At 68.5% G+C, this 94,106-nt stretch carries 147 protein-coding genes and 1 pseudogene; 32 read left to right on the top strand and 116 right to left on the bottom strand.

All coding sequences use genetic code 11. From position 1 onward, the window contains the following. Window positions 1-175: 175 nt before the first annotated feature. Entirely contained in the window at window positions 176-1,222 is a 1,047-nt protein-coding gene (locus AC07DI_RS35350; RefSeq protein WP_478908857.1) for a PhlD, read from the top strand. Window positions 1,223-1,312: 90 nt separating this feature from the next. Then, a complete protein-coding gene (locus AC07DI_RS35345) occupies window positions 1,313-2,101 on the top strand; it encodes a GNAT family N-acetyltransferase (protein WP_478908855.1) in 789 nt (262 codons plus the stop codon). 39 nt (window positions 2,102-2,140) lie between these two features. Here the strand turns inward: AC07DI_RS35345 and AC07DI_RS35340 are convergent, their stop codons facing one another. The 4 genes from AC07DI_RS35340 to AC07DI_RS35325 form a co-directional block, all read right to left on the bottom strand. After that, window positions 2,141-2,689, bottom strand: a complete 549-nt coding sequence (locus AC07DI_RS35340; protein WP_478908853.1) for an isochorismatase family protein — start codon at window positions 2,687-2,689, stop codon at window positions 2,141-2,143. Then, complete coding sequence (locus tag AC07DI_RS35335; protein WP_478908861.1) at window positions 2,670-4,061, bottom strand: MFS transporter; 1,392 nt, start codon at window positions 4,059-4,061, stop codon at window positions 2,670-2,672. Before AC07DI_RS35335 ends, AC07DI_RS35340 begins: the two co-directional genes overlap by 20 nt. Before the next feature lie 140 nt (window positions 4,062-4,201). Continuing rightward, entirely contained in the window at window positions 4,202-4,645 is a 444-nt protein-coding gene (locus AC07DI_RS35330) for a MarR family winged helix-turn-helix transcriptional regulator (protein ID WP_478908852.1), read from the bottom strand. A 97-nt stretch (window positions 4,646-4,742) separates the two neighbouring features. After that, window positions 4,743-5,969, bottom strand: coding sequence for an acyl-CoA dehydrogenase family protein (locus AC07DI_RS35325; RefSeq protein ID WP_478908850.1), 1,227 nt, complete (start codon window positions 5,967-5,969; stop codon window positions 4,743-4,745). A 164-nt stretch (window positions 5,970-6,133) separates the two neighbouring features. Between AC07DI_RS35325 and AC07DI_RS35320 the strand changes: the two genes are divergently transcribed. After that, the gene (locus tag AC07DI_RS35320; protein WP_384252696.1) at window positions 6,134-6,778 is read left to right on the top strand and encodes a TetR/AcrR family transcriptional regulator; all 645 of its coding nucleotides are present in this window, start codon (window positions 6,134-6,136) and stop codon (window positions 6,776-6,778) included. 5 nt (window positions 6,779-6,783) lie between these two features. On the opposite strand, the gene def is transcribed toward AC07DI_RS35320, so the two are convergent. Beyond that, complete coding sequence (gene def, locus AC07DI_RS35315; RefSeq protein WP_384252699.1) at window positions 6,784-7,341, bottom strand: peptide deformylase; 558 nt, start codon at window positions 7,339-7,341, stop codon at window positions 6,784-6,786. 151 nt (window positions 7,342-7,492) lie between these two features. Between def and AC07DI_RS35310 the strand changes: the two genes are divergently transcribed. From AC07DI_RS35310 to AC07DI_RS35290, 5 genes are all read left to right on the top strand, one after another. Continuing rightward, on the top strand, window positions 7,493-8,731 hold the full coding sequence (locus AC07DI_RS35310) for a MurT ligase domain-containing protein (protein ID WP_384252701.1): 1,239 nt from the start codon (window positions 7,493-7,495) through the stop codon (window positions 8,729-8,731). Window positions 8,732-8,754: 23 nt separating this feature from the next. Beyond that, on the top strand, window positions 8,755-9,483 hold the full coding sequence (locus tag AC07DI_RS35305; protein ID WP_384252703.1) for a type 1 glutamine amidotransferase: 729 nt from the start codon (window positions 8,755-8,757) through the stop codon (window positions 9,481-9,483). 168 nt (window positions 9,484-9,651) lie between these two features. Then, entirely contained in the window at window positions 9,652-10,677 is a 1,026-nt protein-coding gene (locus tag AC07DI_RS35300; RefSeq protein ID WP_384252706.1) for a 6-phosphofructokinase, read from the top strand. A 108-nt stretch (window positions 10,678-10,785) separates the two neighbouring features. Next, window positions 10,786-11,736, top strand: a complete 951-nt coding sequence (locus AC07DI_RS35295; RefSeq protein WP_478908847.1) for a cytochrome c oxidase assembly protein — start codon at window positions 10,786-10,788, stop codon at window positions 11,734-11,736. Between the two features lie 87 nt (window positions 11,737-11,823). Beyond that, window positions 11,824-11,985, top strand: a complete 162-nt coding sequence (locus tag AC07DI_RS35290) for a hypothetical protein (protein WP_384252711.1) — start codon at window positions 11,824-11,826, stop codon at window positions 11,983-11,985. 24 nt (window positions 11,986-12,009) lie between these two features. Here AC07DI_RS35290 and AC07DI_RS35285 read toward each other — a convergent pair whose 3' ends face one another. Next, complete coding sequence (locus tag AC07DI_RS35285; RefSeq protein ID WP_478908846.1) at window positions 12,010-12,399, bottom strand: SSI family serine proteinase inhibitor; 390 nt, start codon at window positions 12,397-12,399, stop codon at window positions 12,010-12,012. Between the two features lie 273 nt (window positions 12,400-12,672). On the opposite strand from AC07DI_RS35285, the gene AC07DI_RS35280 reads away from it, so the two are divergent. Together AC07DI_RS35280 and AC07DI_RS35275 are read left to right on the top strand one after the other, a co-directional pair. After that, window positions 12,673-13,407 carry a lysophospholipid acyltransferase family protein gene (locus AC07DI_RS35280; RefSeq protein WP_478908844.1) on the top strand — a complete coding sequence of 245 codons (735 nt, stop codon included), beginning with the start codon at window positions 12,673-12,675 and terminating at the stop codon, window positions 13,405-13,407. A 72-nt stretch (window positions 13,408-13,479) separates the two neighbouring features. Beyond that, window positions 13,480-14,517, top strand: a complete 1,038-nt coding sequence (locus AC07DI_RS35275) for an NAD-dependent epimerase/dehydratase family protein (RefSeq protein ID WP_478908859.1) — start codon at window positions 13,480-13,482, stop codon at window positions 14,515-14,517. 57 nt (window positions 14,518-14,574) lie between these two features. Here the strand turns inward: AC07DI_RS35275 and AC07DI_RS35270 are convergent, their stop codons facing one another. Further along, window positions 14,575-16,218 (bottom strand): alpha/beta hydrolase, encoded by a 1,644-nt coding sequence (locus tag AC07DI_RS35270; protein ID WP_384252718.1) that lies wholly within the window; start codon window positions 16,216-16,218, stop codon window positions 14,575-14,577. Between the two features lie 652 nt (window positions 16,219-16,870). On the opposite strand from AC07DI_RS35270, the gene AC07DI_RS35265 reads away from it, so the two are divergent. The 6 genes from AC07DI_RS35265 to AC07DI_RS35240 all read left to right on the top strand — a co-directional run bounded on the left by AC07DI_RS35265 (window position 16,871) and on the right by AC07DI_RS35240 (window position 20,234). After that, window positions 16,871-17,485 carry a GntR family transcriptional regulator gene (locus tag AC07DI_RS35265; RefSeq protein WP_478908842.1) on the top strand — a complete coding sequence of 205 codons (615 nt, stop codon included), beginning with the start codon at window positions 16,871-16,873 and terminating at the stop codon, window positions 17,483-17,485. 235 nt (window positions 17,486-17,720) lie between these two features. Beyond that, window positions 17,721-17,999 carry a hypothetical protein gene (locus AC07DI_RS35260; RefSeq protein WP_478908840.1) on the top strand — a complete coding sequence of 93 codons (279 nt, stop codon included), beginning with the start codon at window positions 17,721-17,723 and terminating at the stop codon, window positions 17,997-17,999. Continuing rightward, the gene (locus AC07DI_RS35255; RefSeq protein ID WP_478908839.1) at window positions 17,996-18,166 is read left to right on the top strand and encodes a hypothetical protein; all 171 of its coding nucleotides are present in this window, start codon (window positions 17,996-17,998) and stop codon (window positions 18,164-18,166) included. The genes AC07DI_RS35260 and AC07DI_RS35255 overlap by 4 nt, the downstream gene beginning before the upstream one ends. 68 nt (window positions 18,167-18,234) lie before the next feature. Further along, complete coding sequence (locus AC07DI_RS35250) at window positions 18,235-19,452, top strand: helix-turn-helix domain-containing protein (RefSeq protein WP_478908838.1); 1,218 nt, start codon at window positions 18,235-18,237, stop codon at window positions 19,450-19,452. Continuing rightward, entirely contained in the window at window positions 19,449-19,976 is a 528-nt protein-coding gene (locus AC07DI_RS35245; protein WP_478908836.1) for a flavoprotein, read from the top strand. The genes AC07DI_RS35250 and AC07DI_RS35245 overlap by 4 nt, the downstream gene beginning before the upstream one ends. A gap of 63 nt (window positions 19,977-20,039) precedes the next feature. Next, entirely contained in the window at window positions 20,040-20,234 is a 195-nt protein-coding gene (locus AC07DI_RS35240; RefSeq protein ID WP_478908835.1) for a hypothetical protein, read from the top strand. 94 nt (window positions 20,235-20,328) lie between these two features. Here AC07DI_RS35240 and AC07DI_RS35235 read toward each other — a convergent pair whose 3' ends face one another. Together AC07DI_RS35235 and AC07DI_RS35230 are read right to left on the bottom strand one after the other, a co-directional pair. Beyond that, window positions 20,329-20,529, bottom strand: coding sequence for a hypothetical protein (locus AC07DI_RS35235; protein WP_478908833.1), 201 nt, complete (start codon window positions 20,527-20,529; stop codon window positions 20,329-20,331). Window positions 20,530-20,537: 8 nt separating this feature from the next. After that, complete coding sequence (locus AC07DI_RS35230; RefSeq protein WP_478908831.1) at window positions 20,538-20,789, bottom strand: hypothetical protein; 252 nt, start codon at window positions 20,787-20,789, stop codon at window positions 20,538-20,540. 121 nt (window positions 20,790-20,910) lie between these two features. Here AC07DI_RS35230 and AC07DI_RS35225 point away from each other — a divergent pair, with 121 nt between their 5' ends. Together AC07DI_RS35225 and AC07DI_RS35220 are read left to right on the top strand one after the other, a co-directional pair. Further along, window positions 20,911-21,111 (top strand): hypothetical protein, encoded by a 201-nt coding sequence (locus AC07DI_RS35225; RefSeq protein ID WP_478908830.1) that lies wholly within the window; start codon window positions 20,911-20,913, stop codon window positions 21,109-21,111. An 18-nt stretch (window positions 21,112-21,129) separates the two neighbouring features. Next, window positions 21,130-21,339: a hypothetical protein gene (locus AC07DI_RS35220; protein WP_478908828.1), complete on the top strand. Its 210-nt coding sequence runs from the start codon at window positions 21,130-21,132 to the stop codon at window positions 21,337-21,339. A gap of 166 nt (window positions 21,340-21,505) precedes the next feature. Here AC07DI_RS35220 and AC07DI_RS35215 read toward each other — a convergent pair whose 3' ends face one another. Further along, the gene (locus tag AC07DI_RS35215) at window positions 21,506-21,727 is read right to left on the bottom strand and encodes a hypothetical protein (protein ID WP_478908826.1); all 222 of its coding nucleotides are present in this window, start codon (window positions 21,725-21,727) and stop codon (window positions 21,506-21,508) included. Window positions 21,728-21,789: 62 nt separating this feature from the next. Here AC07DI_RS35215 and AC07DI_RS35210 point away from each other — a divergent pair, with 62 nt between their 5' ends. Then, window positions 21,790-22,131 carry a DUF6233 domain-containing protein gene (locus tag AC07DI_RS35210; RefSeq protein WP_478908824.1) on the top strand — a complete coding sequence of 114 codons (342 nt, stop codon included), beginning with the start codon at window positions 21,790-21,792 and terminating at the stop codon, window positions 22,129-22,131. Window positions 22,132-22,154: 23 nt separating this feature from the next. Then, window positions 22,155-22,370 (top strand): hypothetical protein, encoded by a 216-nt coding sequence (locus tag AC07DI_RS35205; RefSeq protein ID WP_478908823.1) that lies wholly within the window; start codon window positions 22,155-22,157, stop codon window positions 22,368-22,370. A 27-nt stretch (window positions 22,371-22,397) separates the two neighbouring features. Here the strand turns inward: AC07DI_RS35205 and AC07DI_RS35200 are convergent, their stop codons facing one another. The 4 genes from AC07DI_RS35200 to AC07DI_RS35185 all read right to left on the bottom strand — a co-directional run bounded on the left by AC07DI_RS35200 (window position 22,398) and on the right by AC07DI_RS35185 (window position 24,601). Beyond that, entirely contained in the window at window positions 22,398-23,411 is a 1,014-nt protein-coding gene (locus tag AC07DI_RS35200) for a tyrosine-type recombinase/integrase (RefSeq protein WP_478908821.1), read from the bottom strand. Beyond that, a complete protein-coding gene (locus AC07DI_RS35195; protein ID WP_478908819.1) occupies window positions 23,408-23,983 on the bottom strand; it encodes a 3'-5' exonuclease family protein in 576 nt (191 codons plus the stop codon). Before AC07DI_RS35195 ends, AC07DI_RS35200 begins: the two co-directional genes overlap by 4 nt. Window positions 23,984-24,096: 113 nt before the next feature. Next, window positions 24,097-24,267: a hypothetical protein gene (locus AC07DI_RS35190; protein WP_478908817.1), complete on the bottom strand. Its 171-nt coding sequence runs from the start codon at window positions 24,265-24,267 to the stop codon at window positions 24,097-24,099. A gap of 34 nt (window positions 24,268-24,301) precedes the next feature. Next, window positions 24,302-24,601, bottom strand: a complete 300-nt coding sequence (locus AC07DI_RS35185; protein ID WP_478908815.1) for a hypothetical protein — start codon at window positions 24,599-24,601, stop codon at window positions 24,302-24,304. A 133-nt stretch (window positions 24,602-24,734) separates the two neighbouring features. Between AC07DI_RS35185 and AC07DI_RS35180 the strand changes: the two genes are divergently transcribed. Both AC07DI_RS35180 and AC07DI_RS35175 read left to right on the top strand, forming a co-directional pair. After that, entirely contained in the window at window positions 24,735-24,956 is a 222-nt protein-coding gene (locus AC07DI_RS35180; RefSeq protein ID WP_478908813.1) for a prevent-host-death family protein, read from the top strand. Between the two features lie 339 nt (window positions 24,957-25,295). Further along, window positions 25,296-26,444 carry a hypothetical protein gene (locus tag AC07DI_RS35175; protein ID WP_478908812.1) on the top strand — a complete coding sequence of 383 codons (1,149 nt, stop codon included), beginning with the start codon at window positions 25,296-25,298 and terminating at the stop codon, window positions 26,442-26,444. Window positions 26,445-26,498: 54 nt separating this feature from the next. Here AC07DI_RS35175 and AC07DI_RS35170 read toward each other — a convergent pair whose 3' ends face one another. From AC07DI_RS35170 to AC07DI_RS35020, 31 genes are all read right to left on the bottom strand, one after another. Continuing rightward, window positions 26,499-26,654, bottom strand: a complete 156-nt coding sequence (locus AC07DI_RS35170; RefSeq protein WP_478908810.1) for a hypothetical protein — start codon at window positions 26,652-26,654, stop codon at window positions 26,499-26,501. A gap of 9 nt (window positions 26,655-26,663) precedes the next feature. Beyond that, complete coding sequence (locus AC07DI_RS35165; RefSeq protein WP_478908808.1) at window positions 26,664-27,227, bottom strand: collagen-like protein; 564 nt, start codon at window positions 27,225-27,227, stop codon at window positions 26,664-26,666. 71 nt (window positions 27,228-27,298) lie between these two features. Continuing rightward, the gene (locus AC07DI_RS35160; RefSeq protein ID WP_478908806.1) at window positions 27,299-27,646 is read right to left on the bottom strand and encodes a hypothetical protein; all 348 of its coding nucleotides are present in this window, start codon (window positions 27,644-27,646) and stop codon (window positions 27,299-27,301) included. A gap of 12 nt (window positions 27,647-27,658) precedes the next feature. Further along, on the bottom strand, window positions 27,659-27,964 hold the full coding sequence (locus AC07DI_RS35155; RefSeq protein WP_478908805.1) for a hypothetical protein: 306 nt from the start codon (window positions 27,962-27,964) through the stop codon (window positions 27,659-27,661). A 67-nt stretch (window positions 27,965-28,031) separates the two neighbouring features. Further along, window positions 28,032-28,442, bottom strand: coding sequence for a hypothetical protein (locus tag AC07DI_RS35150; protein ID WP_478908803.1), 411 nt, complete (start codon window positions 28,440-28,442; stop codon window positions 28,032-28,034). Between the two features lie 6 nt (window positions 28,443-28,448). Next, window positions 28,449-29,483 carry a hypothetical protein gene (locus tag AC07DI_RS35145; protein WP_478908801.1) on the bottom strand — a complete coding sequence of 345 codons (1,035 nt, stop codon included), beginning with the start codon at window positions 29,481-29,483 and terminating at the stop codon, window positions 28,449-28,451. 12 nt (window positions 29,484-29,495) lie between these two features. Continuing rightward, on the bottom strand, window positions 29,496-29,927 hold the full coding sequence (locus tag AC07DI_RS35140) for a hypothetical protein (protein WP_478908799.1): 432 nt from the start codon (window positions 29,925-29,927) through the stop codon (window positions 29,496-29,498). 10 nt (window positions 29,928-29,937) lie between these two features. Next, window positions 29,938-30,570, bottom strand: coding sequence for a hypothetical protein (locus AC07DI_RS35135; protein WP_478908797.1), 633 nt, complete (start codon window positions 30,568-30,570; stop codon window positions 29,938-29,940). 219 nt (window positions 30,571-30,789) lie between these two features. Next, entirely contained in the window at window positions 30,790-31,458 is a 669-nt protein-coding gene (locus AC07DI_RS35130) for a hypothetical protein (RefSeq protein WP_478908796.1), read from the bottom strand. Further along, window positions 31,455-32,546: a DUF5047 domain-containing protein gene (locus AC07DI_RS35125; protein ID WP_478908795.1), complete on the bottom strand. Its 1,092-nt coding sequence runs from the start codon at window positions 32,544-32,546 to the stop codon at window positions 31,455-31,457. The genes AC07DI_RS35130 and AC07DI_RS35125 overlap by 4 nt, the downstream gene beginning before the upstream one ends. A gap of 3 nt (window positions 32,547-32,549) precedes the next feature. Continuing rightward, entirely contained in the window at window positions 32,550-34,784 is a 2,235-nt protein-coding gene (locus tag AC07DI_RS35120; RefSeq protein ID WP_478908794.1) for a hypothetical protein, read from the bottom strand. A 3-nt stretch (window positions 34,785-34,787) separates the two neighbouring features. Then, a complete protein-coding gene (locus AC07DI_RS35115) occupies window positions 34,788-40,199 on the bottom strand; it encodes an aggregation-promoting factor C-terminal-like domain-containing protein (RefSeq protein ID WP_478908792.1) in 5,412 nt (1,803 codons plus the stop codon). Window positions 40,200-40,220: 21 nt separating this feature from the next. Beyond that, window positions 40,221-40,505 carry a hypothetical protein gene (locus AC07DI_RS35110; RefSeq protein ID WP_478908790.1) on the bottom strand — a complete coding sequence of 95 codons (285 nt, stop codon included), beginning with the start codon at window positions 40,503-40,505 and terminating at the stop codon, window positions 40,221-40,223. Between the two features lie 122 nt (window positions 40,506-40,627). Further along, on the bottom strand, window positions 40,628-41,074 hold the full coding sequence (locus tag AC07DI_RS35105) for a hypothetical protein (RefSeq protein WP_478908788.1): 447 nt from the start codon (window positions 41,072-41,074) through the stop codon (window positions 40,628-40,630). Between the two features lie 99 nt (window positions 41,075-41,173). Then, a complete protein-coding gene (locus tag AC07DI_RS35100; RefSeq protein WP_478908786.1) occupies window positions 41,174-41,758 on the bottom strand; it encodes a phage tail tube protein in 585 nt (194 codons plus the stop codon). A 75-nt stretch (window positions 41,759-41,833) separates the two neighbouring features. Continuing rightward, window positions 41,834-42,238 carry a hypothetical protein gene (locus AC07DI_RS35095; RefSeq protein WP_478908784.1) on the bottom strand — a complete coding sequence of 135 codons (405 nt, stop codon included), beginning with the start codon at window positions 42,236-42,238 and terminating at the stop codon, window positions 41,834-41,836. Beyond that, entirely contained in the window at window positions 42,238-42,564 is a 327-nt protein-coding gene (locus AC07DI_RS35090) for an HK97 gp10 family phage protein (RefSeq protein WP_478908782.1), read from the bottom strand. The genes AC07DI_RS35095 and AC07DI_RS35090 overlap by 1 nt, the downstream gene beginning before the upstream one ends. A gap of 15 nt (window positions 42,565-42,579) precedes the next feature. Further along, window positions 42,580-42,834 carry a hypothetical protein gene (locus tag AC07DI_RS35085; protein ID WP_478908780.1) on the bottom strand — a complete coding sequence of 85 codons (255 nt, stop codon included), beginning with the start codon at window positions 42,832-42,834 and terminating at the stop codon, window positions 42,580-42,582. Window positions 42,835-42,953: 119 nt separating this feature from the next. After that, entirely contained in the window at window positions 42,954-43,367 is a 414-nt protein-coding gene (locus AC07DI_RS35080) for a hypothetical protein (RefSeq protein ID WP_478908779.1), read from the bottom strand. A gap of 9 nt (window positions 43,368-43,376) precedes the next feature. Beyond that, window positions 43,377-44,288: a glycosyltransferase family 4 protein gene (locus AC07DI_RS35075; protein ID WP_478908777.1), complete on the bottom strand. Its 912-nt coding sequence runs from the start codon at window positions 44,286-44,288 to the stop codon at window positions 43,377-43,379. 116 nt (window positions 44,289-44,404) lie between these two features. Beyond that, the gene (locus AC07DI_RS35070) at window positions 44,405-45,361 is read right to left on the bottom strand and encodes a phage major capsid protein (protein WP_478908776.1); all 957 of its coding nucleotides are present in this window, start codon (window positions 45,359-45,361) and stop codon (window positions 44,405-44,407) included. A 19-nt stretch (window positions 45,362-45,380) separates the two neighbouring features. Continuing rightward, window positions 45,381-46,034 (bottom strand): hypothetical protein, encoded by a 654-nt coding sequence (locus AC07DI_RS35065; RefSeq protein WP_478908774.1) that lies wholly within the window; start codon window positions 46,032-46,034, stop codon window positions 45,381-45,383. An 80-nt stretch (window positions 46,035-46,114) separates the two neighbouring features. Continuing rightward, window positions 46,115-46,870, bottom strand: a complete 756-nt coding sequence (locus AC07DI_RS35060) for a VG15 protein (RefSeq protein ID WP_478908772.1) — start codon at window positions 46,868-46,870, stop codon at window positions 46,115-46,117. Next, a complete protein-coding gene (locus tag AC07DI_RS35055) occupies window positions 46,848-48,299 on the bottom strand; it encodes a phage portal protein (RefSeq protein WP_478908770.1) in 1,452 nt (483 codons plus the stop codon). Before AC07DI_RS35055 ends, AC07DI_RS35060 begins: the two co-directional genes overlap by 23 nt. Further along, window positions 48,296-50,074 (bottom strand): terminase, encoded by a 1,779-nt coding sequence (locus tag AC07DI_RS35050; protein ID WP_478908769.1) that lies wholly within the window; start codon window positions 50,072-50,074, stop codon window positions 48,296-48,298. Before AC07DI_RS35050 ends, AC07DI_RS35055 begins: the two co-directional genes overlap by 4 nt. Beyond that, on the bottom strand, window positions 50,064-50,423 hold the full coding sequence (locus tag AC07DI_RS35045; RefSeq protein ID WP_478908767.1) for a hypothetical protein: 360 nt from the start codon (window positions 50,421-50,423) through the stop codon (window positions 50,064-50,066). The genes AC07DI_RS35050 and AC07DI_RS35045 overlap by 11 nt, the downstream gene beginning before the upstream one ends. An 839-nt stretch (window positions 50,424-51,262) precedes the next feature. Further along, window positions 51,263-51,457, bottom strand: coding sequence for a hypothetical protein (locus AC07DI_RS35040; RefSeq protein WP_478908766.1), 195 nt, complete (start codon window positions 51,455-51,457; stop codon window positions 51,263-51,265). Further along, a complete protein-coding gene (locus tag AC07DI_RS35035) occupies window positions 51,442-51,678 on the bottom strand; it encodes a hypothetical protein (protein WP_478908765.1) in 237 nt (78 codons plus the stop codon). The genes AC07DI_RS35040 and AC07DI_RS35035 overlap by 16 nt, the downstream gene beginning before the upstream one ends. Window positions 51,679-52,051: 373 nt before the next feature. Continuing rightward, window positions 52,052-52,267, bottom strand: a complete 216-nt coding sequence (locus AC07DI_RS35030; protein ID WP_478908763.1) for a hypothetical protein — start codon at window positions 52,265-52,267, stop codon at window positions 52,052-52,054. Window positions 52,268-52,285: 18 nt separating this feature from the next. Continuing rightward, window positions 52,286-52,588: a hypothetical protein gene (locus AC07DI_RS35025; protein WP_478908762.1), complete on the bottom strand. Its 303-nt coding sequence runs from the start codon at window positions 52,586-52,588 to the stop codon at window positions 52,286-52,288. A 24-nt stretch (window positions 52,589-52,612) separates the two neighbouring features. Continuing rightward, window positions 52,613-52,759: a hypothetical protein gene (locus AC07DI_RS35020; RefSeq protein ID WP_478908760.1), complete on the bottom strand. Its 147-nt coding sequence runs from the start codon at window positions 52,757-52,759 to the stop codon at window positions 52,613-52,615. Window positions 52,760-52,887: 128 nt separating this feature from the next. Between AC07DI_RS35020 and AC07DI_RS35015 the strand changes: the two genes are divergently transcribed. After that, window positions 52,888-53,457, top strand: coding sequence for an HNH endonuclease signature motif containing protein (locus AC07DI_RS35015; protein ID WP_478908758.1), 570 nt, complete (start codon window positions 52,888-52,890; stop codon window positions 53,455-53,457). On the opposite strand, the gene AC07DI_RS35010 is transcribed toward AC07DI_RS35015, so the two are convergent. From AC07DI_RS35010 to AC07DI_RS34995, 4 genes are read right to left on the bottom strand one after another with little or no spacing between them, the layout of a single operon-like run. Continuing rightward, window positions 53,403-54,284, bottom strand: coding sequence for an NAD-dependent epimerase/dehydratase family protein (locus tag AC07DI_RS35010; protein ID WP_478908756.1), 882 nt, complete (start codon window positions 54,282-54,284; stop codon window positions 53,403-53,405). The two genes, AC07DI_RS35015 and AC07DI_RS35010, sit on opposite strands and share 55 nt — an antisense overlap. A 9-nt stretch (window positions 54,285-54,293) precedes the next feature. After that, on the bottom strand, window positions 54,294-54,890 hold the full coding sequence (locus AC07DI_RS35005) for a class I SAM-dependent methyltransferase (protein ID WP_478908755.1): 597 nt from the start codon (window positions 54,888-54,890) through the stop codon (window positions 54,294-54,296). Then, window positions 54,887-55,465, bottom strand: coding sequence for a 3'-5' exoribonuclease domain-containing protein (locus tag AC07DI_RS35000; RefSeq protein ID WP_478908754.1), 579 nt, complete (start codon window positions 55,463-55,465; stop codon window positions 54,887-54,889). The genes AC07DI_RS35005 and AC07DI_RS35000 overlap by 4 nt, the downstream gene beginning before the upstream one ends. Next, window positions 55,462-56,172 (bottom strand): hypothetical protein, encoded by a 711-nt coding sequence (locus AC07DI_RS34995; RefSeq protein WP_478908752.1) that lies wholly within the window; start codon window positions 56,170-56,172, stop codon window positions 55,462-55,464. The genes AC07DI_RS35000 and AC07DI_RS34995 overlap by 4 nt, the downstream gene beginning before the upstream one ends. A gap of 44 nt (window positions 56,173-56,216) precedes the next feature. Between AC07DI_RS34995 and AC07DI_RS34990 the strand changes: the two genes are divergently transcribed. Next, entirely contained in the window at window positions 56,217-56,561 is a 345-nt protein-coding gene (locus AC07DI_RS34990) for a hypothetical protein (RefSeq protein WP_478908751.1), read from the top strand. Between the two features lie 32 nt (window positions 56,562-56,593). On the opposite strand, the gene AC07DI_RS34985 is transcribed toward AC07DI_RS34990, so the two are convergent. The 38 genes from AC07DI_RS34985 to AC07DI_RS34800 form a co-directional block, all read right to left on the bottom strand. Further along, window positions 56,594-56,857, bottom strand: a complete 264-nt coding sequence (locus AC07DI_RS34985) for a hypothetical protein (protein WP_478908749.1) — start codon at window positions 56,855-56,857, stop codon at window positions 56,594-56,596. A 20-nt stretch (window positions 56,858-56,877) separates the two neighbouring features. Then, the gene (locus AC07DI_RS34980) at window positions 56,878-57,720 is read right to left on the bottom strand and encodes a hypothetical protein (protein WP_478908747.1); all 843 of its coding nucleotides are present in this window, start codon (window positions 57,718-57,720) and stop codon (window positions 56,878-56,880) included. A gap of 14 nt (window positions 57,721-57,734) precedes the next feature. After that, on the bottom strand, window positions 57,735-58,106 hold the full coding sequence (locus AC07DI_RS34975; RefSeq protein WP_478908746.1) for a phage tail fiber protein: 372 nt from the start codon (window positions 58,104-58,106) through the stop codon (window positions 57,735-57,737). 33 nt (window positions 58,107-58,139) lie between these two features. Then, the gene (locus AC07DI_RS34970; protein WP_478908744.1) at window positions 58,140-58,427 is read right to left on the bottom strand and encodes a hypothetical protein; all 288 of its coding nucleotides are present in this window, start codon (window positions 58,425-58,427) and stop codon (window positions 58,140-58,142) included. Beyond that, window positions 58,421-60,343, bottom strand: coding sequence for a beta strand repeat-containing protein (locus AC07DI_RS34965; RefSeq protein ID WP_478908742.1), 1,923 nt, complete (start codon window positions 60,341-60,343; stop codon window positions 58,421-58,423). The genes AC07DI_RS34970 and AC07DI_RS34965 overlap by 7 nt, the downstream gene beginning before the upstream one ends. A 22-nt stretch (window positions 60,344-60,365) precedes the next feature. Next, window positions 60,366-60,764, bottom strand: a complete 399-nt coding sequence (locus AC07DI_RS34960) for a phage tail fiber protein (protein WP_478908741.1) — start codon at window positions 60,762-60,764, stop codon at window positions 60,366-60,368. Between the two features lie 427 nt (window positions 60,765-61,191). Beyond that, window positions 61,192-61,437 (bottom strand): helix-turn-helix domain-containing protein, encoded by a 246-nt coding sequence (locus AC07DI_RS34955; RefSeq protein WP_478908739.1) that lies wholly within the window; start codon window positions 61,435-61,437, stop codon window positions 61,192-61,194. 110 nt (window positions 61,438-61,547) lie between these two features. Further along, window positions 61,548-61,856, bottom strand: a complete 309-nt coding sequence (locus tag AC07DI_RS34950; protein ID WP_478908737.1) for a hypothetical protein — start codon at window positions 61,854-61,856, stop codon at window positions 61,548-61,550. A 31-nt stretch (window positions 61,857-61,887) separates the two neighbouring features. After that, on the bottom strand, window positions 61,888-62,334 hold the full coding sequence (locus tag AC07DI_RS34945; RefSeq protein WP_478908735.1) for a DUF6221 family protein: 447 nt from the start codon (window positions 62,332-62,334) through the stop codon (window positions 61,888-61,890). Beyond that, a complete protein-coding gene (locus tag AC07DI_RS34940; RefSeq protein WP_478908733.1) occupies window positions 62,331-62,636 on the bottom strand; it encodes a hypothetical protein in 306 nt (101 codons plus the stop codon). The genes AC07DI_RS34945 and AC07DI_RS34940 overlap by 4 nt, the downstream gene beginning before the upstream one ends. A gap of 63 nt (window positions 62,637-62,699) precedes the next feature. Beyond that, window positions 62,700-62,903: a hypothetical protein gene (locus tag AC07DI_RS34935; protein ID WP_478908731.1), complete on the bottom strand. Its 204-nt coding sequence runs from the start codon at window positions 62,901-62,903 to the stop codon at window positions 62,700-62,702. 46 nt (window positions 62,904-62,949) lie between these two features. Continuing rightward, entirely contained in the window at window positions 62,950-63,648 is a 699-nt protein-coding gene (locus AC07DI_RS34930; protein WP_478908729.1) for a hypothetical protein, read from the bottom strand. Continuing rightward, window positions 63,648-64,082 (bottom strand): HNH endonuclease signature motif containing protein, encoded by a 435-nt coding sequence (locus AC07DI_RS34925; RefSeq protein WP_478908858.1) that lies wholly within the window; start codon window positions 64,080-64,082, stop codon window positions 63,648-63,650. Before AC07DI_RS34925 ends, AC07DI_RS34930 begins: the two co-directional genes overlap by 1 nt. Window positions 64,083-64,630: 548 nt before the next feature. Then, window positions 64,631-64,846, bottom strand: a complete 216-nt coding sequence (locus AC07DI_RS34920) for a hypothetical protein (RefSeq protein ID WP_478908727.1) — start codon at window positions 64,844-64,846, stop codon at window positions 64,631-64,633. Window positions 64,847-64,862: 16 nt separating this feature from the next. Continuing rightward, window positions 64,863-65,078: a hypothetical protein gene (locus AC07DI_RS34915; RefSeq protein WP_478908726.1), complete on the bottom strand. Its 216-nt coding sequence runs from the start codon at window positions 65,076-65,078 to the stop codon at window positions 64,863-64,865. Continuing rightward, on the bottom strand, window positions 65,078-65,281 hold the full coding sequence (locus tag AC07DI_RS34910; RefSeq protein WP_478908724.1) for a hypothetical protein: 204 nt from the start codon (window positions 65,279-65,281) through the stop codon (window positions 65,078-65,080). The genes AC07DI_RS34915 and AC07DI_RS34910 overlap by 1 nt, the downstream gene beginning before the upstream one ends. 8 nt (window positions 65,282-65,289) lie before the next feature. Further along, window positions 65,290-65,421, bottom strand: a complete 132-nt coding sequence (locus AC07DI_RS34905) for a hypothetical protein (RefSeq protein ID WP_478908722.1) — start codon at window positions 65,419-65,421, stop codon at window positions 65,290-65,292. Further along, window positions 65,412-65,711 carry a DUF7739 domain-containing protein gene (locus AC07DI_RS34900; protein WP_478908720.1) on the bottom strand — a complete coding sequence of 100 codons (300 nt, stop codon included), beginning with the start codon at window positions 65,709-65,711 and terminating at the stop codon, window positions 65,412-65,414. Before AC07DI_RS34900 ends, AC07DI_RS34905 begins: the two co-directional genes overlap by 10 nt. Before the next feature lie 2 nt (window positions 65,712-65,713). After that, window positions 65,714-65,926, bottom strand: a complete 213-nt coding sequence (locus AC07DI_RS34895; protein WP_478908718.1) for a hypothetical protein — start codon at window positions 65,924-65,926, stop codon at window positions 65,714-65,716. Between the two features lie 16 nt (window positions 65,927-65,942). Further along, a complete protein-coding gene (locus AC07DI_RS34890; RefSeq protein WP_478908716.1) occupies window positions 65,943-66,464 on the bottom strand; it encodes a DUF6197 family protein in 522 nt (173 codons plus the stop codon). An 87-nt stretch (window positions 66,465-66,551) separates the two neighbouring features. Further along, the gene (locus AC07DI_RS34885) at window positions 66,552-66,797 is read right to left on the bottom strand and encodes a hypothetical protein (protein ID WP_478908714.1); all 246 of its coding nucleotides are present in this window, start codon (window positions 66,795-66,797) and stop codon (window positions 66,552-66,554) included. Between the two features lie 32 nt (window positions 66,798-66,829). After that, a complete protein-coding gene (locus AC07DI_RS34880; protein WP_478908712.1) occupies window positions 66,830-67,015 on the bottom strand; it encodes a hypothetical protein in 186 nt (61 codons plus the stop codon). Window positions 67,016-67,020: 5 nt separating this feature from the next. Beyond that, window positions 67,021-67,212 carry a hypothetical protein gene (locus AC07DI_RS34875; RefSeq protein WP_478908711.1) on the bottom strand — a complete coding sequence of 64 codons (192 nt, stop codon included), beginning with the start codon at window positions 67,210-67,212 and terminating at the stop codon, window positions 67,021-67,023. A 17-nt stretch (window positions 67,213-67,229) separates the two neighbouring features. Further along, window positions 67,230-67,640, bottom strand: a complete 411-nt coding sequence (locus AC07DI_RS34870; RefSeq protein ID WP_478908709.1) for a hypothetical protein — start codon at window positions 67,638-67,640, stop codon at window positions 67,230-67,232. A gap of 189 nt (window positions 67,641-67,829) precedes the next feature. Continuing rightward, on the bottom strand, window positions 67,830-70,043 hold the full coding sequence (locus AC07DI_RS34865) for a hypothetical protein (protein ID WP_478908707.1): 2,214 nt from the start codon (window positions 70,041-70,043) through the stop codon (window positions 67,830-67,832). Between the two features lie 58 nt (window positions 70,044-70,101). After that, on the bottom strand, window positions 70,102-70,704 hold the full coding sequence (locus tag AC07DI_RS34860; protein WP_478908705.1) for a hypothetical protein: 603 nt from the start codon (window positions 70,702-70,704) through the stop codon (window positions 70,102-70,104). A gap of 43 nt (window positions 70,705-70,747) precedes the next feature. Continuing rightward, entirely contained in the window at window positions 70,748-72,178 is a 1,431-nt protein-coding gene (locus tag AC07DI_RS34855) for a hypothetical protein (protein ID WP_478908703.1), read from the bottom strand. A gap of 96 nt (window positions 72,179-72,274) precedes the next feature. Continuing rightward, a complete protein-coding gene (locus AC07DI_RS34850; RefSeq protein WP_478908701.1) occupies window positions 72,275-72,478 on the bottom strand; it encodes a DUF4236 domain-containing protein in 204 nt (67 codons plus the stop codon). Window positions 72,479-72,522: 44 nt separating this feature from the next. Beyond that, complete coding sequence (locus tag AC07DI_RS34845; protein ID WP_478908699.1) at window positions 72,523-72,696, bottom strand: hypothetical protein; 174 nt, start codon at window positions 72,694-72,696, stop codon at window positions 72,523-72,525. A gap of 40 nt (window positions 72,697-72,736) precedes the next feature. Next, window positions 72,737-73,102, bottom strand: coding sequence for a ParB N-terminal domain-containing protein (locus tag AC07DI_RS34840; RefSeq protein WP_478908698.1), 366 nt, complete (start codon window positions 73,100-73,102; stop codon window positions 72,737-72,739). Window positions 73,103-73,110: 8 nt separating this feature from the next. Then, entirely contained in the window at window positions 73,111-73,317 is a 207-nt protein-coding gene (locus AC07DI_RS34835; RefSeq protein WP_478908697.1) for a hypothetical protein, read from the bottom strand. Window positions 73,318-73,455: 138 nt separating this feature from the next. Then, the gene (locus tag AC07DI_RS34830) at window positions 73,456-73,674 is read right to left on the bottom strand and encodes a DNA translocase FtsK (RefSeq protein ID WP_478908695.1); all 219 of its coding nucleotides are present in this window, start codon (window positions 73,672-73,674) and stop codon (window positions 73,456-73,458) included. Continuing rightward, a complete protein-coding gene (locus AC07DI_RS34825; protein WP_478908694.1) occupies window positions 73,674-73,910 on the bottom strand; it encodes a hypothetical protein in 237 nt (78 codons plus the stop codon). The genes AC07DI_RS34830 and AC07DI_RS34825 overlap by 1 nt, the downstream gene beginning before the upstream one ends. A 165-nt stretch (window positions 73,911-74,075) precedes the next feature. Further along, complete coding sequence (locus AC07DI_RS34820; protein WP_478908692.1) at window positions 74,076-74,327, bottom strand: hypothetical protein; 252 nt, start codon at window positions 74,325-74,327, stop codon at window positions 74,076-74,078. A gap of 66 nt (window positions 74,328-74,393) precedes the next feature. Continuing rightward, complete coding sequence (locus tag AC07DI_RS34815) at window positions 74,394-74,612, bottom strand: hypothetical protein (RefSeq protein WP_478908690.1); 219 nt, start codon at window positions 74,610-74,612, stop codon at window positions 74,394-74,396. Beyond that, window positions 74,609-74,788 (bottom strand): hypothetical protein, encoded by a 180-nt coding sequence (locus AC07DI_RS34810; protein WP_478908688.1) that lies wholly within the window; start codon window positions 74,786-74,788, stop codon window positions 74,609-74,611. The genes AC07DI_RS34815 and AC07DI_RS34810 overlap by 4 nt, the downstream gene beginning before the upstream one ends. Continuing rightward, window positions 74,785-75,069, bottom strand: coding sequence for a hypothetical protein (locus AC07DI_RS34805; RefSeq protein WP_478908686.1), 285 nt, complete (start codon window positions 75,067-75,069; stop codon window positions 74,785-74,787). Before AC07DI_RS34805 ends, AC07DI_RS34810 begins: the two co-directional genes overlap by 4 nt. Further along, complete coding sequence (locus tag AC07DI_RS34800; RefSeq protein ID WP_478908684.1) at window positions 75,069-75,287, bottom strand: helix-turn-helix domain-containing protein; 219 nt, start codon at window positions 75,285-75,287, stop codon at window positions 75,069-75,071. The genes AC07DI_RS34805 and AC07DI_RS34800 overlap by 1 nt, the downstream gene beginning before the upstream one ends. A 184-nt stretch (window positions 75,288-75,471) precedes the next feature. Between AC07DI_RS34800 and AC07DI_RS34795 the strand changes: the two genes are divergently transcribed. The 3 genes from AC07DI_RS34795 (at window position 75,472) to AC07DI_RS34785 (ending at window position 77,545) form a co-directional block, all read left to right on the top strand. After that, window positions 75,472-76,008, top strand: a complete 537-nt coding sequence (locus tag AC07DI_RS34795) for a UTRA domain-containing protein (RefSeq protein WP_478908682.1) — start codon at window positions 75,472-75,474, stop codon at window positions 76,006-76,008. Window position 76,009: 1 nt separating this feature from the next. Further along, window positions 76,010-76,774: a GntR family transcriptional regulator gene (locus AC07DI_RS34790; RefSeq protein ID WP_478908681.1), complete on the top strand. Its 765-nt coding sequence runs from the start codon at window positions 76,010-76,012 to the stop codon at window positions 76,772-76,774. A 144-nt stretch (window positions 76,775-76,918) separates the two neighbouring features. Then, window positions 76,919-77,545, top strand: a complete 627-nt coding sequence (locus tag AC07DI_RS34785) for a GntR family transcriptional regulator (protein WP_478908679.1) — start codon at window positions 76,919-76,921, stop codon at window positions 77,543-77,545. On the opposite strand, the gene AC07DI_RS34780 is transcribed toward AC07DI_RS34785, so the two are convergent. Continuing rightward, window positions 77,542-78,057 carry a GntR family transcriptional regulator gene (locus AC07DI_RS34780; RefSeq protein WP_478908677.1) on the bottom strand — a complete coding sequence of 172 codons (516 nt, stop codon included), beginning with the start codon at window positions 78,055-78,057 and terminating at the stop codon, window positions 77,542-77,544. The two genes, AC07DI_RS34785 and AC07DI_RS34780, sit on opposite strands and share 4 nt — an antisense overlap. A 719-nt stretch (window positions 78,058-78,776) precedes the next feature. On the opposite strand from AC07DI_RS34780, the gene AC07DI_RS34775 reads away from it, so the two are divergent. The 4 genes from AC07DI_RS34775 to AC07DI_RS34760 all read left to right on the top strand — a co-directional run bounded on the left by AC07DI_RS34775 (window position 78,777) and on the right by AC07DI_RS34760 (window position 81,141). Continuing rightward, window positions 78,777-79,226, top strand: a complete 450-nt coding sequence (locus AC07DI_RS34775) for a DUF6907 domain-containing protein (protein ID WP_478908676.1) — start codon at window positions 78,777-78,779, stop codon at window positions 79,224-79,226. 143 nt (window positions 79,227-79,369) lie between these two features. Beyond that, window positions 79,370-79,756: a hypothetical protein gene (locus AC07DI_RS34770; RefSeq protein WP_478908674.1), complete on the top strand. Its 387-nt coding sequence runs from the start codon at window positions 79,370-79,372 to the stop codon at window positions 79,754-79,756. A gap of 427 nt (window positions 79,757-80,183) precedes the next feature. Beyond that, window positions 80,184-80,528, top strand: a complete 345-nt coding sequence (locus tag AC07DI_RS34765; protein ID WP_478908673.1) for a DUF6083 domain-containing protein — start codon at window positions 80,184-80,186, stop codon at window positions 80,526-80,528. A gap of 85 nt (window positions 80,529-80,613) precedes the next feature. Next, window positions 80,614-81,141 (top strand): hypothetical protein, encoded by a 528-nt coding sequence (locus AC07DI_RS34760; RefSeq protein ID WP_478908671.1) that lies wholly within the window; start codon window positions 80,614-80,616, stop codon window positions 81,139-81,141. Between the two features lie 161 nt (window positions 81,142-81,302). On the opposite strand, the gene AC07DI_RS34755 is transcribed toward AC07DI_RS34760, so the two are convergent. Next, entirely contained in the window at window positions 81,303-81,560 is a 258-nt protein-coding gene (locus tag AC07DI_RS34755) for a hypothetical protein (protein WP_478908670.1), read from the bottom strand. Beyond that, window positions 81,557-81,865, bottom strand: coding sequence for a hypothetical protein (locus AC07DI_RS34750; RefSeq protein ID WP_478908668.1), 309 nt, complete (start codon window positions 81,863-81,865; stop codon window positions 81,557-81,559). The genes AC07DI_RS34755 and AC07DI_RS34750 overlap by 4 nt, the downstream gene beginning before the upstream one ends. Window positions 81,866-81,971: 106 nt before the next feature. Between AC07DI_RS34750 and AC07DI_RS34745 the strand changes: the two genes are divergently transcribed. Continuing rightward, entirely contained in the window at window positions 81,972-82,157 is a 186-nt protein-coding gene (locus tag AC07DI_RS34745; protein WP_478908666.1) for a hypothetical protein, read from the top strand. Window positions 82,158-82,217: 60 nt separating this feature from the next. Here the strand turns inward: AC07DI_RS34745 and AC07DI_RS34740 are convergent, their stop codons facing one another. The 26 genes and pseudogenes from AC07DI_RS34740 to AC07DI_RS34615 all read right to left on the bottom strand — a co-directional run. Then, window positions 82,218-82,526 (bottom strand): hypothetical protein, encoded by a 309-nt coding sequence (locus AC07DI_RS34740; RefSeq protein ID WP_478908665.1) that lies wholly within the window; start codon window positions 82,524-82,526, stop codon window positions 82,218-82,220. Continuing rightward, window positions 82,523-83,011, bottom strand: a complete 489-nt coding sequence (locus AC07DI_RS34735) for a LuxR C-terminal-related transcriptional regulator (protein ID WP_478908663.1) — start codon at window positions 83,009-83,011, stop codon at window positions 82,523-82,525. Before AC07DI_RS34735 ends, AC07DI_RS34740 begins: the two co-directional genes overlap by 4 nt. Beyond that, window positions 83,008-83,148 carry a hypothetical protein gene (locus tag AC07DI_RS34730; RefSeq protein ID WP_478908661.1) on the bottom strand — a complete coding sequence of 47 codons (141 nt, stop codon included), beginning with the start codon at window positions 83,146-83,148 and terminating at the stop codon, window positions 83,008-83,010. Before AC07DI_RS34730 ends, AC07DI_RS34735 begins: the two co-directional genes overlap by 4 nt. Window positions 83,149-83,346: 198 nt before the next feature. Next, a complete protein-coding gene (locus AC07DI_RS34725; protein WP_478908659.1) occupies window positions 83,347-83,610 on the bottom strand; it encodes a LuxR C-terminal-related transcriptional regulator in 264 nt (87 codons plus the stop codon). Between the two features lie 43 nt (window positions 83,611-83,653). After that, a complete protein-coding gene (locus AC07DI_RS34720) occupies window positions 83,654-83,851 on the bottom strand; it encodes a hypothetical protein (protein ID WP_478908657.1) in 198 nt (65 codons plus the stop codon). Then, window positions 83,848-84,087, bottom strand: a complete 240-nt coding sequence (locus tag AC07DI_RS34715) for a hypothetical protein (RefSeq protein WP_478908655.1) — start codon at window positions 84,085-84,087, stop codon at window positions 83,848-83,850. Before AC07DI_RS34715 ends, AC07DI_RS34720 begins: the two co-directional genes overlap by 4 nt. 58 nt (window positions 84,088-84,145) lie before the next feature. Beyond that, a complete protein-coding gene (locus AC07DI_RS34710; protein ID WP_478908653.1) occupies window positions 84,146-84,307 on the bottom strand; it encodes a hypothetical protein in 162 nt (53 codons plus the stop codon). Further along, window positions 84,307-85,152, bottom strand: coding sequence for a DUF1653 domain-containing protein (locus AC07DI_RS34705; protein WP_478908651.1), 846 nt, complete (start codon window positions 85,150-85,152; stop codon window positions 84,307-84,309). The genes AC07DI_RS34710 and AC07DI_RS34705 overlap by 1 nt, the downstream gene beginning before the upstream one ends. Then, window positions 85,149-85,295, bottom strand: a complete 147-nt coding sequence (locus AC07DI_RS34700) for a hypothetical protein (RefSeq protein ID WP_478908649.1) — start codon at window positions 85,293-85,295, stop codon at window positions 85,149-85,151. Before AC07DI_RS34700 ends, AC07DI_RS34705 begins: the two co-directional genes overlap by 4 nt. Window positions 85,296-85,375: 80 nt before the next feature. Next, window positions 85,376-85,657: a hypothetical protein gene (locus AC07DI_RS34695; protein ID WP_478908647.1), complete on the bottom strand. Its 282-nt coding sequence runs from the start codon at window positions 85,655-85,657 to the stop codon at window positions 85,376-85,378. A 28-nt stretch (window positions 85,658-85,685) separates the two neighbouring features. Beyond that, the gene (locus tag AC07DI_RS34690; protein ID WP_478908645.1) at window positions 85,686-85,892 is read right to left on the bottom strand and encodes a hypothetical protein; all 207 of its coding nucleotides are present in this window, start codon (window positions 85,890-85,892) and stop codon (window positions 85,686-85,688) included. Continuing rightward, the gene (locus AC07DI_RS34685) at window positions 85,889-86,326 is read right to left on the bottom strand and encodes a hypothetical protein (RefSeq protein WP_478908643.1); all 438 of its coding nucleotides are present in this window, start codon (window positions 86,324-86,326) and stop codon (window positions 85,889-85,891) included. Before AC07DI_RS34685 ends, AC07DI_RS34690 begins: the two co-directional genes overlap by 4 nt. Continuing rightward, window positions 86,323-86,547 carry a hypothetical protein gene (locus tag AC07DI_RS34680; RefSeq protein WP_478908641.1) on the bottom strand — a complete coding sequence of 75 codons (225 nt, stop codon included), beginning with the start codon at window positions 86,545-86,547 and terminating at the stop codon, window positions 86,323-86,325. The genes AC07DI_RS34685 and AC07DI_RS34680 overlap by 4 nt, the downstream gene beginning before the upstream one ends. Before the next feature lie 345 nt (window positions 86,548-86,892). Then, window positions 86,893-87,171, bottom strand: coding sequence for a helix-turn-helix domain-containing protein (locus AC07DI_RS34675; protein WP_478908640.1), 279 nt, complete (start codon window positions 87,169-87,171; stop codon window positions 86,893-86,895). Then, window positions 87,168-87,473, bottom strand: coding sequence for a zinc finger domain-containing protein (locus AC07DI_RS34670; RefSeq protein ID WP_478908639.1), 306 nt, complete (start codon window positions 87,471-87,473; stop codon window positions 87,168-87,170). Before AC07DI_RS34670 ends, AC07DI_RS34675 begins: the two co-directional genes overlap by 4 nt. Further along, a complete protein-coding gene (locus tag AC07DI_RS34665; RefSeq protein ID WP_478908637.1) occupies window positions 87,470-87,676 on the bottom strand; it encodes a hypothetical protein in 207 nt (68 codons plus the stop codon). Before AC07DI_RS34665 ends, AC07DI_RS34670 begins: the two co-directional genes overlap by 4 nt. Then, window positions 87,673-88,005, bottom strand: coding sequence for a hypothetical protein (locus AC07DI_RS34660; protein WP_478908636.1), 333 nt, complete (start codon window positions 88,003-88,005; stop codon window positions 87,673-87,675). Before AC07DI_RS34660 ends, AC07DI_RS34665 begins: the two co-directional genes overlap by 4 nt. Then, window positions 88,002-88,742 carry a zinc finger domain-containing protein gene (locus AC07DI_RS34655; protein ID WP_478908634.1) on the bottom strand — a complete coding sequence of 247 codons (741 nt, stop codon included), beginning with the start codon at window positions 88,740-88,742 and terminating at the stop codon, window positions 88,002-88,004. Before AC07DI_RS34655 ends, AC07DI_RS34660 begins: the two co-directional genes overlap by 4 nt. Then, window positions 88,739-89,896, bottom strand: a complete 1,158-nt coding sequence (locus tag AC07DI_RS34650; protein ID WP_478908632.1) for an HNH endonuclease — start codon at window positions 89,894-89,896, stop codon at window positions 88,739-88,741. Before AC07DI_RS34650 ends, AC07DI_RS34655 begins: the two co-directional genes overlap by 4 nt. Then, entirely contained in the window at window positions 89,896-90,726 is an 831-nt protein-coding gene (locus AC07DI_RS34645; protein WP_478908630.1) for an HNH endonuclease, read from the bottom strand. The genes AC07DI_RS34650 and AC07DI_RS34645 overlap by 1 nt, the downstream gene beginning before the upstream one ends. 224 nt (window positions 90,727-90,950) lie before the next feature. Continuing rightward, on the bottom strand, window positions 90,951-92,033 hold the full coding sequence (locus AC07DI_RS34640; protein WP_478908629.1) for a DNA cytosine methyltransferase: 1,083 nt from the start codon (window positions 92,031-92,033) through the stop codon (window positions 90,951-90,953). Beyond that, window positions 92,030-92,824: a hypothetical protein gene (locus AC07DI_RS34635; RefSeq protein WP_478908628.1), complete on the bottom strand. Its 795-nt coding sequence runs from the start codon at window positions 92,822-92,824 to the stop codon at window positions 92,030-92,032. Before AC07DI_RS34635 ends, AC07DI_RS34640 begins: the two co-directional genes overlap by 4 nt. Beyond that, window positions 92,821-93,030 carry a hypothetical protein gene (locus AC07DI_RS34630; RefSeq protein ID WP_478908627.1) on the bottom strand — a complete coding sequence of 70 codons (210 nt, stop codon included), beginning with the start codon at window positions 93,028-93,030 and terminating at the stop codon, window positions 92,821-92,823. The genes AC07DI_RS34635 and AC07DI_RS34630 overlap by 4 nt, the downstream gene beginning before the upstream one ends. Next, entirely contained in the window at window positions 93,027-93,392 is a 366-nt protein-coding gene (locus AC07DI_RS34625) for a hypothetical protein (RefSeq protein WP_478908625.1), read from the bottom strand. The genes AC07DI_RS34630 and AC07DI_RS34625 overlap by 4 nt, the downstream gene beginning before the upstream one ends. Then, window positions 93,389-93,667 carry a hypothetical protein gene (locus tag AC07DI_RS34620; protein WP_478908623.1) on the bottom strand — a complete coding sequence of 93 codons (279 nt, stop codon included), beginning with the start codon at window positions 93,665-93,667 and terminating at the stop codon, window positions 93,389-93,391. Before AC07DI_RS34620 ends, AC07DI_RS34625 begins: the two co-directional genes overlap by 4 nt. A gap of 63 nt (window positions 93,668-93,730) precedes the next feature. Next, window positions 93,731-94,003 (bottom strand): annotated as a pseudogene (locus AC07DI_RS34615) (recombinase RecT); the annotation flags it as partial. Between the last annotated feature and the right edge of the window lie 103 nt (window positions 94,004-94,106).

Below are 94,106 nucleotides of genomic sequence, written 5' to 3'. Positions count from 1 at the left end.
CGCTACGACAAGACCCGTGAGTCCTACCAGGCCACCGTCACCATCGCCTCACTCCTGCTCTGGATCTGACCCTTTGAAGACGATCTCTAGGGGCGTCTTCTCGACAGGGCACTCCCGGCACAGTGCAGTAGTTTGGCCACACCCCACCTTTTGCGTACATATGGGGAGCTGCCCCGTGACTGCTCACGTACTCAGACCGCACACCGTCGTCGGTGAACACAAGGTCACCACGGCAGAGATCGCCGACGACGTGAGCGCCCGCCACCCCGACCATCCGCGCCTGCGCGCGATCCTCCGCGTCATCGGCAACAGCGGGGTGCGGACCCGCTACTTCACACGGCCCCTCGACTCCCCCACCGTCGCCGGAACGGCCGATGTCGGCGAGCGTGTCCGCACCGCCTTCGCCGACTCCCTCACCATGGCCGAGCACGCCGCGACCCTGGCCCTGGACGAGGCGGGGCTCACCGCACAGGACATCGACGCCCTCGTCACCACGCACACCACGAGCTGGGCCGTCCCGAACCTCGACATCGCCCTCGTCTCGCGCCTCGGCCTCCGTCCCGACCTGCGCCGCATCGCGCTGGCGACGGTGGCCTGCCCGGGCGGCGCACTGGCCCTCGCCCGGGCCGCCGACCTCATCGCTGCGCGGCCGGGCAGCAAGGTCCTCGTGGTCGCCGCCGAAGTGCTCTCCGGCATCTACCACCACAGCGACACCACCATCGAGTCAATGATCTACAAGGCGCTGTTCGGTGACGCTGCCGCCGCGACGGTCGTCACCGACACCCCGACGGGGGCCGGGCTCGCCATCGACGACGCCTTCGAGTACGTGCTGCCGGACAGCCTCGACCGGCAGCGCGGCCGGATGGCCGCGGACGGCATCCACTTCGACTCCACGAAGCAGGTCCTGGCCGCGGTCACCGACGTGCTGCCCCGCCTCGTGGAATGGCTCGGCCCGCAGAGGCTCGACTTCGCCGTGCTCCACCCCGGAAGCCCCCGCATCATCGCCGAGACCGCCGGCGCCCTGCACCTCGACGACCACGCCGCACGACACGCCACGGACACGCTCAGCCACGAGGGGAACCTCGGCGGCGTCAGCGTCCTGCGCGTCCTGGAACGCACCCACGCCGACCCGCCCGACGACGGCGCGCACGGCGCCGTCGTCGCCTTCGGCCCCGGCTTCGCCGCGACGGCGCTGCGGTGCCGATGGCGGGGCGCCGCTTAGATCCTGTGTTCCGCCCGCGCAAGGGCGGGACCCGGCACGGCCCCGCGAAATCCGGTTGCCGCCTCCTCCGCGCCCTGCTGAGGTGACCCCATGGATCACGAGGCGGTACTGACCGCGTACGACCGGCAGCTTCGGCACGGCGCACCGGGTGAGGGCGACGGCGCGCGGGTCGAGAGGACCGGCGGTGTCGTGCGGGTGACCGGTGACGCCCATGCCTGGAACGGCGTGCTGTGGGCCGACATCGACGCGACGACCGCGGACACCGTGATCGCGGAGCAGGTGCGCCACTACACCGACGCCGGGCGGGAGTTCGAGTGGAAGCTGCACTCCTACGACCGCCCCGCCGACCTCGCCGAGCGGCTCCTCACGGCCGGGTTCGAGGCCGAGCCCACGGAAACGGTCATGGTCGCGGAGGCCGACGCCCTGCCTCCGGGCCCCGACCTGCCCGAAGGTGTACGGCTGTTGCCGGTGACGGACGCCGCGAGCGCGCGCCTCATGGCCCAGGCGCACCTGGCGGCCTTCGGCGAGGACGACGCCGCGCTCAGCGAGCAGCTCGCCCGGCGTGTACTCGACCGGCTCACCGCGACGCCCGACGAGATCGTCGCGGTCGTCGTGATGGCCGGGGAGCAGCCGGTGTGCGGCGCGCGGATGGAGTTCCGCCCGGGCACCGACTTCGCCGGGCTCTGGGGCGGCGGCACCGATCCGCGGTGGCGCGGCAAGGGCATCTACCGCGCGCTGGTGGACCACCGCGCCCGGATCGCCGTCGCACGCGGCTACCGCTATCTGCAGGTCGACGCCTCGGCCGACAGCCGCCCCATCCTGGACCGCCTGGGCTTCGCCACGCTCTGCACGACCACGCCCTACGTGTACCTGCCGTAGGACGAGCCCTCACCGGCCGCCTCCCGCGGCGGCGGCTGCTCAGAGCAGCTTGGCGATGGCCTCCGCCGTGTCCGTCTCGCCGAGCCTCGGGAAGATCTTCTCCACGCTGTTGCGGTGGGCGTCGGCGTCCATGTCGGTCACGGCGTCGACGGCGACGGTGACGTGGTAGCCGTGCTCGTGCGCCGCGCGGGCCGTCGACTCCACTCCGATGCTCGTCGCGATGCCGGCGAGCACGATCTGGGTGACGCCCCCGCGGCGCAGCCGCAGGTCGAGATCGGTGCCGTAGAAGGCGCCCCACTGCTGCTTGGTGACGACGATGTCGCCCTCCGCGCGCCCGAGTTCGGGGACGAGCTCCGCCCAGTCCGCGGGTACGTCGCCGCCGCGCGCGGGGCTTTCGGTACGGCCCGGGGCGCCGCCGGTCACCCGCACAAGGACCACGGGGAGTCCGCGCCCGCGGAAGGCGTCCGCCAGCGCGGCGGCCCGTTCGACGATCTGCTGTGAGGGGTGAACGGTGGGCAGCGCGGTGATGCCCTTCTGGAGGTCGACGAGGACGAGGGCGGTGGTGGAGTCAAGGACGGTGGCAGTCATGGGAGTTGTGCCTTTCTGTGCCTGGGGCGGCTGTGCTGTCTGTTGTTGTGTCGGCTGTGGCTGCGGCTGGGTTGCGTGGCCGCAGCGCGCGGTCCGTGAAGGTCAGGACGATCAGGGCCAGCGCCAGGACGCCGCCGACCGCGGCCATCAGGTGGAGCCCCCCGTCGTCGGCCCGCTGCCCGTAGGCGAGGCCGATCAGCCCGGAGGCCGTGATGGCGCCGAGGTACTGGGCGGTGCGCTGGAGTCCGGCCGCCGCGCCGATGGCATCGGCGGGCGCGTACTGCTGCACGGCGGCCTGGTTTCCGGTGCCCATGAGCCCCTGCGGGATGCCGAAACAGGCACCGGCCAGGAGCAGTACGGCGAGCGGCGTGGAACCCGTCGTGAAGAGCAGCAGCGAGCTGCCCGCGGACAGGAGCACCGCGGCGACGGTGAGCGGGGCCCGAATGCCCTTCGTGCGCGCCCCGATCAGTGAACAGGCCAGCGCGGCGAGGGACATCGGCAGCATGACGAGTCCGGTGTGCAGCGAGGAGTAGCCGCGCTCCTCCTCCAGCCACTGGGTGAAGCCGTACATCACGCAGTACACGACGAGGTAGCTGAGCCCGTGCCGCAGGTACGTGCGGGCGAGCGCGGGGTTGGCGCCCAGCATGCGCAGGTCGATGAACGGGCGCGGGTGGCGCAGCTGCCACCAGGTGAGGACGGCGGAGAGCAGGACGGTGGGGGCGAGCAGCCACCACATCGGGTGGCGCAGGTCGAGAAGGAAGACGACGAGGCAGCTGAGCGCGCCGGTGAAGAGCAGTATCCCGAGCGGGTCGAGCGCGGCGGCGAGGCCGCTGCCCGGGCTGCTCCCCGAACCACTGCCCGAGCCCTTGCCCCTCGGGCCGTCCTTCGGGACCCAGCGCAGAGCGCTGCCGTACGCGAGGAGCGCCACCGGCACGTTGACGGCGAAGATGCCACGCCAGCCCGCGCTCGCGACGAGGAGTCCGCCGAGCGTCGGCCCGATCGCCGCGCTGCCCAGCGCGGCGAAGGAGAGGCGGCCGAGGACGGTGCGCGGGGTGGGTCGGCCGAGGCGCGCGGACTCGCCGCGCAGGACCGCCATCGCCGCCGGGTACGCGGCCGACGTGCCGATGCCGAGCAACAGCCGGGAGACGAGCAGCCAGCCGAAGCCGGGGGCGAGCGCCCCCACGAGGCCGGAGGCGACGACGGCCAGGAGGCCACCGAGGAAGACCCGGCGCGGCCCGACGCTGTCGGCGAGCCTGCCGAGGACGGGCTGGGCGACGGCGCTGGCGAGGTAGAGCGCGGAGACGAGCCATGCGGTGTCCGCGGCGCCGACGCCGAAGTCGTGACCGATCGCCACCAGGCCTGTGGAGATCATCGTGGTGTTGAGCGGGTTGAGCAGGGAGCCGAGAAGCAGGGGTGCGGTGAGCCGCGCGCCGAAGCCGGGGCGCCCGTCCGCCGCGTCGGCCCCGTGCTCGGTGGCCGCCGTGTGCTCCGCCCGCGCACGAGACGTGGCCCTCACTTGCGCATCAGTCGTTCCAACAGCTCGACCGTTGCGGCGAGTTGGCGCCGCTCGGCCGGGTCGAGCTCCTCGGCGACGGCCAGCGAGAGCCAGCCCTGTTTGGCGGCCCGCGCTTCGGCGAGGGTGCGGCGGCCGTTGTCGGTGAGGAAGAGCACGGACTGCCGTCCGTCGTTCGGGTCGGGGGCCCGCTCGATCAGCTCCATGGACTCCAGCGCGCCCACGGTCATCCGCATCGACTGGGGGCGTACGAGCTCCGCGCGCGCCAGGCCCGCCGTGGTCACGGGCCCCTCGCGGTCGATGCGGGAGAGCACGGAACGCTGCGAGGGGCTGAGGCCGCTCCCGGGGGACGCTCCGCGCAGCCGTCGCACGAACCGTCCGACGACGTTCGTGAGGTCGGCGGCGACTTGCTCCGGCGTGGGGTCATCGAGGTGTCCGCTCATGCCTCGACGATACGAGGTCGACAGGCAAACTTGCAAGCTTGCCTGTCAATCCCTCGTCATCTCAGCCCCTCCCCTCCCCCAGAGGCGGCGCGGCCGGTTACCGGATAGGCATCCCCGACAGGGTGCGCGCGATGACCAGGCGCTGGATCTCGCTCGTGCCCTCGAAGATCGTGTAGATCGCGGCGTCGCGGTGCATGCGCTCCACCGGGTACTCGCGGGTGAAGCCGTTGCCGCCGAGGATCTGCACCGCCTGCGCGGTGACCTTCTTGGCGACCTCGCTCGCGTACAGCTTCGACATGGAGCCCTCGGCCGACTCGAACTTCTTGCCGGTGCTCGCCATCCACGAGGCGCGCCACACCAGGAGGCGGGCCGCGTCGATCTGGGTGCGCATGTCGGCGAGCTGGAAGGCGACGCCCTGGTTGTCGATGATCGGGCGGCCGAACTGCGTACGCGTCTTGGCGTACTCCAGCGCCTCCTCGTACGCGGCGCGGGCCGTGCCCACGGCCATGGCGCCGACCGCAGGGCGCGATGCCTCGAAGGTGGCCATCGCGGCGTTCTTGACGCGCTCGCCGCCGGTCCTCACGCGCTCCCGGGCGCGGGCGAGGCGCTCGTCCAGCTTCTCCTTGCCGCCGAGCAGACAGTGGCCCGGCACCCGCACGTCCTCAAGGACGACCTCGGCGGTGTGCGAGGCGCGGATGCCGTGCTTCTTGAACTTCTGCCCCTGGGACAGGCCCGGGGTGGCCGGCGGGACGATGAAGGACGCGTGGCCCTTGGAGCCGAGCTCGGGGTCGACGACCGCCACGACGACGTGGACGTTGGCTATGCCGCCGTTGGTCGCCCAGGTCTTCGTGCCGTTGAGGACCCACTCATCCTTGGCCTCGTCGTAGACGGCGCGGGTCCGCATGGCCGCCACATCCGATCCGGCGTCGGGCTCCGAGGAGCAGAAGGCGGCGACCTTGACGTCGTTCACGTCGCCGTACATCTGCGGGATCCACGTACCGATCTGCTCCTCGGTGCCGTTGGCGAGCACGCCGACGGCGGCCAGACCCGTGCCCATGATGGACAGGCCGATGCCCGCGTCACCCCAGAAGATCTCCTCGGTGGCCATCGGGATGCCGAGTCCCGTGGGGTCGAAGAACTGCTGTGCGTAGAAATCGAGTGAATAGATTCCCAACTTCGCCGCTTCCTGGATGATGGGCCACGGGGTCTCCTCGCGCTCGTCCCACTCGGCGGCCGCGGGGCGGATCACATCGGCGGCGAACCCGTGGAGCCAGTCCCGGACCTCCTTCTGTTCGTCGTTGAGCTCCATGGTGAACTCGGCCATGACCCCTCCAGGACCTGCGATCAACTGCGACGTTACTTGCGGTAACAGCAGTCTGTTACCGGCCAGTAGCCCCTGTCAACTCCCGGCAGCCCGTTCGATGCGGGCCGGTCGGCGGGTGTTACGTTGCGCGTGCGTCACCGATTCAGCACGGGCGGGGAGAAACGATGGAGACCACGCAGCGGACCGATCAGCAGCGGTCCGCGGAGCGCCGACGGCGCGAACTGCTCGAGGCCGCGGACCGGGTCGTGCTCCGCGACGGCCCCGGCGCCTCCATGAACGCCATCGCCGCCGAGGCGGGCATCACCAAGCCGATCCTCTACCGCCACTTCGGCGACAAGGGCGGCCTGTACGCCGCGCTCGCCAAGCGGCACACCGACGCGCTCCTCGAAGCCCTGCGCGCCGCGCTCGATGCCCCCGCCGAGCGCAGGGAGCGCGTCGAGGCCACGCTCGACACCTACCTCGCGGCGATCGAGGCACGCCCCCAGGTCTACCGCTTCCTCATGCACCCGTCGGAGGCCCCCTCGCCCGGGGAGCAGGGCTTCGACGTCGGCCTGCACTCCGCTCCCCTGCTGCGCCGCCTCGGCGAGGAACTCGCCGAGGTCATCGAGGAGCGCGTCGACCTCGGCCCGGAGAGCGCCGAGCTCGCCCGCGTCTGGGGACACGGCATCGTCGGCATGATGCACGCCGCCGGCGACTGGTGGCTCGGCGAACGCCCCTGCCCGCGCGCGCAGTTGGTGCGCAGCCTCGCCGATCTGCTCTGGGGACGGCTCGCGGCGGCGGGCAACCGGGTGGGCGGCCCCGGGTTCTGAGAGCCTCAGGAGTTCCCGCGGGCCTCGGAGTTCCAGGAGGCCCTGGCGGCGGCCCGCAGCACCCTGCGGCGCCGCCAGCCGGTGAGGCGGTCGGTGTAGACGCCACCGTCCAAGTGGTCGTACTCGTGCTGGAGGCAGCGCGCGAACCAGCCCGTGCCGTGCACCCGCACGGGCTCCCCGCGCATGTCGACACCTTCGACCACGGCGTGGTCGAAGCGCGGCGTCCCCGCCTCAAGGCCGGGCAGCGACAGACAGCCCTCCGGTCCGCGCACCGTCACGCCGTCCACCTCGACGAGCGTCGGATTCACCACATGCCCGAGGTGGCGGACATCGTCGTCGTCCTCGCAGTCGTAGACGAACAGCCGTCGGCCCACCCCGATCTGGTTCGCGGCGAGTCCCACCCCCCGCGCGGCGTACATCGTCGCGAACATGTCCTCGATGAGGGCCGCCAGTTCGGGGCCGAAGTCGGTGACGTCCTCGCACACCGCGTGCAGCACGGGGTCGCCGAGCAGGGTCAGAGGTCGTACGCGCCCCGAGGCGCCCGGGATCGTGCCGTGTCGCATGGCGGCAAGAGTACGGTCCAAGGGACGGAGCGGCATCGGGAGGTGCCGAGGTGGTGCCGTGATTCGGGCTTGCCAGTGGATCTCGATAGGCTGAGCAGCGAATCGATGCCGGGGGCAGGCGCGGCGCCGTACGCAAGGAGGATCTCGACAGATGTCAGGCAACACGGACCCGCTGTCGCCGCGGGCCAAGCTGGCCGTGACGGCGGGCAAGGCGGCCGCGGCGGTGTCACGCGCAGCGGGCCGCGGCAGCGGATCGGTGATCGGCGGCAAGGTCGCGCTCAAGCTCGACCCCGAACTGCTCGGACGGCTCGCCACACACCTGGACGTCGTCCTCGTGTCGGCCACCAACGGCAAGACGACCACCACGCGCCTGATCGCCGAGGCGCTACGGGCCAGCGGCCCGGTCGTCTCGAACGCGCTCGGTGCGAACATGCCCGCCGGAATCACCTCGGCCCTCGCCGGCGGCTCCGACGCGCGGTTCGGTGTGATCGAGGTCGACGAGAAGTACCTTGCGGGCGTCGCCCGTGACGTCGACCCGAAGGCGATCGCGCTGCTGAACCTCTCGCGCGACCAGCTCGACCGCGCCGCCGAGACCCGCATGCTCGCCGAGCACTGGCGCGAGGGCCTGGCCGGCTCCAAGGCCGTGGTCATCGCCAACGCCGACGACCCGCTGGTCGTCTGGGCGGCCTCCTCCTCTCCGAACGTGGTGTGGGTGGCCGCGGGCCAGGAGTGGAAGGACGACGCCTGGTCGTGCCCGTCCTGCGGTGGCGTCATGCAGCGCCCCGGCGACGACTGGTTCTGCGGCGAGTGCGGTTTCCGCCGCCCGGCGCCCAGCTGGGTGCTCTCCGGCGACCACGTCCTCGACCCGCACGGCTCGGCCTGGCCGATCCACCTCCAGCTGCCCGGCCGGGCGAACAAGGCCAACGCTGCCTCCTCGGCCGCCGTGGCCGCCGTCTTCGGCGTGCCGCCCCAGGTCGCCCTTGAACGCATGTACCAGGTGCAGGCCGTCGCCGGACGCTACGACGTCGTGCAGTTCCAGGGCCGCGATCTGCGTCTGCTGCTCGCGAAGAACCCCGCGGGCTGGCTCGAGACGTTCTCGCTGATCGACCCGCCGCCGACCCCGGTGATCCTCTCCGTGAACGCGCGCGGCGCGGACGGCACGGACACCTCCTGGCTCTGGGACGTCGACTACACCCGCCTCGCCGGTCACCCGATCTTCGTGCTGGGCGACCGCAAGCTGGACCTGGCCGTGCGTCTGGAGGTCGCGAACCTCGACTTCCGGGTCTGCGAGAGCCTCGACGAAGCGGTGCAGCTCGCCCCGCCGGGACGTATCGAGACCATCGCGAACTACACCGCCTTCCAGGACCTGCGCCGCCGCGTCGGCAACTGACCCGCCCGGATAAGGACATGAGCATGAGCGACAACAGCCTGCGGCTGGTGTGGATCTACCCCGACCTGCTGAGCACGTACGGAGACCAGGGCAACGCCCTGGTCGTGGAGCGCCGGGCGCGCCAGCGCGGCCTCCAGGTCGAGCGCTACGACGTGCGCAGCGACCAGCCGGTACCCACCTCCGGCGACATCTACCTGATCGGTGGCGGTGAGGACCGCCCCCAGCGCCTGGCGGCCGAGCGGCTGCGCCGCGACGGCGGACTGCAGCGGGCGGTGGGCAACGGCGCGATCGTCTTCTCGGTCTGCGCCGGCTACCAGATCCTCGGCAACGAGTTCATCAACGACCTCGGCCAGCGCGAGCCGGGCCTCGGCCTGCTCGACGTGGTCTCCACCCGCGGTGAGGGCGACCGGTGCGTCGGTGACGTGCTCGGCGACATCGACCCGCAGCTGGGCCTCCCCCCGCTGACCGGCTTCGAGAACCACCAGGGCATCACACACATCGGCCCTTCCGCACGGCCGCTGGCGCGCGTCACGCTCGGCCGGGGCAACGGCACGGGCGACGGCACCGAGGGCGCGTACAACGGCACCGTCTTCGGTACGTACATGCACGGCCCCGTGCTCGCCCGCAACCCGCTCATCGCGGACCTGCTCCTGAAGCTGGCCCTCGATGTGAACGCGCTGCCGCCCACGGACGACCGGTGGTACGAGGCGCTGCGCAACGAGCGCATCGCCGCCGCCCAGCAGCCCGCGTAAGCACCCCGGCCCGGAGCCCGGCTGACGCCCCGCCCGCACATGTGAGCGGGGCCGTCCAGCCTTCGGACGCCTGATGCGGCCCCGCCCCCCGGCGCCTATAGGGTGGCGGGGATCCAGCCGGACGACGTGGTCCGGTCATCGACCCACGTTGCAAAGGTATTCCGTGCAATGCGCATTGGTGTCCTGACCTCCGGCGGCGACTGCCCCGGCCTGAACGCCGTCATCCGTTCCGTCGTGCACCGCGCGGTGGCGGACCACGGCGACGAGGTCATCGGCTTCCACGACGGCTGGAAAGGCCTCCTGGAATGCGACTACCGCAAGCTGGACCTCGACGCGGTGGGCGGCATCCTCGCCCGCGGCGGAACGATCCTCGGCTCCTCCCGCGTACAACCCGCCCACCTGCGTGACGGCGTGGAGCGCGCCAAGGGCCACGTCGCCGAACTCGGCCTCGACGCGATCATCCCGATCGGCGGCGAGGGCACGCTGAAGGCGGCCCGGCTCCTCTCCGACGCGGGCCTGCCCATCGTGGGCGTGCCCAAGACCATCGACAACGACATCGCCGTCACCGACGTCACCTTCGGCTTCGACACGGCCGTCGGCGTCGCCACCGAGGCCCTGGACCGCCTCAAGACGACCGCGGAATCGCACCAGCGCGTCCTGATCGTGGAGGTCATGGGCCGGCACACCGGCTGGATCGCCCTGCACTCGGGCATGGCAGCCGGCGCGCACGCCATCGTCGTCCCTGAGCGCCCCTTCGACATCGAGGAGCTGGCGAAGAAGGTCGGCGAACGCTTCTCCGCGGGCAAGAAGTTCGCCATCGTCGTGGCCGCCGAGGGCGCCAAGCCCCGGGAGGGCTCCATGGAGTTCGACGAGGGCGCCAAGGACATCTACGGCCACGAGCGGTTCGCGGGCATCGCCCGGCAGCTCTCCCTCGAACTGGAGCACCGCCTCGGCAAGGAGGCCCGGCCGGTCATCCTCGGCCACGTCCAGCGCGGCGGCACCCCCACCGCGTACGACCGCGTGCTCGCGACCCGCTTCGGCTGGCACGCGGTGGAGGCGGTGCACCGCGGCGAGTTCGGCATGATGACGGCGCTGCGCGGCACGGACATCACCATGGTGCCGCTCGCGGAGGCGGTCGAGACGCTCAAGACTGTCCCCGAGGAGCGCTACGCCGAGGCGGAGTGCGTGCTCTAGCCAGGCCGTCCCGCGCACTACTCGCCCCCGGTCGTGTCAACGGCCGGGGGCAGTTCTACTCTGGTGCCGACACACGTCGCACAATCCGCACGAATCAGGAGCCACTGGATGGATCACAGCGGGCACGGCATGAACATGGATCTGCCGCCGTTCACGCTGGGGCGAGGCCTGGAACTCTCCGCCGACCCCTTCTTCCTCATCAGCTGCCTGGTGGCCCTCGCCCTGTACGGCTGGGGCGTGGCGCGGCTCGTGCGACGCGGCGACAAGTGGCCTGCGGGCCGCACGGTCTCGTTCGTGATCGGCATCCTGACCGTGCTGCTCGTCATGTGCACCAAGCTCAACGACTACGGCATGGTCATGTTCAGCGTGCACATGTCCCAGCACATGGTGATCAGCATGCTGTCGCCGATCCTGCTGCTGCTCGGCGCGCCGATCACGCTGGCGCTGCGGGCGCTGCCGGTGGCGGCGCGCGGCAGCAAGGGCCCGCGCGAGTGGCTCCTCTGGCTGCTGCAGAGCCGGTACGTCAAGATCATCACGCACCCCGCGTTCACCATCCCGCTCTTCATCGCGAGCCTGTACGCGCTCTACTTCACGCCGCTCTTCGACACCTTGATGAGCTCCAAGGCGGGCCACATCGGGATGATGGTGCACTTCCTCGCCGTCGGCCTGGTCTTCTTCTGGCCGATCATGGGCGTCGACCCGGGACCGCACCGGCCCGGCCACATCTTCCGGATGCTGGAGCTGTTCGCGGGCATGCCGTTCCACGCGTTCTTCGGCATCGCGCTGATGATGGCGACGCAGCCGATGATCGGCACCTACATGCATCCGCCCGCCTCCCTGGGCATCGACGCCCTCTCCGACCAGGAGGCGGCAGGCGGCATCGCCTGGGCCTTCAGCGAGATCCCGTCCGTGGTGGTCCTGGTGGCCCTGCTCTTCCAGTGGCGGCGCTCTGAGGACCGTGAGGCACGGCGCAAGGACCGTGCCGCGGACCGGAACGGCGACAAGGAGCTCGAGGAGTACAACGCCTATCTGGCCTCACTGGCCGCTCGCGGACGCTAGCGCGAGAAGGTCCTCCCGGGTGACGATGGCCTTTGGACCGCGGTCTGGGCGCACCGTCGCCGCAGGCTGCCGGGAGGAGGCTGAGCGATGCCCAGTTCCACGAAGACCATGGGTGGGTTCACCATCGGGGGCCTGGTCATGGTGACCGCCTACACGGCGGCGCTCGGAAGCAACGGCTGGCTGTGGTTCGGCTGGGTCGTGGTCGGCCTGCTCACGCTGGCCATGGTCCTGTCACGCGGCACGCCCTGAGGACCTCGCGGCGCCCGGTACCGGTCAGAAGCGGAAGACGTGACCGGTGTCGGCGTCCAGGGCGCAGGCGTTCGGGTACGTCTTGTGCCAGCCGACCGTCCGGCCCCGGTAGGTGCCGGTGGCGGTCGCCGTGACCGGCTCGAACTCCTTCGTGCACGCGTGCGGGTCCTTCGCCAGCGCGTCGAAGTCCCCCCGCGCCTGAGCGATCGCCGCACACGCCTCGGCCGCCCGCGGATGATGCCCGGAAGGGTCGGGTTCACAGCGCAGCAGCACGCCGCGGACCCAGGTGTTCTCGTCGCCCGAGACGGTGAGGAGGAGCCCTCGGTCCGGGGTGGGCGCCTCTTGCGCGGCATGGGCCGGCAGGGCCGCGCCGAGGGTGACCAGGGCGGCGGCCGTGAGACGGAGCGGGCGCATGGGGACCTCCGGAGTGTGACGTCGGAGAGCGACGGTGGCGGTGACGTTCGGTGGCGTCGGGACGCGGGATGCGGTGGCGTCCGGGGACGCGGGTGCGGTGGCGTCGGGACGCCGGGCACAGCCCACGGCATCCGTCGCCCCCACCACGCGTCCAGGCGCCGCGCCGGCCGGTCCCCCGCAAGGCGGCACGCAAGGGCCCGAACGGGCTCTCGCATCCGCGCTGTCGATTGGCTACTGTGCGTCGGCACCTGGACCAGGGGGAAGGCTGCAGTCATGTTCTACCTACTGCTCAAGCATGTGATCCTCGGCCCGCTGCTCCGGCTGATGTTCCGGCCCAGGATCGAGGGATTGGAACATGTGCCGGACAACGGCGCGGCGATCGTCGCGGGCAACCACCTGTCGTTCTCCGACCACTTCTTGATGCCTGCGATCATCAAGCGCCGTATCACCTTCCTCGCGAAGGCCGAGTACTTCACGGGGCCCGGCATCAAGGGCCGGCTGACCGCCGCGTTCTTCCGCAGCGCCGGGCAGATCCCCGTCGACCGGTCCGGCAAGGAGGCGGGCCGGGCCGCGATCCGCGAAGGCCTCGGCGTGCTGCGCAAGGGTGAGCTGCTCGGCATCTACCCGGAGGGCACCCGCTCGCACGACGGACGGCTGTACAAGGGGAAGGTCGGCGTCGCGGCGATGGCGCTCAAGGCTCAGGTGCCGGTGGTCCCGTGCGCCATGATCGGCACGTTCGAGGCGCAGCCGCCCGGCCAGAAGGTGCCGAACCTCAAGCGCGTGACGATCCGCTTCGGGGCACCTCTCGACTTCTCCCGTTACGTCGGCATGGACAACGAGAAGGCGGTCCTGCGGGCCGTCACCGACGAGATCATGTACGCGATCCTCGGGCTCTCCGGCCAGGAGTACGTCGACAGGTACGCGGCGGTCGTGAAGGCCGAGGAGGCGGAGCGGGCCGAGGCGAGCAGCAGGGAGCAGCGGAAGTTCCCGAGAATGCCGCTGAGCTGACGCCTCTGCCAGGAGCAGATTCCCTCCCCTCGGCCGCCTGCCGGGACATACGGTCCGATCATGAAGAAGGCAATGGTGATCGGTGCGACGGGACAGATCGGGCGGGTGGCGGTGCGGGCGCTCGCCGAGGACGGCTGGGCGGTGACGGCGGCGTCGCGGGGAGCGGGCAGGGACGAGCGGTGGCCGGAGGATGTACGGGCCGTACGCCTGGACCGGGAGGACGACGCGGCGCTGGCCGACGCGCTCGGCGAGGGCATGGACCTCGTGGTCGACATGGTGGCGTTCACCGCCGCGCACGCCCGGCAGTACGCCGGTCTCGCCGACCGGATCGGGTCGGCGGTGGTGGTCTCGAGCGGCGCGGTGTACGAGGACGAGAAGGGCCGCAGCTTCGACACCCAGGACGAGCCCGACGGCTTCCCTCGGTACCCCGTGCCGATCCCGGAGAGCCAGCGAACGGTGGCGCCCGGCGACTCGACGTACGGCACCCGCAAGATCGAGCTGGAGCGCGAGCTGCTCGCGCTCGGCGAGCGGCTGCCGGTGACCCTTCTGCGCGCCGGTGCGATCCACGGGCCGTACTGCGGCGCGCCGCGCGAGCTGTACTTCGTGAAGCGGAACCTGGACGGACGGCGCACTCGCGTGCTCACGCACGGAGGGCTCAGCCGCTTCCACCCGGTGAGCGTCCACAACCTCGCGGAGCTCATCCGGCTGGCCGGCGCACGCCCCGGCTCCCGGCTCCTTAACGCGGGCGATCCGGGGGCTCCCACGGTGGCGGAGATCGGCGCGGCGATCGATTCGGTGATGGGGTTCGAGAGCGGGACGGTGACGGTGACGGTGCCGGGCGAGGCTCCGGCCCCGAACGTCGGCGTGACGCCTTGGTCCACGGCGCACCCGGTGGTGTACGACATGTCGGCGGCGGAGCGGGAATTGGGGTACCGCGCGGTGACCACGTACGAGGATTCGCTGGAGGAAACCGTGCACTGGCTGGCTCGGCGGCTGGAGGGCCGCGACTGGCGCGAGGCGTTCCCGAAGATGGCCGCGAACTACGACCCCTCGGTCGACCTCTTCGACTACGCGGCGGAGGACGCCTGGCTCGCGGGCCGGAATTCCTGAGGCCCACAGACGGACGGCCGCCACCGGGATCACCCGATGGCGGCCTCCCCGTCGTCGTTACGGCTTCGGCACCGCGTGCGGTCCGCACGTCACGTCCGAGGCGTCCACCTTGCCGGTCAACAGGTAGCTGTCGACGCGCTTGTTGACGCACGGATTGATGAGACCGGTGACGCCGTGCGAGCCGGATCCCTTCTCCGTGACCAGGCGGGAGCCCTTGAGGCGCTTGTGCAGTTCGACGGCGCCGGGGTACGGCGTGGCCGCGTCACGGGTGGACTGGACGATCAGCGTCTTCGGCAGCCCCTTGTGGGTGCCGACCTCCAGCGGGCGCTGCTGCTTGCTCGACCAGGTCGCGCAAGGCAGGTTCATCCAGGCGTTGCCCCAGGTCATGAAGGGGCTCGACTTGTGAATGCGGGTGTTGTCGCGGTCCCACTTCTGCCAGCTGCGCGGCCACTTGGCGTCCGCGCACTCGACGGCCGTGTAGACGGCGTTGCTGTTCTCCGAGGCGGCGTTGCCCGCCTTGTCGGCCATGTCGGGAGCGGCCGCCTGGATGAGGGGCTTCGGGTCCCCGGCGACGTACTTGCTCCAGTTCGTGGCAATCTCGACCCAGGAGGAGTCGTAGTAGGGCGCGCTCTGGAAGTACGTCTGCAGCTCGGCGGGGCCGACCACGCCGTCCAGGGGCTGCTTCTTCGCTGTGGCCCGCAGCTTGTCCCACTGGGCGCGGACTTCGCCGTACGTCGTGCCGAGGTGGAAGGCGGTGTCGTTCTTCGCGACCCACGTCATCCAGTCGACCAGGCGCTTCTCGAAGGCCACGTCCTGGTCGAGGTTGACCTCGTACCAGATCTTGTCCGTCGAGGGGTTCACCACGGAGTCGAAGACCATGCGGCGCACGTGGGCGGGGAAGAGGGTGCTGTAGACGGCGCCGAGGTAGGTGCCGTAGGAGACGCCGAGGAAGTTCAGCTTCTTCTCGCCGAGCGCGGCGCGGATCACGTCCAGGTCGCGGGCGGTGTTGGGCGTCGTCATGTGCGGCAGGAGGTGGCCGCTGCGCTCCTGGCAGCCGTCCGCGTACTCGGCGGCGAGCTTGCGCTGGGCACGCTTGTCGGCCTCGCTGTCGGGGACCGGGTCGAGCTTCGGCGCCTTGACGAACTCCTGCGGGTCCACACAGGACACGGGCGCGGAGTGGCCGACGCCGCGGGGCTCGAAGCCGACGAAGTCGTACGCCTTCGCGGTCTTCTTCCACAGCTCGTTCTTGGTGGTCACGCGGCGCGGGAAGCGCAGGCCTGAGCCGCCGGGGCCGCCCGGGTTGTAGACGAGGGCGCCCTGCCGCTCGCTCTTCCCACCGGTGTTGCCGATGCGGTCGACGGCGAGCTTGATCTTCTTGCCGTTCGGCTTGGCGTAGTCGAGGGGTACGGTGACCCATCCGCACTGGATGGGCTTCTCCAGGCCCCAGTCGGCGGGGCAGTCCCGCCAGTCGATGCCGGCCCGCGCGGCGCGCTGGGCGGCGAGAGCGGCACCGCGGGCCTCACGGTCCTTCCCGGAGCGGGAGGCGGCGGCGCTCTGCGCGCCCGCCTTGGCATCGGCGTTCGCCGTGGGAGCCGCGACGGCACCGGCTATGAGCGTCACCGTGACGAGGGCACCCGCAGATCCGAGCACCGCCGTCCGTCTGGTCCCTGGGGTCCTTCGCAAGTGGGGCCTCCCGTACATCGATTCGAGCAGATTCGATCAGTACGAGGGATCCTTGCGCTTGCGGGGGTGCGGAGAACAGACGCGATGGAAGTTCTTTGCCAATCCGATAAAGAATCTCGCTGTCTATGCGGGACCCTGATGAGGCGTTGGACGGTCGCCCACCTTTATGAGCAGGCGATTTCTATCCGAAGTGCGACTCTGGTCAGTCGTAGTTATGCGCCGGTTACTCCCTACGGTTCCCAGTTGTTTCCCACTCGGTGAGACCGCTTCGACTGAAGCTCTTCCAAGGGTGCACTGAGACCACTAGACCAAAGAGGCCGGCGCCGGACCCCTGTGCACCCTTGGAGGCGTTGATGGGGTCCGGCACCGGCTTCTATGCGAACGAGCGACCCGCCGCGGCTGGCGCGGGAATTGGGTCGCTGGTTCGAGCGGCTACCCGGCACGCGCGGCCGGGCATTGGGGGGGCCGCCATCGGACCCACTACAGGGGTACGGCAGGCCGACAGCGCCTCCTCGGGGGCAGCGGTGCGCTGGACTCACGCCCCCGAAGCTCTCTGTTCACTTGCCTTCTCGGCGCGCTCAGCGGCAGCACTGGTTATAACCAGCCATGGACCGCATTCGTAGCTTCAGACCTCACGTCATGATCAACGTGATCGACGCCAGGGGTCCGGATGCCAGTCGCGCGCTACCGCCGCATCGCCGACAGCATCCGTCTTCGCATCGCCAACGGCGAATGGCGGCCCGGCGAGCCACTCCCGTCGCGTCGCGCCATGGCAGGCGAGTACGGAGTGCACCACGAGACCATCAACCTGGCCTACACGCTCCTGAGGAGAACAGGCTCTCTCGAGGGCGAGGAGCGGAAACAGGTCGTCGTGGCCCATCCTCCTGCTGTGCGCACCCTCACCGACGTTGACGCCGCCTGGCCCTACACCAGCGAGACCACTGACACACGCCCGCGCCCCGCATCGGAGGAGCTGGCCGAGCGTCTCGGAGTCGCGGCGCGAACGCTGCTGCAGCACGAGACGGTGGAGTGCCTGGATCCCGGGGGCCGTTCGGCGATGCTGGTCATCAGCTGGTGGCGTGGCCGTCGTCGACCGCACGTGACGTTCACGGCCGAGCTGGACACGATGCCGCTCGGCGAGGAGCAGGCCCACGCGCTGGGGCTGCTGATCGACACCATCGCGTTCCGCGTGGTGCGGACTCGTCTTGATGCGCATGGGACCCCTGTCGAGACTGCGGATCTGATCCTGCCGATGGACAGGTGGCGGATCCGGTTGCACGGCTGACCGGCCAGCACACGGGGTCTGGGTGCTGCGGGCAGATCCTGGCTTCTAATTGGGTATTCAAATGCATATATCTGCCATGCGGAAGACTGCGCACAGCGATCGTTGCAGTGTTCCGTTCGCACGGGGTGTGAACTCATCACTCATGGTGTAAGCGCTGGCCAGAGCCACGAACTGACGGTGCGCGGAACATCACCTTCGCGGCCGTGCACCCGGGCAGTCAAGGTGTACCCGCACTGTGGTCCCGCCCGCCGACGCGCTGTGGATGTCGTGGACGCTGTACGGCTGGCCCGGTCGGATCGGCTGGTCACAGCGGGCGCAGAGCACGACGAGCCTCCCGAACCTGCCGCCGCAGCCGCTCCCCGGCGGGGCAGGCCCTGAACTGCTGGCAAGCCGGGCACCGGTCGAGGTGGTCGAGGAGTTGGCCCTGCTTTTTGGTTGCTGCCGCGAGCGTCATGATGTCGATCCCGGTTTCGCGCAGGTGGGGCAGGAACGGGGGAACACGTCAGCTCGGTGATCGACGGCGGCATCCGGGCGGACCCCGAGGTCGACTGCCGTGGCGTTGTTGAGGTCGGCTTCACAGGAAACGCACGCGCGACCGCGGCGCTGTTGGGCACTCAGGTCTGCCAAACCTGGGGGCTGCTGCACATCCATGACGTCCCCACATTCGTTGATCAGGTCTGACGTGACCGTAGAACGCGGTACAACACAGTGGGGCACGCAAAGTGCGTGCCTTGTTCCGGGGGCGCGCAGTGGACACTTCCCGTATCGGCCGGCGTATCGCCTTCTGGCGTGAGCGACGCGGCTTCACCCAGGCCGACTTCGGCCGGCTCATGGGGCAGGGCAAGCGGTGGGTGCAGGACCTTGAGGGCGGCAAGCGGCAGCAGGATCCTCGCCTGTCGGTGCTGACGCGTGCGGCTGATGTCCTGCGCATCCCACTGGAGCAGTTGTTGTCCGACATCCCGCCCGCCCCCCAGGGCCCGTCCTCACCGCCGCCCGAGGCGCTCCCGGTCGTTGACGCCCTGTACAGCCCGCTCCCCGAGGATGCGGTCACCCCGACCGCGGACTTCCTGCGGCGGCGCCTGGTGTACGCCTGCGAGGCATTCCAGGCCTGCCATTACGCGGCCCTGGCCCGGGAACTGCCTGCTCTCATCGTCGGCGCCGAGCAGGCCGCCCACCACGCCCCGGCCGACCGTTCTTGCGAGATGCGGGGGCTGCTGTCGCGCGTGTACCAGCTGGCCACCTCCTACCTGCACAAGTACGGGCAGGCGACGGCGATCCAGGCTGCGCTCGCCGCGGACCGCGCCCTGGCCGCTGCAGACCGGTCCGGGGATCCGGTGCAGATCGGTGCCGCGTCACGGCGGGTCGCTAAGAGCCTCGTGTACCAGCAGCGCCCGGAGGTCGCGGTCGAGTTCGCGTCGGCCACCGCACGACGGTTGGCGAGCGACCTGGAGGATCGGGGGCCGCTCGGTTTGTCGACGCTCGGCATGCTGTACCTGTCCGCGGCGCTGGCCGCGTCGTCGCAAGAACGGACGACGGCCCGGGTGCGGGCGGCCTCCGGCTACGTTGACGAGGCGGGGGATGTCGCGGACCGGCAGGGCGGGGACCGCGACGAAGACTGGACACAATTCGGCCCGACCAACGTCACCTTGCACCGGGTCGACATGCTGGTTCGTCTGGAAGACGGCTGGTCAGCGCTTGAGGCCGCCGACGGGCTGGACGGTGACGCGGTCGGCGGCCTGTCCAAAGAGCGTCGTGCCGGGCTTCGTGTCGCCAAGGCACGCGCTTGCCTCTTGACACGTCGCCGCGAGCAGGCCGCCGAGGAGCTGCTCGAGGCTGATGCTCTCGCACCGGAGGAAGTCGAAGGGCGCCCAGACGCGGTGGACTTGGTGAAGGATGTCGTCGGCGCGACACCGGCGCCGGCCAGGGAGTTGCGTGACCTGGCGGCGCGTTGTGGACTGCGCGCATGACTCGAGTGCTCTACCTCATCGCGTGCGCGGCCGGCCCCACCCAGTACGTCGACGACGGTGTGCGTGCGGCGAAGGCAGCAGGCTGGGACGTCTGTCTGATCTTGACCCCGTCGGCGGCGGCCTGGTGGGAGCCGCGGATGCAGGAGTTGGTCGAGTTGACGGGGCATCCAGTGCGGTGGCGGTACAAGCTGCCGTGGGAGACGGACTCCTTGCCGAAGGCGGACGCGATGCTGGTGGCGCCGATGTCGTGCACGACGTTGAACAAGTGGGGTGCGGGGATCGCTGACACGGTGGCGATCGGGATCCCCTCGGAGGCGGTGCATATGGGGGTGCCGGTGGCGGCGATGCCGTACTTCAATCAGGCGCAGGGGGCTCAGCCCGCCGTGTGCACGTCGATCGCGGCGCTGCGCAGGCAGGGGGTCGCCGTGTTGTACGGGCCGGGCGGCTATCAGCCGCATCCGCCGAAGCAGGGTGATCCGCAGGCGTTCCCGTGGGAGAAGGCGCTCAGCCATTTCGGCGCGTGATCGTCATATGCCGGTCGCGTCGTAATCCTGGGCGATGTCAGACCCGGCGCCTAGAATCGCGGCATGATCCCCACTCCCCCGGACTGTGGTTCCGCGCGGTCTGCCGCGGTGGTGAACGACGAGATCCGGGAGCTGCTGCGGCTGACGGGCGGCTGGCTGTACGGGCAGACGCGGGCCCGGTATGAGGTGCTGGTCGCGGAGTGGACGCGCGCCGAGCAGGCGGAGTCGCTGAGGGGCGGGATCGTCGAGGCGGCGTGACGTAGCCTGACGTGACGGTGCCCCGCCTGCTTTCTCCAGGCGGGGCACCGTCTTGCGGTGGGGTCAAGCTTCGAAGTACCGCTGTTGGTCTGAGTCACGCGGTTCCCTCGGAGTGAGCCTTCTGGTTCAGTTGCTGGCGCCGTGCGCAGTAGTGCTCGGGCAGCACGTCGAGCCTCTCGCTATGGACAACGAACCCGCAGCCGGGGCAGCGCACGAATCCGGTGAGACACAGCAGCTCACCGGCGCCCATTCCGTCTGCTTCCATCGCCAGGAAGGCGACCCGGTTCTTCGGCATCGGGGCCCTTAGGCGGCGAGGTAGGCGAGCGGGTTGACGCCGTTGCCGTCGTCGTCGAGATCCATCAGCCACTCGTCGAAGAGGTCGTCGCCGAGGCGCGCATTCAGTTCGTCCATGATCCAGCCTCGAACGAGGGCGAGTTCCTTGGTTGCGGTCTTGCCCTCGGTGCCCATCCAGGCGAGGCACAGGGCCTCGTCGGTGAGGTTGGCGGCCATCTCGGCAACCTCCGCGGTGGACTGCTCACGAACCATGGTGCTCATTTCGTCTCCCCTGCCAGTCGGCGGTTTCTGTTTAACAAGAATGTCGCAGGCTTCCCCCCTTGTCAACCCGTCGCCGCAGATGGATGCTAGATTCTGTTAAACACTTAACCGAGGGGGAGCGATGGGGCGACCGGCCACAGGACAGACCAAGGTCATGGGCTTCCGCCCACCCAAGCCGCTGCGTGACGAGTTCGAGGCGCTGGCCAAGTCCGAGGAGCGCTCGCCGTCCGACGCACTCATCGAGGCCATGCACGACTGGGTGAAGAAGAAGCGGCGCGAGCACCCTGACGCCGGAAGCGCCGCCGCAGTGGAAGAACGGTGAACGACCTATGATCCGCTGGTGGCTATCGAACTCCCCGATGATCTGATCGCGCTGGAACGTTCCGCCGGGGCTGAGATCCAGGCCGGGACGCTGACCGTGGAGACCGCGCAGGCAGTGCAGGAGCGGATCACGGCGTTCGCCGCTGAGTCCGGGGAGTCGCGGCTCGCCGTCGAGACCGAGCTGAAGAAGCTGGTACGGCACCCGGAGACGGACAGCGACACGGCTTGATCACTTTATGGGGGCCCAAGTGATGCCTGACCTGCAGCAAGAAGAGCCTCTGACGGCAGAGCACCCCGCCGACGGGCATCACTCCGAGGGCGGGGCGGCAACGCTGCAGCCACAGCGCGGATGGGATGGTCGAAGTGTAGGCGGAGGCACTGACAACGGGGCTGGGTCAGGAACTGCGGGCGACCTGGAACGACGACTTCGGATTGTCGCGCATGTCGGCGATCGCTTCGACCATCGGGCGAATGGCTGCCCCTACAGCATCGTGTACAGCAAGCATGTCGTCGATCAGCTTCAGCGTGAACGGCGACGGCGTGGCGGCCTGTGGCAACTGGCGCCTGTCCAGCTGACGCAGCGCGCGATCGCGGTTGGGGTACGGGCGGTGCGGCATGGTCCCTCCTCTGGTCCGCCCCCAGGATGGCAGACCTGACCGCCACCCGTAGACTCGAACGTATGTCCGATCTGCCGCAGCCGTCGCGCCTGGAGAAACTTCGCATCGTCGAAGCCTTCCTCCGCCACCAGCTGGCGTCCGTGGAGCGCTGGATTGCGCAGGAGCCGCAGCGGCAGACGGAACAGGCCCGCGGCGTACAGGCCCGGCCGCCAGCACCGGACTGGGTCCTCGAGGTCGGCATCGGCGTCGACAAACTCCCCGTCGCCGTGCACGTCGGCGGCTGCCACATGATGGGCAAACGCATCCGCGGCATCCCCCGCGACCAAGCCGTCCGCGCACTCACCGAGGGCGTCGCAGCCTGCAGCCACTGTCGCCCGGACACCGCACTCGGCGCGCTCGACTGACCAGAGCGGCGCACCCTGGAGACATGGTCTCCGCCACCCCTGTAGTGATCTATCCGCCTGACGAGTCCGGTGGCCGCCGGGTTCGCATCGACGGCAGCATCTCCGGTCTCGCCTACTCCGTGCAGGACGTCGCGAGGTTCATGCAGGAGGCCGGGCTCCAGGAGTGGGATGAGATGGACGTCGTCCGGTCATCGCTTATCGAATGGCGGGGCGGCGGGCCCGACGACTGGATGCCCTGACATCTCTGCCGGGACCTCAGTAACGGATCACAGGATGTCGTCCGATGCCGCGTCGGTCCATTTGTCGGCTTCGCGGATGTAGCCCCAGAAGGCGGGGCTGTTCTGGGCGTGGCCGGACTGCTCGCGGATCTTCTCTTCGCGTTTGCCTGCGCGTCGTGAGGTGGTGATGAATCCGGCCCGCATGCTGTGGCCGGTCAGGCGGACTGCGACGCCTGCTCGTTCGGCGTTGCGGGCGATGATGTCGCGGACGGTTTCGGCCGTGATGTGCCGGTCCGCGATGTTGCCCCAGACGTCGATGGCGCGGAAGGCGGCTCCGGTGGTGATGCCGCTGGCGGCTTTCCAGGTGGACCACGCGCGGACGGGGCAGGTGTCGGGGTTCTTGCCGTACATGACGACGACCTCGCGGGCGGGCCTGCCCTTGACGCCGGGCACCCGCACTTTGAGGCCTTCGCTGTGGAGGTTGATGCCTTCGGCGCGGAGGGCGGCTACTTCGGCGGAGCGGCCTGCGATGAAGAACGCCATGAGCCAGAGGGCACGGTCGCGAAGTCCGGTGAGCCCGCCGGGTACGGCGGCGGCCATCTGTCGGAGCTGGTCTGGGGTGGCGGCTTTGGCCGCACCGCGTCCGCGCGCGATGCGGTCCTCGTCGTTCTTCAACGGCTTGAGGGCTTTGCGTGCGGCGACGGTGGCTTCCTTCGGCACTTCGACGCCGAGTCCGCGCGCGGTGACGGTGACCCCGGTGATCCTGCGGTCGATGCTCGTGGGGGCCGCGAGCTTGATCGTATCGAGCCAGACGACGAACCCGACGAGAGTGCCTTTGGTGACGGCGGTCAACGGCAGTGCGTGTCCGGTGCGTTCGGCGAGCCAGGCATGGAACTCCTTCCAGAGGTCCCAGTCGTTCTCGTAGCCGCGCTTCGTGTTGTCGGGGATGATCCTGTCGAGGTGCTCGTCGGCGGCTTTCTCAATGGCGGCGAGGACGGCGAGCGTCGCAGCGTCGTAGGCGGCGGGGATGGCGTCCAGTTGGCGGGGGACGAGGTCGGTCACGGCCGCCACTCCTCGCGGAAACCGGGACGGCCTTTCTTCTGGCGGGCGAGGAGCGCTTCGTGGATCTGTCGGTTGTAGCGGGCGTCCGCAAGCGCGTGGTGTTCCCCACCGTCCTGTACGGGAAGTCGCGGTCGGCCCGCGTCCACAATCAGGCTCTCCAGCTCGGTGAACCACTGCGGGATCTGATCCGGCATCACCTCCCAGTTGTTATTCCACAGTGAGTGCAGGCGGCCGATGTCCTGCCCGCCGTAGTACGCGTACAGGCGGGTCTCGGGCGCCCGCGTCTGGTTGAAGTAGGCGGCAACCCCGGTGCGGATCTGGTCGATGGTGCGGACGTCCTCGTGAAGCAGGTTCAACGCCTCAAGCCCACCGGGGTTGGCGACGAGCGGCAGAGACCGCCATACGTTGTTGACCATCCACGGGATCGCGACGAGCGACTTGACGTCCATGTCGGCGTTGACGGCGTAGAAGTCGACACCCTGGTCGTCGGTGAGGCCGATGGAGACGAGCCCGGCGGTGGTGGGGTCGGCGGGCAGGAACTCGCAGTCCAGGTACACGTTACGGACGCTCAAGGGGTGCTTCCTTCCGGGGTGGGCTGTTCTGTCATTGGCTCTTCTTGCGATTCAGTCGACCGCCTGCTCGACAACGAGCTCGGGCCCCGCCCCTGCGGGGCCCGAGCTGGGGTTCAGCGGCGGCGGTCGATCTGGTCGTTGGAGCGCCAGATCTCCTTGAGCTGCTCTCCGTTGGCGTCGCGCGTGTTGATGAGCGTGTGGTCGCCGCCTCCGTTCTGGACGGATTCGACGGTGGTGCCGTAGTCGGTCACGTCGCCGGGTTTGGCGTTGCTGGCTCGGGTCATGGGTTGATCCTTTCGGTAGTTGGGCGGTAGCCGGTCAGATCATGAGCCGGTACTCGTCAACGACGTCCGCAAGAGGCTTCAGCAGCCGCTCGGCGCGGTTGATGAGAGTCTGACTCTCCTTCTGGTCCGTGGTGATGAGAGCTTCGGCGAGTTGAGTGGCGGCTGCCTGGATGTCTTCGGCGTTGTCCATCCGGGCGAGTCCGAGGTTGATGCCAGCGGTGGCGACCTGGTCGGTGAAGCTGGCGGAGGTCGTGGCGGGCCGCTGGTCGGCAGCGACCGCGATATCGGCGGCGTGACGGTCGATGAGGCTCTGGAAGGTCGTCGTAGCGGCCATCAGTCGGATTCCCTGACGCCCGTCTTGGCGTCTCGCTTGAACATGGCAGTCCTCTCGGTGAGTGGTCGGGCCTTGCGGACCAACGTACATCTCGCCTTTATGTACATCAAGACGCAATGGTAACCTCGCCTCTATGGACGCCAATGCCGAGGACCAGCCCATCGCGGTAGCCCGCGCGAACATCAGCAAGCTGCACAACGCCGTGCAGCTACTTCGGCGCGTCTACTTCCTGACCAGCAGGGGCACCCGCGAAGCCGCCGTCGTGCCCGTTGACCTCGGCGAACTCGTCCAGGAAGTTGGCGGCCCGGACGCTGCCGTCACGATCCTCAAAACGCACCTCGCCGAGCAGGAGTAGCGAGCCGCTCGGGAGTCGGACAATCACCCCAAATAACGCCCGCGATATGGCATGTTATCGAGAGCGGCTGCCCGTCAAGCGACCGGCTCACAGGTGCAGTTCACGGGCGGCCCACTTCATTGGTGTCCCGTCTCACGCGACCCGCTCCAATCTCACCAAAGCTGATCCGATCCGGGCCTGCGTCTCGCTGAACCTGCTCTGCGACTGACCATCGTGAGCCGGGGCGTTTCCGCGTCTCAGGGAAGATGCCTCGTTCGGGTGGTTATCTCACCGAACCTGTCCTGCTGGCGCTTTCGTGGTGCCTAACGTCGCACATCTGCGACGTAGCGGGAGGGCGCGATGGGCTCAGCAGCCCTGAGGGTGGATCGTTCGGGCAAGCCGGGAGCCGGTTACGGGGTGGAATTCACGGTTCCGTCCGAGGGGCGGGTGGTGGGTTCTCTCGCCGATCACTGGAGCGTCAAGTTCGAGGATGCTTTCCCTGTCAGGTCGTTCCACTTCGCCAAGGGGTCGCGGAGTTATCCGGGTCTGTACTGGTCGGCGACGGTGAACCGGCACGTGGGGTACGAGTCGTGGCTGGAGCGGGATCATCTCAGGCTTCTGGACTTCGACCGGCGGATCGGCGCCGTCTCGTCACAGCCGTTCCGGATGAGCTGGTTGCAGGAGGGAGTCCAGCGGCCGGGGCGCGACGTTCTCCATCGTTCACAGCTCAGTAACGAGGGGCCGCACCATCCGGCAACCCCTCTCCCCCGCCCGCCGCTTCTGCCCTACGGTGTCCCGATCAGCTCAATCCTGGGGGCGCACATGCGGGTTCGATCTACAGCAGCCGCAACGGCTTTGCTTCTCGCCGCGCTCACCGCCTGCGGAAGCGACGACGGCGACCCCGACGAGAAGTCGGCCGCGGCGAAGCCGTCCACGAAGAAGATCGACTGTACGGACCAGTACGTCAGCCAGAAGGAATGGCTGGACCACTGCGCCGGTAAAGAAGGCGCCGGCGGAGACGGGGCCGAGGGGCAGGCGACTAACCTCAAGCTCGGCGAGCCCGCGCAGACCATCGGCGACAGCGGCACAGGCGTCCTCCAGATCACCCCGGACACCGTCGTGTACGTACATAAGAGTGGCACCGAGCCCGCCGAGAACGGGGTCTTCGCCGTAGTCACCATGAAGGACAAGGCGATGACGGGGGCGCCGGCTGACGAGGTGGCGCCGATCAGCGGCGGAGGCTGGTCGTGGATCGCCCCCGACGGAGAGTCGATCGGCTTCGACAGTGGCAACGCTTCCAGCGTCACCGTCGATAGGTATAACAACGCCGATCCTGTGCAGCCGGGCACCTACCAATGGCGGCTCCAAGCGTTCGACCTGAAGCCCGCGCAGGCAAAGGGCGGAACCCTGATCTACGTGGACGGCGAGGAAACCGCTCACCGCTGGAAGATGCCTGCCGCGGACACCGGTCCGCACGTCGCCGAGCTGAAGAAGCAGCTGGCGGAGTAGACGCAGCAATGCCCCCGCCACCCGCCCTGAGGCAGGCGACGGGGGCGTCATCAGTTACTCAACCGGTCCTTCGGGTGGGACATCCGGCTCCAGGAAGATCCCCTCGTAGGAAGGTTCCGGCTGCGGCTCGGCCAAGCCGAGTTCGACGAGGGACGGCATATCGCCTGCCGAGTCGTCGATGCGGCGGTCCATGGGGCGCGGGTCGGGCATCAGCTCTCCTCAGTACTGGCGGCGCTGTGGATCGAGGGCGACATTCTGTGGGACGGGGTCTGGCTCGTCGGGGTCCGGGGCTCCGTCGCGGTGGCAGATCAACGCATCCGGGTCGGCGTCTGGGGGGCGGAGGCTGTAACCGTCGGGGCACGTCTGCCCGTCACGGCCGTCGGCCCCGTTCTCGCCGGCGGGCCCCTGCTCTCCCTGCGGGCCGGCGGGCCCGGGTTCGCCTTGAGGGCCCGGTGGCCCCGCCAGGCCGTCGGCGCCTGAGTTGCCGGGCGGTCCGGTCTCGCCGACTCCGTCCGCGCCATCGCTGCCCGCTTCGCCGTCTTCTCCGTCGCCGCCGTCCTGACCGGGCGGCCCCTTCTCCCCCGGCCTGCCGGGTTCTCCGTTCTCGCCCTTGGGGCCGCGGGGGCCGGTGATGGATTCGCCGCGGCTGCCGGGCGGGCCCGCCACCGGCTTCCCGCCGAGGCGTTCGACCTGCGAGGCCAGAGCATCCCGAGCCTGATTGGCGGCGCGCAGGTCCTGGCTGAGGGACTGCATGGTGATGACGACCCATGCGAGTGCGGCCACTCCTGCGACTGCGACCAGGGCGAACCACAGGTCTGCGCGGCGTCGCGCTTTAACTGGGGAGGTGTGAGGCCTCACGCGCCCGCTCCCCTCGTCGAGAGGTACACCTGCAGCAGCACGAGGAGCACGGGCACGACCAGCCCGGTGAGGATGAGCCGCCGGTCGGCCCGCCGCTGGTCCTCGACCTTGCGCCGTGCCAGTTCGTCGTCCCGGATTTCCTGCACGCGTTCCGCCTCGATCGCCGCCACGCGCGCGATCAGCTGCCGGTGCACTTCGTCGGCGGTGCGCCGCTCCAGCTCGTAGCGCTCGACGCTGACCTTCTTGTCGAGCCGTGCACCGTACTCGCGGAGGTCTTCCTTGAGGTCTGCGTGGATGGCCTCAAGGCGTCTTGCTACCTCTCCGAGGGTCGGCTCGTCGGCCACGTGCTGCTCCGCTCAGACTGCCGTCGGCGGAGTGGACGTCTTGGGGGACACCTGAACCCGGGTGAGCAGGGTCAGTACGGCCAGGACTGCGGCGTTGATGGAGCCGACGGCTTCTTGGGAGACCTCGTAGCCGAAGGTGGCGACCAGGACCGCCCCGGAGGCGACCACTGCGGTGAAGGCCTGCGGGGCGATCGGCCGGGTCATGGCCGCAGCGATGGCGCCGAGCATGGCTGTGGCGACACCGACGATGGCACCGGCTGTTTCGGCGGACAGGCTGGTGACACCGAGGGAGACGATGAGGCCGAGTACAGCCGACAAGACGTTGAGTAGGACAACCGGTTCTCTGCCGAGGATGCGCATGGCAGCCTCTCCGTTCTGCTCGGGTTCACTGTTTGAGGGACAGGACGATCGCGATGATCGTGGCGACGGCTCCGATGGCTGCCAGTAGGTAGCCCCAGCCAGCGGTCAGTCCGGCGCCTTTGCCTTCGCTGCGGTTGACGCGATCTGCGAGCTCGACGACGACCTTCTCCAGCGCTTCGAACTGGGCGATAGTGGCCACCCCGACACGGAGCTCATTGAGGAGCTCAAGCCGCTTGTCGACAGACAGCTCGGCCTTCTGCACGGCTTCCTTGGCGGCTTGCATCGCCGCCTGGACCGCTTCCTTCGCGGTCAGGAGAGCTGCATCGAGGGCCTTCTGCTGCGCTTCATACCGCTGCTGGCCTCGTATCTCCCGCTCCGCGAGGAGGGCTTCGAAATGCTCCTTGAGGGACTCGAGCCCCCATCCAGATCGGGCCACGGGGCCCTACTTCCAGTAGAGGCCGCGCAGGCGCGTGGTGGTGATGGTGATGGACCTCTGGTCGTCGGCTTCCACGGGCCAGTAGCAGGCTTCGAAGCGGAGCTTCTCGGAGGCTGCGATGGACCCGGAGTTGTGGAAGTCGGCGAACGTGTTGCCCGCAGTCCTCTGCCGTTCGCTGAGTCCGGCTGTCCAGCGGGTGCCGTCGGGTCGGTGGTGGTAGAAGCGGCCCTGGAGCGTCGCGCCGTCGGGGAGTTCGGCGGTGATTTGCGCCATCGCCTGGTAGGCGGTCGCTCCCGTGAGGAGGTCGATGCCCTCGATGGGGATGGTGGTCCACTTGCCCGGTATCAGCGGGCGGTCTGCCGTCTCGTACCGGCCGAGCGTGTGCGGCACTTCGTCCTCCTGCACGGGTGGGGTGGTGGTGCCGCCCTTGGCGACGGCGAGGATGGCGGCGATGGGGAAAGCTCCCGGGTCACCGTGATCGTTTTCGGGGACGTGCTGGTGCCCGCAGTGACCCTTGAAGCCTTGCCAGCGGCTGCCGCTCATGCGCACGGAGCTGTTGCCGTAGCTGGATGGGTACGCCTTGAACGTGAGTCCCGAGGACAGTGGTACGCCGTGGTTCTGGTTGGCCCACTTCGCGAACGCAGCCAGGTCCCGGATTGCCCAGTCGGGGAGGTCTGGTGTGTAGAGGTGGGCGTATCCGGCGCGGCTCCACTTGGTGTGGGTGGCCGGGTCGCAGGTGCCGACGATCTCGACCTGGCAGGCGTTGAGGGTGTTGGTCTCTACTCCCCCGGCCTTGTTGACGAGGGCGCGGGAGGAGACGTCGAAGTCGAAGTGCTGGTGCCAGACGAGTCGCTTCGCGGCGAAGTCCGGTTTCGCGGTGAAGTTCGGCGCTTCCGCTCCCCCGCCGTAGGAGGGGAGGCTGGTGCCCTCGGTGGTGTGCCAGACGATGACGTTGGACTCCATCGCGGAGCCCGGGTACTTGGAGCCGTACCAGTAGGTGGTGCTGGCGCCGGGAAAGCGTTGCGGGCCGCTCTTGGCCATGGTCGGCCCCTTCTAGTAGTCCCAGGTGGTGCCGACGAATTGGGCGTGCTCGAGTGGCCAGGGCTGGTCGTGGTCGTGCCATACCTCGACGCCGACCGACTGGCTGGCCTGACCGGCGAAGAACCAGCTGGTGGTCTGCCAGGACCGGCCGGGGGTGGCGATGCGGTCGTCGGCTCCGGTGTCGTCACGCTCCCCGTGGGGGTCGCGGATGAAGCGGCTCATGAACTGCCGCGGCCTGCTGTCGCCGTCGGACACAGTGATGGCGGCCCAGCGGAGGTTGCGGGCCCACAGGAAGTCCCCGTCGAACGGCGGCATGATCAGCGAAAGTTGGCGGGCCATGGAGCGGTCATTGCTGATGACCCGCTCGTAGGTGACGAGTGTCCACGTTTCCGGCGGGATGAGCTGCGGTTTCTCGCCGCGGTACAGCTTGCATACGGTGGCCACGCCATCCTCCTCACAGGCTGCAGAAGGTTCCGTTGAAGGACACCCACGGCGGTTGGATCTTCGGGTTGGCGGTGGCGGAGGTCGTGCCGACGATCTGTATGCGGCCGTCCGTACCGATGTCGATTTTCACGGAGAGGACGTCCGAGTCCGTCGTCGAGCAGGCCCCGGTGAGGGATCGCAGCGACGACGGGCGGGCAGCCGTGACCAGGGGGGTGTTGGTGACGAACCCGCCGTTGGCGATGACCTTGGGGCTTCCGCTGTATGTGCAGTTCACAGCGCCGCGCAGCATCAGCGTGTCCTCGCCGAAGAGATTCACGATGCGGTACTGCAGGTTGCCGTTCGAGTTGCCGTTGTGCGTGAAGCCCGAGGCCAGCGACACGGTCGACCAGGCCTTGGTGCCGGAGCCGATCACCGCCCAGCCGCTGCCGTCGTACACGGTGAGCAGGTCGACGTCCCGCAGCCAGGCCACCATGCCCTCGACCGGGGCCGTGAGTGTCGCGGACCGCTCAGACGATGAGGCGAACCGCATGTTCGAGCGGGGTGCGATCGCGTTCCCGAGATCTTTGGCGAGCTTGGCCGCGTCGGGTGGGTCGGTGAGCGCGGCGATGCTGATGCCCTGCCCGTAGTCGTCTGTAGTGGGCATCAGACCTCCGGCACATCCGTGGAAACCGACGCCGTGCGGCTGACCGTGACGGTGGTGGCACCTTCGAGACCGGAGGCCGCCCTGGCCAGCTCCCAGATGAGGGAGGGCATGGTGTCGTCTGTGACAGGCGAGTAGTCGCCTTCCCGCAGAGCTATATCGATCATTGATTCGCCGCCGTTCACGACAACGCGGTACGTGGCTGCAGCCATCACGGCCCTTTCAGTTGAGCGGGTAGCGGAAGCCCTTGAGGGCGAACCACAGCGTGTCGACGTCGCCTGCAGCTGCGGAGATGAGGGAGACGGTGCCGTCCGAGTCGAAGTCGACCTTCACGCTGTGGACGACGGAGGTGCTCAGCGACACCCCGGTGATCGAGGTGGCGTTGCGTGGGGCGACGAACGACGCGCGCGCAACGGGCCGGAACGTGGCGGCCAGCGCCGCGGACAGGACGTTGGCGGTCTGGGCGCCGCTCGCGCGGGTGGCGCCGCCGTCCCACTCCATCCACCAACCGCCCTGCCAGTTGATTCTGCGGTAGCGGATGGGCCCGTTGTTGTTGCCCTGGCTGCTGGTGTTGCCCTGCGTGTAGCCGGTTCCGAGCGTCGGTGTGATCCATGCCGGGTCGCCGCTGCTGAGGCGCCCCATGGCGAGCCAGTTGCCGTTGCTGGACTGGTCGATGCGGATCACGTCACCGACGAGCGGCAGCGTGTACGTCTCCATCCGGCGTGCGGTGATCCCGTCGGCGGTGACGACGGTGCCGTCGCCGTTGACGGTCTGGACGGTGGCGAGCCGCCAGTCCGCACCCCGCACACTTGTCGCGGTCGAGCCGGCGGACACGGCCTGCTGCTGGAGGGCGTCGGCGAGCTGACGGACTGGCCCGAAGTTGGACTTCACGAGTCCTCCTTCGCCGCGATCGTCGTGATCGGGAAGTCGCCGCCGGTGTCCAGCGGCACGGAGAAGGACTGCACTTGGTGGAGTTCGCGGGTGCCGTCGGGATGGATGACGCGGATGACGTCGCCCGGTTCCAGTGCAGGGTTCGGGAGCGACGAAAAATCTCCTGAAGCGTTCGGTGCCTTCCCGGCTGCCAGCTTCAGAGCCGCTGCCTGGGCGCAGGCGTTGACCGTGGTGAGCGTGCTGGAGCTGTAGAAGTCCGGACGGCGTCCGTAGGGGCCGCCCCAGTACGTCGGGGAGTTCGGATCGGCGTCGACAGCGAGGTAGGAGACCGGGGGAACGTTCTCCTCCGTGTTCTCACCGCGCGCCAGCCAGCCGTTGCGGACCCCGTCGCTGCTCATGGCCCTGCTGCCCGAGACGTACACGCCCCGTTCCCCCGCGGCGACCTCCCAGACTGCGGGCGTCGTCTCAGGATCGGGCAGTGTGGCGATGACGAACACGCCGTCGGCGTTGGTGTAGCACTCGGCACCCGCCGCGGCGACGATCTCCTGAACGCCAGCCCATGGATCGGCTTCGACGTCGAACGTCCTAGCCCCGATGGGCGCGTCGACGATCGTCGAGATGACGTCGGCATCCGGGAGGCTGCGCTGGATGAGGGCGGTGGCGGCACCGACGACAGTCCCGGTGGCCTTGTACGGCTCGGTGAGTTTGTCGTCGGCGACGCACGCCTCGAGGCTCTTGCCCTGGAGGGTGACGGGCCCGTCAGCGGGGTCGCCGTCGACGCTGTCCAACCGGAAGACTCCGAGCGGGACGAGCTCCTGGCTGCCGTCGCCGTAGGTGACGCCGCGGGCGATCCGTAGCCGGGCCCCGTAGGTGGCGAGTTTGTCGGCAGGCGTGCGCGGGATGAGCGACACGTCCGCCGTGGTGACGGTGCAGGTGCGGCGGATCGTCTGCCCGCGGTCGACCGGCACGGATCCGCCGGTGTGCTCGATCGTGACGACCGACCCGTCGGTCTTGAAGAGTTTCACCTCGGTGACGGGGGTGTGCGATTCGCCGAGGCGCGGCAGGAACCGGACGCTGACGGGGTACACGACTCACCCCATCCTGCGGTTGAGGAGGGTGTCTTCCCAGGTGGCATACGTGGTGAGGAGGTCAGCCCACGTGTCGAATTCGGCGAGGACGTCCTGCCAGGTGCGGCCCGCGGAGCCGCTGAGCCCTGTCGTGACGGGCATGTCGGACTGCGTGAGAGGCAGTGTCCAGGCCCGCCAGGGTTCCATGGCGGTGCCGCCAACGCGGGTCTCGGAGGCTTGGGCGACGCTGACGTACATGTCGTCGACGCCCATGCCGGGCACGGCCTGCCACAGCAGCACGTTCCCGGAGTCCAGTAGCCAGTGGAGGGCTTTGCGTTCATCGTCGGTGCGCGTCCACAAGGCGAGGTCACCTTCAAGTCCGCCGCGGATGTCGCTCAAAGTCACCGCGTTGCGTCGGCCCTTGACTCGATAGGCCGCCTGCTCGACGGGCCGTTGCCAGTCGGGCGGCTCCGAGATCATGAGGCGGATGTTGCGCTGCGGATTCCCTGGATCTTTCAACCAGGCGAGGTTGGGGTCTCCGGCTGTGATCGTGACGTTCTCCGAGGCGCGGGTTCCGGGCGTGGTGGCCCCGTCCGGCCACAGCTCGATGCGGTACAGCACGGGTACGCCGAGGGGCGCCTCATAGTCCTCGATGATCATCAGGTCGGAGGTGATGCGAGTCCGGTCAAGAAGCCCCAGAGGCCCGCGCACCAGAGTGCGGATACCGTCGAGCCCCTCTCGGTAGACGCTGATCGACTGCCCGACAGCGAGCTCCCGCAAAGTCAACGTGATGCTCGCGGACTCGTCGACCACCGTGACAGCGGTGAGCGGCACAGCCGCCCACAGGGCCGCCATGTCGACGTACATCGCCGAACTGGTGGCGCCCGCCGTGAGGGTGAGCTCGATCGCCCCCTGCGTCGCGGTGGCGGGCACGCTGGCGTCCGTCGCCATCGCATACCAGCTGGCATCCGGGAAGCTGTAGCTGGTACCGCCGGTGGTGCCCAGGTCGACGTCTGCCGCCGAGTACCAGCGGACCTTCACGTTCACGGTCCACGAACCCGCACCGAGAGTGGCGAGGATCTGCGCCCGGTAGCTGGACCCCACGCCGCCAGGAGCGGCGAATTTCGCCGAGCGGACCACGCTGGCCGTGGCCGTCGCAGAGGTCACCGACAGGGAGTACGAGCCGTCGTAGGCGGTCTGCCCCCACGGTGTGGAGCGGCTGATGGCCGCCACCCCCGAGGGGCGTGTCCAGCCGGCGACGCCCTGCTCGAAGCTGCCGTCGGCATACGGGAGGACCGTCCCGGCCTGCACGATGGGTGCGACAGTGACGACCGCCCCCTCGATCCGCAGCACCTGACCGGCAGATGCCCCGTTGACCCCGGCGGCGATACCGCACGTCGCCGCATTCGACGGGGCGATCGCGGAGGCGCGCTGCCGGTACCAGCCCGACCCAGGCGTCGGCGAGACGAGGGTGGAGCGGATGGCGTTGATCTGGTTGCCGTTGGCGTCGTAGTACCGGAGTTCAATCCAGCAGTCGGCCAGCAGCGTCGGCGGGTTGAGGTAGGCGTAGGCCAGGTAGTCGGTGCCCGGCGTGACCGTGGGCCGGTCGGTGGAGACCGCGGCGGCGTTGCCCGCACCGGTCGCGGTGACCGCGATGGTGTGGCCGCCGGCCAGGTAGTTGTCGACCGCCCACAGCACGGGAGGTACCTGCCGGGTGACGGAGGCGTTGACCTCGGCCGTCCACCCTGAGGCGTCGATCTCGGCGGACTCCGTGCCGAAGGCGAAAAGGTTGCCGGTCGTGCGGATCGGCAAGCCGAGGTAGACGTTCTCCCAGTACTGGTTGACGAGCCCTGCAGCTGGAGTCGACGACAGCAGTACCTGCGCCTGCGTCGCCCCCGCCGGCGCCATTCCGGCAACGCCGACACGGTGCCAGCCGCTGGATGCTGCCAGCGTGACCAGGGACCAGGTCACCGAGATTTCGGTGCTGGTCGCCGACAGCCACCGGATGCCGATGCGTTCGGGAACGACCCCGGCCGCGTCAGCGAACGTCTGGTACGTCGTCCCGGCGGCGACGGGGTAGGAGGAGATGGTGCGGGCCTGCATCTCCCCCGCTGTCACGCTCTTGACGACGAGGCAGCCGTCCCCGTTTCTCCCTCCCGTGCCCTTGGCCAGCGTCGCATTGAGCTTGGTTGTCCAGCCGCTGGTGTTCGGGTCCACCGATTCGGTGGTCGCGGACAGGAGATTCCCGGGGATCGGCATGTCTCACCTCCTGCCTGCGGTCAGCGTGGTCGTGAGGTCCGTCATCGTCTGCTGGACTTCGCCGCGGACGTGCCCGAGGAATGCTCCGGAATCGAGGTACAGGTCGCCCTCGAACTGGCCGCCGCCCCCTCCAGACGGCGACATCGCCAGCCGGGTCAGAGCGCTGGCCTGCGTGGAGGTGAACACCGGCTCGGGGCGGCCGGTGCCGTTGTAGGCCAGGTTCAACCCGGGCTCGAGGTAGCCGCCCTGGTCGTACCAGTGCGGGCTGCGCGACTGCCATTTCGAGTAGGCCCGTGCAGGGCTGCCGTAGTCGGGGCGGCCCTTGATGTACCCGAGCCCCCACCTGATCTGCGTCTTGTAGTTGGTGAGGTAGTCGGCGCCCGCGGACCTCATCTTCGATGCTGGTAGCGATTGCGGGATGCCGTAGGCCCCTGAGCTGCGGTTGAGAGCATCCCAGCGCCAGCCGGATTCGCCGTTCCACAGCTTCTTGAGGGGCCCGAATTGGTTCGGGCCCCAGCCGTAGCGGTGCAGGATCGACTTGGCGTACTGCTGTGCGGCGCCTGCTGCTGCGCCGGGGAATCCCTTGCCTCCCCCTCCGGTGAGGAACGGCATCGGGTCGACAGCCCGACCGTTGCGACGTGCTTCCAGGTGCAGGTGTGGGCCGGTCGTGTTGCCGGTCGCGCCGACCTCGCCGATCGTCGTGCCGCGATTGACGTGCCTGTGGAGCTTGGTGAGGATCGCCGACATGTGGGCGTAGAAGCTGGACAGCCCGCCGCCGTGGTCAATTTGGACGTGCTTGCCGTAGGGACCGCCGGAGGCGACTTGGGAGACGGTTCCGTCGCTGACCGCCCTAATCGGGGTGCCGGTTGCGGCGGGGAAGTCAAGGCCGGTGTGGTGCCCGGAGGACCACATGCTGCCGCGGACACCGAAGCGGGTGCCGTACTTGGCGTTGACGGGCTTGAGCCACTCGCCCCCGCCGCCACCGGCGAACATGCTGGCGGCGGCTTCGACGATTTTGTCTTTGAGGCCGCCCACCATTTTGATCGGGAACTTGGCGAGGGCCTTGCCCATCGGTGCCGTACCGACACCCTTGGTGACCTTGCTCAAGATGGGCTTGACCAGCTCGCCCCAGATCTTGGAGGGGTGGACGAGCAGGTCCGCGCCGGTCTTCGCCCAGTCGATGCCCTTGCCGACGACGTCGCCGACCGTGTCCTTCGTCCAGTCCCAGGCGTCGCCGATCGGCCCGAGGAAGCCGCCCCTGGCCATCAGCTTCGTGCCCGCGGCGGCGTGCAGGGCCTGTGCCCGGTTGCGGTACCGCGGATCGGTCGGGATCACGAACTCGGGGTACTGGCTGCGGCCTTCGCCGACGATCGCGGTGGGCCGGTTCACCTTCATCGGTGCGGCCGGAGCAAACCCGTCTCCGACGGTGCCACCTGCAGCGAGGAGCTTGGGCGCGTCGGGGAGCTTGCCTAGGCCGACGAACTTGGCGACCTTGTCCCAGACGGCCTTGATGCCCTTGGTGTAGACCCACTCGATCACGAAGTTGACGGGCCCGGCCGTGGCCTTCCTGATCTTTGCGAAAGCGGTTTTGATCGCCTTCTGGGCCGTCCCGAAGGCGTCGCCGACGAGGCGGACCGCAGACTTGATCCGGTCGAAGGCAGGTTTCAGGCCCTTGCTGTACAGCCACGACGCCCGATCGGCGATCCACCCGAACGTCGGCCTGATGGCCGACCGGTACAACCACATCGCCACCGCGCCGATGCCACGCAGAGCAGGCCGCAGAGCCTTCTCGTACAGCCACCTCCCCACACCGCCGACAAACCGGAACGCCGCGGCGATGCCGTCGATCGCAGGCTTCAGAGCCACCCGGTACAGCCAGCGGCCCGCCGCACCGATCCCATGGAACGCAGGCTTGACCGCCTTCTCGTACAGCCACCGCGCAAGAGCGCCGATGGCCCGGAACGTCGGGCCCAGAGCCGTCCGCCACAGCCAGAGCCCGACGGCCGCCGCCAGCCGGAATGCGATCACCACAGGAGCGACCAGTACGACGACGATGACCAGGGCGAGGATGCGTGCAGCGAGAGCGATCCCGTTGAATGCAGGCTTGATCACAACCCGCCACAGCCACATCACCCAATGGCCCACCGTCTGCACGGCGACCGTCACACCTGCCCTGATCCGGCCGAAGTTCCTGACGAAGGTGACCGCAAAGAAGATCACCCACCCCAGCGGCCCCGCACCCAAGAGGACCCACAGGTGCTGGCGCACCCACTGGAAGGCGATACCGAGCAGCCGAACCCCCGTCTTGATCTTTTCAAAGACGGGCTTCAGCGCGACGTTCCACAACCACAAAGCGCCGATCTTGAGGGCGGTCCACGTTGCGTTCACCGCTGTGCGGAACCAGGTGAAATGCTGGTAGGCATAGATCACGGCGGCGACAAGCGCGACGATCCCGAGGATGATCAGCGATATCGGGTTCGCCGACACGACCGCGTTGAACAGGAACATCGCGAGCGTCCACAGGCGCGTCGCGACGTAGGCGAGGTACATGCCCTGGATCAGCCACGGCAGGGTCGTAGCGATGGAAGCCAGCCCGCGAGCCAGTGCACCGAGGATCTGAAGAATCGGACCCGAGAGCGGAGCTAGAGCCTTCGACACCTGGTAGAAGGCAGAGCTGATGTCGCCCAGCGAGCGCGCCATGATCGGGCCCTGCTCAGCCGTATAGGCGAGGAACCGCTCGAACGCAGGGCTGCCCTTCAGGTTGGCGCCCCAGTTCGCGAAGCGGCCGGTGATGGCCTGCATCCGCGTCGAGATGGAATCCATGTGCGGCAGGAAGGCCTGGACGATGCCGCCCATGCCCTTGAACAGGTTCGCCATGGCGACGGACAGCCCGATGATCGCGGGCTTCACAGCCCCGGCGAGATCGGTCTTGAACTCTTTCCAGCCCTCCGACTTGAAGCCGCGGCTGGCGCGGTCCTGGAGCTCTCCGATCGCGTCGGCGGCGGCTTTCACGAACGGCGTCAAGCCCGGCAGGCTGCTCTTCAGCCCGTTGAGGGCACGTGTGAAGATCGGCATGACGGCGGGCTGGAGACTCTTCGACCAGTCGCCGAACGCCCCCTTCAACGCGACGAACGCATCGAAGGTCTGCCGCGCCGACGGGGTCAGCTTGTTCAGCGCTTCCTGGTATTTGGCCTGCGCGACGGCAGCCTGATCGACGCCCCCGGCCGCCTGCTGCGACGCGGAGGCAATCTGACGCTGAGCGCTGGCGATCGAATCCGCCGCCGACGTATGCGCCTCAGCCAGCGCCCCCTGAGCACGCCCGACCGACCGCGCACCGTCGCCCTGAACCTTCGACGAATTGCGCTGCGCCTCGGCAAGCCTCCCCTGAGCAGCCGCAATAGCGTCCGCACTGTCCTCCTGTGCGCGCGCCGCACTACGCTGCGACTCCGCGACCTTCCCCTGCGCCGCCGCAATCTCAAGAGCGTTGGTCTGCTGCTGGCGGGCCGCCTCCCGCTGAGCCTTCGCCAGATCGGCGGTCTGCTCGCGCACCTGCCGCTGAGCCAAAGCCACCCGCTCCTGCGCGGACTTGACCGTGTCAGAGCCCTCAACACCAGCTTTGTCGGCGGCCTTCTTCTCCGCCGCGGTGCGCTTCGTGTCCAGCCGCTGCTCTTTGAGCCGCTGCACCGCCTGGTCGTAGGCCAGTTGCGCCTGCGCCACCTGAAGCGCTGTAGCTTTCGAGCCGCTCGCGCGCACGGCGTTGAGGCGCGCCTGGGCATCCTGCACTCCCAGCGCCGCGTCCCGCTCCGACAGCTGCGCATCCGCAAGACGGTTGGAGAGGTCCTCCAGCTCCACTGCCGCGTCCCGGCGTGCCTGTGTCAGATCGAGCTGCGCCTGCCGGGAAGTGCGCTGTGCATCGGCCAGGGACTGCTCCGCTGCTGCGACCCTCTCGGCTGCGGCCCGCTGCTGATCGGCGGCCTGCCGAATCGCGGCTGCCAGACTCTGACGGGCCTGCTTGACCTGCTGGGCCGCATCCCGCTGGCGGTCCGCAGCCTGCTCCACCGCTTCGGCAACACCTAGCTCGGCCTGCTTGACCTGCTGGGAGGCCTGCCGGTTCGCTTCCGCCGAATTACGCACCGCGTCCGCGACGCCCTGCTCGGCCTGCCCGATCTGCCGGGCCGCATTGCGGTGCGCAGTCGCCAGAGACTGCTGGGCGCCAGCCAGTTGCAGCGCCTTTCCGGCGCCTTGGCCGTTGGCCTGGCCGCCCTTGATGGCCGCGGTCGCCGCTGCCTCCTGGGCGGCCTTCTGCGCCTGCACGGCTTTGGCGATGCCGACGAACGCGGGGATCGCGACGGCTGCGAGCGCGCCAACGCCAGCCCCGGCGGCAACAGCCGCCGAGGTGATAGCGCCGATCCCCGCAGCGATGATCGGAAGGGCAGGGATGACCGCCACAGCACCGAGCGCCACAGTCAGCTGCAACAGAGCGGCAGTCGCCTGAGCTGTACTGACGTCGGTCCGGATGTTGATGCGCTTGCCGTCGAGCGCGGCGATCTGCGCACGCACCAGAGCAAGTTGCGCGGAGGCGGCACCAGTGTCGATACGTACAGCGACGTCCGCATCCGATGCCGCCAGCGCCTGCAGGCGTGCCTGGATAGCCTCGACGCGGGCCATCGCCGTGGCGACGTCCATGTCGACGCCGATCCGCACATCCCGCAGCGCCGTCAGCTGGGCGCGCAGTCGGGCGACCTCGACTTCGGCGGGCGTGGTGTCCGCACCGATGTTGATGTTGGGGAGGCTGGCCTCCGCCTGCTGCACGGCCGCCCGCAGCCGCTGCCCGAACGTTCCGTCGGTCTCCACCCGGATGTGGGCGGGATGCGCGGTGACCGCGTCGATCTGCTCCCGCAGGAGCCGCAGTTGAGCGATAGCTGCTGCCGTGTCGGCGCGAACAGTGACATTCGGGTGGGCTGCACCGATCCGGCGCAGCCGCTCCTCAATGTCGGCGACCTCCGCGCGGGCACGCTCGGCATCTATGTCGATGCCGATCGTTTTGCCCGACAGCGTTTCCAGGCGGGCCCGCAACCGGGCCAGGTCCGCATCAACCCCGGTGTCGGACAGCCGCACATCCAGCTTGGGCATGCTGCGGAAGGCCGCCTCCAGGCGGGCCTTCAGCGACCGGGCGAACGCGCCGCCCGTGTCACTGCCCTGCCTGGTGGCGGCCGGCTTAGCCGCCTTCGCGCCGTTGTTGATGCCCTGCGTGACCGCCGGCGCAATGTGCTGGGCGATCTGCCGACCGATGATCCGGCCAACCTCGTCGCCCACCTGCGACGCCGGAGGAACCAGTGCCGCCTGCAACCTGGCGCGGATCCCCTGGGTGTTTGGTACGACATCGACCTCGACGGAGCCGACACTGATCGCCACGAGGGGCCTCCCCTCGCAGCGCTATGCGGCGCCCCCGTTGATGAGCTGGAAGAGACGCTCAGCAGCCTGACCGGAGATCTTCGGCTTCGGTTTACGCGGCTTGGCGCCCGGCCGAGCCGTCGGCTCCGGTTGATCAGGGCGGTCGCTCTTCTTCTCCGTGTTGGCGCAGATCGTCACGTACTCCAGGCGCCGGACAGCATCCAGCACCGACGCGGCGAGCTGTTCCAACTGGCTCCAGCGGCCCTTCTCCGGCTCGCCTTTCTCCGCCTGCTCGGTGAGCTCCTCATCCGAGAGCAGGTTGCGCATGGCGGTCATCGTCGACGACTCAGGTGGCAGATGCTGGATCAAGATCCGCAGCTGCCGCCACGTCATCCTTCCCCTGTGCACATCAAGGACGTCTCGCTGGTAGTAGCGCCACAGGTCGGCCTCTACCGCCTCCGCGTGCGCCTTGAGGACCTGTTGGGTCCACGCGATTTTCCCTGGCTCTCCGGCGCCTGCTCGCTGGCCTCACCGATGAACTCGCCGAACTCCTCGTTCGTGGGGTCGAGTTCCTCGTACAGGCCGAAGTCGTCCGGGTGAATTACGAGTTCGGCGAAAGCGTCGATCTGCCCGGAGTGCAGCAGCCGGTTCCATGACTGGCGCCACACACCGGGCGGCAGGATCTGCACCTGCTCGCCGACCAGCTCGGCGGTGACGTAACGGCCTTCGGCCTCATCCTCCTGCGCCCCAGCAGCGTTGTCGTCGTCCTCGTCGAAGGCCTCTTCGGTCTCGACGTCCGGGGCGACGACGGCTGTCTTGTGGGGCGCCCGGGTGACGGTCTTCTTGCGGGCGGCGGGCTTCGTGCGGGTAGTTGCGGTCCTGGCGTTGGCAGCCATGGCGCGGGTCTCCTTCATCTATGGCGCGGTTCTGGGAGTAGAGGTGGGCGGGCCAGGCTCCGCGCCAACGCGCCTAGCCCGCCCACCAGTCAGCGCGGCTCAGGAGCCGGTGTAGTCGGGTGTCGCCGGGACCTTGTCGCTGTGGTAGACCGTGTTGCCGCTCGCGTCTGGGTAGGCGGTGATCGTCACTTCGTAGGCACTCATTTCGTCCTGCTTGAACGTGACGTCGCTGCGGTCGCTCACTTCGCCCTGGGGGACGTAGAAGCCGCGGGCCGAGTCGCCGTCCATGACGAGGAACCACCAGGCGCGGCGGTCGGGCACGGGCGACGCTGTCTCCGCGAAGCTCGTGAGGCCGCCGACCGGCTCGAGTTCGGCAGCCGGAAGCCGGTACATGATCGACGTGACGGCGACGCGGGCGGTCTCCCACAGGGTGACCTTGAACGTCCGCACCGACTTCGTGATCTGGGTGCGGAACGGGCTTGTCAGACCCCAGGGCGTAAATTCCTGGCTGTCCTCATCGAAGCCGTAGGTCAGACCGTCATCGCTGATCGCGCCGAGCGGCTCCCACGGGGCGACCGGCTGGATCAGCGGCGACGCAGGCGCAGAAGTGCCCGTATCGCCCACCCATCCGCCGCCATTCGCTCCGATGACGGTGAGGTCCGCTGCGCGGGTGATGTTGACCATCAGTTGTCTCCAGACATGTGTGAAGCCCGCGCACGGGCGGGATCAAGGGAAGCGGCGCGGACCTAGAACCGGTCGTCAGGAGACCGGGCGGCTGTACATCTGGTAGGTGCCGCCGACGCGGCGGAGGGCGGTGTTCTCATACGGTCTTGCGGCCGGGGGCGGGTTCGATTGGATCCGCCCGAAGACCGCGGACTCGGTTGCCGATCCGGCCAGTTCGGTCATGAGCCAGCCGCGGATCGTCGCCGACAAGGCGATCGCCTCGCCGCGGGTGGCCGCGTACACGTCGATGTCAACGAAGGCCCGGTCGAGACGGAACCCATCATCGCCACCAGCCGGCACGCGCTGCACCTGCACGGTCGGCAGCTCATTGAGGAGGTTGTTGTCGGTCTCGTCGCGCACCACCGCCTCATCACCAAACTTCGCCTGCAGCCACTGAATGACCTCAAGCTCGACATCGACAGATCCGACGGCGGCGGCCATCAGCGGCCACCTGCCTGAGCGGCGCGGAGCAGGACGTGGTGGGCGTGAACCTTCTCGGTGCCGTACTCCACGAACCGCGCGTAGTAGGAGCTGTTGGTGACCGTGGCAGTCGCGCGGTCACGGTTGCGGCCTCCTCGCCGCGTGCTGGTCACGTGGAAGCTGGACTTGTAGTGCCCAGGGTGCGGATCTCCCGCCCCACCAACAGGGGCGATCGACTCAGCTGTGGACTTAATGAGCTCAGCCCGCCGCACCATCTCCGCGCGCACCATTTCTGAGCGCAGCAGCTGACCGACGCCCTTGGTGGACATCTTGAACCGTGCCGCCATGGGACCTCCGCTCGTCTAGCCGGTCACTCGGTCCGCGGCGAACTGCACGGGGCCGCGAGTTCCGGTGAAGACACTCCGCCCCCAGTCGCCGGGCTCGCCGGTGATATCGCATTTCACGCCGCGTACCTTCGCCTGGTCCGTGGTGCGCAGCGGAAGCGAGGCGTGGTTCTTCTGGCCGGGCGGCGCATACACGGTCCAGCCGACGATGACGGTGTCCCGGGCCTGCTGCTGGTCACCGCCCACCTGCGGCGTCTCCGCTCGTGGCGTCACGGCGCAGCCTTCGAGGTCGAACGACTGGTCAGGGCCCGGCAGTGGCTGCCCGCGAGGGTCCCGACCCGGCGAGGGCCCGGTACGGAGGATCCGCACCACCTCTCCGAACGGGTACGGCATCAGCCATACCCCCAGCCCGGCTCGTACTCGTCGAGGAAACCGGCGTCGTCGATCGGCCACGTCGGTGACGGATCAGCCGTCTCCGGAGTCGGATCGACCGTGAAGGCTCCGCCCCGACCGGCCAGCGACTTGAGCGCCGACTTGTCGGCCTTCGTCAGATACAGGCCGCCCGAACCGGACGGACGCTGCACCGACATTGGGCCGATCGTCTCGTAAGACACCTGCTGCGGATTCACATACGCCCGGCCCGCTACCGACAGGACGACGGCTTCGGCGCCCTCCGGGAGGGGCTTCACCACCGTCTGGCACAGATTGACGGCCTGCCGGATCAGCAGAGCCGCCCGGTCCCCGAGGATCTCGTCCAATCCCAGATACAGGCCGAGGTCTTCCGCTGTCGGGATCACGAATGCCACAGCAGCCTCCTAGGGCAGGGCTTCCACGGCTCCGCACCAGGCGGCAAGGTCAGCAGTCGGATTGAGTTCGGCAGAGCGGGCCTTGGCGCGCTTCCCGGCGAGCCTGTACTCGGCGGCCGTCGCGAGCTTCCGCAAGACCGCTTCGTAGCCGTCGATGTCGGCCCGGTCCACGAAGATCCCGGCCTCGCCGAGGGACTCCGTGAGTCCAGGCGTCGGGTGGGCAACAACGGGAATGCCGCTCGCCATCGCCTCGCATCCAACGCGTCCCCACGACTCGTAGGAGGACGGCATGAGCAGCACGCGAGTGCGGCCGTACACCTTCTCCCGCATGTCCTGGCCGTCGACGTGCTCGACGATCTCCACGTTGGGCAGGTCCGGGAGGAGCTGCTCGCCGTAGGCGCCGCGCACCGCGAGGAACTGCTGATCCGGCATCCGGCGGGCCAGCGCGTCGAGCACCTTGCCACCCTTCTCCGGGTTGCAGTTGATGAGCGTGACGGCCTTGCCAGGCTTCGTCGCGTACTCGCCGGCGAACACCGGCGGACGCACGATCAGGCTGGATTCGGGGCGGATCGACTTCGGGTACTCGGCGAAGAACATCTCCGCCTCCCGCTCCATCCACCGGCTGTTGTAGACCGCCAGCGCAGTTCCGCCCGCGGCGGCGTCCCGGAAGGTGGGCCTGTGCGTGTTGTGGCAGACCACGATCATCGGCTTTCCGTACCCGCGGGCCATCGACGCCGTCGGCGGAACCGTCTCCAGATGCGCGAGCAGCACATCCGCCCGACGCACGGCGGTCGGGAAGTCCAACCGGGACTCCAGGGGGATGACCTTGATGCCGCGGTACTCGTACTCCTTGTGGGCGCTGCCGTAGCGGGACAGCCACACCGACACGTCGTGCCCGCGCTCCACCAGGGAACGCAGCATCGACACGAGCATGTGCTCAGCGCCCGCATTGTGCTCCGGTGGAAACGCGTGCACGCGAGCCACGATCTTCACCGGCTTGGCCGTCCCGCCCGGCGCGGAAGCCGGGACGGCTGCCATCACGACCCCGAAGGAGTGCCGGTGTACTTCACGAAGGCGTCCGCGTCGCCCTGCACATAGCCGTAGTAGGCCTCAGCGAGCAGCAGCACCAAGTTCTCCTGGAACGCCGAGTGCACGCCACCCTCCTCGTCGACGTAAGTCGCCTCCTTGGAGATCCGCACCGTGATGTCCATGCCCACGCCATACGCCGCCTGCGACCAGTCGCCGCCGATCGCGCGCAGGCCAGTGTCCGTCGACGCGGACTGGCGGCGCTGCTTGCCCGACACGCTTCGCGAATACGCCAGGGGCTGGCCGATCAGCGTGCCCGCCGATGCCATGTCCGTTCCTGGGGTCTGGGTGTCCACCAGGATGGGGCGGCCCGTGGTGTCCGTCGCCAGGAGGAGCTCCGGCTTCAGCCGGTAGTCGGCGACCGTACCGGTGTAGTCCCAGTCCTCGTCGATGACTTCCTTCATGCCGGTCACCAGGTCACGCCAGATGCCGCCGACGCCCTGCACGGCCGTGCCGAGAACGACGGCGTTGCTGGTCATCGCCAGGTAGTCGGCGAAGGGGCCGGTGGCGCCCTTCATGGTCTTGCCGTGGATTGCCGCGTGGTCGAAAGCCCGCGCGAACGCCGTCGGAAGATCCGTCTGCAGCTGCGTCCACAGACCGCCCGAATTGGTCATGACGACCTCTTCGGCGACCGGGATCAGAACGGCCAGCTTCTTCGCCGTCATCTGCTTCACACCGACCGACGAGGTCGACAGGGGCTTCTTCGCCGCCTGCCCAACCCAGTCCGCAGTCGGCACGTCCATCGGGATCGGAACCGACGTGGTGGCATCGATGGCCAGCGGCGCACGCCGCGCCAGCGCCATCACCGCCGAGGACTCGACGGACTTCTCGAAGATGGGTCCGGCCAGAGTCCGCGGCAGGAGTGCATCGTTCACATCGGTGATCTTCAGGGGGGCGGTGACCGCCATGGTGTCCTTCTTTCAGCAGCTACTTGAGCTGCGGCTTCAGCCATCCGGCGAACTCGTCGCCCGGGGCAGGGGGCCTGGTCTGGTTGGCGCCGGACGCCTGAGTGCGGTCCGGTACGGGACGCCGCGGGCCCTCCTGGGGCTGGGCCTTCGCCCAGTGCGGCTTGCGCTCCAAAAGCGCCTGGAGATCCGCCTCGATGGCGGTCTCGTCGATGTCGCCATCCCCGTCGATGTACGAGTCGAGCTCGAGCGCGCCGACCGCGTCCTCGGGGTCCGTGAACGCCGGACGGTCGTCAGCCGCAGCGCCGGCGAGCGCCTGCACTCGGGCCTTCGCCAGCTTCTGCCGGGTCTTGGCGATCTGGTCGTTGGCCGCCGTCAGCTGGTCGTTGAGGCGCTCAGACTCCGACTTCTCGGAGTCCTTGATGCGCTGCAGCTCGGCGGCCTTTGGCTCCAGTTCCTTCAGGCGCTTACGAAGGTTCGCAGCCTCCGAGTTCGCCTTACGGATCTTCGCTTCGGCCTGCTTCCGGTCGAACGGCTTCTCCTCGACCTCGGTGTCCGCCTCCGGGGCGTCCTCCGTGGTTTCGGTGCCGTTCTCCTCGGTCGCCGTCTCCTCGACGGTCTCCTCGGTGCCGGCGTCGGCCTGCTGCTCGCTCGTCTCGGTCGTCTCTTCAGGCATGACGGATCGGCCCTCCAGGGGCTGTGGAAAAGGGAAAGGCCGCCACCAGGGCGACCTCGTTGAACGGAAGAGTGCGGCTGTCAGCCGTGCTCGGCTATAGCTCGCCGGAACCGGCGAAGCTGATCGCCCGGATAGGGGGCCGCGTACTCGCGGTACAGCCGGTCCCACTCCTGGGCATGAGAGGAAAGTTCAAAGCGCTGGCCACGGAAGACGGGGATGACGCCACAGTTGCATCCGTCATGGGCGCGGAAGCCAGCCGTGTCCTGCTTGTAGACCATTCCGCGGCTGGCAAGCATCCGGCAAAACGCGCAGGCACCCAGGGCTGCCGCGCGGGCGTAGCCGACGGCCATCCGGTCCTGCCGGACGGCACCCTGGACCGTGCCGCGGCCCTGATCGGTCACCAGCTTCTGTACGACCCCCTCAGCCTTCTTCTCGGCAGCATCCAGGCGCACATTCAGCGGCTGCAGTTGAGCGTCGGTTGTCGCCGGGTCGCCAGGGTCACGGGGCCACAGGTCTTTCGTCGCCCACCGCAGACTGCTGTCAACCTTGTCGTCCGGCGGCGGGTCCAGCAGCGGAACCGTGAACCGGCCCGTCACCTTCGCGGCCACCCGCTCCGCGTCGTAGAAGTCGGCTGCTGCCGTGGCTGAAGCGTTGCCGTACTGCGCCACCAGGGCGCGTACCGCCTCGATCCAGTCCGGCACCGTGCCGGTCAGGTCTCGCGGGCGGATGAGGCGCCGCAAAGTGCGCATGTCCCGAAGCAGGAACCGCGTCAGGCCGCGTTGCGCCCGCCGCTGCCGACTCGCGCCTGCACCGTCATCCGAGACCAGCGTCGCCATCGACGACCTCCGGAGACGGAGTCTCATCGTCAGCAGTACCTAGAGCGGCCAGGCGGTCGAGCATCGACCGGCCGTCAGTCCGCCGCCGATCCGCACGAACCCGCTGCCGCTGTCCCTCCGACAAGCCGGCCATCTCCAACGTCACGTCAGAGTCCGCGGGGAGGATCCCGGCCTGAACCAGCTTTACCGTGGCATCCGCCTGAGCGGCCACCGTCGGCGTCGCCGGATTCCGCCACACCGTCTCGATCCGACGCGCCGTGTCCGGCGGCTCCCCGTCCCGCACCCACAGGGCAAGCCGCATCGCCTGCTGCCACGCCGCACCGAACCGGCGGATCCGCCGCTCCGAGCGCTTGACGAGCTTCGCCTCAGTCGACCGGATGGCGTCCGCGGAGGCAGGGTTGTCTGTCGTGTAGCCGAGCATGTGCGGCGGCAGCCCGAACTGCGCGGACATGATCCGCGCATACAGGTCAATGATCTTCGTCATGCCGGTCGGGTCATGCGCAGCGAACTGACCGACCGCCGGTACCTGACCGTCCTCGTCCCGCTCCAGAGCGAGCACGCGGCCGATGTACGTCTCCCAGGCCGACTTCGCCGTACCGTCTGCGTCCTGGAAAGCCGACTCGGAGGCGCCGAGGATGTAGCGCTGCGGAGCCCCGAAGAACTCCGCGGCGACCTCCATACCCATCAGACGCCGACACGCCGCATCCGTGATCGACATGACCTCGGGAGTGATCTCCGACTTGCCGACCCGGTCCGCCGTGCGCTGCCGATTCGCCATCCGCACCACCGGCACCACACCGAGATTGTGCATGTCCCGGTCAACGACCTCCCAGCCACCCGACTCCGACGGCAGACACATCACCGTCTGTTCCGGCAGATAGAGGACCAGCATCCGCTCCTCGGGACCCGACTCTATGAAGGTGTCGGCCGCGCACTCGCGCAGCGCCGCCGTACCCATCCGAAGACGGGCATCCCACATCAGCGTCATATCCAACGGCGACTCAGCCGAGATCAACGGCGGGCAGTCATCCGTCCCGCAATCCCCAGAGCCGACCGCCAGATACTCGCGGCCGTACACCAGCGAATCCAGGTGCGCGAGACTCGACTCATCGAACAGGTCGTTCGCCTCGGCGATCTCCGACAGCTCCGAAGAGTCGGCGCCGTCAGCCCAGCGGAACGCCTCCAGGTCGAGGCGCTCCTCCAGCGATTCGACACCGACACGCGGCCAGCCGATCACGGTATGCAGGCCCTTCAACTGCGGCGGAATACTGATGCCGAGGTCACGGACCAACTGCTCACCGTTGAAGTACGCGTCCCGCAGCTTCAGCGCCCACCGGTCGCGCAGCATGTCCGCCCGCAACATGTTGATCAACGCGAGTTCGTCATCCGACAAATACACCAGCGGAAGATCGGGAATCGAGACGGTCACCGCAGCACCACCACCCGTCCCTTGCCCCGCGACTTGGGCCGCTTCCCGTACTGCTTGCTGTTGAGGAGCCGCCTGCGCAGCATGCGGGCGCCGATCATGCACACCGCGAGGTCGATCTTCCGTGCGGACTCGCGGTGTTCCTTGCCGATCGTGATCCCCCACGCATTCGTGCGCCGACGCGCGTTCGCCACGTGGGTGCGCATCATCTTGTGACCGTCGTGAGTGAGACGCCGCTCAAGGATGTCCTCGCCCGTGCGCTTCACCGCGTCCGTGAACTCTTCCTGGTGGCGCGGAGCGCCCATGTCCCAGCGGACCGCGTGCTGCTTCGGTCCGGCCGTGACGGCGTGCAGGATCAGCTTCGTGCCGTGCGACTGCCCCCACTTGTCCAGGTAGGGATCCCAGTAGCGCTCGCCGTCGTCATCCTTGCCGGAGCCCGGGTCACAGAAGAACGCCAACACCTTGTACGCATTGAAGGCCCGCTCCACGACGCCATCTACCTCATCGCGCGGCACCGTCCATGGGATATCTGGGTCCCAGTTCGCCGGCCGCTGCCACACGCCGAACGTGATGACGTGGCCGTCCGACATCCGGCAACCAGCGAGCGCCGTGGCGTCGTCGGACTTGGAGCCGTCGAAGAACAGCACGAGCTCTTCGCCATCCAGCACTTCGAGAGCATCGGCCTTGCAGGCGTCCCACTCGTAGGGCGCCATCCAGGCGTCCTCAGCGGCAACGATCTGGTTGTACCAGAAGCGCCGGGACCTGCTCGGCGGGTTACGGACGTCGCTGATCGACTGGACGATCCTGTCCACGTTCAGCCAGGTCGCGTCGCCGCGGATCGACCGAATGACCGCTGGAGCGTCATCGATCGTCAGCGGAGCCCGCGCCGGCGCCTCGATCGAGTCGTACAGCAGCCCCGAGTCCATGACCCGGCCCGCGTCGGCAGCCTCCCAGGCATCCCGGTCCTGCTCCGCCACAGAGTCTTGGCCAGGCTCGTAGGCGTTCGTGATCCGTAGCGTGCGGGCAGCGCCATCTGCCGACTTGGTGGCGTTGCGCTCGATCACGGCGGCCATGTCGTGGCCCGAGTTCGACGAGTCCCAGTGGTGGGTCTCGTTCAGCAGCACGAAGGTCGCCCGCGCACCTTCCAGCGTCGCCGGCGACGACGTCACGGCCTGGATCAGACGGGAGTCCCCCAGGGCGTTGACGGTCTCCTTGCCGACCTGGATGCGGTAGTGCTCCTTCGCCTCCGCCGTGAACAGCGAAGGGAAGAGTCGCATCGTGTTCTTCGTCTGCTCGAGGCTGACAGCCGCCGTCTGAACCCAGGCTTCCGGGCTGTCCGTTGCGATTGGCGTGCCGTCAGGAGCCCAGTCTGCGAAACGGGACGGGCCGAGCGCCTCGACCGCGCACAGGCATGCACCGGTCGGGTCTTTCCCCCACCCCTTCAGTCGCTGGAGGACCCCATCGCGGTAGGCGAAGGTGCCCGATTCGTCGAGGGCGAACCACCAGAGGTAGAAGCGCGCCTGCTCGTCGGTGAAGCGCCACGGAACGCCGCGGGAATGCTGCAGCCACACACCGCACCAGCCGAGAACTTCCCAGCCCAACGTGGCCTCGGGGAGCAACCAGCTGCCGTCCGGGGTTCGCTGCCAGGTGGGGCCGATCAGCTTCGGTTCCCACTCCAGCGCAGGGCGGGGTGCTATGCCCGACAGCCGCTCCCGATACCAGGCGATGACCTCGCCGTGGCCGTCATCCTGACGCTCAACCGACCGTCTACGCGCCACGGCCCCAACGGGCCATAGCTGCCGTGCGCGCCGACGCCGACGTGTTGCCCTTCGCCGGCTGCTCCTCGTCCGGCAACTTCAGCCAACCAAGAAGACGGGCCAGGACGCCGCGGTGCTGCCGGAGCTCTTGGACGAGCGGGGAAGCCACGGGCTGCCCCATGCTGCCCGTAACGATCAGCTCTGCGTGCTCCAACTCGGCTTCGAGACGCTCAACCAGATCGATCTCCCGGCAAGCGTCCTCCAGCACGCGCAGTTCGTCTATTCGCAGGTCGTAGCCCTCGGAGATCTCCGTCCAGACCACCAGGGCCTTGGCGCCGAGACCCGCAGGGGGATCTTGCTTCGCTGTCATGGCGACCCTCCTGGGGCCTCGAACGACCCACCAGGGGCCGGAAAAATACAGGTCAAGCGCACGCTGATGGTTGGGTGCTAGACGGTCCCGATCCGCATAACCGCAGGTCAGGGGTATACCCCCAGGTCAGAGGCATGATCGGCGATCTGATCAGATCGGAGATCGTTCGGGTCACCCAGAGATCATCCGGGCGTCGAGTTGACCATGATCTAGAGATCGCCAAGGGTCCGTGGATCAACCTTGACGATCTCTAATCGATCTTCGTTCTCGATCTTCTTCGACTTCAATCATTGATCATTTCGCTGATCAATATCTCATCGAGATCAGATCACTCTCACGCGATCACCATCGCATCACCATGCAGCACTGCACATGCATTGCCTTGCCCCTGCCCACTGCCCGTGCCCTGCCCGCCTGCCCGGCAATGGGGCGGACGGTAGGGGCGGCGGCACCGCCTGCCCTACCCCTCGCGGCCGGCCTGCTCCCTGCCATCGAGGGAGTGATGGACCAGTAGCCAGCCGACCGATCCGTCGTCTTGTGGTCGACCAGGTCAGGCAGTGGTGCGGCGTGGAACGTGCTGGTCATCGTCGCTTGCCGCCTCGAAGGGCCTTTGCGTGCCGGCTTGTCCACATGCCTGTCGCAGCCTTGTGCCTCAGCGCGCAGTAACCGCGAGCTCGACTTCCGAGGTACTTCGACACGGCTCGCACACACCGGTTGTAGTCCCCACTCGTCCCCCATTTGATCTTGGCTGCGCCCTGGCCGGTCGTCCAGTAGTTCCGGAGGGTCTGCGCGTTGCCTCGCCGGCTTCGGTTTCCTCGTCCCTTGCTCGCCACGTTGGATCACTCCTCGTTTGGCGCGGGCTTCTGGTCTTCGGGGTCGGGGTCGACGCGTTGGATGCTGGCGCCTTGCCCTGAGGGGATGGCGAAGCAGATGCCGTGGCTGTCGGCGAGGACGGCCCATCCGCTTTGGAAGGTGAGGGTGAGGTCGTCGTCTTTGCGCTGATCCCTGGGGTGGACGATCAGGTATGCGGGCACGGTTCGGTCTCGCTGTCGACGCGGTACACGTCGTGTCCTTCGTCGGGTTCGAGTCCCATGATCGCGGCGAGTGTTGCGTGGCCTTGTGTCGTGGGGATGAGCTTGAGGTCGAGGGGTCGTTTGAGGAAGACGTACTTCTTGGCCGCGCTCCAGAGGATCTCGTTCATGGCGGTGTCGCGTGGGTCGGTGCCGTGGGGGACGCGAACGTAGGTCGAGAGCATGGCGGTTACCTCATTCCGGGGTGGGGTTCTTGCGGCCTCTTCCGAGTGGGCTTTGGGTTGGCGCGCTGGGCGGCGTTCCCTTCGGCACTGCTTTTCTGATCATGACAGGGGCCGCACACGCCCTGAAGATCGGCAGGCCCGTTGAGGTCCGCCTTGGCCACGATGTGATCGCAGTGCGTGGATGGTCGTGTCCCGCAGAGAACGCACGTCGGGTCACGTTCCAGGATGCGTGCACGGATCTTCGCCCAGCCGGACGGGAACCTCGCTTTGCGCCCGCTCGACTTCCAGCCTCCGCTCACGGCCGCCTCCTACCCCTCGGGGCGTTCGGTGTCGCTGCTGTCTTCGGGGGGTTCGAGGATCTGGATGCGGGCCATCAGGCGTCACCGTCGCCTGCGTCGGGGAGGGCGGCGTTCTCGATGAGGTAGTTGCCTGCTTCGACGAGCAGCTCGCCGAGGGATCGGTAGACGTCTTCGGCGTGGAGTGTTTCACCGCGAAGGGCGACGGCGAGGGTGCCGACGCGTCCTCCGATCGGTGTGGCTCCGGGTAGGCAGGTGGTGACCTCTACGGGTGCGGTGATCTCTGCAGCCATGGCGCGGGCTCCTGCAGGTCAGGTCGCGGCGATCCCCAGGCCGGGGTCGTACTCGTCGAGTTGAGATAGGGCGTGGGACAGGAGGGCTCGCAGCAGGGCCCGTTCACGCGCCCGGTCGGGGATGCCACCGGCCTGGTCGACGTAGCTGTACGTCTCGCCATCGGACCATGCATAGAGCAGTGTGACGGGCTTCTGCTTGAGCCGATCAGCGTTGGCTTCCGCTCTGGCGGCGTCCAGTCGGCACGCTTCCGGACCCCCAGGACAGCAGTCCTCGGAGTCCCGGCACGCCTTGACGAGTGATGCGATCGGTTCGGTGGCCATGGGCGCGGGCCTTTCGTGGGGTGGTTAGTGTTCGTGGAAGCGCCTGATCAGCACGCCGCTCCAGGTGCGGACGTCGGTGTTGATGCCGTCGCAGTCCTTGATCAGGCACACCGAGCGGGCCGCCTGTATGGGCTTCTTGCGCGCGCTGACCGATGCCGAGTTCGCGTTCAAGCTTGTCGATGAGGGCGTAATCCGGGGTTGGCATGGCGCGACCTCGTCACCCTATGGGCACGCCCCAAAAGGGAGTTCAATTCGCCCTAACAGGCACTAAGCGAGGCTGAATTCAGTACAATGCTTATATGGTCACATGCAGCGCAAATGAGTGCGAGAAGCAGGCCAAGCGACGAGGTTTCTGTTACGGCCACTACGCACGACTGCTTCGCTTCGGCGATCCGAATCACGAAGTCCGCAAATGGATACGTGGAACTTTCGAAGAGCGCCTCTGGGCTCAGATAGAGAAGCGCCCCACCGGGTGCTGGGAGTTCGTAGGGACGGGGCCGAGGGAAGGCCTGTACGGGAAGCTGATCGGACCGGACGGTAAACACGTACTTGCCCATCGGGCGTCGTGGGCACTGCACAACGGCTCACTGGCCGACGATGAGGCCGTCCTGCACCGTTGCGACAATCCACCGTGCATCAACCCTGATCATCTATTCCTGGGCGACCGCGCGGACAACAACCGCGACATGAAGGAGAAGGGGCGGCATTTCTGGCATACACAAACCCGCTGCCCGAACGATCATGAGTACACGGAAGAGAACACGCTGATCAAGAATGGGCGTCGGCAGTGCCGGATTTGCCGCCGAGCTCGCTTTCAGCGAGGCAACGCCAAACGGATTCCCTCCTCAAGGGAAACGGCTGGAGAGTAGAAGTCCAGCATCCGCTTCGGGTCGCATACCCGGTGATGAACCCCTTGGGGAGCAGCAGGCAAGTGTTTCAGCTCAGGGTGGTACCCGGCCTCGGCTGCCACCAGCTCGGCGAGTTCATCGAAGGTCGTTGCCCTCCCCCAGCCCAAGTTGACCGGCCCCTGGAAGTCCTGGTCGACAGCCGCAAGCGTGGCGCCCACCAAGTCTGATACGTGGATCCAGTCGCGGGTGGAGCTGCCGTCGCCCCAGATCTCGAACGGGTCCTCACGGCGCTTGGCGCGGGCGATGAACGCAGGGAACGGGTAGCAGCCCGCCTGGTCCTCGCCGTAGCCAGAGAACGGCCGGAGCACGCTGACGCGGCAGCCTTCCGCCTCGGCGTACTGGGCGAGCTGTTCCCCCGCGAGCTTGGCGAGCCCGTAGGTCGCGTCGGGTCGTGCGGGCTGCTCGTAGTCGATGTCCGTCTCGACGAGCCGGTGGATCGGACCGGGCTGCTGAAGTGCGACCGGGTACGCGGCGCTGCTGCTGAAGTACACGGCGCGCGGGGTGCCGGACCGGGCCAGCCACCGGAAGTACCAGGCATCCAGCGCCAGGTTGGTGGCGACGCCGAGCGGGCTGCCGTCGATGCTGGCCCGCCCACCGACGATGGCCGCGCAGTGGATGGCGAGGTCCCAGCGGCGGTCGTCGGTGCGGAAAAAGTCGAGGGCGTCACCGCTGCGGGCGTACACGGTGGCGTTGAAGTCGATGCCGAGGACGAGGTCGCCGCGGTCGAGGAGCGAACGGTGCAGGTGGCGGCCGACGAACCCAGAGGCTCCGGTGAGGAGGACGCGCATGCCGCCCCCTCAGCTGGTTTTGATGGCCCGGTAGACGCCCCACGGCAGCCCGCTGTCGACGGGCTCCAACCCGATTCGCGCGCACGCTTCGGCCTGCTGCTGCGGGGACCAGGTGGTGATGCCGATCCACGAGTCGGCCTCTTCGGGCGTCTCGGAGACGGGCCAGTCGAGGACGATGATCCCGCCAAGCTTCGTCGCCGAGCGCAGGCGCCCGATGATGTGCAGGCAGTCCACCCAGCTGTGGTGGATCAACACGGCGAGCGCGTACACGGCATCCATACGTCGGCGGCCAAGATGCGCGGCGATCCCGTCGGCGGTGGTCTGCACGGTGGCGATGTCGGGGGCGCGTTCGGTGAGCCGGTCGAGCATCCGCTGCGAGCTGTCGACGGCCGTGACCTGGTAGCCGAGAGCGGCGAGCGGGAGGGCGACGCGGCCGTCACCACAGCCGAAGTCGAGCACCTTCGCCCCGCCGGGGATCACGCTGGCCAGCATGTCGGCCTGTGTCTGGCCGGACTCCCAGTAGGCGTCCTCGGAGACGTGGCGCGTCGGGTGGATCGCGTCCGGGTCGGCCTGGTCCCAGGCGGTGATGACGTCAGCGGCAGTCACGAGTTCTCCTGCCTGCTCGCCAGCCAGCGCCGGACAGTCTGGTTGTGGCGAGCGTCCGCGAGGGCGTTGTGCTCGCCGGACTCCTGCTTGGGCAGGTCGTCCCAGCCGAGCCCCTGACGGCGGGCTTCCTGCTGGATGTCGTTGGTGAACATCGGGACGCCCTCGGGGAGGTCGATCATGCGACCCCAAAGCTGGGCGAGGCAGACATGATCGTAGGCTCCGTAATTCGCCCAGAGCTGCACGTCGGAGCCGGTCTCGCGGATGAAGTCCACGACCTCGTCGGCGATCCGCTCGATAGGCTTCACGGCCGGGTCGCGGTAGTTGAACAGCCACGATTTCGGCATGTGGAGGTTCCAGTCGCCGGACGGCTTCGGGAGGTGCGGGATGACGTTCTCCATCAGCCACTTGTGCTTCCGGACGCGACGGCGGAGACGCCAGCCCTTCCAACCCTGTGAGGCGAGGCGAGCGTTGACCGCGTAGTACGTTCGGCCGTCATCGGCGACCATCCCGATGGAGATCGGCTCGATGGTTTTTCCGTCCTCCAGGAACTCCCAGTCGTAGTCCAGGGCGCTCACGAGGCCTCCTCGACGAGCTTCCGGAGCTTGGCGAGGTCGGCTTGGAGGCCGCCGTTGTCGCGGTAGTCGTAGTAGGCGGCCGAGTCTGCGGTGACCTGTTCGGGGCTGTTGCACTCCTCGTAGCCCTGATCCATCTGCGCCTTGGACGCCGCGGGATGGAGGTGCTCGATGACCATGTTGTCGAGGTAGGTGATCCGCCCCATGCCGCGACCCCATTCGATCCAGACCAGGTCGGCGCACAGGTGCACGAGGCAGTCCGCAACCATCACGCCCAGCGTCCCGACGATGTCGGAGGTCATCGCCACGGCAGTCGCCATAGCCTCGCCCTGCAGCAGGTCGTTGCCGTAGACGATGCCGGGGCCGCCGGACAGGCACTCGCGGATGCGTGCATCCCACGGCATAGCCGCGGGCCGGGGACGGTGATCGTCGCCCATGAACGCCAGGTAGCGGTACTGCTTGGCGGCCTTCACGGCCTGCGCGTTCAGGGTGCCGACGAGCCGCCGCCGCTTGCCGAACGTGAACCGCACCCGCTGGTCGGCCTTGTACGTGGCGGCGTGCTTCTTGTACGCGGCCAGCTCCGGATCATCCGTGTCGACCGCGAACAGCAGGTCTGCGGTCGCACCCGTGTCGTCCCACGCCTGCACGATCTCCGGCACGGCCTGAGGCCTGCCACGGGTCGGGATGATGACGAGCAGATCGTCGGCCATGGCGCGGGCTCCTGAGGTGTGGGCCGGTTCGGTACGGTTGGCCAATGAGCAACGTGACGAGCGTGTTCCTGGTGGTCGGCGACAGTCGCGACGGGCTAGCCGAGGAGGTCGCCCCGAAGGTTGCCGAGGTCGTAGCCGAGGTGATCCGGGAGACCGCCGCCAATCCGGACGCGGCGGCACACCTACCAGTGATCGCGAACAGTGAAGACGCCTGTCACCCGCTGCAGGGCGGCAGCAAGCCGGGGGGCGGCGCCGTGATCTGGTTCGCCTGGAACTACGCCCGCCCCGTTGATCTGGAGCAGCGGCTACAGCAACGCGGCTTCCAGAACATCACCGTTTGGTCCCAGCAGGAGTTGAACCGTGCCCGGCCGCGCGTGACAACCTGGTAGCCGACGTCGAGGACGGCCATGGCGCGGACCCTTCAGTAGACCTTCAGCGTGCCGGTGCGGTAGACGGGCGTTTCGGACCCGCCCGCAAACTTGATCCACACCGCGTATTCGCCCTCAACCAGCGTGGTGATGCCGCCGTTCGGGCCGACAAGGATCCGGCCGTGCGGGGCCAGCCACTCACCCGTCAGCCAGTCCCCACCCTCGGGGCTCAGGTCGGTGAGGAGGAACGCAAACTGCGGCGGCACAGCCAACTGGATCTGAGTTCCACCTGCGCGGGCGACGACGGTGACCTTCACGAACTCGGTGCTGATAGCGGCTAGATCCACGGCTGGCTCACCGTCCATCCCCCGCGGGGCTCGCTGTACTGGACGGTGATGTCGTCGGTGTCGACCGCATCAGTTTTCGCGCTGAGTTCGCTGGATCCCGACAATGCGGCGGCGGCTGTCGCGGTCTGGACAGTGGACGCGCCAAGGTCCGACTCGGCGCTGAGGCTGGCGGCGACAACGACGGACCGGGTCGCCGCGGCGGTCTGGGTGCTGTCAGAGGTGAGCGCGGCCGATGCGAAGTACGTGGCGGCGCTGGAGGCCGGGGTGTTGACGTTGTCGAATTCCGCGAAATTCGTGGTGCCGTTGTTGCGGTAGGACCACAGGTCGAGGGCGCACGTGTTGATCGCCGAGGTGACCCAGGCGGGGGTGGCCAGCGTGCGGCGGTTCGTCCACGTCGAACCGTCCGTGCTGGTGTCCCACAGCACGTTGCCGCCCGTTTCGCGGATCCGCAGCCACAGGTGCGTCACCGCCGAATAGGTGAGGGACACGGCAGCACCATCGAAGTACGCCACATTGGATTCGCAGCGGATGGTGCCCGTAGCGGTGTTGATGCTGAAGGCGAGGTTCGTGCCACCAGTCGCAGTGATCACGGAGAAGACGGTCTGGACCTCAAGCGTGCCGCCATTCACCGCTGCGGCCAGCGGAACCTGCAAGTAGACGGAACTCCCGGCCAGCGTCCATGTCTTGGCCGTCTGGTAGCCGGCGTAGTTGCCTGCCACGCACGGGATACGGGCGCGACCGCCGGTTTCGGACACGCCGCCGTAGCTGTTGCCCCAGTCAGGGCCGATGACGCCGTCGTTGAATGTGTCGACGAGGGTCGAGAGGAGAGCCACTGGTCACCTCTCGATCACGAAAGCGCAAACGCCAAGGTGCCAGCGGTGATTTTCAGCTCATCGCCAGCGAGCAGTGTTCGGGATGCGGCGAGCGGCCCGTACCAGAGGCGGATCGGAACCCCCGCGGAATCCCACACTTCGACGCCGACAAAAGTTCCGGCGGGCATACCGGTCCAGACGATGTCCGCGCTGTTGGAGGTGGCGCCGGATGCTGCGGCGCCGACGGTGAGGGTTTTGCGGACGTAGCTGCCGCCGGTCGCTTCAGTGCCTGCCGCGGAGTCGGATCCGTTGATGGTGACGAGGGCGACCTTCAGCGGGAGGGTGGGGGCGGTTGTCGCCGTCCCCATGATCCAGTCGAGGCACCGGTTCTCGGCCGTATTGGTCAAGTTATCGCTTATGTTTACTGCCCTCCTTCCTGGTCAGGTGACGCCGAGGTGCCCGGCATGGCGGGTGATGTTCTCGGCGCCCGGCGGGTCGACGCTGATCCACACCCGGTAGTCGCCGCGGATGAGGATGAGTGCGCTGCCAGGGCCGACGAGGAGGCGGGCTTCGTCGTCAGCCCACTCGGCGGTCTTCCACTCACTGCCGCTGGGGTTGTCGCGGTGCGCGACGGCCGCGATCTTCACCGGGGCCCCGGTCAAGTCGACTCCGGGCGGGGCCGTGACGGGCACGTGCAGGTATTCGGTGGAGGAGGCAGGGATCAGCACGGGGCGCCCACCTCCCAGTCCTCGTAGGCGGCGCCTGCCGTGTACGGCTCGGAACGCGGCGGGGACACTGACCACCTGCTGTAGGGGGCGCCGACGGTGACCTCGATGTCATCGTGTTCGACGAGGACAGCTCCAGCCGCTGTGACGCCGGCGGTGACCGTCAACTGCCCGCCGAGGGTGCCGGTGCTCTGACCTGACGCCGCCAGCAGCGCGACTGCTGCGAGCTGAGCCGCGCCCGTGGAGGTGCGCTCGGCAGCCGCGGTCAGTTGGGCAGTGGCGGCGAGCGTGGCCGCGCCGTGGTGTCCGGAGGTGACAGTGCCATCGGCTGACGCCGTTGCGGTGGCGGCGAGCGCTGCGGCGAGCGACCGGCCGACAGAGGATGTCGCTTCCAGGCCGGCGGTGGCGGCAAAGCCTCCCGTGGTGCTGGTGCCGCGCAGTCCGTCTGCAGCCAGAGCCGTATTGCCGTTCAGTCCGGCGCCGGTTGCGGCCTGGAGGGACCCGGCTGCCGTGAGCCCGGCTGTGGCCGTGAGGTCTGCGGTGCTGGTGCCGCTGGCCGATACTGCACCGACCGCTGACAGGGTCGCGAGGATGGTGGTGGAGGCGGTCGCCGCGGTGGCGTTGCTGCCTGCCGCTGCGAGCACAGCTGTGCCGGTGAGGGCGGCGGCCTCGGCTGCTGTCCGCAGTCCTGCCGCTGTCATGTCGACGGTGCCGGTGAGGGCTGTGTCGCCTACTGCGGCGGTCGTGCCTGCCGAGGTGAGTTCCGCAGTGGCCGGGAGGCTGCCGGTGAGCGCTTGGCCTCGGCTTCCTGCTCCGGTGAGGGTGGCGGTGACGGCGAGGAGCGTGGTTGCGGCGGATCCGGTGCTGCCGTCGGCTGTGGTGGTGGCTGTGACGGCGAGGTCGGCCACGGCGATGGCGTGGCGTGTTCCCGCGCCGGTGAGGTTTGCGCCCGCGGTCAGATCGGCGCCGCTGGATGTGTCGACTGTGGCGCTCGCGGTGAGTGCTGCTGTGCCGGCGAGTGTCCCGGGTCCGGCAGTTGCACGGGTGCCGGCGCTGGCGAGGGCCGCGGTGCCGGTCAAGGCTGCGGGGCTGACTGCGTCGAGGCCGAGGGTGGCGCTGGTCGTTGCTGTGGCGGTGAGGGAGGCGGTGGAGGCTGTGGCCCGCTCGCCGCTGGCGGTGAGGGCTGCTGTGGTGGTGTGGGTGGCGTTGTCGGTTGCGGTCCGGGCCCCGCCCGCTGTGAGGTTTGCTGCGGGTGTCAGTGCCGCGGCACCGGTGGTGGAGCGCAGGCCCGATGTGGACAGTGCCGCGGTCGTGGTGGTGGCTGAGGTTCCGGTAGCGGCCCGTTGGCCGGTGGCGGCCAGCGTGGCTGTTGCGGATCGAGCTGCATCACCTGTGGTGCCGGTGGTGACGTCGGCTGCGGTGAAGTCGTCGAAGCGCAAGGCTGCGACGGATTCGGCGCGGAGGCCGACGCTCGTGCCGGTGGCAACGGCGGTGTTGACGACCGACACGCGTTCGACGCCGTTGACGAACCCTTTGATCGTCGACCCGACAGCTTGCACCTTGGCGACATCGCCGGCGACGGCTGCTCCGGCGAAGCTGCCGATGCTGGTGAAGCTGCCGCCGACGACCGAGAACAATGCCCAGCTGCTACCGTCGTTGCGCCACAGATAGCCGGAGGTGATGTTGGTGTTGCCACGGCACCACACGCCATGGCTGACGGCCGCTGTCGCCGCAATTTTGACCTGCGCGGAATGGTCGTTGGTGGCCATCGCCGTGGCGGCACGCAGGATGATTGTGCCGCCCGCGGATCCTGATGACAGCTGGTTGGAGATGATCGACCAGTCGCCGGATACCTCAACCCAGTTGGCGCCGAGGCTGGTGGAGTCGGCGCGGTTGAAGTCGTCGGTGAAGGTCGTCATATCCGACGCCCCCGTTCAGGCCCTATGCGGACTGCGGAGTGAGCGCCGCTGTCAGCGTGGACAGGGTGAACGAATCCGCGGACGCCCACGCCTTCGAAGCGGTCAGCGCGACGGTGAACAGCAGCGTCCCGGCCGATGAGGCAGTCCACACGGAGATGTGGGTGAGCGTCTCCGAGGTGCCGCCGTTCGTCCACGCCGACGGGGCGCCGCTCAGCGCGAGAGCTGAGCCGGACGAGGAGGCGGCGAAGGTGAAGCTGTTGCGGGTCGTCGACCCGACGCTGATGGCGGTGGTGCCTGCCGCGCCGGGGTCGGCGGTGTGCAGCTGGGCGAACGTGCCGGCGACGGGCCCGTAGGCGGCGCCGGCGGTGCGGAGGGTGTTGAGCCAGCCGGAGACGAGGCTGGGGGCGAGTCCTGCGGTCACTGTTCCGCCTCCTCAGGTTCGGGCTCGGTCTCGGGGTGGTCGGTGTCGGGTGCGGGGGTGACCTCGCCGGAGGCCTCCAGCCGCAGCTTGTACTCGTCGGGCATTGGGGGCTCCTTCGGGGTATCCGCCACCCGGCGGGGAGATTTCTTCGGCCCCATCGCCGGGCGGCGGGGCGTCTCGTGCCTTTCGGCCTTCCTCGGGCGCTACCCGAGGCTGTCCGGGTCTCGAGACGGAGACCCGGTCTTGGGGTGTCCCGCCGCCCCGGCTGGGTGAAGTGGGCGGCGGGACGGGGGCGGATGAGCTTCGGGGCCGCCCCGTCTGGGGGTTGCGTGTCCGCCCGGCCCCCACGGCCGGGCGGACAGCAAGGGGCCGAGCGCAGGGGGGTGCGCTACAAGGCCCGCCCTGCGTCGACCACCGCGCAGGGGGTCTAGGCGGCCAGTAAGGCCCGGATGTTGAGGATCGGCGGGGTCGCACCGGGTTCGAGGAGGACCAGCGTGTCCTTGTCGCGAACTGCTTCGGGGATCTCTTCGATGTCGTAGAGGACGCCGTTCTTGCGCCGCCAGCGGTCTTGGTGCCGGGTGAGGCGGCCTTCGGCTGCCCAGCGACGGATGGTCGCTTCGGGGCGTCCGGCGACGTGCGCGGCGAGGTCCACGGGGATGAGCAGTCCGGGCATTTGTTCACCCCCGGGCATGCGAAAGGGGCCGCCTACCCGGCGGCCCCTCAGGTCACAAAGATCGCATCTTGAGACCAAGATATGCTCGCCCAGCTCAGAGGGCAAGTAGTTCAACTCTGGAGCTCTCGCGCCACTTCCCATACGAGGTACCCCATCAGCCCAAGGAGTACGAGCGGCCAGACGAGGGCGAAGGCGGCGACGAGGATGGCATGCGAGGCTCCGTGGCCGGACCGGGGCCCCCCTTTGGTGAGCACCATGTCGATGCCCCACAGGAGCGCCCCGACGAGCAGGTAGGCCACGATGCCCTCGGGCGGCAGGCCGGTGACGGCGAAGGCGACCGTGACCGTCATGCTGGCGGCAGCGGTCCACGCAACGGCGTACACCCTGAACAAGCCCTGGTTGGGGGCGGTCTCGCTCACGGCGCCCACTCCTCCCGCTTGCGGTTCGCGTTCACAGATCAGCTCTGCCGTCGGGACTTGACCACTTGTCACCCTTGAAGTCCCGGTGCTCGGCGAATTGCTGGGCGAAGACCCAGAGCACCCAGGCGAGGGAATCCGCTGAGTCGCCGTCGCGATCCGGGTTCCGCGCCGAGATCTCGGAGTTCTCTGCTTCCTCGATGATCGCGAGTTTTGCGTCACAGTCGGCGATGACGGCGGCCGGATCGTTGGCGGCGATGTGCCTGGCGTTCGCCTCGATGTCGATACCACCGCCTTCGTGGCTCTGGTGGGCCACGACATCAACTTCTCCGGCTTTGATCTCCCAGTAGTGGGGCGGCCCCCACCCTTCGCCGCTCCCGTAGATGCACGGCTCGGCCCGCCAGCCCCCTGGTGTTGCCGCTTCGGCGAGCGCTCGCCGTTCCTGGTACCGGGCCCGCAGGAAGTCGGCGATCTCGCTCACGGCGCCACCGTGTTGATCCGTGTCCGGACCTGGGCGATGCGCTCCATGTCCGGCTCGACCGCGATCCCGAGATCTGCATGGATGCGCTGGTAGACGCCGTTCTCCAGCAGCACGATCTGGATCTCATCCCACGGTGTGGCGCCGACGAGCGGAGTCAGCTTCTTGATCCGCTCTTCCAGGCTGTCGCACTCTATGGACCACTGGCCGTTGATGGCGTGGGCCTGCGCGCGGCTGAGGTCGTGCCAGAGATCCGCTAGCTCCTCGCGTACCGCCGTCTTCAGCCGTTCCAGTTCGTTGCTCACGCCGCTACCCCTGCCGCTTCGGCGAGTGCCTGCTCCTGTGCGGCGCGGGGTTGCCGCCGCCCGTCAGTCGCGTGCGTCGCCGTCATCTCCGGCTTCCGGGTAGTCGACGTAGTCGGGCGCGGGCCTGATGCCGGGAGGGTTGTGGCTGCGGATGTAGTTGAGGGCGCGGTCGACGTCACTGAGGGCGGTGGGTTCTGGGGGCATCATCTGGAAGAAGCCTCCCCGACGGTAGGTCTTTGGCTGGTGCGGGTCGACGCTGTAGGGCATAACTCTCATCCTCTCGCTGGATCGACTCGGCGTCCCGGGTTACCGCTCACGCCGCCGTCGCGGAGATTTCCGATACCTGCTCTTGTGCCGCCCGGAGTGTCCGCCATTCTCCCAGGGTCTCCCACCGGCTGCCGCATGCCGAGCATCGGACGCGGTGGGATGCGGCGGATGCGGTGAGCTGCTGGCGGCAGAGTCCGTCGTCGAGCTGGACGGGGCAGAGGCCGATCTGGACGCGTCCGGGCTTACGTTCGTCGTTGACGATCGCCGCGCACTCGGCGTGCAGCAGGCGGACCGTCTCGATGTCCTGGCCGACGGACTCGTACCCGCCGCACGCCCACAACAGGTTGTCCGCGAGGAACTTCACCAGGTGCGGGACGGCTTGGGCCGGACTACCTCGCCACGGTGCGATGGTCCAGCCGAGCGCTGACCGCCAGGAGTCCTCAACCGCCGACAGCTTCGCGGCGACACCGCCGGGTCCGACGAGGTCGAGGACTTCCAGTCGGGGCGGGATCGGCGGGTTCTTCGTCCCGGACCCGCCTCCGCCTATCCGCCGGGCACCCCGCATCAATGCCGCGGTCGTATCCAGCCGCCGGAACAGGACGGGAAGTTCGACGAGACGGGCCAGTGTCTTGTCCTCGTCGGGGCGGCAAACCCATCGGCCCACCTCGGCGGTCCACAGTTCCCGGCCGCAGCCCGGAGCCGTACAGGTCGGCCATTCTGCATTATCAAGCGGGTTCTCGATCATCACGCGCCCTTTCGACCAAGCTGCCACTTCACCTGGCGCTCGCGCTGACAAGCGCGGCATTCGCGGGATCCCTTGGTGGTGATCCTGACGTTGTCGCCGGACAGTGGATGCCCTCGATGACAATGGGTCCGGGCTGCATGCGCCGCCGCGATTGTTCGACCTCGCAGCGAGTTTTCCCGTGGAGTGACTGCCTCCAGGTGCAGAGGGTTCACGCATCGCCGGTGCGGGCACCCCAGCCCACCGGCACAGTCGCTGGTGTTATGGCAGGTGTGATCAACCTGCAGCCCAGCAGGGACAGGCCCCACGAAAAGCGTGTAGGCCACGATGTGTGCGGGCTTGTCTCGTCGCTCGAACTTGAACCGCCCGTAGCCACCGGCATCAGTGTGCGCTAGCCACGGCCAGCAGCCCTCTCCACCGGAGTCGACTTTAGCCATGAAGCGGTCCGACAGAGAGACGTCGTCGAACCTGTGGACCAACGGATCTCCATGCCGCTGCCAGCGCGTGTAGTGCTTGCCACACCAACCGCGAGTCGCGGCCCGCGCTTCGCATTCAGGTATGGAGCACGTCTTGCTTGAACGGAGTGGCAGTGCGTCATCGGATGCAGAGGCGGTGGGGTGGTCGTGCACGGCAGGCTCCTCGCGGTGGTCGGGAAGCAGATGGTGCGATGAACCATTGTTGCATCAGGGGTTGACACGGCTGGGCCAATGGCACACCGCGAGACGTCATGAACGACTTCGCCGGAACCCGCCCCGCTGCCCCACCCGTCGCGTCACACTGCCTCCATGGCGCTCCGATACGCAGTCCAAGCCGACAGCGAGCCGGAGTGCCGCCAAGGCCTAGAACTCCTGTGCCAGCAGCTCGGCTTGGAGCCGGCGATGCGGCCCCGGCTCCTCTCCGACGACCGGTGGATGGCCCGCGCCGTACCCCGCACGACGAAAACCCCGACCGAGGACGGCCGGGGCTCTGTCGTATCTGATTAGCGTCAAGCGGCGGCCTTCGTTTCCTTCTCTCGAATGTCCCAGACGAGGCCGAGGTCGTCGACTTCGAGGACGATGCCGCAGTCGCCGCACGTGTATTCCTTGTGGCCGCCGTCGGTGGCCTTTCCGGTCATCTCGTCGTCGCAGCAGTCGGGTGCGAGGTCGTGGCCGAGTTCGTCGGCGAGCGAAAGTTCCATGTAGCCGCAGATGGTCGGGGTCATGCGCACGAGCTTTCTCCTATCGCCAGGCAGGGCCGTCGTATTCGACGGCACAGATTGGGGCGTCGGGGTTCTCTTCGCGGGTGCGGAGTACGTCGGTGACGATGCAGTCGATGCTGTTCGTCGAGTTGGTGGAGAGCACCTTTCCGGTGCGTCGGTCGTACAGCCGGTAGTTGATGTTGGTGTGGGTGACGTTGCGCTCCGGCAGCTTCTTGCCGTTCCAGATGTCGGGCATTACGCGGTCTCCTTCACGGCTGGCTTGGCTCCGAGGTGAACGGAGCCGGCAACCGCAGCAGCACCGAACACTGCGACCGCGGCAGCGAGTGTCACCGGCTCGGGCGCACCGGCGCCGATCACGGCAGCCGTCGTGCCGGCGAGCGCGGCCATCGATACCGCGGTCGCGGCGACCAGGCGCTTGGGGCTGGGGAGTTGCTTCACGGGGTCTCCTACTGCTGGTTGGCGGATTTGGCCCACACGCCGCTGGTGCGGGAGTGGATGTTGCGCTGGTCCTGGTAGCCGCAAATCTGGTTGGCGCGGCGCGGCTTACTGGTGAGGGCCTGCCCTACGATCAGCTCCACGTCCACTGCAGCCCACGGTTGCCTGCCCGGCGGGCGGCATCGCCGATCTCGCGGGCGAGCGTGCCCCATTCGGGGTCCATGAGCCGGTGGTCGGCGGCCTGGTGGAGGACGTCGCCGATCCGGACAGCGTCCCGGGGCGGGATGGCGGCGATGTCCGAGAACCGGCCGTTGAACAGGTGGGCGATGTCCCGCCATTCGCTGGCGGCGAGGACGTGGGCAAGCTGAGTTCCCAGATTGCTGATGGTGAGCGCGGAGCGGGTTCCCCGGAGGCCGTCGATGCTGATTCCCACGGTCACCTGCCGATCGCGTTGCCGGGGGCCATGCGGATGGATCCGTCGGGTTCGTCCTGGGCGAGCCAGTCGTGATGTTCCTGGCAGAAGTACAGGCCCTTGACCTTGGGCTTGCTGCAGAAGCGGTTGCCGTCGTTGTGCCAGCTGCCGATCTGCATCTGGTAGCCGCAGGTCTGGCTGCCGCGATCGGGTTCGCGTCGGGTGAACTGGCTCATGGGTGATCCTTTCGGGTTAGAGGTTGCGGGCGTGGGCGAGGTCGGCGGCTTTACCGAGGTAGAGCAGCGGGAACCGTGGGCTGGTCTGGGTGTCGTTCCAGGACGGGATCGTGTCCGCGTCCCGGAAGTCGCGCTGGATCGCTTCGAGAAGCAGCACGCACGCGTCGTCGGCCTCACGCCGGCTGGTCGCCTCTACCCGGATGGCGCCGATGGGGCAGCGGGCGCCCTGCTCGTCTCGGAGCGCCCCGGTAGTCCAGCCGCCGGTTGCGAGGCGGTGGTGGGCCCGGTGCAGGAGGCCAGCGATCGGGGTGCTGTGCGGGCAGGGTGCCGCGGTAGGGGTCAGCCGCAGAGGGGCTTGGGTCTCCGGCGGCAATTGGGTCGGGATGTGGGCGGTGTTGATGTCGATGGCGAGGGTGGCGAGGGTGCAGCGCTCGTCCATGACGGCGAGGGCGAGGGCCATGCGTGTGTCGAGGTCGAGTGCGGGCGGCGTGGGTGTGGCTGGCTGTGGGCTTGCCTGGATGAGGGCGTGCGTGATCACGTAGTGGTGCCTCCTGCACGTTCGCGTGTGGCGGGTGGAAGGGGCGCCCCTGACTGCTGCCAGGCCGGGAGGGGCGCCCCGGCTGAGCTACTCCTCGCGGAGCGAGTACCGCACGAGGACCACGTCGGCGAGGGGGACACTGCACTCCCGCGCGTGGATGACGCGGATCCCGTCGAGGAGTGTCCCGACGGTGGCGCCGGGGGGCGGCGTATAACTGCCGGCTCGATCTTTGGCCGGGTTCGATCCGGTCTTCAGCGGTCCGCTCGTGAGGGTGGCGCTCCACGCGTAGTTGCGGGCGGTGAGCGGCGTGGACGGGTTGCTGTAGTCGGGCATCGCGTCTCCTTGTCTGACGAGTGGCCGCTGGGTTACTTGGGGGCGGTGGCGGCGATCCAGATCTCCGACGGCGTGATGCCGGCCGCGGCAGCCGCATGTTGTGCGGGCATGACCTGTGCGTAGTCCGGGTGGTCGTCGGGTGCGCCTTCGGCGTTCAGTTCGAGTCCTCGCCGCATGGCGGAGGCGGCGGCATCGAGGAGTTCGTCGCGAGTGGCCATCGCGGTCAGGCTCCTTCGCCGAAGCGGACGTGCATGGAGGCGTGGCCGAGCTGCGCCATCTCGCTGCCGTCGGTGGTGCGGGTGGCGAAGCGCTCGCCGGCTTCGCGGACGATGCGGTCGGTGGTGGTGCGGTCGCCGCGCTTCTTGGCTGCGATGTAGTCGTGCACGGACTGGTGGGTGATCTTCAGGTCAGACATGCGGTCTCCTTGATCGGTCAGACTCGCCAGCCGCCGGGGCTGCGGCGGGTGCGGGGGTTGCTTCCCTGGGCGACGTGCTTCTCCAGGCCGCGGAGCTCGGCCTCGTCGAGGACGCCCTCGTAGTTGTCGCCGAGCGGGGAACCGACCTGTGGGGCGGGGGTAGCGATGTCACGCATCCTGGCTGGCGGTTGTGCGTAGACGGTGCCGGACTGCGCGAGCAGAGCCTGGGCGGTGAGGTGGCCGGTCATCCACTTTCCGGTGACTGGGCTGCGGCGGTCGAACGTGTGGGCGGTGTAGAGCTGCCCGTCCTCGTAGGGGGCGAGGTTGGTGGCGACGCCGGCGACGGTGTAGACGACGGTGCCCTTACGGACGTGCCGTTCGAGGTCGCGGGCGCCACGCTTGGTGGGCTCCCAGGTTTTGCCTGCCACGATGATCTCCAGTCTGGTTTGTGGTGGAATATTGCTGTTTATGGGGTAGGACTTGTGGCGTTTTGCACCCGGACGCACCCACGGACGGTGGGTGGTCGCGACCCGGGTCGCGACCGGGCCTGCAAGATCAACGTCCGGGGGGCGTCCGGGAGGGATGATTCAACGCACATCTGGACGTAACGCCGCAGCTCAGTGCCCTTCGAGGAAGTTCAGGGCATCCGCGACCGCAGTCCTTCTGTAGCCGTTCACGCGGTTCGCGAGGCCAGGAATAGTGACCTTCACCGTGTTGCCCGCGCCTGCTGCTCGGAGGAGCTCACCGAGCCGCTCTTCGGTCATTCCACCGCCGACGAGCCCGGCCATCTCGTCGACCTGGGCTACATCGCGCTCGAGTTCATTCATGGCCTCGAGGCAGCCACGCAGAGCGTCCATCTGCAGGCGCTGTTCCGACGTGTGGTTCAACACGTGCCGGCCAGGCACCCCACCCCGCTTCGGGCCTCCCGCCGCGGACGACAGGCCAGTGGCGTTGAGGAGGTGCTTCTCGATCGGGTCCTCCCACTGCCCGGCGAGCCGGCCCGCCTTCTCGCGGATCTTCGCCGCCTTCTCCAGCAGCATGGTGATCTCCCCGCGCTCGTCCTCATCCAAGTCGAACGACCGGGCCTTGTCGGTGAGCCCGGCGAATGGGTTGACCAGCCATCCCAATCCCGGCCGCGGCGGATCGAACTTGGAAGCGTCGCGCCCCATCCCCGACGAGCCTGCACCGAGGATGGCGTTGGACTGCTGGGCAGTGTCGACACGCATCGCCCACTTGGTAGTGAAGTTGATCGCCAGCTCGGTCGGGAAGATATCCACACCCGGGTACTGAGTGATGACGGCCAGCAGGATCCCCGCCCCAGCCGCGACCGAAGCCAGCAACACGAGCGCTTCGAGGATCTCCTCCTGTAGCGGCTTGCCCGGCCTGGTGTAGGTGGCCAGCTCGTCAATGACGAGGAGCTCGAGGCCTCCGATCTGGTCGATGACGGGGGCCACGAGCTTGCTCTTGCCGAGCTTGCCGAGCTCGGCTTCGCGCCGGTCCTTGTCGGCGATCAGCGCCCGCAGAAGGGCCAGGAGGCGGGCCGGGTCGGGCTTGAAGTACGTGGAGGCGACGCCCGACTTCGCGTAGGGGTCCCACTCGCCGTTGTTCTTGCCGGCGACGATCCGCAGGTTGATCCGCGGGTCGAACGCCGACCCGACGGCGAGGTTCGATGCACCGACCCCCTTACCGGAGCGCGTGCCCCCGCCGATAGCGACGTTGGAGATGCTGATGGGAATCTTGATTGTGTTGCCGCGCTTGCCCCATCCGACAGGCACACCCTCCTTGAACGCGTCGAGCTGCCCTGGCGCCTTGATGAGCGGCGAGGGCCTGGTGTTCTCGAAGGGGTCCTCGTCGGTGATCCACAGACTGGTACGGACCGCGCTCCCGGCCTTTTGGACGTCGACCATGGTGGAGTCGCGGCCGATGGCACCAGCGAACTCCTCGAGCTTTGCCTGCAGCGTGAGGACCTTCTGTCCGGCGGGGAGGTCGAAGACGACGGTGGTGTTCCCGTCCTTCTCGCGCTGCGGCACAGCCAGAATCTGCAGCTGATCGTCGCCTTTCACCATGCCGATCTTCCGCAGTGCCTCCTCAAGCTGCTCCACCTTGAGCGCCGGTGGGGGCGGTGCGCTGAACTCACGTACCCCAGGCTGCGGTTCGGGCTTGGTCATATCGATGGGGGTAGCCAGCTGCTGCATCTCTTCCCTCAGAACAGGTGCAGGCTGGCCGGCGTCGAAAGGGCGGGAAACCAGGTACCAGCCGTAGCCTGCGGCAGTCCCCAGCACGGCGAGGATCATGGGCTGGCCGGTAGCGGTCTGCTCGATGGCGACCCCCAGGGCGGGCAGGGAACCGAACCCGCCCGCGGCGAGAACGGCGGAACGACCGGCCCTTTTGCTGTGACGGACGTTGCTGATCTCCCGGTCGGTGGGTGGCATGACGGGCATGGCGAGCATGGCGGCGAGCTTGGATTCCTCGGCGGCTACCCGGCCGCCAAGGTGGGCGAGGGTTGTCGCGGACACGGACTTCGCATCTTCGCTCTCGGCCCGCATCTTGGCGTGGGCGAGTCGACCGTGGGCTTCGGCGACGATCCGCTGCTGCTGGGCGATCTTGTCGCTGTGCTGGCGCTGCTTCTTCTCGGTGGCCGCCTGGATGAGGTCGACCTGGTCGAGGTCGCCTGCGGCTAGCCAGTCCTTGGTGCGGGCGGCGGCGTGTCCGCGCTGTTCCTTGAGTGCGGCCTTGGCGCGCTTGCTGCGGCTGGGCTTCGTCGGGGTGGGCGGCTGGTTGGGCATGGGCGGCATGCTGGGCTGCTGCTCTACGGGCGCGTCGGCGGCCACCAGCGTGGTCCTTTCGAGGGTCGGGGCGGGGACCGGGCTGGTCCCCGCTGTGGTGGGGTCAGCCCATGCCGCCGAGCATCGTGCCCAGCGAGCCGACGAGGGAGTTGGTCATCTGCGAGCCCATGGAGCCGATGATCGTGCCGGAGAGGGCGATGCCGAGCAGGACACCGAGGGTGGCGTCGATAGCTTTCAGGCCGCTGTGCTTGACCTTCACCCATACGAGGATCCCGAGGATCAGGATCGCGACGATGCTGACGGCGATGGTGCCGCCGCCTCCCGCCTGGGTCTGGATCTGCTGCGGGTTATAGCCCGCAGGCGTCTGCCCGTTCACCGAGGACTGGTTGGGGTTGTTCAGGGCCGCTCCGGAACCGCTGTCGGGGGTGAGCCCATTGCCAATATCGTCCGAATCCTTGTCCGTCTTGGCGGCGGCGAGGGTGATCGTGCGCGTGTGCTCGTCGGTGACTCGGTACGACGCGGCGTCCATGCCACGGACGTAGGTGGTCTTGCCGTCGGGCAGCTTCACCGGTGCTCCGGTGGCCCGGGTGATGACGGTGTCCATGTCGGCGGCTGACGCGGTGTCGGCAGTGATGGCGGCAGCGCCTCCGAGGAGGGCGACCGCGGCGCTGCCCGAGACGGCGATCCGGCGGATGGTGGCGTTCATTACGATCTCTCCAGACTGATGATGGTGGATGTTCGGGCAGAGTTCAGCGGGTGATTCCGTGTTCGGCGAGCACAGCCCGCAGGAGCTCCCGAGCGGTTCCCGGTCGGCAGCCGACGGCCTTGGCGACGGCCCGGTTCGACGGGTACTTCCGAAGGTCTTCGTTGCGCTTCGCGGCTTCCGTCACGAGCTTGCGGACGGTAGCGAGGCGGCTGTCTTCGACGGATTTGCGGACGCGCCTAGAAACCGCGTCCTTCCCTTGCGGGAAGCGGGTTGTGACCTTCCGGCCACTGCCGGTCCGAAGCCGCCTCGGGGGTGACATCGGAAGCACCGGCACTCGGTGCTCAACCCATCCCCCCTGCCCTCCGGGAACCAGTAGGGCGACTGGCAAGACGGGGGTCTGTACGGGGGTACAGGCGTCACCGGACGCGTCGCCGCGAGGGCCCCTCGGCGCATCCACCTTCGGTGCGGGAACCGTCATGGCGGACACGTCCGGGCGCTTCCGCAAACTGCGCTGCCCGCTCCAGGCTTGCGCCTCACGGCGCCGGTGCGCGGCCCGCCGGGAAGCGCGGATTTCCCGGATCGACGGCTCACCCGGAGCCGCCCCATTCGCCCGTTCCCACACCTTGGCCCACGCTTCCGGAAGCGTTACTCCGGTGTTGTCGGAGACGCGGCGGGCGCGGCGCATAAGGATCGGGTGGCGGCGCCCGAGGCGCTTCCAGCGGGCGATCTCCTCAGCCGTCCTGCCGGAGATCGCGGCCCGCTTCGACCGCATCACAACCCACCAAAGGACCATGGCGGCGAGGGATGCCAGAGCGTATGCGCCCGCCCGGTACATGCCGGGCGGGGAATCATCCTCGATCAGATGGCCCGCGCCGTTGATCGTCGCAGCGATCACTGTGGTGATCCACGTGATACGCATCAGGCTCTTGTAGGGGCGGCCCTTATCGATCGCTTGCCCGGTGAGCCCGGCGAACGTGAGGACCATGCCCTCCGTCAAGACCGGGACTCCGACGGCGGCAAACCCCATGCCGAGGTGCGATGCCGCCCCCGCCTGCCCGGACCAGCCCATGATCAGCGAGACGGCGACGACCGGCAGGCCCCACGCCGGCATGTGATGCGACAGCCGGGTCTGGATTCGTTGCCAGGCGGCGCGCCGCTCTTTGCGGCGGCGCGCCCGCAGCTTCTCCCTCTCGGCGCGCACCCTCTCCTTGCGTTCGACCTTTGCCCGCCGGGCGTCGGCCTTCAACTTCAGCTTGTGCTCGGCGTTCCTGCGCCGCTCCTCGGACTTCTGCGCCTTGTCGGCGCGGGTCTCGGCGCGGCTGGCCTGGACAGTGCGGCGCTTCTCCTCCTCCTGGCTCGGCGGCGAGGCTGGTTCGGCTGTGCACTGGTCTTTGACGGGCCTGGGCCGCCCCTCCCCGAGTTCGGGCGAGGCAACGGGCGTTCCGTTAACCTTCTCGACGGATGCGGCGGTCACGGTGATCGATGTCCCTTCGGTCAGCGGGAGATCAGGAGGGCGATGATGAACAGCGGGATCGGCAGGAGCATCCCGGCGGCGTAGACGAGTCGCATGTCAGTCCTCTCGGCTTTGTCGTGTGGTGGTCCGGCGGTAACCGAACGGGCCCGGCAGATCCATCGAGGTGGTGCGGCGGCCGGAGCTGCTGACCGTGAAGCGTGGGCCGCCTCGGAATCCGAACGTCCACGAGATCGACTTCTGGTTGATGTTGAGGCGGACCCCGGGGAAGATCCGGAAGCTCTTGCGGAACGTGATCGGCATAGCGGTCCTTTCAGGACTTGGTGGGGGGGACGCGCTATCGGAGTTCAGGCGACCTTGCGGACGCTCACGTCGAGCTGCCGCGGGTCGGTCTTGGCGGCGGCGATGCGCTGCTCGAGGTCGTCCTGGTCGTAGACGGCGATGCTGTCCGACGGAGCGCCAGTGACCGGGTCGACCTTGGCGCCGATACGGGACGTAGCCGTAAAGATCCAAGTCGGCATGGCAATCAGTCCTCTCGTGAGTAACGGGGGCAGTAGATCTTCAGCCCGGGACGCCGATGAGGTGGTACGGAAAGGCGTCACGTTCCAACGGAGGCTGGGAGAACCAGCCGCCCTTGGAGATCAGCCGCCAGTGGAAGCCGAAGCCGGCCACGCCCAGTTCGATCAGGGCTACCGCGCGATGGTGGCCATCGCCGACGTACACCGCGTCGTACTTGTCGTCGACGTCCAGCCAGATCGGCTTCTCCGGAGCTCCCCGCCGTTCGATCTCCGCCTTGTAGCGGTCGACGATCTCCCGGCGCCTGCCTCGGGCGAAGGCGCTATGGCACTGGCCCCAGCGGGAGAACTCCTTGGCGCGGATCTGCCGGTCATTGAACAAGTCCGTCGACAGCTGCCCTAGGTAGGCCACGGCGTTTCTCACCGGCCGCGCTTGGTGCCGCCATGCCAGAAACTGACCTTCGCGGCCTTCTCATCGGCGATCGCGTTGAGCCGCAGATACTCGGGCGTCTCATCGCGGATCCCGGACTTCCCATCGGCGCGCTGGTCGGCGTGGAGAGCGGCGTCCGCAGCCTTCAGCTCCGCGATCGCGGCCTTCTCCACGGCAGACTTCTTGAACAGGCCCATGAGGGGCTCCTTCGCTGATTGGGAACGGATGGTGGTGCGCGCCCCGGGCCGCACTCGATGCGGCACCCTCACGGCTGGATGCCGGGGCTGAACCGTGCTGGCAGGCGGTGGCCATCCGCCAGCACGGCGGCTTGCGGGTCAATCGAGCCGCGGCTTGGCGAGGACTTCACGGGGCTGCGTGCCGCGGGCCGGGCCGACCACCCCCTCGGCCTCCAGCCGGTCCAGCAGCCTGCTGGCCTCCGCGAAACCGACCAGCAGCTTGCGCTGCAACATGCCCTGCGACCCCAACTGCGTGGACACCACCAGCTGCCTGGCCGCATCCAGATTGCTGGCCTCATCCAGATTGCTGCCGCCCATCACGCCGCCGCCTTCACGTCGACGTGCAGGTCCAGGCAGTGCTGCCGCCAGTCCAGGTGCGTCGGGCACGTCTGCCGCTGGTCGTCGGGGACGGCGTAGGCGTTCTCCCGGTACAGGGCCCGCGTCAGCTCATCGCCGAACAGCTCGGCCATCGCAGCGGAGACCGTGGTCGTGGCCCGCACGTGACGGCCCAGGTCCGTCGACGCCAGATCGGCGTCGAAGAGATAAATCGACATCAGGATCAAGACCTCTCAGATCGAACGAACAGGTGGTGCTGGACGGTCGGGGAGCTGCCGGCGCCAGGGGATGTCACCGGCAGCCGCCCGAACAGCCAGAGGCGGAAGCCGTGGTGGCGGGGTGGAGGGGAGCCGCGGACACCCGCCACCACGGCGAACAGGGGGCTAGCGGCGCCGGGCCGCCTCATCACCGATGTCGTGAATGTCGATGCCCAGCGCCTCCGCCTCAGCGTCCAGCCGGCGCGACTCGCCCAGAGCTGCCCGCCAGTACCGGTCCGACTGGTGGTCCTTGCCCTGCTCGTGCAGGTTGGCGGCGATTTGTAGGCAGACGTTCATCTGATCGGCCGCGGCACCAAGAGCGTCGGCGGTGCGGTCACGGTCTGCGAGCTGACTGGAAAGCCACGACGGCTTAGACATGGAGGGCTCCTCGGATGCGGTGCTACGGGATAGCCGCGACGCGGCAGAACAGGAGGGTGCGAGCCGTCAGACCGGCGGCAGCACAGTGACCGTCTGGGACTGGCCCATCGACGCCAGCATCTGATCAGTCGCCACGTACACGTGGGGCCCGGCGTCGTCCCTGAACTCGATGACGCCGTCCGCACCCACATCCACGACCAGACCCGTCTTGACGAAGACCGTGCGCTTGCCGTTAAAGCGGTGAATCCGGATGCGGGCACCAGCTGTAGGGGTGGACACGTTCACGACGCCACCGCCGTGACGATCACCAGGAAGGCGTCATCGGCCATCGACATGATCACCTCGGCCGGAACACCCTCGCGACGGCGAGCCTCAGCAAACCGCTCCGCCGGCCACGAACCACGCGGGCCACCAGCAGGGAAACGCTCCAACACCGTGTGGTCGGCCGTCGGGGCGCTCACGACGACACCCCGATGAGGTGCAGCATCCCGGCGTCGACGAGCATCCGACGCGACTCCCGCATCACGTCCTGCGCGTCGAACAGAACATCGAACTCGACCTTCGACAGATCACGGACATCCATCAGATGCGACAACTCCGCCGTGCGGGCCGACGCCACCTCGAAGCAGGTCAACGCCTCGACCACCTTCGGAGCGGCAAAGACGCGCTCCAGACGAGACAACGCAGCGACGGCAGCCGGAGGGAGCGGGGCAGTGGGATGGATACGGGTTGCCGTGGCCATCAGGCCACCTCCTCAGAGGGAGAGAGCAGCGCCATGACGACGGCCCTCGGGATTCGGAGCGCTCCCCCGCGCCTGGTGTCGCCTTCGGGTCGCAGCTGTCCGTAGCGGATGGCCGGGAGGTCGCCTTTGGCGATCCAGCGGTAGACCGTCGGCTTGGAGACCCGCAGGGCAACTGCGGTCTCTCCCACGGTGAGCAGCGGTTGAGCCGCAGGCAGCATCTGGCTCTCCAATCCAGGAGTCGGGGGTCGCTTACTTCTTAACCGTAGGAGGTGTGTTGAGCAGTTGCAACAGTCTCAGCGAAGTCGATCCCTCTCCTTTACCTCCCCGGCCCACCTGAGCTGGCCTTATCGTTGGCAAGGTGTTCAATACATATGGAGAAGTCGCCGGACGGAGGAGTAGCGAATGACGGACGCCCAGTGGACTGGCGCCTCAGCGCCCTACATCCACCCCAACCAGGGCGACGCCTGGGGCAAGGAGGCCGCAACGCGGGGACGTTCCGGAGGCCAGCGCATCCTGTTCGCCGGCGAAGCGTCCGCACCCGAGACCGTCGCCTCGGCTTTCGATCTCGAGCCAGGAGCGCCGGTTGTTCTACGTCGGCGACTGATCCTGCTTGACGACGTTCCGGTGGAGATCGCCGACTCCTACTGGCCACTCCACGTGGCTTCCGAAACGGCCCTTGCATCCTCGGGGAAGGTGAGGGGTGGAGCCCCCACACTGCTCGCCAGCCTGGGCTACGCCCCTGCGGACGTCGACGAGAGCGTGCAGACCCGACCAGCAACGCCTGAGGAACGCCAGGCGCTACACATGACCGATTCGAACGAGTGGGTCCTCACGCTTCTCCGCGTCATCAGGGACGGATCGAACCGCCCCTACGAGGTGTTCGTCAGCGTGGCCCCTGGCCGCATCGGACAGCTCAACTACTCGATGAAGGTGAGCTGACATGCCAGACGAGCCCGTAGACGAAGCGAACGTCTGGGCAGTTCAGGAACAGATCGCCGCCTTCTTGCGCGATGGCATCCTGAACGGCGACTTCCCGCCCGGCAGCAAGCTACCCTCCAGCCGGAAGCTCACAGCGAAGTTCGGGGCGGCGGCACAGACGATCAAGAACGCCGTGACAACCCTGGAGAAGGAAGGTCTCGCCTCTCCAGTGCAGGGATCAGGCGTCATCGTTCGACCCCACCGACAGCGCACCATGACGCCCGCGGCTTACAAGAACCCTGCACAGCCGGGCGAGAAGTACCAGTGGCTTAGCGAGAACGAGAAGAAGGGCGCGGCAGCCAAGGCCAAGCTACTGGACGTCGAAGAAGTCGTTCCGCCCGCAGCTGTCCGCGAGACCTTCAACCTAGGCGACGAGGAAACCGCCCTGCTCCGCCGTCAGATGCTCACCCTGGACGGCGAGCCGTGCGAGCTGGTTGAGGTCTACATCCCGATGAGCCTGGCGCGCGGCACCAAACTGATGAACCGCCACCTCCTTCGCGGCGGCTCGGGTCGCGCACTTGAAGATCTTGGCCACCCGACAGTCCAGTGCGTTGACAAGGTGTCCGCCCGACTCCCTACGCCGGAGCAATACGCGGCCCTGAAGATGCCGACGAAGCTCCCCGTCCTGCGGACGTACCGGACGACGTACAGCACGGATGACCGGCCGATCCAGGTGGAGATCATGGCCAAGGCAGGCCACATGTACGAGCTGCAGTACGAGTTCTGAGAGCTGAATCAGCGCCCCCGACCCTCGCGAGGGTCGGGGGCGCTGTCGTGCGCGACGAAAGGCGCCCAGGGGCTAGCCAACTGCTCAACAACCCTCCTACAGTTGCGACAAGTGGCCCACGCCACACGCACCGTGAGGAGCGCCATGCCTGCATCCCCCGATCGGACCGCGGTGTACCGCCTGTGCGACGCCGACGACCGGCTGCTGTACGTCGGAATCACGGGCAGCCCGAGCGCAAGGTTTGCCCAGCACTCAGCGGACAAGCCGTGGTGGCCAGCGGTAGCGCGACGTGACATCACGTGGTTCGACAACCGCGCGTTGGCGGCAGAAGCCGAGGTGTCAGCTATCCGCCATGAGGCTCCCGTACACAACGGGAGTGACGCACTGGACAAGTTCGGCTTGTACCGGCGGATCGCAGAGGCTCTGCGTGAGGAGATCTACAGCGGAGCGATTCCCGCTGGGAGCCAACTGCCATCCGAGAACGCCTTGGTGACTCGCTTCGACACATCGCGCGCGACGGTCCGCAAGGGCATCGCCCTCCTGCGTTCCGAGGGACTGCTGGCATCCCAGCAAGGACGGCGGGCCGTCGTTCGAGATCCAGTGAGCCGAACGATTCCCGTTCCGACAGAAGCTCCCGCTGCTGCGGCCCGAACCCTAGCCGCCCACATGTCGCGCGAGGCCCTCGTCGCCTTGACGCAGGCCCTCGTCGCCGAGATCGCTCAGCCCTCGCCGCCCCCTGAAGAAGGAGCCCCTGGAGGCCCGTCGTGCTAGGCGTCGAATTCGTACCGCAGCTGGTACCGCTGCGGGTGGAGCACCATCTCGTTGATCTCGACGGGCCGTCCGGCGTCATTGCGTGCGGTGCGGGTGACGTGGATGATCGTCTCGCGGGCCCGCAGTCCGAGCTGGTCAGATTCCGTGATGGTCGCTGGCCGGGCAATCACGTCTTCGGTGAAGCACGCGGGCGCGTGCCCGAGTTCAGCGAGCCGCGCGTAGGTGCCGCCGGGCCCGGTGTCAGCCTGCGTGATCGCCGTCTCCTGCACGAGGTCGAGCGGCAGGTACGAGGTGGCCAGCTGTACCGGCTGGCCGTCAATTTCGTAGGTCCGGCTGCGCTGCACGACGCGGGTCCCCGCATCGAGTCCGAGGGCCTGGGCGACATGGTCGGGTGCGGCGATCTCGTCGACGCGCACCGCTGCGACGTCCGCGCTCTGGATGGCACGCCCGGACTCCCATACGTCCCGGCTGAGCCGCTGCGGGCTGGTCCGGATGATGCGGTCGTCTGCCATGGTGCAGATCCTCTCAGGCCCGCAGTAGCGCAGCGCCGCTTCCGGCCGCTTCCACCTCCACCCACCGCTTGGCCGCGCACTCCGTGGGGCGCGCGACGAATCCTATCGGTCCGGGCAAGTCGGACGTGGTGCAGTTCAGGGGTCTGGCGGTCGGTGTCTGGTTCGTGCGGGTGGTGGCGCGGTGTGGGCGTAGCTTCTCGGCACGGTCGAGTTTCAGCCCGCATCGGACGTCTACCGGAAGGGGTCGTGGACATGTCCTCATGGTTCATGTCGCAGGTCGGTGACGTGCAATTTTGTCATTTTGAGAATCTGTCACGTGGGTCTCGGCGAGTCTCGGCGAATCTCGTGGCGCCGGTTTTCGATGGCCTGTTCTGCGGGCCGGGTAGGTTCGAGGCGTCGACAGGAACACCGGCCGGTTCCGGCCATGTTGGCGGGTCCCGCAGCTTGCGTCGTGCGGGTTGCAGCTCTACCCGCCTGACGGGAAGTCCAAGGTCACGCCATAGCCGGGACCTGCAACAGTTGAGAACTTAGGCCCTAACTTTTCAACACTTAGTGATCTGTTGCCTTTCCAGATCGCGATCGTGCTTCGTGTCTTATACCTGCCGCCCCGGTAGGTTCCAGGAACGCGAAACGGCCGGGCTTCCGCCCGGCCGCCGCGACCAGCGAGTCATCACCTCGCTAATCATCAACCCGCTCCTACCAGAGAGAAGGTTTCACGGATGACTTTAGTGCATAGCGAAACGCGGAAAAGCAACGCGGATAGCGGTTCGCCGACTGCGGCTGCCTCTCCCACCCCTCGTCTGGTGCCGGCTTTGATCGGTCGTCCGGGCCGCACCCAAACGATCTTCGTGCCTTGCCCGGAATTCTGCACCGAGCCGCACGCCGTCGAGCCTGAGGTGGCGGTCGAGGACATCACGCACTACTCGGACCTGTCGTTCATGCAGGTGCCGACGCTGCTGTCGGAGGACGCGCACTCCGAGCTGTACTGCCGCGTGACGTCCGACCCGGTCAGCCCCGACCCCCGCATGCGGGCCGCGCACGTCCTGTACGGCGACGGGTCCGGCGTGGATGCCTTCCTGACGCCGGAGATGGCGGATGCGACTGCGGACGACCTGGTCGCGTTCGCGGAGGAGTTGCGGGCCAAGGCGCGAATTGCCCGGACTGCCTGACTGTTCCTGCGGCGCCTCGCCTTCTGGCGGGGCGCCGCTCTGCTACAGCGTTCTGATCCGGCTCGCCGGGCTTCGTGCTCTTGCGTCTCCGGTCTGTCCGCTCGCCTCTAAACTGGCGGCCGCCGCCACGAAAGGACCCTCCAATGCGCCCCGCTGAGTTCCGCGACTTCCTGGTCGATCTGCTGAAGAACAGCCCTGACGTGCAGCGTGTCGAGGTGTTGGACGACGGCCCGCATCCGTATGCCTTGTCGGTGACGGTGGCGGGCCGCGAGTCGCGGTGGCAGGTGATTGGGCAGCTGGCGGAGGGTGCGAAGCACGACACGCCGACCGCGGGCGTTCAGGGGTCTCCGCCGGCGTTCGTGGCGGCTCCGGTGTCGGGTGCGCCGGATGCCTGGCTGGCTGGGGTGATTGGTGCTGCGGAGTCTGCGGAGACGGAGTCGATTTCCGTGTGGTCGTCGGAGGAGGGCCGTAAGCCGGGCGTCACGGTGGTCTTCCACAATGGCGAGAAGGCTTTCGTGCGCCTCGCGTGAGCCCTTCCCGGACTGGCCTGCGGGCTGGACGGTGGTCTGGTCATCCCTCGTCGAGGAGGCCAGCGTGTGTGATCACGAGAGCGGCTGTCGGTTCGATCCGGGCGTGTGCCGGGCCTGCTGTCCGGTGTGCGGGGCTTTCGGGAGTGCGGAGCCGGGGCAGCCGACCGCGCAGCATCAGGCATACGGCAGCCGGGAGATGTGCCCGGGCAGCGGGCAGCCCGCGCAGTGAGTGAACTGTGAGGCCCTGGCCGGCATCCCGGCCAGGGCCTCGTCGCGTCTAGCCCTCGGTCCGGCCGCCTCTGCTGCGCTGTGTGGGCTCTTGGCGGCCCCGGGGCGCCGCGGGTGCCGCCTTTCGTCTCCCGGCGCCCGCGTGGCCCGTCCGGTTCGTAGGCTGCCGTCCGCTGCGCTCCGGTCGGATTCTGCCGGTATGGCGTCGATGGATCCCAAGGAGTTGTGGCGGACTGGTCAGGATCGGACGCAGCCGGTCAAGTGCCCGCGCTGCGGGCTGCCGTGGGAGCCGGTGCCGACAAACGACCACGACTGGGCCATGCTGGAGCCGGACTTTCACCCACCCGCGCATACGGTGCCGCCGCGGCAGCGTTGGTACGTGCGGCAGGGCTGGGCGGTGCAGGACGACTCGTGCCCGAGGCCGAGCCAGCAGTGTCGTATTGCGCATGCGCTGGCTTGCCCTGATCAGGAGCTGCCTGATCTGTGGGGTTGGCTGACGGCGCTCCGGGAGGAGAGTTGCCGCAGAGCGCAGCGGCTCTTCTGACTGCCGGACCGTCCTGGGTCCCTCGTTGGGCTTGAGTCTTCCCATCTCGGGGTCCCGCCCGGGCATGCGGGGGTACGGTCGTTTTATGGATGATGCGCGGCAGGATGCGGTTTCGAAGCCGCGGCCGGACTATCCGCCGAAGACGCCGCCGCCGCCGAAGAGGCCGCCGTCGCCGCCGCCTCCGGATCCGCCGACGAAGCGGGCTGCGGCGCCTCCTGTGCGCCGTCGTCCGGCGGCGTTAATCGCGAACCGGCGTGCGGCCAACTGGGCGTTGGAGAACGCTCCGTGGTCGGAGAAGAAGGCCGCGGTGCGGGTGGTGGAGCAGCTGCGCGCCTGGGGGTATCTCGGTGCTGCGGGGCAGCGGGAGAGGTACGCGGCGGTGGCCCGGCGTCTGGTCAGGGCCGCGCTGGGTGATGGAGGGCGGCGTATCACGGTGCATGTGGCCGATCAGGATGGCGCCGCACTCATCATGGCGTTGTCCCACCAGGACGGGCCTGCCCAGGCCGACGAGTCGTTCCTGCCCGCGGTCGCCGAGCTCGGTGTGTTGTCCTGCGGCGCGGACACTGATCGTGATGAGCCGGGCAATCGGCGGTGGGCCTTGCTGGAGCTGTGACCTGATCGCACGTGTTCCTCCAGGAGCCGCTTCGTCAGGTTGATCAGCCGCGTGTAGCGGTGGTCTTGCTCCAGCGTCGGAAGGTGTTCGCGATCAACCCAGGCCATGCGCGAATCTCCTCAAGCGAGGGGCCTGGCCACCGGCAGCGGCTCTCCTGCGTCTCAGGTGGGCGGGTTGAGGATGGCGACGAGGTTGATGCGCCCGGCTTCGTCGCTGATGAGGAGGACGGTGATGGCGCCGGGGAGGGCGGCTTCGCGCATGCGGACGGGTCCGTCGACGTCGAGTCCGTGGGGCTGGGTGGCGGCATCGGGGTCTTCTTCGAGCCGGGGAATCAGGTTGAAGAACGCGAACTGGGCTTCGGTCGGCAAGGAGCCGATGAGGTCGAGGGCGAGCGGGTCGCGCTCGAAATGCCAGGTCACGCCGCTGAGTGCCTTCGGTGTTGCCGCATGGTCTGCTCCCACTGGTCCCAGTCGGCCCGCGATTCCGGGGCCTCACGGTACTCGGGCGGTAGCTCTCCGTGGTGCGTCTTGGCGTATTCGAGGAGCGCTTCCAGCTGGGGGGCGGTCTCGTTCTGCCAGCGTTCGACGAAGGCCTGCCAGCGGGCGAGGACGTCGGGGAGCTCGGGGAGCGGGGTGAGGTTGACCTGGCGGAGGAACGTCTGCCGGGTGTCCGCGTTGGGGATCGCGTGGGCGATCGCGTCGATGGTCCAAGGCTGGTCGCTCATGCCGTCCTCCCGGGCTGTCGCGGTTGACATTATGACGGTACCGCCCGGGCGCGTGGGCGGGCGGCCGGTTCGCGTGACCGTCGGCGTAGGGCGCCGTTGTCCTGGCATGAACGTCGACGATGACCTTACGGCCGGCGATCCGTCGGCCCCGCTGCTGCCGGTCCTGTCCGTGGTCGAGGCCCAGGAGCTGATGCTGCTGCTGGCCGCGGTGCGGGACGGCGGTGCCCCGGATCGGGAGGTGGCCGGGCGGCTGCTGTCGGAGCTCGCCGCCCGGGTGCCGTCGACGGGGTGAATCAGGGCCGCCGGGTGACGTGGGCGAGGTCGGCGTCGAGGGCCTGATCGATGCGGTCGGTCACGCGCCCTCCTTGTCGGCGTTCCACCAACGCCGGTCATCAGCGGTAGCTTCGGTGATCGTCGGCCCGTCATGCTGCAGGGGCTGGCCACCTACAGCATCGGTGGCTTCGTGGAGGACTGCGCTGGCTTCCTCGATGGCAGCTTCACGGACGGCCGGATCGTCGTCTTCAAGCTGATCGATGGCACGGCGGTAGCGGGCGGACAAGTCGGGATCTCCGGCGATGACCGTGTTTCGCGCTGCAATGAGAAGTCGTATGCGCGCGTTGGTGATGATGTCCACGGTGTACAGGGCGGGCCGGTCGGTCATGCGGTGTCCTTCGTGGGTGCTGGGATGAGTCGGCGTCGCCGGACGATGCGGATGGCGGCGCCGCGGCGTTCGGCGAGGGGCATCCAGTCGATGTCGAGGCGGATGTACGCCTCGGAGAGGCGGGATTCGACCTGGTGCCGGGTTGTCCCGAGCCGTCGGGCGATTTCAGCGAGGGTCTTGGCGCCGTCAGCCGCGGTGAGGACGTCGATTTGGCGGGGGGTGAGCGGCAGGCGCACCGGGCCACGCTCACGCGGTTCGGGTGTGGGGTGGCGGGGGCGTCCGTCGATGAGGCCGAGCCGGCAGGCGAGGAGGACGAGGTGTGGGCTGTTCAGGGCGCCGATTTTCCCCATGGTGCGGGTGACTGTGGCGGTGACTGCTCCGCGGGTGATGGCCAGTTCTTCGGCGATTTCTTTGTGTGCGTAGCCGTCGGCGATGTACTGGAGGATGGTGCGTTCGTGGCTGGTGAGGCGTGGTGGGGGTGTCACAGCAGTTCCTCCACGGGCATGTCCTGCATGTCTGCCCGTTGCTCCTCGGTGATGTGCTGCCCGCGTATGTCGGCGGGCCGCTGGGAGGCGGTGAGGGCCGCGTACACGGCGGCGAAGCGGGCGGCGGGACTGGTCATGTGGTCCTCCTGTGCTTGGCGGGGCGCCGGTCGCGGCGCGGCAGGGGCCGACGCGGGCGCTGAGACGCCTCCACAGGGTCGTCGGTCATCGCTGCTCCCGCTGGTCGAGAAGTTCGGCGTCGTGGAGGGCAGGCCGCCCAGTCGCTTCGGTCGCTGCCACGGCGAGGAGTTCGGCGTCGGTGAGGCGGCGGGGCCCGGTCATGCGGCGTCCTTCCGGGCGGTGGCGGGGATGTCGAGTTCGTCGAAGCGGATGAGGCTCCGGCGGAGGGCGATGACGACGGCATGGGTGCGTGAGCGGGCGCCGAGCCGGATCGCCGCTTCCTTCATCCGCAGGTGGATGCCCTGTTCGGTGCTGTTGAGCCGGTGGGCGATCTGGCGGCTGCTGTAGCCGGACGCGGCGAGACGGAGCGCCGCGATCTGACCGGGGCTGAGCGGCTGGCCAAGGATGCTGGGGCGGTTCACGGCGCCCCTCCCCCGATGACGGCTGCGGCGACGGCGGGACTGGTCATGCGGGCCTCCTCGTGGCGGGCCGTCCGCCCGCCACGTTCTTGATCGTGCCGTCGGGTTTGAGGTGGCCGTCGGCGGTGGCGAGCATGCGGACGGCGCGGGCGATCACATCGCCCTTGGCCTGCCCGCGATAGCAGCGGGCCAGGATCTCGGCCGTCCGCACGTCGAGGTACGGGGGAAGCTTCGCGGCGGTCACGGCTGCACCTCGGGGTCAATCAGGTTGGAGGCTTCGGTCACGCCTCGACAGAAGTCGCAGTTCGGGTCGCAGTGGGCGCGTCGCGGCACCCCACCGACACCGAAGTAGGCCCGCTGCTGCCCGGCGAGTTCGTGGGCGTGCTGCCGCAGAACCTCGCGGGCCGCATGCTCGGCCTGCTCGGGGGCGTGGGCGACGGAGAGGAGACCGATCAAGATGGCCTCGATGTTCACGGGCACGTCGTGCTCCTTGCGGTCGGGTGCGGGGCGGCGGCCGGAACCACCGCCCCGGAAGGCTTCAGTCGTCGGCTTCGGCGCCGCATCGACGGCACTCGTTGCCGTGGCCGACGGGCGGGTAGTCGTGCTCAGGCCAGGAGTTGCCGGTGGCGTCGACGCACTCGTCCTCTGGCGGGAAGTACTCATGCTTGGAGCCGCCGACGGGCGGCAGGTAGCCGGTCATCACCCCTCCCCCGCCTGGGCCTGCCGCGCCTCAACGGCTCCGGGGCAGGTGGTGGGTGCCTCGCTGCTGATCCGGTCCGTGAGCGGCAGCTCGAACGGGGTTCGGCCGCAGCAGGGGGTGAGGCCGGAGCCATCGGGCGGGCAGCCGTGCACAGTCTCGGCGGGCTGACCCTCGTCGGCCTGCCTGTGTCGCTGCTGCAGCGTGTAGTCGGTAGTCCCCGGGCGGGCGTCGGACGCGTCCCACAGCTCGGGCTGCTGCGCCTCGTCGGCCATGCGGCGGAGGTGCCTGGCGGCCTCCTTCCAGGTGCAGAGTGCGCAGTCGCCGCAGGTGCAGTCCTCGGCGTCGAACTGGTCACTGATGCTGTCGAGTTCGACCGCTGCGGCCCGCCACTCGGCGGCCCGGTCGGCGGGTGCGGGGAGGGCGGCCAACTCGCCTTCCAGGGTGAACCGCCGCACCCCGTCGGTGACGGTGCCCGCGAACTCGACGAGAGGCCGCGACCAGACGCGCCTGTGTTCGTCGCGGTAGACGACCACCGGGGCGCCGGTGCCGGTGTCCTCAGCGACGGCGAGGACGGTGTACTGGCCGCCCTTGTAGTGGCGGTACATCTCGCCAGGTGCGGGCGAGTCGTCGGCCGCCTCCCCGCGCTGCAGGTCGTCGGCGAGGCGCTGCAGTCCGGCCTGCGCGTCGAACGGACGGCGGGCCTCGGGGAGGCAGGCCAGGACGGCGTCACGGATGGCGTCCTCCGGCCGCTGGTCACCGAGCCCATCCCGCCAACGGTCGAACACGTCCTCGATGGCGGCGACGATGCGCTCGCGGAGGTCGGCGTCGGCGGGCTGGTCGGTCACTTGGCGTCCTCCTTCGTGTCGGCCCCGCCGTCAGTAGGGGCGGTGAGGCCATAGCGGGGGTAGTCGGTGAGGGGCACGGTGAGGCCGTACAGCGGGTGACCGCTCTCCTCAACGGAGGCGGCGGGCTCGATGGACTCGTTCATGGTCAACTCCAGGTCAGTCGTGGTGGGATGTCCGGGCTGGCCTCCGCCTGATAGCTGCAGGCGGAGGCCAGCACCAGGGATCACGGGGCGGGGACCAGCCGGGCAGGGCAGAAGCGGGCGCCGCCGTTGCCGCCGACGAGGTCGAGGTACATGAACTCGCCGTAGGTACGCTCGCCGTTGACCCGGAAGAAGCAGTCGGCGAAGTGGCCGCGACCGAGCTTCTCCAGGACCGGCTTCAGGTACGGGATCGCATGCTGGGCTACGGTCCGGGCAGATTCCGTCGGGTCGTCCCAGTCGACGGTGATCGGCGGTACCGGGTACTCGTCGCCGAGCTTGCCGAACTCGATGCGGTAGGTGGTCATCGGGTGCTCCTTCGGGTCGGGTTGGGGATCACGGGGTGGGCTTGCAAGCGGGGCAGAGGTCGACGAGTCGGCCGCCACGGCGTCGGAGCGTCCAGCCGTCCCTGTGGCCGTCGGCGCGGACCTGCGCGGCGGTGAGGGAGCTGAAGCAGGCGGAGACCGCTGCGGAGTTCGGGCAGTCGCGGGAGGCGTCGGGGCCGTCGCAGGAGATCTCGACGCCGAGGGCGTGGGCGGTCACCGCTGCACCGCCTGCGGCTTGGCGTGGACGGCGAACCCGCCGTCGGGGTGCCGGATGATCCAGTCCCCGAAGTAGGCGACGACCCGGCCCTCGTCAGCTCCGATGCGCAGGCCGACAACCTGCAACTTGCCGTCGACTTCCTGCCAGTAGCTCTTGGCGAACACCCCGTACTGGTCGATGTCGTTGTCGACTGACGCGATGTTCCGGGGCAGCAGCTTCCAGGTGCGGCAGCCCGCGACCTCTGCCTCGACGAGCGGCTGGCAGTGCTCGCACTCGTCGCGGACGTCGGTGAGGTTGCCGTGCTCGTCCACGTCCCAGTCGGCGACGTCGCCGAGGTACTGGGCGCAGCCGTTGCAGCAGCGCTTCAGGTGGATCGTCGTGGAACCGTCGGGGTTCTGCCGGTCGGGCGTGTTGGTGCGCATTCGAGTGGTCACTGGTCTTCTCCTTCGGTGGGTGCGGGCGCTTCGAGGCCGAGTTGGACGGCGGCGAGGTCGACGGCTTCGCGGATCGACAGGTCGCCGTCGGATGCTGCGCGGAGGGCGAGGGCCCGGGTGTGGAGGTCGTCGGCGAGGGCGAGTTGGGCGGGGCTGAGGGCTCGGCGGCGTGGGCGACGGGTTGGCGCCCATCGGGAGTCGGGGGCTTCGGTGTCAGTCATGCGGGCCTCAATTCGGCGAGTGGCGGGGCCGTGGACGGCCCTTCGGGGGACGACTGGCGCCCGGGGTCTCCAGGGCGTGAAAGCGGCTTAGACGGGCGCTGAGAGCTTCGGGGGTGAGGCGGGAAGCCCTGAGAGCCCCTGAGAGGCGACGGGAAGACTCGGAACGGGCCGGGCGCCACTCGATGCCTTAGAGGCGCCCTGAGGGCCGCCAGGAGACCGCGACGGGGCCTCGATTGGGGTGACCGGAGATTCCGGGAGCGCCAACACCCCCGCACCCACGGCCACACAGCGGCCCGGTCCCCCATCCAGCCACCGCATCCACGCGCGGCATCAGCACGGCGGGCATCAGGCGGCCTCGCCCCGGAGCGCGGCGAGCAGCTGCTCACGGTTGGCGGCCTGACGGGCAGGCGAGAGCGGCATACGACCCGCGGGCGGCTTGTAGTTGCGGACCTGCCCGGTGGGGACAGCTTCGGCGTACAGGCGGCCGAGGAGATCGGCGGGCGGCAGACGCAGAGCCCGACGGGCGCGGGCCACGGTCTCCACGGCACAGGGCAGGCGCGCGGCGATCGACGCGTTGGTGTGCCCCTCGCGGATCAGGGCGGCTATGTCGGCACGGACTTTCATGCGGCGACTTCCTTCGCTTCCTGCGTGCGGCGGTCGTGGACGGTGACGCGGGCCCACCCGTTGTCGTGGCAGTCGATGCCGGGCTCGACCTGGCAGGCCGGGCAGCAGGCGGTGAGCTGCGCCCAGGCGGAGATCCGCTGCGGGTGCGGCTCGGTGAGCTGCCTGCCGGATGCGCGGAGCACGCACGGCCGGTGGGCGGGCGCCGCGCAGTGCGGGCAGGGGACGGCGCGGGCGGGATGCTGACTGGCGCGCACGAAGTGCCGCAGCGACTCGGGCATCGGAGCACCGGAACGGATCGTCATCGGGGGCCTCCGTTCAGGGCTCGGGCGATGGCGAGCACGTGGTTGACGAGGGCTGGCGGCCATGTGCCTTCCTCCGCGTGGTGGGCGCCGAGCAGCAGGAGATCGACGAGGGGCTGCTGGACGGCGTCTGCGGAGAGGCGGATTTCGGCGGGGCTGAAGTCGGCGAGGTCGGCGGCGGCTCGGATCTCTTCGGCGGGTGTCATCGGTTCTCCTTGGGGCATTGGCCGCAGTCGCAGGGCTGGTCGGGTCGGTTGATCTCGTTGCTGTAGTGCCGGGTTGCTGCACGCCACACGTGGGCGGGTATCTGCCGTTCAGGCGGCGGGCCGGGAGGACTGCAGCCGGGCGGCCAGGCGCCGGGCTTGTGTCCGGACGGCTTCAACACCGGCTTCTTCGCCGCGGGTTCACGCCGGGCGCGGCCGATGTCGATCTGCGCCCGCAACAAGGCCCGAAGCTCACCGCGGCCCTCGTTGCGAATCGCCTTGATGTCGTCGACCTGAAGGCCGTCGTCGTCCGGGATCGCAGCGTCGCTCATGACGCCTCCTCGACGATCTCGGCGTCCACGACGTCGTCGCTTGCAAGGTGCTGGGCCGCCCGGTCGCGGACCCGCTGCTCCTGCGCGGCCCGCTCCTCGGCGGGAAGTTCTTCACGGCCTTCAGCGGCGCGGCGGCGGGCGGAGTGCGGGGTGGCGCGCGGCTTGCCGAGCGGACGCTTCTCGTCACCGCTGGGCGTCTTGCACGGCTTGCCTATCGCGGCCGAGCAAGCAGGGCACTCCACACCCAGCGGACCGGAACGCTTCACCGACTCGACGACCTCAGCTTCGGCCGCGCCTTCGTCGTCGACGATGCGGTTGCCGGTCCAGCCGTGGGCATCGAGCTCGGCCATGAACTCTCGCGACGGGCCGCCGGTGAGCGCCGGCTGGCCTGTGGGCCCGGCGACACGGCCGGCGGCGATGGCCTGCACTTGGCCCTTGTAGCGGGCCAGGAACTCGCGGGGCGTCTCGTCGGGCAGCGGCTCGTACTGGAAGTTCTCGAGGCGTGCCGAGCGGATCTTCGAGCGGAGCGAGCGGACGTGATGCGGCAGGATCCACAGCTTCGCGTTCGGATCCTGCGGCGGCGTCGTGTAGTAGGCAGCAATAGCGGCCTTGGCGTCCGCGTCGAGCGGGACGTCCTGGAGGGCTGCTGCCCAGGCGACGGCGGCACCCTGACTGGGCTTGCGGTTGTCGAACGCTGCACAGTGGCCCAGCAGTTCGGCGGCCTCTCGTGGATTCATGCGGAGTCCTCGGATTCGATGGGGAAGGAAGCGGCAACAGCGGCCCAGCCGGCGAGGTTCGCGTCGCCACCGGGGAGCGGTTGGCCGGAAGCGATGTCGACGACGGTCGCCGCCTGGCTAGCTCTGCGGATCTTGGAGAAGGCGAACTGCAGCGAGTTGGCGCTGACGGGCGAGCTGGTGTTGCCGAGCTGCTCGAGGGCGTCCCACAACTCGTCGGGGTCGGTCTCGTTGCTGAGCGCGTCAGCGATGGTCGTGCGGACCTGGCGGCGCCTGTAGGAGTTGCCGCGGGCGTACCGCTCGAGGAAGGCGTCGGCCATTCGGTCGGGCAGGGGCTTTTCTTCTGCCTGTGCCACGGCGGGGCTGCCGGCCGGCTGCCGGGGGGTAGGGGGGGTTCCCTTCCCTTCCCTGTTCCCTTCCTTTCCTTTCCTTTCCGTCAGTGAATGGTTCATGGAAGGAAACTCACCGTCGGTACCCGTGGGGACGTGAAAGTTCGACGGAGCGTGAGATTCATTCACTGGGTCATTCAGTGAACCGTTCACTGACTCATTCAGTGAATCCTCAATGCCTGCCAGCCCGGCGGGCGGAATGAAGCCATCCTCGCCGTCAGTGGACCCTCGGCTCCGGCCACAGACTCGGTGCACGGCACGGACGTTGGACGGGTGATCGGTGCCCCCCGCGGCCACCGGACGGATATGGTCGACCCACAGGTTGTGATCGTCATTCGCGACCAAGCGACGCGGGATCTCGCCACCGCACAGCTGGCACACCCAGCCGTCCCGGCGGGCGTACATCTCCCGCACCTGCCAGGCACCAGTCGGCGGCGGCGGCAGCTTGCTCCGCTGCGGCCGGTTGATCCGCTGATGCTTACGGAAGTTGACGATCACAGCCATCTGCTGGCGAGCGGCGCCCCCGATGAAGGGGAAGACGACCCCTGCGTCGGCAAGGCACTGCATGAGCTTGCCGACGTGGGCAATGGCCAGGTCGTCGTCGTACATGAACGCCTGCGCCTTGATGTAGGCGGGTGTCCACCTCAAGAGCCCCTCGTCGTCCGCCATGTTGAACGTGGCGATGAACAGCAGCCGCGCGTCACGCGGCATGATGCCGAGGAGCTCGTCTTCCCAGAACTCGGGCTTCACGGTGCGGATACGGGGCATCAGTCCTGCACCTCATCCGCATCGGAGAGGTAGGCCAGGATGTTGCCGTCGTTCTCGGCGCCCGCCCGTCGCGCCGCATCCCTCAACTGCTCGATCGTCAGGCCAGCCTCGAGCCCCTGGGACAGAGCGTCCTTGAACTCCTGCGGCGTGGCGTCGGGCTCGACGCCATCTGTGCTGGCGTCGCGGACCGCTTCACACCAGGCATCGCCGACGCTGCCGAGTTCACGCCACCCTTCGAGGATGCTCTGCATGAGCTCGCGGTCTTCTTGCTCGAGAATCTCGCGTGCCTTGTCCTGGAGTTCGCGGACTCGGCGCCACGCGACGCCGCAGCAGTAGCGGAATTCGTCCTTGACGCCCGGGGTGGTCATCGCCGCTTCGACGATGTCGGGCCACATCCAGTCGGGCAGGCCTGCGACGCGGAGGGCCTCGACGCTCTGCTTCCAGTTGCCGGGGAGGGGTGTCACGTTCACGCCTGGCTGCCAGACGTCGGCCCATGAGTCCCAGGACTTTGCGAACGTCTTCCAGGCGGCTTCCTGCTCATCGCGCTTTCCCGCTTGGATGCTGGCTGCGACCTCGAGTGCACGGCCCCAGCGCAGTTGGTGCTCCTGAACGTTGGCCACGATGGTCGCGTCGGGGGTGACCGAGCTTTTCCCGCTGTTGCAGGGCTCGCAGCTGGTGACGAGGTTGTCGGGGGTGTCGGTGCCGCCGAGCGCGACCGGGGTGACGTGATCGACGCGCAGCGGGACGTCCGGGGCGGACGCGCCGCAGTAGCGGCAGGTGTGGTTGTCCCTGCGGAAGATCTCGAAGCGGAGGCGCTTAGAGACGGCCATGGGGTTCTCTTCTTCCTGGCGTTGCGGATATGGCGGTGCGTGCGGGTCGGGTCCCGGCGCGGCGGCCGGCTCAGGCGGCTGGTGCGGCAGACTCGTGAACGGCGCATACCGGGGTCAATTACCAGCCTGAGCTGGGGGTTTGTGTACGCGGGAGGCGTGCACAAACCCCGTGCCTCATCGGCCTGATCGGGGCGGGGGCGCGCGACGCGACCCTGTGCTTCCGCTCATGCGGCCATCGCCTCAAGGTCGGCGCACAGCAGCCGGCGGTAGCCCTCGACGGCCTGGCGGGTGACGACGCCGTTTCCGAGGATCTTGAGCTGCGGGTTGCGGGGCAGTCCGAGGCCGGTGACCCAGCCTTCGGGCAGCCCCATCAGCCACTCGACGAACGCGGGATTGAGCCGCCGGTTGCCGCGGTCCCCGGGCTCGGTGGGCAGCGGCGCGGGGCGGCCGAGGACCGCTTCCCAGCGGCGGATGGCGGGCCCATAGTCGATGCCCTCAGCGGTCACCCACGACTGATCGGCCATGCGGACGGCGATGGACAGCGGAGTGCCCATACCGTTGCCGTTGATTCCCTTGGCGCGGTTGCGGTCGCGCCGGGCGAGCCAGGACTTGATGCCTTCACCGTCGTTGAAGTTCCCGGCGGACGGGGACGGGAGCAGCCTCAGGCGGGCTCCTGCTCCATCCGCTCCGTCGGCGGCGCCAGCAGGAACACGACCTCGTCCTCCAGCGTCGGCCCGTGCCCGCCTGCCTTCCGCTTCGCCGGATGCTGCGGCCCACCGTTCACGCCAAGCTGCGACGTCGGGGTCTTCAGCAGCGGGGTACGCGAGGCCGAACCAGCGGTCCCGGGGGTGCGGCGCCCCGACGACGTCTTCACCAGCTCGTACACACGTCCATCGGATGCCGTACCCGATCGCGGCCAGGTCGGCGACGACTTCGCCGAGGCCGCGCGACCGGATGCCCGCCACGTTTTCCAGGAAGACGAGGCGAGGTCGAATGACGCGAACAGCCTGAGCAACGTTCTTCCAGACCGCCGAGCGGGCATCGAGGAGTCCTTTCCGGAGGCCGGCGTTGGAGAGCCCCTGACAGGGGAAGCCGGCGGCGATGGTGTCGATCTGGTGCCGGGCGGCGACCCCAGCCCAGTCGGTCTTCTTGATGTCGCCGAGGTTCTCGGCGTGCGGGAAGCGGGCGGCCATGACCTGCCCGGCGAACGGGTCGTTCTCGGCGTAGACCAACGTCTTGTTGCCGGTGATCTGCTCGACGGCCAGGTCGAGGCCGCCGTAGCCGGAGCAGAGGCTGAGGTTCGTCATGCGGCCACCTCCAGCACGCGTCCGCGGGCGCGGGTGACGGTGCGTTCGTGGCAGCCGAGCTGGAAGGCGATCTCCTTGGCGCTCTTGCCGGCACGTGTGAGGCGGGCGACCTCGTCGTCGTCCACTTCGGTCTTCCGCCCGACGCCGGTCCTGCGCCTGAGGTTTTCGGGCAGGCAGTCCGGGTCGTCGATCTCGTCCCAGGCGAGCGGCCCATACCAGCCCTTGTTCTTCGCCGCTGTGGCGATCTGCTTCATGCGGCCAGGCCGGGTGGAGAGGAGCTTGTATACGGAGGCGACCTTGCGGGCTTCTGCGGGGCGGACGACGTCGGTCTTACCGCGGGCGATGAACCCGAGCCGGTCCTCGCCGACCCCGGTGAGTTCGGCGATGTCCGGCCAGGCGTGCCCGAGGACAGCGAGGGCGCGGAGCCTGCGCATGGTGCCCGTCGCGTTGACGCGCTCGCCGCGGTCGGTACGGATGACGGGGACAACCGGGATGGACAGGATCGCGGCGGCGATACGCCGGTTGGTGCGGGGCAGCCCCTTGGTGATGAGGCTGATGGTGGAGCGGGAGACGCCCGAAGCTCGACCGACCTCTGCCTGCCACCAGCCGTTGGCCATGAGCCTGTCGACGTGGACGCGCACCTGCTCGGTGTCGTGCAGCCGGCGCTGGCCTTGGATGTGGTCCAGCTCCAGCTGCTTCTGGTAGCGGTAGTTGGCCTGCTTGCACTCGTCTCGTCGGCATCCGCGGAGGTAGCAGGCGCGGCTCGACTCGTGGGTCTCGGTGGCGTTCACAGCGGCTTCTCCTCTCGCGGCTGGTTGGCGTCGGCTTGGATTTCGCGGATGAGCTGGTTGGCGTCGATGAAGTCGCCGTAGAGGCGGCAACCGATCAGGGCGGCGAGGGAGCCGAAGAACAGCCAGGGGGCGGCGATCCAGATCCAGGTGAGGAGTTCGGCGAGGACCGTCCACGTGGTCAGCGCGTTGAGGAGGGCTTCCTTCATGCCGCGGCCCGCCTTGCTGCCTGTCGCTGGGCGGCGATGTGTCGCCCCTTCGCGGTGAGCTCCCACACGGCGATGCGGTGTCCGTGGGTGTCCTCGCTGGTGGAGGGCACCATCCGTCCGGTGTGCTGGATGATCCTGGCGGTGCGCAGCGAGTTGATGGCTGCCCCGAGGTAGCCCTCCCCCAGGTCGGGGAGGACGTCTCGGAAGTCGTTGCAGCTGAAGTCGACGACGTTGGCGCCGAAGTGGAGGACGGCTTGCTCGACGAGGAACCGGTCCCATTCGGAGTGGCGGGCGATGTCGTCGAGGAGGGCGTCCTTCTCGGTCGACGCAAGCCGCTCGGCGACGGTGAGGTGCTTGGTCATGACTCGTCCTCCTCGTCTTCTTCGGCCTCGCACTCGGCGATGGCTCGGGCGCAGTTGGACTCGTCGTCGTCGAGGAAGTCGAGGTCGCAGCCGGTGCCGCAGTCGGGGCAGGCGAAGCCGTTGCAGTCGGGGGCAGCGCAGCCTGAGAAGTAGGCGTCGCCCTCGCAGTCGGGGCAGCCGCGGGCATCCGGGACGGTGTGCTCAGAGAGGGGATCGACGATGGAAGCGGTGACGTCGCGGCCCCCGAGGGGGACGGTGAACTCGATCTCTGCCATGGGTGTGGTCTCCTTGGGAGGGAGCCGGCCGCCTTGCCCGCGGCCGGCTCGAGCGTGTGCGGGCTAGTCGCTGGCGCCGGATTCGAGCTCGGGCCGCTGCGGGTACTCGGGGGCGACGTCGATGGCGTCGACCGTGACGTCCGTGCGGACGGTGCCGTCGTGGGCCATCGCGCGCGCCAGCTGGGCACTCTTCGGGAGGGCCTTGAAGTGGTTGCGCAGGACGGTCTTCTTGGCCATCTCGTCGTAGCTGTTGCGCCATGCCGGGCTGTTCTTGGAGGGCATCTTCTGGCGCCGCTCTTCGATCTCGTCCGGGTACATGACCTTGAAGGTCCGGCCACCGTTGACTAGGAGCTGTCCGGCCGATCATGTGACTGTCGCCTGATCTGCTCGTTGCGTCGGGCATGGGGCGGGGAGAACGCGGTGATCTGGCGGACGCGGA

Source organism: Streptomyces sp. NPDC044106, assembly GCF_056433985.1.
This window is presented reverse-complemented; position numbering and strand designations above follow the sequence as displayed.

Excerpts from the sequence above, each read along its gene's own strand:
- AC07DI_RS35345 (WP_478908855.1), top strand. The coding sequence starts at position 1,313 with ATGGATCACGAGGCGGTACTGACCGCGTACGACCGGCAGCTTCGGCAC.
- AC07DI_RS35340 (WP_478908853.1), bottom strand. The coding sequence starts at position 2,689 with ATGACTGCCACCGTCCTTGACTCCACCACCGCCCTCGTCCTCGTCGAC.
- AC07DI_RS35335 (WP_478908861.1), bottom strand. The coding sequence starts at position 4,061 with ATGATCTCCACAGGCCTGGTGGCGATCGGTCACGACTTCGGCGTCGGC.
- AC07DI_RS35330 (WP_478908852.1), bottom strand. The coding sequence starts at position 4,645 with ATGAGCGGACACCTCGATGACCCCACGCCGGAGCAAGTCGCCGCCGAC.
- AC07DI_RS35325 (WP_478908850.1), bottom strand. The coding sequence starts at position 5,969 with ATGGCCGAGTTCACCATGGAGCTCAACGACGAACAGAAGGAGGTCCGG.
- AC07DI_RS35320 (WP_384252696.1), top strand. The coding sequence starts at position 6,134 with ATGGAGACCACGCAGCGGACCGATCAGCAGCGGTCCGCGGAGCGCCGA.
- def (WP_384252699.1), bottom strand. The coding sequence starts at position 7,341 with ATGCGACACGGCACGATCCCGGGCGCCTCGGGGCGCGTACGACCTCTG.
- AC07DI_RS35310 (WP_384252701.1), top strand. The coding sequence starts at position 7,493 with ATGTCAGGCAACACGGACCCGCTGTCGCCGCGGGCCAAGCTGGCCGTG.
- AC07DI_RS35305 (WP_384252703.1), top strand. The coding sequence starts at position 8,755 with ATGAGCGACAACAGCCTGCGGCTGGTGTGGATCTACCCCGACCTGCTG.
- AC07DI_RS35300 (WP_384252706.1), top strand. The coding sequence starts at position 9,652 with ATGCGCATTGGTGTCCTGACCTCCGGCGGCGACTGCCCCGGCCTGAAC.
- AC07DI_RS35295 (WP_478908847.1), top strand. The coding sequence starts at position 10,786 with ATGGATCACAGCGGGCACGGCATGAACATGGATCTGCCGCCGTTCACG.
- AC07DI_RS35290 (WP_384252711.1), top strand. The coding sequence starts at position 11,824 with ATGCCCAGTTCCACGAAGACCATGGGTGGGTTCACCATCGGGGGCCTG.
- AC07DI_RS35285 (WP_478908846.1), bottom strand. The coding sequence starts at position 12,399 with ATGCGCCCGCTCCGTCTCACGGCCGCCGCCCTGGTCACCCTCGGCGCG.
- AC07DI_RS35280 (WP_478908844.1), top strand. The coding sequence starts at position 12,673 with ATGTTCTACCTACTGCTCAAGCATGTGATCCTCGGCCCGCTGCTCCGG.
- AC07DI_RS35275 (WP_478908859.1), top strand. The coding sequence starts at position 13,480 with ATGGTGATCGGTGCGACGGGACAGATCGGGCGGGTGGCGGTGCGGGCG.
- AC07DI_RS35270 (WP_384252718.1), bottom strand. The coding sequence starts at position 16,218 with ATGTACGGGAGGCCCCACTTGCGAAGGACCCCAGGGACCAGACGGACG.
- AC07DI_RS35265 (WP_478908842.1), top strand. The coding sequence starts at position 16,871 with ATGCCAGTCGCGCGCTACCGCCGCATCGCCGACAGCATCCGTCTTCGC.
- AC07DI_RS35245 (WP_478908836.1), top strand. The coding sequence starts at position 19,449 with ATGACTCGAGTGCTCTACCTCATCGCGTGCGCGGCCGGCCCCACCCAG.
- AC07DI_RS35240 (WP_478908835.1), top strand. The coding sequence starts at position 20,040 with ATGATCCCCACTCCCCCGGACTGTGGTTCCGCGCGGTCTGCCGCGGTG.
- AC07DI_RS35235 (WP_478908833.1), bottom strand. The coding sequence starts at position 20,529 with ATGCCGAAGAACCGGGTCGCCTTCCTGGCGATGGAAGCAGACGGAATG.
- AC07DI_RS35230 (WP_478908831.1), bottom strand. The coding sequence starts at position 20,789 with ATGAGCACCATGGTTCGTGAGCAGTCCACCGCGGAGGTTGCCGAGATG.
- AC07DI_RS35225 (WP_478908830.1), top strand. The coding sequence starts at position 20,911 with ATGGGGCGACCGGCCACAGGACAGACCAAGGTCATGGGCTTCCGCCCA.
- AC07DI_RS35215 (WP_478908826.1), bottom strand. The coding sequence starts at position 21,727 with ATGCCGCACCGCCCGTACCCCAACCGCGATCGCGCGCTGCGTCAGCTG.
- AC07DI_RS35210 (WP_478908824.1), top strand. The coding sequence starts at position 21,790 with ATGTCCGATCTGCCGCAGCCGTCGCGCCTGGAGAAACTTCGCATCGTC.
- AC07DI_RS35205 (WP_478908823.1), top strand. The coding sequence starts at position 22,155 with ATGGTCTCCGCCACCCCTGTAGTGATCTATCCGCCTGACGAGTCCGGT.
- AC07DI_RS35190 (WP_478908817.1), bottom strand. The coding sequence starts at position 24,267 with ATGACCCGAGCCAGCAACGCCAAACCCGGCGACGTGACCGACTACGGC.
- AC07DI_RS35185 (WP_478908815.1), bottom strand. The coding sequence starts at position 24,601 with ATGGCCGCTACGACGACCTTCCAGAGCCTCATCGACCGTCACGCCGCC.
- AC07DI_RS35180 (WP_478908813.1), top strand. The coding sequence starts at position 24,735 with ATGGACGCCAATGCCGAGGACCAGCCCATCGCGGTAGCCCGCGCGAAC.
- AC07DI_RS35175 (WP_478908812.1), top strand. The coding sequence starts at position 25,296 with ATGGGCTCAGCAGCCCTGAGGGTGGATCGTTCGGGCAAGCCGGGAGCC.
- AC07DI_RS35170 (WP_478908810.1), bottom strand. The coding sequence starts at position 26,654 with ATGCCCGACCCGCGCCCCATGGACCGCCGCATCGACGACTCGGCAGGC.
- AC07DI_RS35145 (WP_478908801.1), bottom strand. The coding sequence starts at position 29,483 with ATGGCCAAGAGCGGCCCGCAACGCTTTCCCGGCGCCAGCACCACCTAC.
- AC07DI_RS35135 (WP_478908797.1), bottom strand. The coding sequence starts at position 30,570 with ATGCCCACTACAGACGACTACGGGCAGGGCATCAGCATCGCCGCGCTC.
- AC07DI_RS35120 (WP_478908794.1), bottom strand. The coding sequence starts at position 34,784 with ATGCCGATCCCCGGGAATCTCCTGTCCGCGACCACCGAATCGGTGGAC.
- AC07DI_RS35110 (WP_478908790.1), bottom strand. The coding sequence starts at position 40,505 with ATGCGCAACCTGCTCTCGGATGAGGAGCTCACCGAGCAGGCGGAGAAA.
- AC07DI_RS35105 (WP_478908788.1), bottom strand. The coding sequence starts at position 41,074 with ATGGCTGCCAACGCCAGGACCGCAACTACCCGCACGAAGCCCGCCGCC.
- AC07DI_RS35100 (WP_478908786.1), bottom strand. The coding sequence starts at position 41,758 with ATGGTCAACATCACCCGCGCAGCGGACCTCACCGTCATCGGAGCGAAT.
- AC07DI_RS35095 (WP_478908784.1), bottom strand. The coding sequence starts at position 42,238 with ATGGCCGCCGCCGTCGGATCTGTCGATGTCGAGCTTGAGGTCATTCAG.
- AC07DI_RS35090 (WP_478908782.1), bottom strand. The coding sequence starts at position 42,564 with ATGGCGGCACGGTTCAAGATGTCCACCAAGGGCGTCGGTCAGCTGCTG.
- AC07DI_RS35075 (WP_478908777.1), bottom strand. The coding sequence starts at position 44,288 with ATGCTGCGTTCCCTGGTGGAGCGCGGGCACGACGTGTCGGTGTGGCTG.
- AC07DI_RS35070 (WP_478908776.1), bottom strand. The coding sequence starts at position 45,361 with ATGGCGGTCACCGCCCCCCTGAAGATCACCGATGTGAACGATGCACTC.
- AC07DI_RS35065 (WP_478908774.1), bottom strand. The coding sequence starts at position 46,034 with ATGCCTGAAGAGACGACCGAGACGAGCGAGCAGCAGGCCGACGCCGGC.
- AC07DI_RS35060 (WP_478908772.1), bottom strand. The coding sequence starts at position 46,870 with ATGGCGACGCTGGTCTCGGATGACGGTGCAGGCGCGAGTCGGCAGCGG.
- AC07DI_RS35045 (WP_478908767.1), bottom strand. The coding sequence starts at position 50,423 with ATGACAGCGAAGCAAGATCCCCCTGCGGGTCTCGGCGCCAAGGCCCTG.
- AC07DI_RS35035 (WP_478908765.1), bottom strand. The coding sequence starts at position 51,678 with ATGCTCTCGACCTACGTTCGCGTCCCCCACGGCACCGACCCACGCGAC.
- AC07DI_RS35030 (WP_478908763.1), bottom strand. The coding sequence starts at position 52,267 with ATGGCTGCAGAGATCACCGCACCCGTAGAGGTCACCACCTGCCTACCC.
- AC07DI_RS35025 (WP_478908762.1), bottom strand. The coding sequence starts at position 52,588 with ATGGCCACCGAACCGATCGCATCACTCGTCAAGGCGTGCCGGGACTCC.
- AC07DI_RS35015 (WP_478908758.1), top strand. The coding sequence starts at position 52,888 with ATGGTCACATGCAGCGCAAATGAGTGCGAGAAGCAGGCCAAGCGACGA.
- AC07DI_RS35010 (WP_478908756.1), bottom strand. The coding sequence starts at position 54,284 with ATGCGCGTCCTCCTCACCGGAGCCTCTGGGTTCGTCGGCCGCCACCTG.
- AC07DI_RS34995 (WP_478908752.1), bottom strand. The coding sequence starts at position 56,172 with ATGGCCGACGATCTGCTCGTCATCATCCCGACCCGTGGCAGGCCTCAG.
- AC07DI_RS34990 (WP_478908751.1), top strand. The coding sequence starts at position 56,217 with ATGAGCAACGTGACGAGCGTGTTCCTGGTGGTCGGCGACAGTCGCGAC.
- AC07DI_RS34965 (WP_478908742.1), bottom strand. The coding sequence starts at position 60,343 with ATGACGACCTTCACCGACGACTTCAACCGCGCCGACTCCACCAGCCTC.
- AC07DI_RS34955 (WP_478908739.1), bottom strand. The coding sequence starts at position 61,437 with ATGCCCGGACTGCTCATCCCCGTGGACCTCGCCGCGCACGTCGCCGGA.
- AC07DI_RS34935 (WP_478908731.1), bottom strand. The coding sequence starts at position 62,903 with ATGCCCTACAGCGTCGACCCGCACCAGCCAAAGACCTACCGTCGGGGA.
- AC07DI_RS34930 (WP_478908729.1), bottom strand. The coding sequence starts at position 63,648 with ATGATCGAGAACCCGCTTGATAATGCAGAATGGCCGACCTGTACGGCT.
- AC07DI_RS34925 (WP_478908858.1), bottom strand. The coding sequence starts at position 64,082 with ATGGCTAAAGTCGACTCCGGTGGAGAGGGCTGCTGGCCGTGGCTAGCG.
- AC07DI_RS34920 (WP_478908727.1), bottom strand. The coding sequence starts at position 64,846 with ATGACCCCGACCATCTGCGGCTACATGGAACTTTCGCTCGCCGACGAA.
- AC07DI_RS34915 (WP_478908726.1), bottom strand. The coding sequence starts at position 65,078 with ATGCCCGACATCTGGAACGGCAAGAAGCTGCCGGAGCGCAACGTCACC.
- AC07DI_RS34895 (WP_478908718.1), bottom strand. The coding sequence starts at position 65,926 with ATGAGCCAGTTCACCCGACGCGAACCCGATCGCGGCAGCCAGACCTGC.
- AC07DI_RS34885 (WP_478908714.1), bottom strand. The coding sequence starts at position 66,797 with ATGCCCGACTACAGCAACCCGTCCACGCCGCTCACCGCCCGCAACTAC.
- AC07DI_RS34880 (WP_478908712.1), bottom strand. The coding sequence starts at position 67,015 with ATGGCCACTCGCGACGAACTCCTCGATGCCGCCGCCTCCGCCATGCGG.
- AC07DI_RS34875 (WP_478908711.1), bottom strand. The coding sequence starts at position 67,212 with ATGTCTGACCTGAAGATCACCCACCAGTCCGTGCACGACTACATCGCA.
- AC07DI_RS34860 (WP_478908705.1), bottom strand. The coding sequence starts at position 70,704 with ATGAACGCCACCATCCGCCGGATCGCCGTCTCGGGCAGCGCCGCGGTC.
- AC07DI_RS34850 (WP_478908701.1), bottom strand. The coding sequence starts at position 72,478 with ATGCCGATCACGTTCCGCAAGAGCTTCCGGATCTTCCCCGGGGTCCGC.
- AC07DI_RS34845 (WP_478908699.1), bottom strand. The coding sequence starts at position 72,696 with ATGCCGACTTGGATCTTTACGGCTACGTCCCGTATCGGCGCCAAGGTC.
- AC07DI_RS34835 (WP_478908697.1), bottom strand. The coding sequence starts at position 73,317 with ATGGGCCTGTTCAAGAAGTCTGCCGTGGAGAAGGCCGCGATCGCGGAG.
- AC07DI_RS34830 (WP_478908695.1), bottom strand. The coding sequence starts at position 73,674 with ATGGGCGGCAGCAATCTGGATGAGGCCAGCAATCTGGATGCGGCCAGG.
- AC07DI_RS34825 (WP_478908694.1), bottom strand. The coding sequence starts at position 73,910 with ATGTCGATTTATCTCTTCGACGCCGATCTGGCGTCGACGGACCTGGGC.
- AC07DI_RS34820 (WP_478908692.1), bottom strand. The coding sequence starts at position 74,327 with ATGTCTAAGCCGTCGTGGCTTTCCAGTCAGCTCGCAGACCGTGACCGC.
- AC07DI_RS34805 (WP_478908686.1), bottom strand. The coding sequence starts at position 75,069 with ATGGCCACGGCAACCCGTATCCATCCCACTGCCCCGCTCCCTCCGGCT.
- AC07DI_RS34800 (WP_478908684.1), bottom strand. The coding sequence starts at position 75,287 with ATGCTGCCTGCGGCTCAACCGCTGCTCACCGTGGGAGAGACCGCAGTT.
- AC07DI_RS34795 (WP_478908682.1), top strand. The coding sequence starts at position 75,472 with ATGACGGACGCCCAGTGGACTGGCGCCTCAGCGCCCTACATCCACCCC.
- AC07DI_RS34790 (WP_478908681.1), top strand. The coding sequence starts at position 76,010 with ATGCCAGACGAGCCCGTAGACGAAGCGAACGTCTGGGCAGTTCAGGAA.
- AC07DI_RS34785 (WP_478908679.1), top strand. The coding sequence starts at position 76,919 with ATGCCTGCATCCCCCGATCGGACCGCGGTGTACCGCCTGTGCGACGCC.
- AC07DI_RS34780 (WP_478908677.1), bottom strand. The coding sequence starts at position 78,057 with ATGGCAGACGACCGCATCATCCGGACCAGCCCGCAGCGGCTCAGCCGG.
- AC07DI_RS34775 (WP_478908676.1), top strand. The coding sequence starts at position 78,777 with ATGACTTTAGTGCATAGCGAAACGCGGAAAAGCAACGCGGATAGCGGT.
- AC07DI_RS34770 (WP_478908674.1), top strand. The coding sequence starts at position 79,370 with ATGCGCCCCGCTGAGTTCCGCGACTTCCTGGTCGATCTGCTGAAGAAC.
- AC07DI_RS34765 (WP_478908673.1), top strand. The coding sequence starts at position 80,184 with ATGGCGTCGATGGATCCCAAGGAGTTGTGGCGGACTGGTCAGGATCGG.
- AC07DI_RS34760 (WP_478908671.1), top strand. The coding sequence starts at position 80,614 with ATGGATGATGCGCGGCAGGATGCGGTTTCGAAGCCGCGGCCGGACTAT.
- AC07DI_RS34750 (WP_478908668.1), bottom strand. The coding sequence starts at position 81,865 with ATGAGCGACCAGCCTTGGACCATCGACGCGATCGCCCACGCGATCCCC.
- AC07DI_RS34745 (WP_478908666.1), top strand. The coding sequence starts at position 81,972 with ATGAACGTCGACGATGACCTTACGGCCGGCGATCCGTCGGCCCCGCTG.
- AC07DI_RS34740 (WP_478908665.1), bottom strand. The coding sequence starts at position 82,526 with ATGACCGACCGGCCCGCCCTGTACACCGTGGACATCATCACCAACGCG.
- AC07DI_RS34730 (WP_478908661.1), bottom strand. The coding sequence starts at position 83,148 with ATGACCAGTCCCGCCGCCCGCTTCGCCGCCGTGTACGCGGCCCTCACC.
- AC07DI_RS34710 (WP_478908653.1), bottom strand. The coding sequence starts at position 84,307 with ATGACCGGCTACCTGCCGCCCGTCGGCGGCTCCAAGCATGAGTACTTC.
- AC07DI_RS34700 (WP_478908649.1), bottom strand. The coding sequence starts at position 85,295 with ATGAACGAGTCCATCGAGCCCGCCGCCTCCGTTGAGGAGAGCGGTCAC.
- AC07DI_RS34695 (WP_478908647.1), bottom strand. The coding sequence starts at position 85,657 with ATGACCACCTACCGCATCGAGTTCGGCAAGCTCGGCGACGAGTACCCG.
- AC07DI_RS34680 (WP_478908641.1), bottom strand. The coding sequence starts at position 86,547 with ATGACTGACACCGAAGCCCCCGACTCCCGATGGGCGCCAACCCGTCGC.
- AC07DI_RS34675 (WP_478908640.1), bottom strand. The coding sequence starts at position 87,171 with ATGAAAGTCCGTGCCGACATAGCCGCCCTGATCCGCGAGGGGCACACC.
- AC07DI_RS34670 (WP_478908639.1), bottom strand. The coding sequence starts at position 87,473 with ATGACGATCCGTTCCGGTGCTCCGATGCCCGAGTCGCTGCGGCACTTC.
- AC07DI_RS34665 (WP_478908637.1), bottom strand. The coding sequence starts at position 87,676 with ATGACACCCGCCGAAGAGATCCGAGCCGCCGCCGACCTCGCCGACTTC.
- AC07DI_RS34660 (WP_478908636.1), bottom strand. The coding sequence starts at position 88,005 with ATGAGCGACGCTGCGATCCCGGACGACGACGGCCTTCAGGTCGACGAC.
- AC07DI_RS34655 (WP_478908634.1), bottom strand. The coding sequence starts at position 88,742 with ATGAATCCACGAGAGGCCGCCGAACTGCTGGGCCACTGTGCAGCGTTC.
- AC07DI_RS34650 (WP_478908632.1), bottom strand. The coding sequence starts at position 89,896 with ATGCCCCGTATCCGCACCGTGAAGCCCGAGTTCTGGGAAGACGAGCTC.
- AC07DI_RS34645 (WP_478908630.1), bottom strand. The coding sequence starts at position 90,726 with ATGGCCGTCTCTAAGCGCCTCCGCTTCGAGATCTTCCGCAGGGACAAC.
- AC07DI_RS34640 (WP_478908629.1), bottom strand. The coding sequence starts at position 92,033 with ATGACGAACCTCAGCCTCTGCTCCGGCTACGGCGGCCTCGACCTGGCC.
- AC07DI_RS34630 (WP_478908627.1), bottom strand. The coding sequence starts at position 93,030 with ATGAAGGAAGCCCTCCTCAACGCGCTGACCACGTGGACGGTCCTCGCC.
- AC07DI_RS34625 (WP_478908625.1), bottom strand. The coding sequence starts at position 93,392 with ATGACCAAGCACCTCACCGTCGCCGAGCGGCTTGCGTCGACCGAGAAG.
- AC07DI_RS34620 (WP_478908623.1), bottom strand. The coding sequence starts at position 93,667 with ATGGCAGAGATCGAGTTCACCGTCCCCCTCGGGGGCCGCGACGTCACC.